Consider the following 102,294-nt stretch of genomic DNA (forward strand, 5'->3'; position numbering starts at 1 on the left):
AGCTCTACACCGCGGACCATCTGGCCGAGCCGTTCGCGCCCGGCGACGGCATCGCGCTGGAGACGCAGCACTTCCCGGACTCCCCGAACCGGCCGGACTTCCCGAGCACGGTGCTGCGGCCGGGCGAGGCGTTCCGTTCGGAGACGGTGTACGGGTTCTCGGCGCGGTAGCCGCGTGAGCCCCGGCCAGGCCGTCAGGTCCCGGGCCGGGGCTGTCCCGCGGGGGACGTACGGAACCGTCCCGGTTCGACGGTAATCGCCGCGGTGGTCCGACGCCCCGCGAAGGAGCGTTCGGTACGCGGTTCGTACGAACCTTTCACAAACGCCCGCTCCGCCCGGCGGGGTCCGTGAACGCGCCGCCGGATGCCGGGTCGTCGTCGGAGGGACCGTCGCCGGTGGGGGCGGTGCCGCCCTCGCGGGTCTCCTCGCCCAGCAGCTCGCGGGCGAGGAGCGTGGCGCCCGCGACCGCGCCCGGCATCAGGAACACCGCGACGAACGGCACCAGGAAGGCCACGCCCAGCGGCGTGCCGAAGCCCCAGACCAGCATCCTGCGGGAGCGGAGCAGGGCGAGGCGGTCGCGCAGCTCAACCCCGCGGCGCTGGAGGGCGACGGCGGCCAGCTCCTCGGTGAGGAAGAAGCCGGTGACGAAGAAGCCGATCACCGGCACGACCGTCTGGCCGACGACCGGGACGAAGCCGGCGGCGAAGAGCAGCACGCCCCAGACGGCGGCGCGCACCACGATGCGCAGGCTGTCGCGGCCGGAGACCCACAGCTCGCGCCAGAGCGGCAGGTCCGACTCGGGCGCGGTGCCGTCCGGGGAGACGTCCCGGTCGACCCGCTCGGAGAGGCTCTCGTAGAAGGGCTGCCCCACCAGCAGGGTGACCGCGGTGAACGTGAGGACGGCCAGGAGCAGGACGAGGGCGAACAGCACGGCGGTGAGGAAACCGCGGAAGAGCCCGGCCCAGGGGCTCGACCAGTCGTCGGCGAACGGGGTCGCCCAGGCGACGACGTCCTCGCCCCACAGCGCCAGCGCGACCAGCACGCCCACGTACAGGACGAGGGTGATCAGGCCCGGGACGAGCCCGAAGCCGTAGCTCTTGCCGTGCCGGGCCACCCAGCGCTGGCCCTTCAGGAGATGGCCGAATCCCGCCCCAAGATCACGCATGGACGGCACTCTACCGGGCGACGCGGGCCGCACCCCGGGCTCCCGGGGTGCGGCCCGCGTCGTGCGTGAGGGGCCCGGTCAGACGAGCGTCACGGTGATGTTGCCGCGGGTCGCCTTGGAGTACGGGCAGACCTGGTGGGCCTTCTCCACCAGGGACCGCGCGGTGGCGGCGTCCACGGCGGGGATCTCGGCGGAGATCTCGACGATGATGCCGAAGCCGTCGTCGTTCTTGCCGATGCCGACCTTCGCGGTGACGGTCGAACCGGAGACGTCGGCGCCCTCCTGGCGGGCCACGACGGCGAGCGCGCCCTGGAAGCAGGCGCTGTAGCCGGCGGCGAACAGCTGCTCGGGGTTGGTGCCGGCGCCGCTGCCGCCCATCTCCTTGGGCGGGTTCACGACCACGTCGAGCTTGCCGTCATCGGTGGCCACGCGCCCGTCGCGCCCGTTCTCTGCGGTGGCGACGGCGGTGTACAGGACCTCGGACTGCTGGATGGGCATGCGGGTGTCTTCCTCCTCGGTCCGCCGTGACTCGCGCCCACGATCACGACGGATTTCGGAATGACGCTACCGCATGCCGGAAACTCCGTGAAGGTCCGCCTTCCGGCTCAGAGCTTGACGATCATCTTGCCGGTGTTGTCGCCGCGCAGGACGCCGAGGAAGGCCTCCAGGTTGTTCTCGATCCCCTCGACGACCGTCTCGCGGTACTTCAGCTCGCCGGAGCGGACCCAGGGGCCGACCTCCTGGACGAACTGCGGCTGGAGGTCGTAGTGGTCGCCGACCAGGAAGCCCTCGATGCGGCCGCGGGTCTGGATGAGGCGGGCGAGGTTCCTCGGGCCGGGGGCGGGCTCGGTGTTGTTGTAGACCGAGATCATGCCGCAGACGGCGATGCGGCCGTCCCGGTTGAGGGAGCCGATGGCGGCCTCCAGGTGGTCGCCGCCCACGTTGTCGAAGTAGACGTCGATGCCGTCCGGGGCCGCGGCGCGCAGCTGCTCGCTCACCGGGCCCTCCTTGTAGTTGAAGGCGGCGTCGAAGCCGTACTCGTCGACGAGCAGCTTGACCTTCTCGTCGGAACCGGCCGAGCCGATGACCCGCGAGGCGCCCTTGAGCTTCGCGATCTGGCCGACCTGGCTGCCGACGGCACCGGCGGCGCCGGAGACGAACACCGCGTCGCCCTCCTTGAAGGCCGCGGTGCGCAGCAGGCCGGCGTAGGCGGTGAGGCCGGTCATGCCGAGCACACCGAGGTACGTCGACAGCGGCGCGGCCTCCGGGTCGACCTTGACGGCGTTCTTGGCGTCCACGGCGGCGTACTCGCGCCAGCCGAAGAAGTGCAGGACGTGGTCGCCGACGGCGACGCCCTCGGCGTTGGAGGCGACGACCTCGCCGACCGCGCCGCCCTGCATGACCTTGCCGAGCTCGAAGGGGGCGACGTAGGACTTGGCGGCGCTCATGCGGCCGCGCATGTACGGGTCGACGGAGACGTACAGGTTGCGCACCAGCACCTGGCCCTCACCCGGGGTGGGGACCTCCGCCTCGACGAGGGCGAAGTCCTCCGGCTTGGGCCAGCCGACCGGGCGGCTGAGCAGGTGCCATTCGCGGTTGACGGCGGGGAGAGCGGGGGAGTCGGCCATGGGGGTGCCTTCCTGGGCTTGCGGAGATGTTTCAGGCTATGAAACAACCATGCGACTGAACATTTCAGGTTGTCAAACAACTGGGTACCCTGGATTCCATGGCCACACCACGCGACACTCCCCGCCGACCCGACGCGCTCACCCTGGAAGTCGTCGAACTGATCGGCGAGGTCGTGGCCCGCTTCCACGCGGACTACGAGGAGGCCGCGGCGGAGCGGGCCCTCACCGGGGCACAGGCCAAGCTGCTCAGCCTGCTGTCGCTGGAGCCGCTGCCGATGCGGAAGCTGGCGCAGAAGCTGAAGTGCGAGCCGTCGAACGTGACGGGGATCGTGGACCGGCTGGAGGCGCGGGGGCTGGTCGAGCGGCGGCCGGACCCGGCGGACCGGCGGGTGAAGGTCGCGGCGGCGACGGACGAGGGGCGGCGGGTGGCGCGGGGGCTGCGGGAGTCGCTGCGGTTCGCGCGGGCGCCGCTCGCGGGGTTGTCGGAGGGGGAGCGGGTCGCTCTGCGGGATGCGTTGCGTCGGATGCTGGGCGAGTGAGCGGGGTGCGGTGAGACCGGGTTCGCCGGTGACGCGGCGTTGCCGTCCGGGGGTGGGCCCGGTGGGCGCGTGCTTGCCGGTGGCCCGGCGTTGTCGTCAGGGGTAGGCCGCGCGGCCCGGCGCTGACGGGGTGCCGCCGCGCCCACCCGTGCCGCCCTGCGGCACGACTGCCCGCGGCGGGGCGGGCGGGGCGGGAGCCCGCGGCTCGGCGGGCGGGGCGGCGCGGGCCTGCGGCTGGGCCGGCCGGTCGGGGGCCCACGGCGGGGCGGCGCGAGGTCCGCGGCGGGGGTGTGCGGCTCGGCAGGCTATGTGCACCACCACAGGAAACGGTCGCAGGTTTCTGTGGGGGTGGGGTCCGGGGTCGGGGTCGGGGTGGGGGTCGTGGTCGGGGGCGGATCGTTCGGGGACGTGGACGGTGGTGCCGGGGGCGGGGCTGTTTCCGGTGCCGACGAGGTCGGCGGGGACTCCGTGCCGTCCGCCTGCGCGGAGTCGTCCGCCTCCGGGGACGCCGACGCCGACGCCGATGCCGACGCGGACGCCGAGGGCGAGGTGGAGGCGCCGGGGGTCGGGGTGGACGAGGTGGGCGTCGTTGCCGATGTGTCGTCGACCGGTGCCGCCGACGCCTCCCCCACCTCCCGCGTCGACGCGCCGTCCGCCGTCTCGCCCCCGGCGGCAGCCGGCTGCGCCGCGGAGTCCGGGGCGTCCATACCGAGTTCGGCGAGGCTCAGCCCGCCGGCCGCGAGTACGAAACCCGCGGCGATGAGCAGCGTCCGGCGGCGCCGGCGGCGGTGCGCGGCGGCCTTGCGGTCCCGGCGGCTCGCCCTGCCGCCTCCGGCCGGGCTCGCGGCGTCGGGGGCGTCCTCCGGCTCGTCGGCGGCCCGCGGTGCCCGCCCCTCATCGGACGTCACGTAGCCCTCGGCCGAGGGAGGTTGCTCGGCTGGAGTGCCGCACCCAGGACAGGCGAGGGCGCCGTTGAGGTGCCGTCGGCACGGGTGGCAGTAGTCCATGACGCGGGAAGATTAAGTTCCGCAAGGGGCGCGTTCCTAGACGCCGCTGTGAAAGTTGTGTGGGAAAACGGCCGGGGCCGCCGCGCCCCGCGCTTGCGAAACTGGCGAAACCGTTACCTGTCCGACCCATTGACACCCCCACCGCCCCGTCCTTACTGTCACGCCAGCATTTCGAACGACTGACGAAATATCGAACAGAGCGAGGGGCAACCGCCGTGCGCATCACCGGAATCAGCACACACGTGGTCGGGACGCCGTGGCGCAACCTGACGTACGTCCAGGTGCACACCGACGAGGGCGTCACCGGAGTCGGAGAGACCCGGATGCTCGGCCACACCGACGCCCTCCTCGGCTACCTGAAGGAGGCCGAGGCCAACCACATTCTCGGTTCCGACCCGTTCGCTGTCGAGGACCTGGTCCGCCGGATGAAGTACGGCGACTACGGCCGCGCCGGCGAGATCGTGATGTCCGGTATCGCCGTCGTCGAGATGGCCTGCTGGGACATCAAGGGCAAGGCCCTCGGCGTCCCGGTCTGGCAGCTGCTGGGCGGCAAGGTCACCGACAAGGTCAAGGCGTACGCCAACGGCTGGTACACCACCGAGCGGACCCCGGAGGCGTACCACAAGGCCGCGCAGGGCGTCATGGAGCGCGGTTACCGGGCGTTGAAGATCGACCCGTTCGGCACCGGGCACTTCGAGCTCGACCACGAGCAGACCCTGTACGCCGTGTCGCTGATCGAGGCCGTGCGCGACGCCATCGGTCCCGACGCCGAGCTGATGCTGGAGATGCACGGCCGCTTCTCCCCCGCCACCGCCGTGCGGCTCGCCAAGGAGATGGCGCCCTTCAAGCCGGCCTGGCTGGAGGAGCCGGTGCCGCCGGAGAACCTCCGGGCGCTGAAGAAGGTCGCCGAGAAGGTGGACATCCCCGTCGCCACGGGTGAGCGCATCCACGACCGGATCGAGTTCCGCGAGCTGTTCGAGGACCAGTCCGTCGACATCATCCAGCCGGACGTGGGTCACATCGGCGGCATCTGGGAGACCCGCAAGCTCGCCGCCACCGCCGAGACCCACTACACGCTCGTCGCCCCGCACAACGTCGGCGGTCCCGTGCTCACCGCCGCCAGCCTCCAGGTCGGCTTCACCGCGCCGAACTTCAAGATCCTGGAGCACTTCAACGACTTCGCCGACGCGGAGATCAAGAAGGTGGTCAAGGGAGCGCCGGTGGTGGACCCGGAGGACGGGTGCTTCCACCTCTCCGACGCTCCCGGTCTCGGCGTGGAGCTGGACACCGACGCGGCGGCCGAGTTCCCGCAGCAGCAGGCGCGGTTCGACCTGTGGGCCGAGGGCTGGGAGCAGCGCAAGCCCAAGGGGACGCAGGCATGAGCAGGGCGGTCGTCGTCGAGGCGCCGGGCGAGCACCGGCTCGTGGCGCACGAGCCGCGCGATCCCGGTGCGGGCGAGGCGCTGGTGCGGGTGCACGCCGCCGGGATCTGCGGCAGCGACCGCGAGGTCTACCAGGGCAACCGGCCCGAGGGGTACGTGCGTTACCCGCTCACCCCCGGCCATGAGTGGTCCGGGACCGTCGACGCGGTCGGCGCCGGGGTGCCCGCGTCCCTCGTGGGCCGCAAGGTCGTCGGTGAGGGCTTTCGCAACTGCCAGGTGTGCGACCGCTGTCACGCGGGCGAGACCACCCTGTGCGGCGCCGGGTACGAGGAGACCGGGTTCACCCAGCCGGGCGCCATGGCACCCACGCTGACGCTGCCCGCCCGTCTCCTGCACGTCCTGCCCGACGACGCCGACCTGACGGCGGCCGCCCTGCTGGAGCCGGCCGCCTGCATCGCGGCCGCCGCGCTCAAGGCGAACGCCCGTCCCGGCGAGCGGGTCGCCGTCGTCGGCACCGGGACGCTCGGCATGTTCGCCGTGCAGTTCCTGCGCGCCGCCTCCCCGGCCGAACTGCTGGTGGTCGGCACGCGCGGGGACCGGGAGGCGCTGTCCCGGCAGTACGGCGCCACCGACTTCCGCACCAAGGACCAGCCCCTGCCGGACGACTTCGACGTGGTGATCGAGACCGCCGGTTCCGCGGACGCGTCCCGCATCTCCGCCGCGTTGCTGCGCAGGGGCGGGCGGCTGGTGCTGACCGGCATCCCGGCGCCGGGCGCCGACGGTCTCGACCCGACCGACCTGGTGGTGCGTCAGCTGGAGGTGCACACCGTCTTCGGGGCACCGCCGGACGCCTGGGCGCACACCGTGCGGGTCTTCGCCGCCGGTCTGCTCGACCCGCTGCCGCTGGTGACGCACGAGCTGCCGCTCGCCGAGTTCGCGCAGGCCATCGAGCTGGTGGGCGCCGGTGACCCGAAGGTCGGCAAGGTGCTGCTCCACCCCTGAAGCCGTACGCCGGTACGGGGGCGACCTGACGGCCTCCGTACCGGCGTACACCCACCCGAACCGAGCTTTCCGTACCCTTCGCCGCGAACCTTGTCCGGTATATCGAACCGGCACATCGGGGCGGCCCATCGAACACGAAGGACAGCCCGTGACCGACTCTTCCGCCCAGGCAGCGGCCCGCAGGCCCGGCGAGCAGGCGCTCGCCGCCCTCGGCCTGGCCGCGCCCGCACTCGATCCCGCCGACGCCTCGCCGCACTTCTTCCCGGGCGGCGGCCGCTGGCGCACCGAGATCCCCTCCTGCGAGGGGCCGGAGGCGCTGGCCGTGGTCCTCAAGGAGTCCTCACGGCTGGACGTGCCGATCCACCGGATCAGCCAGGGCAGCGGCGTCTGGATGCTGACCGACGCCGAGATCACCGAGATGGTCGAGTCCACCGCCGAACGCGACATCGAGCTCTGCCTGTTCACCGGCCCGCGCGGCACCTGGGACATCGGCGGTTCCACCCGGACCGACTCCGGCGGCGCGGGGCTGCGGGCACGCGGCCACGACGCGGTCGCCGGGTGCGTCGAGGACGCCGTGCGGGCGACGGAACTGGGCGTCAAGTGCCTGCTCGTCGCCGACGAGGGCGTGCTGTGGACCCTGCACCGGGCACGGTCGGCCGGTGTCATCCCGGCCGACACCACGCTCAAGCTGTCCGCGCTCGTGGGCCCCGTCAACCCGGCCTCGTACGAGGTGTACGAGCGGCTCGGCGCCGACTCGATCAACGTGCCCAGCGATCTGACGCTGGATCACCTGACCGAAATCCGGCGGGTTTCGGCCGCGCCGATGGACATGTACATCGAGGCCCCGGACGACCTCGGCGGCTATGTGCGCATGTACGAGGTCGCCGAACTGATCCGGCGCGGCGCCCCGCTGTACCTGAAGTTCGGCCTGTCGAAGGCGCCGGGGATCTACCCCTACGGACACCACCTGCGCGAACTGACGCTGGCGACCGCCAAGGAGCGCGTGCGGCGCGGCCGGCTGGCCCTGGATCTCCTCCAACGGCACGGCGCCGAAGGGGACATGGCCCCGCTCGGCACGCGGCTTCCGGGGGCGCTCAACCGGTTCGAGATCTCGTCATAACGTTCCGGAAACCCCCTTCACAAAAGAAGACACGACCGCGCACAATCCCACACACCTGCTCTCGGTCGTTCCACCCTCAGCGTTTCAAGCGTTCTGGCACCACCAGACCGAGCCCTGCACCCACATCAAGGATGATGACCATGCGCAACCGCAGAGCCGCACTCGCCACCATCGCCTCGGCCGCCACCCTCGCCCTCACCCTGACCGCCTGCGGCCAGAACAGCGAGGGTGGCAGCGACGACAAGGGCAGCACCGAAGGCGCCACCATCGGCATCGCGATGCCGACCAAGTCCTCCGAGCGCTGGATCGCCGACGGCGCCAACGTCGAGAAGGAACTGAAGGCCAAGGGGTACAAGACCAAGCTCGTCTACGGCGAGGACGACCCCGACCAGCAGGTCTCCCAGATCGAGAACATGATCACGCAGGGCGTGGACGCCCTGATCGTCGCCGCGATCGACAACAAGTCCCTCAACAACGTGCTCCAGCAGGCCAAGGACGCCGACATCCCGGTGATCTCCTACGACCGGCTGATCCTCGGCACCGAGAACGTCGACTACTACGCCTCGTTCGACAACGAGAAGGTCGGCGAGCTGCAGGGCGGCTACATCGCCGACAAGCTCGGCCTGAAGGACGGTTCCAAGAAGGGCCCCTTCAACATCGAGCTGTTCGCCGGCTCCAACGACGACAACAACACCAGGTACTTCTTCCAGGGCGCGATGAACGTCCTGAAGCCGTACATGGACAAGGGCCAGCTCGTCGTCCGGTCCAAGCAGACCGCCCTCAACCAGGTCACCACCCTGCGCTGGGACGGCGGCACCGCGCAGAAGCGCATGGACGACCTGCTGACCTCCAGCTACCGCAGCGCCCGCATCGACGCCGTGCTCTCGCCGTACGACGGCATCTCCATCGGCATCCTGTCCGCCCTGAAGTCGGACGGCTACGGCTCCGCGGGCAAGCCGTTGCCGGTCGTCACGGGTCAGGACGCGGAGCTCGCCTCCGTGAAGTCGATCATCGCGGGTGAGCAGACCCAGACCGTCTACAAGGACCTGCGCAAGCTCGCCAAGGTCGCCGCGAACATGGTCGACGCCGCCCTGAACGACAAGAAGCCCGAGGTCAACGACACCAAGTCCTACGACAACGGTGCCAAGGTCGTCCCCGCCTACCTGCTGCAGCCGGTCAGCGTCGACAAGTCCAACTACAAGAAGGCCCTCGTGGACGACGGCTACTACACCGAGAACGACCTCAAGTAACCGGGCCCACCCAAGGATTGGAAGGCACGACCATGGCGGGACCCGTCCTGGAAATGCGCTCGATCGTCAAGACCTTCCCCGGTGTCAAAGCGCTGTCGGACGTCACGCTGACCGTTCACCAGGGCGAGGTCCACGCCATCTGCGGCGAGAACGGCGCCGGCAAGTCGACCTTGATGAAGGTGCTCTCCGGCGTCCATCCGCACGGCAGTTACGAGGGGGACGTCCTCTTCGAAGGGGAGACCTGCCGGTTCAAGGACATCAGGGCGAGCGAACAGCACGGCATCGTGATCATCCACCAGGAGCTGGCGCTGGTGCCGTACCTCTCCATCGCGGAGAACATCTTCCTCGGCAACGAGCACGCCAAGCGCGGGCTGATCAACTGGAACGACACGCTCAGGCACGCCACCGAGCTGCTGCGCCGGGTCGGTCTGGACGAGCACCCGGAGACCCGCGTCGCCGACATCGGCGTGGGCAAGCAGCAGCTGGTGGAGATCGCCAAGGCGCTGTCGAAGAAGGTGAAGCTGCTCATCCTCGACGAGCCGACGGCGGCGCTCAACGACGAGGACAGCGGCAAACTCCTCGACCTGATCCTTCAGTTGAAGAACCAGGGGATGACGTCGATCATCATCTCCCACAAGCTCAACGAGATCCGCCGGGTCGCCGACTCGGTCACGATCATCCGCGACGGGCGCTCCATCGAGACGCTCGACGTGAAGGCGGCCGACACCACCGAGGACCGGATCATCAGCGGGATGGTCGGCCGCGACCTGGAGAACCGCTTCCCGGACCGGACCCCGCACCAGCCGGAGGCGGGGTCCGCGCCGGCCCTGGAGATCCGCAACTGGACCGTGCACCACCCCCTCGACCAGCAGCGCAAGGTCGTCGACGACGTGTCGATCGAGGTGCGGCGCGGTGAGATCGTCGGCATCGCCGGTCTCATGGGCGCCGGCCGCACCGAACTGGCGATGAGCGTGTTCGGCCGCACCTACGGCCGGTACGCGGGCGGCACGGTCCTGCGCGACGGCACCGAGATCCGTACCAAGACCGTCCCGGAGGCGGTCAAGCACGGCATCGCGTACGTCACCGAGGACCGCAAGCACTACGGCCTCAACCTCATCGACAACATCAACCGCAACATCTCGCTGACCGCGCTGGGCAAGGTCGCCAAGCGGGGTGTCGTCGACGAGCACGGGGAGCGGCAGGTCGCCGAGGACTTCCGCAAGTCCATGAACATCAAGGCGCCGACCGTCTTCGAGCCGGTGGGCAAGCTGTCCGGTGGCAACCAGCAGAAGGTCGTCCTCAGCAAGTGGATCTTCGCGGGTCCCGAGGTGCTGATCCTGGACGAGCCCACCCGCGGCATCGACGTGGGCGCCAAGTACGAGATCTACACGGTCATCGACCAGCTGGCCGCCCAGGGCAAGGCGGTCGTCTTCATCTCCTCCGAACTGCCGGAGCTGCTCGGCATGTGCGACCGCATCTACACGATGGCCGCGGGACGGCTGACGGGTGAGTTCTCGCGGGCCGAGGCGTCGCAGGAAGCGCTGATGCGTCAGATGACGAAGGACAAAGAGGTAACCCGATGAGCACGGACGTGACCGCCAAGACCCCGGCCCCCGCACCACCGGGCAAGGGCGCTTCGGCCGACGGGGGCGGCCTGCTGCAGCTGATGCTCGACGGCATGCGCCGCAACATGCGGCAGTACGGCATGCTGATCGCCCTCGGCCTGATCGTGGCGCTGTTCGCCGTCTGGTCCGACGGCGACCTGCTGCTGCCGCGCAACGTCTCCAACCTGGTGCTGCAGAACAGCTACATCCTGATCCTCGCGATCGGCATGATGCTCGTCATCATCGCGGGCCACATCGACCTGTCGGTCGGCTCACTGACGGCGTTCATCGGCGCGATGGCCGCCGTCCTGATGGTCGAACACGATCTGTCCTGGCCGCTCGCGGTGGTGCTGTGCCTGGCCATCGGCGCGGTCGCGGGCGCCCTGCAAGGGTTCTTCATCGCCTATCTCGGCATACCGTCGTTCATCGTGACCCTCGCGGGCATGCTGCTCTTCCGCGGTCTGACGGAGATCTTCCTGAAGGGCCAGACGCTCGGCCCGTTCCCGAAGGACCTCCAGAAGATAGCCAACGGCTTCCTGCCCGAGGTCGGCCCGAACACCAACTACCACAACCTCACCCTGCTGCTCGGTCTCGCGCTGATCGCCTTCGTGGTCTTCCAGGAGGTCCGCGATCGCAAGCGCCAGCAGGAGTTCTCCCTGGACGTGCTGCCGGCCAAGCTGTTCCTGCTCAAGCTGGTCGCACTGGTCTCCGCCGTCCTCGTGGTCACGCTGCTGCTGGCCAGCTACAAGGGCGCCCCGATCGTGCTGCTCATCCTGGGCGTGCTGGTCGTCGGCTTCGGCTACCTGATGCGCAACGCGATCGTCGGCCGCCACATCTACGCCATCGGCGGCAATCTGCCCGCGGCCAAGCTGTCGGGCGTGAAGGACAAGAAGGTCACCTTCCTGGTCTTCCTGAACATGGGCATGCTCGCGGCCCTGGCGGGTCTCGTCTTCGCCTCCCGCTTCAACGCGGCCTCTCCCAAGGCCGGCCTCAACTTCGAGCTGGAGGCCATCGCGGCCTCGTTCATCGGCGGCGCGTCGATGAGCGGCGGTGTCGGCACGGTCCTCGGCGCGATCATCGGCGGTCTGGTCCTGGGCGTGCTGAACAACGGCATGAACCTCGTCGGCATCGGCACCGACTGGCAGCAGGTCATCAAGGGACTGGTGCTGCTGGCGGCGGTCGGGTTCGACGTGTGGAACAAGCGCAAGGTCGGTTCGTAGTCACTCCGGGCCCCGCCGCTCGTGGCGGGGCCCGCTTCTTTCACGGAAGTACAGGAGCCGCAATGGAACTGAGCAGACGCACGGTCATGGCATCCGCCGCGGCCGCGGGCATCGCCGCCACCACGCTCGGCGGCACGGCACACGCCACGGGAGGCAGGAAGCCGGTGAAGGAGCTCTTCGGCAAGCTCGCCGACGGCACGAAGGTGTACCGCTGGTCGCTGGAGAACGGCGGCACGCGGATGAAGGTGCTGTCGTACGGCGGCGTCGTGCAGTCCCTGGAGATCCCCGACCGCCGGGGCCGGTACGAGAACGTCTCCCTGGGCTTCGACAACCTCGACGACTACGTGGCCCGCAGCCCGCACTTCGGCGCCCTGATCGGGCGGTACGGCAACCGCATCGCCAAGGGCCGCTTCACCCTGGACGGCAAGCAGTACCAGCTCTCCGTCAACGACGGCGAGAACTCCCTGCACGGCGGCGCCCTGGGCTTCGACTACCGGGTGTGGGACGTCGAGCCGTTCACCCAGGGCTCCGACGTGGGCCTGGTCCTGCACTACACCAGCGTCGACGGCGAGATGGGCTACCCGGGCACGCTCAAGGCGAAGGTGACGTACACGCTCACCCGGCGCGGCGAGTGGCGCATCGACTACGAGGCCACCACCGACAAGGCCACCGTCGTCAACCTCACCAGCCACGTCTACTGGAACCTGGCCGGCGAGGGCAGCGGCACGATCGAGGACCACGAGCTGTCGATCGCCGCCTCCCGGTTCACGCCCACCGACGCCGGCCTGATCCCCACCGGCGAGCTGGCTAAGGTCGCGGGCACCCCGTTCGACTTCCGCCGCGCCAAGCCGATCGGCCGGGACATCCGGGACGGCCACCCGCAGCTCGTCACCGCCAAGGGCTTCGACCACAACTGGGTGCTGGACAAGGGCATCACCGACCGCCCCGAGCACGTCGCCACCCTGCGCGACGGCGCCTCCGGCCGCACCCTGCGCATCGCGACCGACCAGCCGGGGCTCCAGTTCTACTCGGGCAACTTCCTCGACGGCACCCTGACCGGCCCCGGCGGCTCCGTCTACCGGCAGGGCGACGCGCTGTGCCTGGAGACCCAGCACTTCCCGGACTCGCCGAACCAGCCGTCGTTCCCCTCGACCGTGCTGCGGCCGGGGCAGACGTACCGGACGACGACGGTGCACTCGTTCGACGCGTGAGCCGTGACGTCGCGACTCCGTGACGCCGTGCGGGGGACACACTTCCTTCACACGAGTTGAACGGCGTCCCGCCCGTCTCCGTATGTGAGGGCGGCCCGCGCTCCCCCGCGCGGGCCGTCCACAGACGGAGGTCCCCTTGTCCGGCAACGTCACCTCGTTGTTCCGCAGCACCGCGGCGCACAGCCCCTCGATGGCGGCGCTGACGCGGGAGAGCGGCGACGGCGCGGGGCCGGTGGACTTCTGCATCCCCTGCAACCCGTACTTCCCCACCCCGGCGATGTTCGACGAGATGGCCGGACGGCTGCGCGAGATCGTCACGTACTACCCGAGCGGCGCCGACACCATCACCGCCGAACTGTGCGGCCTGCTCCAGCTCCCCCCGCAGTGCGTGGCGATGGGCAACGGCTCCACCGAGCTGATCACCTGGCTCGACCACCTCCTGGTCCGCGACTCCCTCGCCGTCCCCGTCCCCACCTTCGGCCGCTGGACCGACCAGCCGATGGAGACCGGCAAGCGGGTCGACATGTTCCCGCTCCAGGAGGCCGGCGGCTTCGCCCTCGACCTCGGGCAGTACGCCGAGTTCGTCCGGGCCAGGGGGACGCGGGCGGTGGTGGTCTGCAACCCCAACAACCCCGACGGCGGCTATCTGCACAAGCAGGCGCTCGTGCAGTTCATGGACGCGATGGCCGACCGGGACCTGGTGGTCGTCGACGAGTCCTTCCTGGAGTTCGCCGACGCGGAGGCCGAGCCCAGCGTGGTCCAGGAGGCGATGCTGCGGCCCAACGTCGTCGTCCTGCGCAGCCTCGGCAAGAACTTCGGGCTGCACGGCATCCGGTTCGGCTACCTGGTCGCCAACCCCGCGCTCGCCGGGCGGGTGCGCGCCATGCTCCCCAAGTGGAACCTCAACTCCTTCGCCGAGCACGTGGTGTTCATGCTGCGCGACCACGGCCCCGAGTACGCGCAGAGCCTGCACCAGGTCCGCCGCGACCGCCTGGAGATGGCCGCCCGGCTGTCGGCGCTGCCCGGCCTGACCGTGTATCCCTCCCAGGGCAACTTCCTCTTCGTCCGCCTTCCCGTGGGCGCCGAGGGCACCGTGGTCCGGGACCGCATGCTCACCGAGCACCGGGTCCTGGTCCGCGAGTGCGGCAACAAGATCGGCTCCTCCAGCCGCTTCCTGCGTCTCGTGGTGCGCCCCCAGGTGGACGTGCGTCGCCTGGTGTCCGGCCTGGAACAGGTGCTCTACGGGACCGGGAGGGGAGCCGCCGTGCCCGGGCCGGCCACAGGGACCGGCTACAGCTCGGGCACGGCGGCGGTGGACCGCCTGATGAGCGAGACCAACGGGGCCGGCCTGCGGCAGCTCGCCCCTCCGGCCGTCGGCACCGGCATGCCGCTCCCCGCCGCGGTGCCCGTCGCCCCAGCGGCGGCCCCCGGCCCGATGCCGGTGCCGACGGCACCTCAGCGGGTCCCGGAGCCGGCGCCGTTCCCCCAGCCGGCGCCGCCGTATCCGCAGCCGGTGCCGCTGCCTCAGCCGACCGCGCCGTATCCCCAGCCGGGGCCGGTCCCCCACCCGGCACCGGTCCCGCAGCCCACCCCCGTACCGGCGCCCGTACCCGCCCCGGCCCCGGCTGCCGCGGCGGCCGGGTATCCGGTGCCCACCGGCCCCACCCCGCCCGGCGTCCCGGCCCGCGGGGGCCTCACGGCCGCCCAGGTCCGGGGCACCAACGGCCTGGACCCGGTCCCGGCGACGGGCCGCCCGGGACCGCAGGCCTGGCCGGACGCGGCGGGCATGGGCCGCACGGGCTGACCGCCGGCGCTCAACGGGCGACGGGCCAGCCGCTGCTCCAGTCCAGCAGGTTGATGCCGAGCTTGGGCGTGCCGTTGTCGTTGCCGTCGTAGTAGTGGTAGACGATCAGGTCCCCGTCGACGTCGTTCATGATCGACTGTCCGCCGGGGCCGATGACGCTTCCGTGCGACTCGAGCACGGGCGTCCCGCCGTTGTTCATCATCGAGACGCCGCTTTTGTCGTAGTAGGGCCCGGTGACGCTGCTCGCCCGGCCCACCTTGACCTTGTACGTGGAGCTGGTGCCGGCGCAGCAGGTGTCGTACGAGGCGAAGAGGTAGTAGTACCCGTTCCGCTTGACGACGTACGGGGCCTCGACGGCCTTGGTGCCGGTCGGCCGGGAGGCGAGGGAGCGGCGGGCGGTGTCCGAGGAGAGCTGCTTCCCGGTGGCCGGGTCGATCCGGATCATCTTGATCCCGGTCCACCAACTGCCGAAGGACAGCCACCACCTGCCGTCGTCGTCGACGAAGAGGTTGGGGTCGATGGCGTTGTGGTCGCTGGACGCGTTCGACGTGAGGACGATGCCGTAGTCGCTCCAGCTGCCCGGCTGCCCGCTGGTGGAGCCCGCGAGGCCGATGGCCGAGGTGTTGGTGCCGAACTTCGAGACGGAGTAGTACATCAGGTACTTGCCGCCGTGGTACGAGATGTCCGGCGCCCAGGCCTCCGGGACGGAGGAGTACTGGGACCACCAGCCCGGCCGGGTGCCGAAGGCGTCCGCGCCGGCGGAGAAGGCGGTGCGGTCGGCGGACGTCTTGCTGCTGATGCCGCCGCCGGTGGCGTAGAGCTGGTACTGCCCGGACGCGGTGCGGATCATCGTCGGGTCGTGCGTGACGACGGAGCCGGTGACCCGGCCGGGGTTCGGGTAGGCCGATGCCGCGGTCGGGAGGAGGGCGAGCAGGGCGGCGGCGGGAAGAGCGAGGAGTGCGGTTCTCTTGCGGCTCACGTGGGGGGACTCCTGTCCGTTATATCGAACGCTGATCGTCTTGTCGGACGGGACCGTAGAGTCGAACCCTTTGCGCGTCAACGGCCCGCGCAGCAACCGCAACCAACGTCCGGAAAACACCGTGGGCCACGGGTGACACACCGGTGAATTCGCGACGGACGGTCGGCGCATCCCCCGGCGCCCGGCCCTGCCCCCGGTCACCATGGCCTCCCTCCGTCCGCCCGCCCTGTCCCTGGAGCCGGTAATGAACGGTGTTACGTGGGAGTCGGTGATCGCCGTGCTCGGCCTCGCCGTGCCCGTGACCGCCGCCCTGTGGGAGTTCTTCCTCGCGGGCCGCAAACGGCTCGGCTACCGCGTGCAGATGGACACCACCGCCCGGGACTCGGCCACCTCGTCCGGACCGGCGGCCGGGATCCTGCGGCGGCTGCAATGGGACGGCACCGATCTGCGCGACCCGTCGGTCGTCCTGCTGCGCATCGAGAACGTCGGCTGGACCCCGATCGTCGAGGACGACTACGTGGCTCCCGCCAACGACCCGGTGGGCATACGCGTGGCGTTCCCGGGCCGCCGCGTGGTCGGCATGGTCGTGACGGAGTGCAGCCACACCGTGCTGCGCGACTTCTTCGCACCGGGAACGCCGGGCCTCGGGTCCACGGACGGTGTCATCAGGCTGCCCAAGGTGAAGCTCAACCGCCGGGCGCACTACAAGGTACTGGCGGTCCTGGACCGCGTTCCGGAGTTCACCGACGCGGACTTCCCCGACCCGGAGGTCACCGCGGGCGTCGTCGGCGGGGTGCGCGGCGGGACCATCAAGAGGACCGAGTACTACCCCTTCGCCTCACGGCCGGTCCGCTGGCTGCTCGCCGTCCTCGTCCTGGTGAGCGTCGCCCAGTCCGTGTCCACCTTCACCCGGGACGACGACCGGCGGGCGGCGCCGCTGGACTGCGCCGCGGGCACGCTGTACCTGTCGGGCTCCACCGCCTTCCAGCCGGTCCTGGAACAGGCCGCGAAGCAGTACACGAAGACCTGCACCGACGCCCGGATCCCGCTGACCGACGACTCCTTCAAGGGCAGCGTCCCCGGTCTGGACGCCCTCGCGGCGGCAGGACGGAGGGCGGCGCCGAAGGAGGGCCTGGGCGACCGGCTGTCCTTCAGCGACGGCCCCAAGTCCGACGGCCGCACCCAACTGCTGCCCAGACCCGTCGCCCTGTCCCTGTTCACGCTCGTCGTGAACAAGGACGCCGGGGTCCGGGACCTGTCGCTGGATCAGGTGCGGCGCATCTACGCGGGCGAGATCACCAACTGGAGCCAGGTCAAGGGCAGTGACCTGCCCATCCAGCTCGTCAGCCGCAACCCCGGCTCCGGCACCCGGACCACGCTCCAGAAGCAGGTGCTGGACGGCAGGCCGCTGCTCGCCACCACCGCCAACGACTGCAACAGCCTGGACGCGCGGAAGCCGGGCCGCTGCGAGGTCGGCGGCACGCCGACCCTGCTGGACACCGTGGCCTCCACCCCCGGAGCCCTCGGCCACAGCGAGGTCGGCGCCGCCACCGCCCGCCACGACGTGCGGCTGGTCCGCATCGACGGCTATCCGGCGACCCTCGAAGGCGCCGACGAGGGCGCGTACCCGTACTGGGAGACCGAGATCGCCTACACCTACGGGGAACCCCCGGCGGACTCGATCGCCGCGGGCTTCCTGCGCTACCTCGCCAACGAGGTCGGCAAGGACGTCATCCGCTCCAAGGGCCACCGCCCCTGCGCGGAACTGGACAAGCCCCTGCTGTGCCGGCCGAGCGGGCCGTGACCCGTCGGGGCGCCCGCCGTATGCGGCCCCCACGCGCTCCTTACGGGTTCTCCCACGCCGCCGGTTCCGCCGCCAGCTCCCGTACCGGGTCCGGCAGCGCGTCCGCCGCCAGGTCCGCGATGGTCACGCCCTCCAGGATCCGGCGGACGTTGGCGCGCAGCGCCACCCACAGGGGCAGCAGCGGCCCCGCCGTGCCCGTGTACACCAGGCCCGTCGGCCGCTCGCCGCGCACCGAGACGATCGGCCCGTCCACCGCCCGGATGACGTCCGCCACGGTGACCTCGGCCGCCTCGCGGGCCAGCCGGTACCCGCCGCCCCCGCCGCGCCGGCTCTCCACGATGCCGCCCCGGCGCAGGTCTCCGAGGATGCCCTCCAGGAACTTGTGCGGGATGTCCTGGGCGGTGGCGACCACCTCCGCCTTCACGGGGCAGTCGTCCTGCCGGACGGCGAGTTCCAGAACCGCCCGTACCGCGTAGTCCGCCCGTGCCGAGATCCTCATACGTCCATTGTGCGGGGCGTTGTGGACAATGGGCCCGGCACAGGTGACCCGGTGGACGCACCGGCACCAGCGGTACAGGCAACAGGAGAGGCTCCCTTGGAGCTCAGCAGACGAATTTTCAGCGCCCTCGCGGGCACCACCGTCCTCGGTCTCGCCCTCGGCGGCAGCGTGAGCGGCGGGGCGGTGCCGGCCTCCGGCGCGCCCGGCCCGGTACCCACCGGTCCGCCGCCCGCGCCGCCCCGCGCCGACGGGGTGCGCCACCGGATCGCCTTCGACCGGTACTCCCTGCTGGTCGACGGCAGACGCCTCGCGCTGTGGGCCGGCGAGCTGCACCCCTTCCGGCTGCCGAGCCCGTCCCTGTGGCGGGACGTGCTCCAGAAGATGCGGGCGTACGGCTTCAACGCGGTCGGCGTGCCCGTCGCCTGGAACCAGCACTCCCCCGGCCCGGGACAGTACGACTTCACCGGCGTCCGCGACCTGGACCTGTTCCTGCGCACGGCCGCCGAGACCGGTCTGTACGTCGTGCTGCGGCCGGGCCCGTACATCGGCGCGGACGTCGACGCCGGCGGTCTGCCGGGCTGGCTCGCGGCGGCAGAGGGCGACCCCCGGACCACCGACCCGGCACATCTGCGGCACGCCGACGAGTGGCTGAGCCGGGTCAACGCGATCGCCGCCCGGCACCAGTACACGCGGGGCACCGGCACGGTCCTGCTCTACCGGGCCGACGCCCCGCGTCCCGAGCTGCTGAGCCACCTGCACGAGAAGGTCCGCGCGGACGGCATCGACGTACCCCTCCTCCACGGCGACACCCCGCTCACCTGGGGGGAGGCGGACCGGACCGCCGGCGCGGCCGAGGCGCGGCGGGTCCATCTCACCCACCTCGCGCAGGGCCTCACGCTGCACGACACCGGCACGGCGTTCGGCGGGACCTCGTGGGGCTGGCTGGCCGCGCCGTCGGCGCCCGCGCCCACGTACGACCCCACGGCGCCGATCGACGAGGCGCGCAGGCCCACGGACAAGCTCGCCCCGCTCCACCAGATAGGGCACCTCCTGCGCCACGTCCCCGACATGGTGCGGCTGGACGCGGCGCCCGCCGTCCGGGCCGGCGACGCCCGGATCCAGGTGCGCCACCTGACCAACCCGGACACCGACGCCCACGTGTACGTCCTGCGCAACGACTCGACCGCGGACGTGACGTCCACGCTGCCGCTGGACGGGACGGACGTGCCGGTCACCGTGCCCGCGCGGGACGCCAGACTGCTCGCCGCCGGGCTCGACCTGGGCGGGGGACGGAAACTGGCCTACGCCACCGTGCAGCCCCTGCTGACCCTGAGCGTCGGGCGGCTGGACATCGCCGCCTTCGTGGGCCGGACCGGCGAGATGGCCCACCTCGTGCTGGACTGCCCGGAGGAGCCGTGGCCCACCCGGCTGGACGAAGAGGCCGCCTGGGCGTACGACAAGGAGAAGCTGCACGTGACAGTGCCGCTCGGGGAGGCCGGCCTGACCCGGGTGCGGGTGCGCAGCGGCGGCTCCGACCGCACGCTGCTGCTGCTCTTCGCCGACGACGCCGTGTCCCTGCGGCTGTGGCCGTACGAGACCCCGTCGGGCAAGGGGCTCGTGTACGGCCCGGCGCTGCTGCGCGACGCCGTCCTGGACGGCCACACGGTGCGGCTGACCGGTGACACGGTCGACGCGTACGGGCTGGAGGTGTGGGCGCCGCGCGGCATCACCGACGTCACCTGGAACGGCCGCGCGGTCGCCACGTCGGTCAGCCGTGCCCAGAGCCTGCGGTCGAGGCAGCCGCTGCCCGGCGTGCCGGACGTGACGCTGCCCGCGCTCGACGGCTGGCGGCGGCGGGACGAGAACCCGGAGGCCGACCCCGGTTACGACGACTCTGGGTGGACGGTCGCCGACCGCAGGACATCGGCCGGCACGACGCCCGTGCCCGAGGAGCAGCCCGTGCTCTTCGCCGACGACTACGGCTTCCACTACGGCGACGTCTGGTACCGGGGCCGGCTCACCGGCGCCGCCTCCCTGGAGTCCGTCTCCCTCGCGTACAGCACGGGCGCGCGGGGGATGCTCATGGCCTGGCTGGACGGGGAGCCGCTGGGCACCCACCACGTGGGGCAGGAGGACGGGAACGGCACGCGGACCGGCACGGCCGGCTTCCGTGTGCCGGAGAGGCTGCGCAGGCGGCTGCGCGAGCGGGCGCTCGCGGGGCGGTCGCCCTCCCCCGTCCTGTCCGTCCTGGTCCGGCGCACGCAGCACGGCCAGGACGACTACCGGGCGGCCCGGGGGCTCACCTCGGTCACCTTCCAGGGCGCCTCGCCGGCCGTGCGCTGGCGGGTGCGGGGCGCGGCGGCCCCCGACCCCGTGCGCGGGCCGCTCAACAACGGCGGGCTGTACGGGGAGCGGAAGGGCTGGCACCTGCCGGGGTACGGCGACGGCGGCTGGGAGTCCGTGTCCTTCCCGCGCGCGGACCGGCGGCAGGGCGTCACCTGGTACCGGACGACGTTCCGGCTGGACGTCCCGCCGGACGTCGACGCCTCGGTCGGGCTCACCCTCGACGACGACCCGGCCCGCGACTACCGCGTTCAGGTCTTCCTGAACGGCTGGAACATGGGCGAGTACGTCAACGGCGGGACGAGCCCCCAGCACACGCTCGTCCTGCCGAACGGCATCCTGCGCACGCGCGCCGCCGCCAACACCCTCGCGCTGGCGGTGCTGGCCGGCGACGGCACCCCGGCGGGGCCGGGGACGGTACGGCTCACCCTGCTGGGCAGCGCGGCCGGAGGGGTGCCGGTGGCACCGGTCGCCTCCCCCGGCCGCCGGGAGCCCTGACCCCGGCTCAGCCGAGCCGGATCACGTTCCAGGACAGCGGCTCCAGGACGGCCGTGAGCCGGCCGTCCGTCAGGGCCGTGCCCTCGACCGGGTGCGGGACGACCCGCTCGGGCTCGGCGAGCGTGTTGCGGGCGTCGGGGTCGGCGTCCGCGAGGGCGCTGTGCTCCACGACCTCGGTCAGACCGAGGCCGCCGAGCGCGACGTCGAGCGGCAGCGGCTCGGTGCGGGAGCGGTTGACGGCGAAGACGGTGACCGTGCCGTCCTCGGCGCGCACGGCGGTGGCGTGCAGCAGGTCGGTCTCGCCGTACTTCTTCGTCTCGTACGTCGGGGAGTCCACCCGGACGTCGAGGACGTCGCCGCGGCCGTACTTCGAGGCCTGGGCGAACGGGAAGAACGTCGTCTGGCGCCAGGCGGGGCCGCCCGGTTCCGTCATGATCGGGGCGATGACGTTGACGAGCTGGGCGAGGCAGGCGACGGTGACGCGGTCGGCGTGCCGCAGCAGGGCGATGAGGAGCGAGCCGAAGACGACGGCGTCCATGACGCTGTAGTTGTCCTCCAGCAGGCGGGGCGCCTCGGGCCAGTCCAGGGCGCTGACCTCGGCCTGGGTCTTGGCCATGTACCAGACGTTCCACTCGTCGAAGGAGAGGTTGATCTTCTTCTTGGACTTGAGGCGGGCGCCGATGTGGTCGCAGGTGGCGACGACGTTCTCGATGAAGGACTCCATGTCCACGGCCGAGGCCAGGAAGGAGTCGACGTCGCCGTCGAGCGGCTCGTAGTAGGCGTGCAGGGAGACGTAGTCGACGAGGTCGTACGTCTCCTGGAGGACCGTCGCCTCCCACTCGGCGAAGGTGTCCATGGCCTGGCTGGAGGATCCGCAGGCGACGAGTTCGACGTCCGGGTCGATCTGGCGCATGGCGCGGGCCGTCTCGGCGGCGAGGCGGCCGTACTCCTCGGCGGTCTTGTGGCCGGTCTGCCAGGGGCCGTCCATCTCGTTGCCGAGGCACCAGAGCCTGATGCCGAAGGGGTCCTTGTCGCCGTGCTCGGCGCGCAGGTCCGACAGGGCCGTGCCGGCGGGGTGGTTGGCGTACTCCTGGAGTTCGAGGGCCTCGGCGACGCCGCGGGTGCCGAGGTTGACCGCCATCATCGGTTCGGCCTGGGGGCCGATCTTCTTGAGGAAGGCGATGTACTCGGACAGGCCGAAGCGGTTGGACTCCGTCGAGCGCCAGGCCAGGTCCAGGCGGCGGGGGCGGTCCTCCACCGGGCCGACGGAGTCCTCCCACTTGTAGCCGGAGACGAAGTTCCCGCCGGGGTAGCGGATGGCGGTCACGCCGAGTTCCCGGACCAGTTCCAGCACGTCCTGCCGGATGCCGTCCGCGTCCGCGGTGGGGTGGCCGGGCTCGTGGATGCCGGTGTAGACGCAGCGGCCGAGGTGTTCCACGAAGGAGCCGAAGAGGCGGGGGTTTACCTCACCTACGGTGAAAGCGGGGTCCAGGGTGAAGCGGGCGGTTCGCATGGGTTCCTTTCAAGGGTTCATTGTCGTCTGCGGCTCGGTGGGGGCTTGTCGCGCCCACGCGGCGGAGCCGCACATGGACACAGCCCCGCGCCCCTAATGGATGACCGGCCAGCCGTTCTTCTTCCAGCTCAGGGCGTTGAGCCCCAGCTTGGGGGTGCCGTCGTCCTCGGCGTCGTAGTAGTGGTAGGCCAGCCAGTCCTGGCCCCGGTCGCGGAAGACGGACTGGCCGCCCGGGCCGACGTAGCGGCCGTGGCCGGCCAGGAGAAGGTCGCCGCCGCCCTCCAGCATCGGCTTGCCCCTGCTGTCGACGTACGGGCCGGTCACCGATGCCGAGCGGCCGACGCGGATCTTGTACGTGCTGTTCACGCCCGAGCAGCACGCGTCGTAGGACGCGAACAGGTAGTAGTAGCGGCCGTGTCTGACGATGTACGGGCCCTCGACGGCGTACGGCTCGTCGGGGCGGGTGGCCAGGTGGCGGACCGGCGCGTTCGCGGTGGCCTTGCCCGTGTCCGGGTCCAGTTCGACCATGCGGATGCCGGACCAGTAGGAGCCGAAGGCCATCCACAGCCTGCCGTCGGCCCGGATCACGGCCGGGTCGATGGCGTTCCAGGTGTCGGTCGTCTCCGAGGTGAAGACCTTGCCGTGGTCGGTCCAGGTGCCGGGCAGGCCGGTGCGGGAGGTGGCGACGCCGATCGCGGAGTGGTTGGTGCCCCAGGAGGAGACGGCGTAGTAGAGCCAGTAGCGGCCGTCGCGGTACGAGAGGTCGGGGGCCCAGGGGTCGCCGGTGGCGTTGTACTCGTACCACCAGCTCGGCGGCTCGGCGAAGGCGTTGCCCGCGTCGTCCCAGTGGACGCGGTCCTTCGAGGTGCGGGCGCCGATCACGCCGCCGGTCGAATAGGCGACGTAGCCGCCGGACTTCAGGCGGACGACCGTGGGGTCGTGGACGATCTGCTGACCACTGACCGGCTGGGGGTCGGAGTAGGCGGTGTCCGCCCGTGCGGTGGCCGGGAGGAAGGCCAGGACGGCGGCGGCGAGCACGGTGGCGAGTCTCAGGCGCTTCATGCGACGGGCTCCTGTCTCGGGCTGGTCACTGGCCCGCGAGGCCGGTGTGCGCGACACCCGCCACGATCTGGCGCTGGAAGAAGACGAAGACGATGATCAGCGGCAGGCCCGCCATGAGACCGCCGGCCATGAGCTGGGCCCACTGGATGCCGTAGGAGTTCATGACGGTCGCGATGCCGTTCGGCATGGTCATCAGGTCGGGGTTGTTGGTGACCATGTAGGGCCACAGGAAGTTGTTCCACGACGCGATGAAGGTGAAGATGCCGACCGCGGCGAGGGAGGGGCGCGACAGCGGCAGGACGATGGTGAAGAACACCCGCCAGCGGCCCGCCCCGTCGATGAAGGCGGCCTCCTCCAGTTCGCGCGGGATGCCCTGGAAGAACTTGTAGAGGATGTAGACCATCGCGGCGGGCGCGCACTGCGGCAGGATCATGCCCCAGTAGGTGTCGACCATCCCCATCTGCTGGACGGTCGTGAACAGGGGGACGCCGAGCACGGCCGGGGAGACCATGAGTCCCGCCATCACCACGCCCATCAGGACGCCCTTGCCGCGGAACTCGGTGCGGGCGAAGCCGTATCCGGCCAGCGCGCTCACGAACAGCACGACGGTCGTCACGCACACCGACACGACGACGGAGTTGACGAACCAGTCGGTGATGTTGCCGGTCTCGAAGATGGCCGTCCAGGCCTGGCCGGTCCAGTCCTTCGGCAGCCAGTGCGGCGGCACCTCGACGGCCTCGGTCTCCGACTTCAGGGAGGTGAACAGCGCCCAGACGAGCGGCGAGAGGATCACCGCGGAGACGGCCGCGCCGATCAGCGTGAGCACGATCTGGCTGGGCGTCCACGCCTTGCGGGGCTTGACCCGTGTCTGCTGTACGGCGGTGGTCATCGGCCGCCCTCCTCACGGTTGCGCAGCAGCCACATCCGCGCGAGGGCGACGGCCGCGATGAGCACGAAGAAGATGATGGAGATCGCGGAGGCGTAGCCCACGCGGTAGCTGGTGAAGCCCTCTTCGAGGGTGTACTGCACGAACGTGCGGGTCGATTCCTCGGGACCGGTGCCGAAGTCCATCATCACGACGGCCTGGTCGAAGACCTGGAGCGAGGCGAGGATCTGCAGGGCGATCACGAGGCCGGTGATGTTGCGCAGCATCGGCAGGGTGATGTGGACCATGCGGTGCCAGGCGCCCGCCCCGTCCAGCCGGGCGGCCTCGTACAGGTGGGCGGGGATGCCCTGGAGGGCGGCGAGGTAGAGCAGGAAGCTGAAGCCGACCGTCCACCACAGGGTGCAGATGACGACGGCGAGCATGGCGTACGACTTGTCGGTCAGCCACGGGGTGTCGATGCCGAAGACGTGGTTGATCATGCCGGTGCCGGGGTTGAACAGCCACTGCCACAGGTTGCCGGCGACGGTGGACGGCAGCAGGAACGGCAGGAAGAAGCACAGCCGCCACAGCCACTTCCCGCGCTCGATGTGGTGGGCGAGCATCGCGAGGAGGAAGGCGAGGACGGTGATGCAGGGCACGACGAGCAGCGTGAAGAAGGCGCTGTGGCCGAACGCGTCCCACATCAGCGGGTCCTGGAACGCCTCGCGGTAGTTGTCGAAGCCGATGAAGTCCGCGCCGTCGCCGGAGATGTTGGCGTCGGTGAAGCTGAGCCACAGGCCGCGCAGCAGGGGCCAGATCACGAACAGGGCGAACAGCAGGAGGAAGGGGGCGACGAACCAGCCGCCGTGCTGGAAGCCCTGCCCGCGGCGGAGGGTGGCGGTGCCGGCCGCGGCCTCGGCGCGTGCCGGGCGGATGACGGTCTCGGCGCTGGTCGTCGTCATGCGGCCGCACCTCCCTGCGCGGCGGTGAGGCCGTCCATCGGGTTCTTGGTGGCGAGCAACTGGCCGAGCATGCTCTTCATCCGGCGGGCGGCGGCGTCCGGCCCCGCGGAGCCCATCGTCGAGGAGACGACGAGGGGGCCGACGCGCTGGGCGAGGATGCCGGTGGAGCCGGCGAACCACACCTTGGGCTCGGTGGCCTGGTGGTCCATCGCGGAGACGTACTCGTTCTGGGGCTGGAGCTTCTTGTACTCGGCCGTGGACAGGGTCGGCGTGTACGCGGGGATGTGTCCGCCGGCGGCCCACTGCCGGGCGTGCTTGACGACGTAGGCGGCGAGTCGGTGCGCGCCGTCGTTGGTGGCGCCGCCGCGGCCGGCCTGGTGGGGCAGCACGAAGGAGTGCGACTCGGCGTGGGTGGCCTGCTTGCCGAAGACGGGCGGCAGCGGGACCGCGCCGTAGTCGATCTTCGCGCTGTCGAAGACCGGCACGGACCAGTTGCCCTCCCACACGAACGGCGAGCCGTTGACGAACTGTTCGGCGCCCGCGCCGCCTCCGAAGCCCGGGTTCGCGTACCCGTCGGTGATGTGCCGGCGCAGGAACTCCAGGACCTGGGTGGCCTTGTCGGTGTCGAAGGTGACCTCGGTCTTCGCGTCGTCGAACCAGGTGCCGCCGAGCTGGGTGTAGAAGGCGACGAAGAACCACCACTGGAAGTTCTGGTCGTTGAGCCACAGGCCGATGGTCTGCAGGCCCTTCTTCGTGGCGGCCCTGGCCTCCTTCAGCATGGCGAACCATTCGTCGGTCGACGTCGGGGACACCATCCGCCCGTCGGCACCGAGCAGGCCCGCCTTCTTCAGCACGTCCTTGCGGTAGAAGCAGAGCTGGACGTGGATGTCGAGCGGGAGGGCGTAGAGCTTGCCGTCGACGACGGCGCGCTTCCACAGGGTGGGGTTGAAGTCCGCCTCCCGTACGCCGTACTTGGCGAGCAGCTCGACGTCCCAGGGGTCGAGGAGGCGGCCGGGCGAGAAGCCGGGCACCCGGCCCAGGTGCATGACGCCGAGGTCCGGTGCGCGGTTGCCGGCCGCGGCCATGGCGAGCTTGGTGTAGAAGGGGCTGCCCCACTGGAGGGTGGAGTCCTTCACGTCGATGCCGGGGTTGTCCTCACGGAAGGCGTCCAGCATCGCGATCATGTTGTAGCCGTCGCCGCCGCTGAAGAGGTTCCAGTAGCGCACCCGCGTGCCGGCGTCCGAGGCCAGGGCGTCGGCGCCCGTGCCGAGGGCCGCGAAGCCGAAGCTGCCCGCGACCGTCAGGCCGCCCGCCGCGGCCAGAAAGTGCCTGCGATTCAGGCCAGGTCGTCCCATGCCCTGCCCCATCTGTTGGTGATGTACCGGTGCGCGAAGGGAGAGCCCTCCCCCGCCCGTTCGAGATTTCGAATCACGCTCGTAACTTCGAACGGGAACGTAAGGTGGGAGCACGCACACGTCAATAAGTCGCGCAGGACTTTCGCGCGGCGGAGGGCTTTTCTCATGGAACGTCGGTCTCCGGATCGCGGGACGCGGGCGGAGGCGGGCGCGTAACGTGGCCTTCTCCCGCGCCTCGCCCACCCCGACGCCCTGCGGGCGGTATCCCGCCGCCGGGTCACCGCCCGGAGGTGGCTGAGCGGACCGGAGTCTTGGCATATTGCACGGGTGGACCGCGCGGCACCCCGCGAGCGGAACGGGACCCGGGAGGAGAACGGTGCGTACGAGCAGGCAGATGCGTCGCCTCGCCGACGCGCTCATCGACCCCATCCGGGTGCCGGTCCCCGCGGACCCGGAGGCCCTGTTCGAGGCGCTCGTCGCGTCCGTCGCCGCGTGGCGGGGCCGCGAGATCGTGGTCCGCCGGGAGACCTTCCCGCCGCACACCGCCAGCGGGCTGTGGCTGGAGGCCGGGACGCACGACGTCGTGGTGGTCGACCGGCGGGCCGCCGTGTGGCACCAGATCGTGATCCTCTGCCACGAGGTGTGGCACATGAACCGGCACGCGGCGGACACGGAAGCGGAACCGTCCCCGGCCGGGGACGGCCGGCCCCGCGCCGTCGCCGCGCGCACCGACTTCAGCCTGACCGAGGAGCAGGAGGCCGACCGCTTCGGCATGCTGATGGGCCGCCGGCTGCGCGGCTGGCTGGAGGCCCCGCAGGACTCCGTGTACGCGGCGCGGGACGACGACGCCGAGGGCCTGGCCGGACGCATCGGCGCCGCGCTCAACTACCGGGGGCACCACCGGTGATCGGCCTGGCCAACTACGTCAGCAGCGCCGTGCTGTGGCTCGGCCTGGCCGCCAGGGCTCCCGACCTGGTGCGCCACCGGCACGACCCCTACCTGCGCTCTCTCTGCGCGGTCCTCGGACTGGCCGGGCTCTGCTTCCTCCTCGGCGCCCCGCCGACCGTCGGCGCCGTCAACCGGCTCAGCGGCGTCCCGAACCTGGCCGCGCCGCTCACCTACGCGTCGATCACCGCGTACGGCGCCGCCGCGCAGGTGCTGATCGTGTACTGGCGCGGCGGCCCCCGGGTGCGCCTCGTCGCGCGCCGCTGGATCCTCGCGTACACGCTCGTCGTCCTCGGCATCGCGGTCGCCTTCGCGCTGGGCGACGCGCCCGTGGAGCGCCGGACCGACCTGGACACCTACTACGCGACGACGCCGTACATCGGCCAGATGATCGTGCTGTACCTGGCCGGGCACCTCACCGCCGTCACGGTCACCACGGTGTCGGCGCTGCGCTGGGCCCGGCAGGTGCACGGCCCGCTGCGGGTGGGGCTGACGGTGCTGGGGGCCGGCACGCTGTGCAACGCCGGGTACAGCGTCTCCAAGCTGGCGGCCGTGGCCGCGCGCTGGAGCGGGCGGGACTGGCCGGTGCTCGTCACCGGGATCTCCCCGGCGGCGGCCGCGGTGAGCGCCTTCCTGACGGTCGCCGGGATCCTGATCCCGCTGGTCGCCCCGCGGGCCGCCGAGTGGCGGCGGGCCGGGCGGACGTACGCGCGGCTGGCGCCGCTGGAGCGGGTGCTCGACGACGTCCTCACCCGGCGCTCCCTGCGGCTGCCCCGGCCGCGCCTGTCGTCGCCCGCGACCCGGCTGGTGTGGCGGCAGACCAGCATCCACAACGCGCTGAGCCATCTCGCCCCGCATCTCGACGGCGCCCTGTTCGACCGCGCGCGCGAGGACGTGCTGCGGGCCGGCGGCGACCGCGAGCGGGCCGAGGCGCACGCGTGGGCGGTGGCGGTGGCCTCCGCGGCGCGGGACACGGAACTCTGGGACACTCCCCCGGGCGGGACGTACGGCGGCCCCCGCGCCGACGCCGCCGGCCGGCTGCCCGAACGGCTGCCCGGACCGGCCGCGCTGGTGCGCATCGCCGACGCGCTGGCCGCCGCCCGACCCGTCGCCCCGGCCCGGGAGCGCGGCGCGACGGCCAGGGCGGGCGGGGTATGAAGGGGAGGGTGTGGACCGGGCGTCTGTGAACCGGGCGCCGAGCGAACGGAGTTCTCCGGCATGAGTCTCGTCGTGTATCTGGCGGCCGGGGTGTTCGGGCTGTCCTGCCTGGTGCTGGTGCGCCGGCCGCGCGGTCCCGTGCGCAGCCCGCTGGCCCTGTCCACCTGCGCGGCGATCGTCCTCGGCTCCCTGGTCTTCGTCTGCGCGGCTCCGCTGACCCTCGCCGCCGTCAACGACCTCACGGGCGTACCGAACTTCGGGGCACCCCTGACGTACGGGATGCTGTCGGCCTACAGCTGCTCGCTGCTCGTGCTGCTGATCAACTGGCGGGGCGGTTCCCGCGCGCGGGTCCGGCGCCGGGTGCTGCGCAGCATGGGCGCCTACGGGCTGCTGATCGTCGCGCTCGTCGTGCTGTTCGTGCTCGCCGACGCGCACACGGAGCGGCTCACCGACCTCGACACGTACTACGCCAACACCCCGTACATGCGCGAGATGATCCTGCTGTACCTGCTCGGGCACAGCGCCGCGACGCTGGTGATGTGCGCGGTGTGCGTCCGGTGGCTGCGGGAGGTCGACGGGCTGCTGCGGACCGGGCTGCGGCTGATCCTGGTCGGCAGCGTGCTCGACGTGGTCGGTTTCCAGCTGGCCAAGTACACGGCGGTGGTGGCTCGTTGGCGGGGCCACGACCTGGACTTCCTGTCCACGACGCTCGCCCCGCCCATGGCCTCGCTCGGCGCCCTGACCTGCTCCGCCGGTTTCGTGCTGCCGCGGCTGCTGCCGGCGGTGGTGGCCCAGTGGCGGGGCCTGGACGACTACCGCGGGCTCGGCCCGCTGTGGGCGCTGCTGCGGTTCGTGCCGACCGCCCCGAAGCCGCCGGCCGCCTGGTGGCAGCTGCCCCGGGAGCGGCTCCAGTGGCGCGAGGTGTCCATCCACGACGCGCTGCTCGCGCTCGCCCCGTACTTCGACGACGGGGTGCGGGAACGGGAGCGGGACGCCGCCCTGCGCGCGGGCCGCTCCGCCCACCAGGCCCGGCTGGCCGCGGAGGCGGCGATGCTCGCCGACGCCGCGCGCCGCGCCGCCGCGCGGGAGGCGCCCCTGGACACCCCGAGCACGTACCGGCTGCACGCCACGGAGGTCTCCGGCCCGGGCGGACTGGTGGAACTGGCCCGCGCACTGGCGGCATCCCCGGCCGGCGACGCCGTGCGTGAAGGTACGGTGAGGGCCGCCCACGGCTGGACCCACGGCTGAACGCGTGGGGGTCCGGCGGGAGTTGACCGCAGTCCGGCCGAACCGGAGGAGAACCGTGTCCCGTAGAGCTGTCGTCATCGGTGCAGGGCTGGCCGGCATGCTGGCCGCGGCGGCGCTGTCCACCGCGGTGGACGAGGTGACCGTGCTGGAGCGCGACGAGCTGCCGGACGGACCGGAGCACCGCCGGGGCCTGCCGCAGGGGCGGCACGCGCATCTGCTGATGGCCGGGGGCCTGGCCGCCATCGAGGACCTCGTGCCCGGCGTCGGGATGCGCGAGCGGCTGCTCGCGGCCGGGGCGCACGAGATATCCCTGAGCTCGGGCATGCTGGCGCTCACGCCCGACGGCTGGCTGCGGCGCTGGCGCCACGAGGGCCCCGCCATGCTCACCTGCAGCCGGGCGCTGCTGGACTGGGCGGTGCGCGAGGCGGTGCTCGAACGGGCCGGGGTCGGCATCCGCAGGGCCACCGTGCGGGAGCTGACGGGCGGTCCGGGGCGCGTCACGGGTGTCCGCGCCGCGACGGCCGAAGGGGCCGGGGACGACGTCCTCGACGCCGACCTCGTCGTCGACGCGAGCGGTCGCGGCTCGCGCCTGCTCACCTGGCTGGACGGCCTCGGCGTGACCGGCGTCCGGGAGCGGACCGTGGACTCCGGCCTGGTCAACGCCACCCGCGTCTACCGCGTCCCGGAGGGCGCCGGGCGGTTCCCGCTGACGGTCGTGCAGGCCGACCCGTACGCGTCCCGGCCGGGCCGCAGCGGCATGGTCCTGCCCATCGAGGGCGACCGCTGGATGGTCAGCCTCGCCGGCACGCGGGGCGGCGAGCCGCCGGCGGACCCGGAGGGCTTCCTGCGCTACACGCTGGAGCTGCCCGACCCGATCGTGGGCCGGCTGATCTCGGGCGCCGAGCCGCTCACCGGGGTGCACGTCAGCCGCAGCACCAGCAATGTGCGGCGCTACGTGGAGAAGGCCCCGCACTGGCCCGAGGGGTTCGTCGTCCTCGGCGACGCGCTGGCCACCTTCAACCCGGCCTACGGGCAGGGCATGTCGGTGGCCGCGCTGGGCGCGCGGGTACTGGCCGGGGAGGTGCGCGGGGCCGGCGTCACGGCGCCCGGTCTCGCCCGCCGCGTGCAGCGGGGGGCGGCCCGGTCGGTCGACGCGGCGTGGGCCATGGCCGTCGGCCAGGACGTCAGGTACCCGGGCACGCGCGGCGGGAAGCCGAACGCCGCGGACCGGCTCGTCACCGCGTACACCCGGCGCCTGACGAGGACGGCGGCCGGTTCCTATCCGGCGGCCGCCGCCCTGTGGGACGTGACCAGCATCCTGACGGGACCGGCCCGCGTCCTGCGCCCGGCCACCCTGCTGGCCGCGCTCGCCGGCCCCCCGCTGCCCCCGGCGACCGAGCCCCCGCTGACCCCGTCCGAACGGGACGTCCTGCGCGCCCTGGACCGCACCGGCGCCTGAGCGCGCGCCCCGGTCAGCCCGTGAACGCCGGCTGCCGCAGTCCCTTGCCCGCTCCGGGCACCACCAGGACCGACCCGGCGAGCGGGTGCGGGGCGGTGAGGCCGGTGCGGGCGGTGGTGACGTACAGGTCGGTCAGCCCGGCGCCGCCGAACGCGCAGGCCGTGACGAGCGGGACGGGCAGGTCGATCACCCGGTCCAGCGTGCCGTCCGGCGTGTAGCGGCGTACCGCCGAGCCGCCCCACAGCGCCACCCACACACAGCCGTCGGCGTCCACGGCGAGTCCGTCGGGGAAGCCTGCGCCCTCCTCGACGGTGACGAAGGGGCGCCGGTCGGCGACACGGCCGTGCGCGTCGTCGTGGGCGAAGACGTCGATCCGGCGGGTCGGCGAGTCGACGTAGTACATCAGCCGCCCGTCGGGGCTCCAGCCGGTGCCGTTGCTGACCGCCACGTCGTCCAGGACGGTCGTCACGGTGCCGTCGCCGGTGAGGCGGGAGAGCGTGCCGCCGCCGGGGGCCTCGTCGTAGCGCATGGTGCCGGCCCAGAGGCTGCCGTCGGGGGCGACGGCGGCGTCGTTGGCCCGGCGGCCGGGGACGGGGTCGTGGTGCAGCAGGCGGAAGGTCCCGTCGGGGTCGACGACGGCGATGCCGTCCCGCAGGTTCAGGACGAGCCCGCCGCCGGCCCGCGGCTTGGCCGCGCCCACGTGCTGCTCGGTCGTGCGCACCGTCCGCCGCCCGGAGACGGGATCGTAGGTGTGCACGCGGCAGCCGAGGATGTCCACCCAGATCAGCCGGCCCGCGTCCGCGTCCCAGGTCGGTCCCTCGCCGAGGGCCGCCTCGGCCCGTACCGCCACCTCGTACGTCATGCCACGCTCCGGTGGCCGAGGCGCTCGGACAGGTCGGCGGCGCCCTTCACGGCGAGCTCCTCCAGTTCGGCGCGGCGCCCCTCGCTCCAGCGGATCATGGGCACGGAGATCGACAGCGCGGCGACGACCCTGCTGGTGCGGTCCCGGACCGGGGCGGCCACGCAGGACACGTCCGGGTTGGACTCGCGGTTCTCCACCGCGATGCCGCGCTCGCGGATCTCGGCCAGGGCCGCGCGCAGGGACGCCGGGTCGGTGATGCTGTTCGGCGTCATCGCGGTCAGCTCGGCGCCGTCGGGGAAGCGGGCGGCGAGCTCCGGCTCGGGCAGGGAGGCCAGCAGCATCTTGCCGACGGACGTGCAGTGGGCGGGCAGCCGGCGCCCGGCCGCCGACACCATGCGCACCGCGTGCGTGGAGTCGACCTTGGCGATGTAGATGACGTCGGTGTCCTCCAGGATGGCCACGTGCACGGTCTCGTCGCAGGTCTCGGCGACGCTCCGGGCGACCTGCTGGCCCTCGGCGGCGAGGTCGAGGTGCTCGGCGTAGCGGGCGCCGAGCTGGTACGGACGCACCCCGAGCCGGTACCGTCCGGGCTGGCCGGCCACGGGGACGATGTACTTGCGGGCGGCGAGCGTGGTGACCAGTTCGTGCACGGTGGTGCGCGGCAGCTGGAGCCGGCGCACGATGTCGGGGGCGGAGAGCGTGCCGTCCCCGTCGAGGAAGAGCTCCAGTATGTCGAGAGCCCGGGTCACGGCTGGTACGAGACGTCCCATGTCCGGCCCCCTCCCTAGGTGTCTCAGGCGCCTGCGGTCGCGATACCCGATGTTCGAGATATCAACAGGCGATCGGAATGGCGAACACAGGCTACTCATACTGCGTTTGCCGGGGCAATGGGCACGCGCGCCCGTCCTGCCCCGGTGAGCGACGATGGGCCCATGCCGTCCTCCCAGCGCCCCGCCGGCCCGTTCACGCCGCTCGACTTCCAGCTGGTACTGCTGCGCCGCATGGCCGACCACAACCCGGGCCTGGTCGAGGACGCCCGCCACGAGCTGGGCGCCTCGGTCGCGGACATGCGGGAGGCCAACCGGCGCTGGCAGGCGATGATCCGCTCCCCGCGGTCCCGGTCCGCCGCCTCGCGCTACCGCTCGGTGCTGGGCGAGCCCGAGTCGGCGGCCCCGCGCCGCATCGGGGACCTGGAGTGCGAGGCCCGGCAGTGGCCGCTCCCCCTCTGGCCGGACCTGCGCTTCGAGGTGCTCGTGGCCGAGAGGGGCGTCGTCTGGAACGAGTGGCTGGTCCGCGCCCCGGGCGCCGAGGGCCCGCGGCTGCGCACGCTGGACGACCTGACCCCCTGGTCCTGCACGGTCGACGAGGCCGCCCGCGCCTTCGCCCCGGCCCGCCCGCTGCAGGGCTCGGCGCCCACACGGTGGGGGCTCGCCTTCACCGCCCCGGACGCGGAGGGGAGGCGGCACGAGGTGGTCGCGGAGTTCACCTGGGGGCTGCTCCAGCGGACGGCGGCCGACGGCCGGCGGCCCTGACGATCTGCTCGGTGACGCGCGGCACCGAGCCCTCGTGCAGCCACAGGAACAGGTTCGGCTCGACCAGCTCCAGCTCCATCACCCGGGGCAGCCCGTCCTCCCCGTCCACCAGGTCGACCCGGGCGTACAGCAGCTCGGGTGCGCCGGGCACGGCGGCCAGGGCCCGTTCGGCGACGGCGCGTTCGGCCGGGGTGGCCGTCCAGGGCTCGAGGCCGGGATGCGCGACCTTCCGCTCGTCGTAGGGCGTGCCGGGCGTCAGGACGGCTCCCTTGCGGCTGGCGTGCAGCAGTTCCCCGCCGACGTACTGCAGGGCCCGCTCACCGGCCGTGTCGATGCTGCGCACATACGGCTGGACCATCGCCGTGAACCCCTCGGCGTGCATCCGCTCCACCTGCCGTACGGCGGTGGCGTGCCGGTCGGGCGTGTAGCGGGCGGCGAACCGGGCGCCCGCGCCGGAGGTCGGCTTGACGACGTACTCGTGGTCGCCGGGCAGGCCGACCGGATCGCCGGGGGCCAGGTACCGGGTGGGGACGACGGGCACCCCGGCCGCCGCGAGCTCCCCGAGGTAGCGCTTGTCGGTGTTCCAGCGCACCACCGCCGGCGGGTTCGCCAGCCGCGTGAGCTTCCCGCACGCCTCGGCCCAGGCCGTGAACTCGGCCGCCCGCCAGCTGTAGTCCCAGGTGGACCGGATGACGACGAGATCGAAATCGCCCCAGTCCACCGCGTCGTCGTCCCACACCTCGACGGACGCCTCGGCCCCCGCGTCCCGCAACGCCGCGACCAGCACGGGCAGATCCCGGTCGACACTGACCTGCGGACCGGGACGGCAGGTGACGAGAGCGATGCGGGGCGGGGCGGACGGCACGGGGACTCCTCCAGGGGCGCTGCGACCAGCTCGTACGGCAGTGCGACTGCCGGGCAGGCTAACAACATCCCGGCAACGGAGGGGCCTGGGCCGTGACCCGGTACGCACGCTGCGGCAGGATCGGCGGCATGTCGATCTCCGGAACGGACTCCTACGACACGGCGGCCGGGAGGCTGCCGCCGCTGGTCGAACGGGCGCTGGCCGCCGCCCGGGCCCACGGGTTCCTTTACTCCTGCCGGCCCGAACAGGGGCGGCTGCTGCACGCCCTGGCGGGCGGGGCGCGCGGGACCATCGGGGAGACGGGCACGGGCTGCGGCGTGGGGCTGGCCTGGCTGGCGTCCGGAGCGGGCGAGGGCGTACGGCTGGTGAGCGTGGAACGGGATCCCCGGCGCGCGCGGATCGCCGCGGAGGTGTTCGCCGACCGGCCCGGGGTGGACGTGCTCCCCGGCGACTGGACGCGGATCGGCGAGCGGGGTCCGTACGACCTGCTGGTGCTGGACGGAGGCGGGCAGGGCAAGTCGGAGCAGGACCCGGCCGCCGACGTGGGCCGGCTGCTCGCCCCGGGCGGCACGGTGGTCCTGGACGACTTCACCCCGGCCACCGAATGGCCCCCGACACACGAGGGCCGGGTCGACCGGGCGCGGCTGCGCTGGCTGGAGCACCCGGCGCTGCACACGGTCGAGCTGCCCCTGGCCCCGGACCTGGCCGCGCTGGTGGGGACCCGGCGGCGGCCCGGCGAGAGGGGGCGCGTGACGTGACCGGCGTCAACCTCCCGCGGCGTCGGATCACGCCGGCGCCGGGGTAGGAAGGGGGTGCCCGTTCCCCGAGTTCTCCAGGAGTGCCGCGTGTCCTCCCTCTTCCCCGCCCTCACCAGCGACCCGGGCGACCACGTCGCCCTGCGGTTCGGCGAACGCTCCCTCACCTACCGGGAGCTGGCCGCGGCGGCCGGGGCCGTCGGTGAACGGGTGCGCGGCGCCGGCCGGGTCGCCGTGTGGGCGGCGCCGGCGATGGAGACCGCCGTCGCCGTGGTGGGCTCGCTGCTCGCCGGTGTCGCCGCCGTGCCGCTCAACCCCAAGTCGGGCGGGAAGGAGCTCGGCCACATCCTGTCCGACAGCGCCCCGGCCCTGGTGCTGGCCGCGCCCGGCGACGAGCTGCCCGAGCCGCTCGCGGGGCTGCCGCGCGTGGACGTCGACGTGCGTGCCGCCGGGCCCGCCCCCGCGGACGACGGCGGCGCGGAGGATCCCGCGCTGATCGTCTACACCTCCGGCACCACCGGCCCGCCCAAGGGCGCCGTCATCCCCCGGCGGGCGCTCGCCTCGACCCTGGACGCGCTCGCCGACGCCTGGCGGTGGACCGGCGACGACGTGCTGGTGCAGGGGCTGCCGCTGTTCCACGTCCACGGACTGGTGCTCGGGATCCTCGGCCCGCTGCGGCGCGGCGGATCGGTGCGCCACCTCGGCCGGTTCAGCACCGAGGGCGCCGCGCGGGAGCTGAGCAGCGGAGCGACCATGCTGTTCGGGGTGCCGACGATGTACCACCGCATCGCCGAGGCCCTGCCCGGCGACCCGGAGCTGGCCAAGGCGCTCGCGGGGGCCCGGCTGCTGGTGTCCGGGTCGGCCGCGCTGCCCGTGCACGACCACGAGCGGATCGCCGCCGCGACCGGACGGCGCGTGATCGAGCGGTACGGCATGACGGAGACCCTCATGCTGTGCTCGTCCCGGTGGACACCCCCGGACCCCCGGCCGGGCGTCCGCGCGGACGGCGAGCCCCGCGCCGGGACCGTGGGCGTGCCGCTGCCGGGGGTGGAGCTGCGGCTCGTGGAGGAGGACGGCACGCCGATCACGGCGTACGACGGGGAGACCGTCGGCGAGATCCAGGTGCGCGGCCCGAACCTGTTCACGGAGTACCTCAACCGCCCCGACGCCACCGCCGCCGCGTTCACCGGGGACGGCTTCTTCCGCACCGGCGACATGGCGGTGCGCGACCCGGACGGCTGTGTCCGCATCGTCGGCCGCAAGGTCACCGACCTGATCAAGAGCGGCGGGTACAAGATCGGGGCCGGGGAGATCGAGAACGCGCTGCTCGAACACCCGGGGGTGCGGGAGGCGGCCGTCACCGGGGAGCCCGACCCGGACCTGGGCGAGCGGATCGTGGCCTGGATCGTCCCGGCCGGCCCACCGGCGCCGCCTTCCCTGGAGGAGCTGGCCGCGCACGTCGCCGGCCGGCTCGCCCCGCACAAGCGGCCCCGCGTCGTCAGGTACCTCGACGCGCTGCCCCGCAACGAGATGGGCAAGATCATGAAGCGGGCGCTGGACCATGGCTGAACGGCTCTCCGCGCGCGCGTTCCTCGCCCTCCTCACCGACGACTTCGCCGAACTCCCCCGTGCGGGCGGCGACGGGGAAGGCGACGGCCCGCTCGGCTGGCCCGGCTACGGCGCCCAGCGCGCCCGCGCCGCCGAACGCACCGGCGAGACGGAGTCCGTCGTCTGCGGCACCGGGCACGTCGAGGGCGTCCGGGCCGTGCTGCTCTCCTTCGAGTTCGGCTTCCTCGGCGGCTCGCTCGGCCGGCGCACGGGCGACCGGCTGGAGGAGGCGTACGCGTACGCGCGGGAGCACCGGCTGCCGGTCGTGCCGCTGGTCGCCACCGGGGGCAGCCGGATGCAGGAGGGCATGCTCGCGCTGACCCAGCTCCAGCGCGTCGCCCGGCAGTCGGCGCTCACCCGTCACGCGGGCCTCCCGCAGGTCGCCGTCCTGCGGGACCCGGCCACCGGGGGCGGCTGGGCGACGCTGGGCGCGGGCGCCGACGTGGTCCTCGCGCTGCCCGGCGCCCAGGTGGGCTTCGCCGGTTCCCGGGTCCGGCCGCCGGACGCCGACCCGGCGGCGTACACGGCCGAGGCGCAGGTGGCGGCGGGCAGCGCGGACGCCGTCGTGCCGCCCGGGGAGCTGCGCGCGACGCTGGGGCGCTGGCTGCGGCTGCTGACGGCGCCGTCGGACGCCCCGGCGCCGGTGCCCGGGCCGCTGGGCGCGACGGACCTGCCCGCCACCGGGTGGGACGCGGTCCGGCGGGCCCGGGCGCCCGAACGGCCCCGCGCCGCGGCCTACCTGGACGCCTACTTCACCCACCGCGTCGCCCTGTCCGGCGACCGCTGCGGCGGCACGGACACCGAGGGCATGCTGTGCGGCTTCGGCGAGCACGCGGGGCGGACGGTCGCGTACGCCGCCCAGACCGGCACGGCGACCAGGCCCGCCGGATTCCGCACCGCCGCCCGGCTGATCCGGCTGGCGGACCGGCTCGGCATCCCGGTACTGACCCTGGTGGACACCCCGGGCGCGGCGAACGACGCGGAGGCCGAGCGGCAAGGGGCCGGTGCCGCCATCGCCGATCTGTTCGGTGCCGTGGCCTCGGCCAGGACCCCGGTGACCACGCTGGTCATCGGCGAGGGCGGCTCGGGCGGCGCGCTGGCACTGGCCGCGCCCGGCAGCACCTGGGCCACCCCGGACAGCTATTTCTCCGTCATCGCGCCGGAGCTCGCCGCGGCGATCCTGAAGCGCACACCGGCGGAGGTGGAGGTGACGGCGGGCCAACTGCGCCTGAGGCCACAGGACTTGGCCGACCTGGGCGTGCTGCGGCTTCGAACAGGGGATCAGTTGTTCCCTGGAACAGGTGATCGTCGCTCGTGAGATCGCATGCGGCCCGTGAGCCCAGAGATACTTACGGTGCGCAAGCGACGGGCTGCAGACCGTAGTCGAGCGCGGGTCCCACACCATGCACTATGCAAGGAGCTGCACGATCATGAACCTTCTCACCGACATCCTCGCCGGCCTCGTCCACTTCGTCGGCCGGCTGGTCTGACGGTCCGAGAAACACGACGGCGCCGCCTCCCCGTCCCAGGGAGGCGGCGCCGTCCGCGTGCTACCGGACGCCCACGGCCCGCACGATCTCCTGCGTGACCGAGCCGCCCCGGTCGTCGCGCGCCGAGGCCCGCAGCGAGACGTGCTCGGCGCCGCGCGGCACGTCCAGCGTGCCGTGCCAGGACGCGCCCTTGCCGGTCAGCGGGACGGACTTCCAGGTCTTGCCGTCGTCGTAGGACACCTGGAGCGTCCCGCCGCCGATCGTCCCGGTGTCCGGGGCACCCGCCACGTACTCGGCGCCGATGCCGACCGACAGCTTCCGCCCGCCGCGCACCTCGCCCGCGAGGTCGGTGTCCACGTCGAAGGACAGGTTGATCAGCGGCAGGAACGTCCAGCGGTCCTCGGGGGTCGCGGCCGACCGGAAGGTCCACTCGGCGTGGCCCTTCGTCCCGAGCTTCCAGCGGTCCGCGTCCAGCGCGGTGTCCGTGACCAGCTTGTACGTGTGCTCGTCGGCGGGCGCGTCCCACACGTACGCGGCGGACGACGGCCCGTCGTCGACCAGCTCGCCGTCCAGGTACACCGCCGTGGTCTGGGTCATCCCGCTGCCCTCGCTCCACACGTCGCCGAAGCCGGTGTGGTCGGGACCGGAGTCACCCCAGCCGGGGGCGTTGAACTGGAGCCGGTTGCCGGCACGCTGCTGGCCCCAGCCGAGCCCGGTACCGAGCCACGGGTGCCAGACGGGCTTGAACCAGTCGAGCTCCGGACGCGACCCGCCCTCGTAGCGCACCAGACCGCTGCGCTCCTCCAGCGCGCCGTCGGCGGCCTCCACGGACTCGTGCCACCGCTGACCGCGCCCGGCCGACACGTACTCGGTCCGCTCGGCCGGGTAGTCGATCCGCTCCTTGAAGCCGATGCCGATCGGGAAGGTGTCGGTGATCGAGTACCGGAACTCGCCCCCGCTCACCGGCTGGGCGGCGTGGTACTTCGTGTGCACGGCGGCCAGGTCCCGCTTGCCCGGCTCGTACGTCAGGTCCCGGTCGGGCACCGCGCCGGGGTGCCCCTCGGACAGGTCGTACACGTACGGCGTGTTGCGCGTACCGGTCATGTCGACGCGGCCCGCGGCGCGCAGCCGGGCGGCGTCGGCGGCGTTCACCGTGGCGATCGGGAGCGGCCGGTCGGCGTTGTCGTCCGTGCCCCACCACGCCATCAGCCGGCCGGGCGCGTCGTCGGTGACGAACAGCGCCTCGGCGCCCGCGTCCTGGGCGGCCTGGGCGAGGGCGGCCGGTTCGGTGCCCTCGGTGAGCCGGGCGAGGACCGCCTTGCCCTTCACCCCGGTGAACGGTCCGGCGCCGACATCGACGAGCGGCAGTCCGGTCCGGCCCTCGACGAGGGTGCCGCCCGGCTGCACGACGGCCTCGCCGATCCCCTTGACCTCCAGCGTCGGCTTGCCGAGCCGCCACACGGTCCGGTACTCGAAGCCGCCCTGGGTGACCTTCCCGGTGGGCGCGGCGAAGATGCTGTCGTACGTCAGGGGCACCTGCACCGCGCCGAACAGGTCGGAGCCGTTCGCGCTGCGGTCGAACTCCATGAGCAGCTGACGGGTCTCGGTGCGCCGGCCGACGTCCGCGCGGACCTCGCGCAGCTTCCGGCCGTCGAGGGTGATCTCCCGGTCCCGGTCGAGGACGACCTCGGGGGCCGCCAGGAAGCCGAGGCCGAGCGAGTCGGCGCCGTGGCTGCCCCGCACGTCGAGGAAGGAGGTCAGGCTGTACGTCCCCGGGGCGAGCCGCAGCTCCAGGGTGCCGGAGTCGCCGACGTGGGCGGGCACGGTGTCGACGCCCGCGGCCAGCCGCTGGACGGCGAGGTCGGCGGCGGTCGCCGCGCCCGCGCGGTCCTTGACGTGGACGGTGAGCGTGTACCGCTCCTCCTCCTTGACCAGCCCGAACGCGGTGTGCGCGACGGGTGTGCCACCGGCCGAGGCCACGATCTGCCCGCTGGTGCTGCCGACCGGCGCCTTCGCACCGTCCCCGGTCACGGTCGTGGAGGCCGTGCCGTGCGCGGGCACGGTGAGCGTGGTGTCGGCGAGCGCGGCGACACCGTCGGGCGCCCCCTGCACGGACAGGCTCAGTTCGACGGGAGCGTCGGAGGAGTTGGTGTAGGTGACGGTGCGGGTGACCGGCTTGTTGCCGTCGTAGGGCCAGGAGTAGAAGCCGAGGTCGGCGCTGCCCGTCGCGGTGATCCGGGCGGCGACGGCGTCGGGCACGCTGACCCGGCCCGCGCCCAGTCGGTAGGCGGAGGCGTCGAGCTGCTTCGACGTGGACATCAGCGCGTCCTTGAGCTGCGCGCCGGTCCAGTCGGGGTGCTTCTCGGCGAGCAGGGCGGCCACCCCGGCGATGTGCGGGGTCGCCATCGACGTGCCGTCCATGGAGGTGTAGTCGCCGGTGCCCCCGCTGAGCCGGGACCGGGCGGCGAGGATGCCGACGCCGGGGGCGGAGAGGTCGGGCTTGAGCGCGTTGTCCCCGTAGCGGGGGCCGGCGCTGGTGAACCAGGCCGCCTGGTCGGCGGAGTCGACGGCGCCGACGGTCAGCGCCGCGTCGGCGGCACCCGGCGAGCCTATGGAGGAGGGCGCGCCGGTGTTCCCGGCGGCGATCACGAACAGCGCGCCGGTCTCACGGGAGAGGGTGTTCACGGCCTGCGCCATGGGGTCGGTGCCGTCGCTCGCCTCGGTCGACCCGAGGCTCATCGAGACGATGTCGGCGTCCACGTCCCGGGCGGCCCACTCCATCCCGGCGATGATCTCGGACTCGCTGCCCGAGCCCTGGTCGTTCAGGACCTTGCCGACGGCGAGCGTGGCGCCGGGGGCGACGCCCTTCTCCTTGCCGTCGGAGGCGGCACCGCTGCCGCCGACGGTGGAGGTGACGTGCGTGCCGTGACCGTGCCGGTCGGCGACCTCCTCCCCCGCGATGAAGCTGCGGCTCTGCGCGATCCGTCCGGCCAGGTCGGGGTGGCCGGCGTCCACGCCGCTGTCCAGCACGGCGACGGTGACGCCCTTGCCGGTCAGCCCGGCCTGCCAGGCCTCGGGGGTGCCGATCTGCGCGTTGCTCTCGGCCATGGCGGCGGTGACCCGCCCGTCGAGCCACACGCCGTCGATGCCGGCCTGCCCGGTGAACGCCCGCCAGAAGGTACGTCCCTTGTCGGCCTCGACGGCGGCGCCGCGCACGCTGGGCAGCGCCCGCGTCCGCTCGGCGCCGCGCGGGGTGACGGTCCGCGCGTTCTTCTCGTACGTCACGATCAGCGGCAGCTCGCCGCTCTCACCGTCGGCGAGCCCCTGGCGCAGCAACTCGTCGACGTCGAAGAGCCGTGCGTCGAGCCGCCCGTCGCGCAGATAGGGCAGGGCCTCGTCCGGTACGACGCTGATCTCACCGTTCGCGTTCTGGGTGCGTACGGCGCCGGCGGCGCCCGCCGGCCGTTCGACGGTGACGGTCCTCCTGCCGCCGCCGAGGTCGGTGACGGTCACCCGGTCCCCGGTGACGAGGGTGACGGTCCGGGTGGCCGCCTGGGTGCGCGTGCCCTCGGGAGCCGCCTGCGCCGCCGCCGGCCCGACCGGCAACAGCCCGATCACAAGCCCGGCCGACAGGAGGGTCGCCCCGCGTCTGACTGGTCCTCTGCTCATCCTCGCCTCTCTTCGTGAGTGCTGCGAAGAGTCTCAGGGGGCATGTGTGACAAGGGAGTTGCCCAGACGTGGCGGGTAGGCGCCTCGGCGGGTTCCCGCCACGGAACCGGCGGCGCCCGCGCAGCGGCTCGACGGCCTGCGGCCGTACCCCCCATTCAGCGGCCCCCCGACCGGCCCCCTCCAGGGAGCGCCCGCTCCCGCCCCCGCGCACGATGCCTAGGAGACCGGCCACCCGCCGGTCCCACACGGTCTGCGCTCTCGGGAGGAACTGCCATGACCGCCACTCTGGAGCAGCTGCGCCGCTGCCATTTCGGCGTCGACCTCGGCGCGTCGAGAACCCGGGTCTATGTGAAGGGCTCCGGGCTGGTCGTCGACCAGCCGTCCGCCGCCGCGGTCAACACCCGCACCGGCGCGCTCATCGCGGTGGGCGAGCTCGCGGAGAAGATGACCGGCCGCACCCCGGGCTACATCCGAGTCGTACGGCCGGTCTCCGGCGGCACGGTCGTCGACATCGAGATGGCCCAGCGCATGCTGCGGCACCTGCTCGGGGACAAGATCCGCCGGGGGCTGCGCCGCAAGCCCCGGCTGCGCGCCGCCGTCTGCACGCCGCACGACGCCGATCCGCTGGCCCAGCGCGCGGCGATCGAGACGCTGGTCGGGCTCGGCGCCCGGCGGGTGGAGCTCGTCGACACCCTGATCGCCGCGGCGATCGGCTGCGGGCTGCCCGTGGAGCAGCCCGAGGCGACGATGATCATGGTGTGCGGGGCGCACGCCACGCAGGTCGCGGTGCTCTCCCTCGGCTCGATCGTCACCGCCGAGCGCATCCCGGTGGGCGGCGAGGCCGTCGACCACGCGATCGTGCAGCACCTGCGCCACCAGCACGCACTGGTGCTGCCCAGCCAGTCGGTACGCCCGCTGCAGCTCGCACTGTCCGGCAACGGGCTCACCCCGCAGGGCCCGGCGTCCACCGAGATCCACGGGCGGGACGTGGCGACCGGCCTGGCCCGCAGCGTGAAGGTCGACACCGCCGCGGTGCGCAACGCGATCCAGACGCCGCTGACGGGCGTGCTCGACGGCATCGGCAAGGTGCTGCGCGACTGCCCGCCGGAGCTGGTCGCGGACCTCGCCGACCGCGGGATCATGATGGTGGGCGGCAGCGCGCTGCTGCCCGGCTTCGACCAGATGCTGCGTCAGGCGACCGGCATGCCGGTGCACATCGCGGAGCGGCCCGACGTGTGCGCCGTCCAGGGGCTCGGCACGATGCTGGAGGGCGGGGTCGAGCCGCTGGTGCTGGACCCGCTGGCCGACTGACCCGCCGAGGAACCCGACGGCATGACCGCGCGGCCCGCGTCACGGCTGACCCGCCTCCTCGACGCCGTCCTCGGCGTCGGCACCGACCTGGATCTGCGCAGCACCCTGCAGCACGTCGTGGACGGCGCCGCCGAACTGACGGGCGCCGCCTGCGCGTCCCTGACCACGACCGACCCGGACACGGCCGGCTTCCCCGGCGTCGGCGCACCGCCCCCGGACGGCCCCGGCGGGCCCCCCGCCACGCCCCCGGCCGCCGTCCCCGGCACCGCGCACCGGCTGCGCGTGCCGATCCACGTGCGGGACGAGGAGTTCGGCGAGCTGTGTCTGGCCGGGGCGCCCGGCGGCGGCCCGTTCACGGCCGAGGACGAGCAACTGCTGCGGGTCCTCGCCACACAGGCCGGCATCGCGATCGGCAACGCCCGGCTGTACGAGACGGCCCGGCAGCGCGAGCGCTGGATCGAGGGCGCGGCGGCCGTCACCACCGCGCTGCTCACCGGTGAGAGCGCGGACGACGCCCTGACGACGGTCGCTGAGCGGGCCCGGCTGCTCGCCGACGCCTCGGCCGGTGTGATCCTCCAGCCGACCGCCGAGGGCGGCATGGAGATCGTGACCGCCTCGGCGCCCGACGACCCGGACGGCATCGTCGGCACGACCATCGCCCCGGGCAGCCCCGTTCTCGAGCAGCTCCTCGGTGGCGAGCCGGTGTTCGTCGCGGACTCGGCGACCGACCCGCGCATGACGACGCACGTTCGGCACCGGTTCGGCCCCAGCATGTTGCTGCCGTTGCAGGCGAACGGCCGGCTGATCGGCACCCTCGCCCTGCCCCGCCGCCGCGGCGGCCGCCCCTACACGGCCGTCGAACGGCTGCTCGCGACCCAGTTCGCCTCCCAGGCCGCGCTGGCCCTCGTCCTCGCCGACGCCCGGCACGGCCGCGAACGCCTCGCGGTGTACGAGGACCGCGACCGCATCGCCCGCGACCTGCACGACCTCGTGGTGCAGCGGCTGTTCGCCACCGGCATGATGCTGGAGTCCACCCAGCGCCGCCCCGGCGCGGACGAGGTCCGCGACATCCTCGGCCGGGCGGTGGACGAGCTGCGCTCCACGGTCCAGGACGTCCGTACGGCGATCTTCGCGCTCCAGCAGCCCCCGACCGGACCGCCGGCCGGACTGCGCGGCCGGGTGCTGCGCGAGACCGCGTCCGCCGCCGCCCTGCTCGGCTTCCCGCCCTCCACCCACTTCACGGGCGCCGTCGACAGCCGCGTACCGGACCGGGTCGCCGACCGCCTCGTCGCCGCCCTGCGCCGCGCCCTGGCCGCCGTGTCCAGGGGCCACGGCGTCTCCCGCGTCGAGGTCTCCGTCGACGCCACCGCGTCCCTGCCGGACGGCCGCGACGCGGTGCGGCTGACCGTCTCGCACGACGGGACAGCCGACGGCGCACGGCCGACGGCCACCTGGCAGTCGCCCCTGTGAGCAGGCCGCCCGGTCGCGTCCGGCAACGCCTTTACCCCACCATGGACCGGTCATTCCCCGCGGCCGGGTGTACTCCCGCCGGGCGGCGGGCAGGCGCACCAGCAGACGGGGGCCGGGTGACGTTGCGAACGTCGTCGGGGATCAACGAGGACGGACAAGGCGGTGACATGACCTCAGCGGCACCACCACGTCTGGCGGGGAGGCCGGCCACCCTGGTGATCGACGGCCATGTGGAGGCGGGCCGGGCAGTGCTCGTCCCCAGGGGGGAGCTGGTCCACGGGTGCGCGGACACCCTGGCCGAGGCCCTGGCCGCATTGCCTGCGGGCGTCGAGCGGGTCGACCTGGACATGGGCGACGTGGTTTTCATGGACACGGCCGGACTGCAGTTCCTGGAGCTGCTGCGCGGCTACGGCGACCGGCGGGCGGTGCCGGTGACGGCGCGGAACTGGACCGGCCAGCCACGCCGGATCCTCGAGCTGCTCGGCCTGGACACCACCGCACCCCTCGACGGCACGCCGCGTCCCCGCCCTGCGGAACCGGCGGGCTCGGCGGTGGCGGCGGAGCGGTCCGAGCGGCTGAGCGTGCTGCAGGAGGAGGTGGAGCAGCTCCGGCAGGCCATCGCCTCCCGTCCGGTCATCGACCAGGCGCGGGGCGTACTGATGGCCCTGCACGCCTGTACGCCGGACGAGGCGTGGCACATCCTGCGGGAGGCCTCGCAGCTGTCCAACACCAAGCTGCGCACGGTGGCCGCGGCGGTGACCGCCGGCGCCCGCAACGACGGCCCGCCGCCACCGCCCGAGGTGCGCTCGGCCCTGCGGACGGCCCTGGAGCGGGCCGGCCGCTGAGACACCGGTCCCGATGGCGTGGTGCCGTCGGCGCGGGCGGGGTACTCGGCGCGGGAACCCGGTCCGGCAGGAGGTGCCACCATGAACGGACAGACCCCGTCCCAGGCGGAGGGCGAGCGCGACGACGAGCTGGACACCACGGACGGCCAGAACCCGTCGCAGACCACGCCCTCCCAGGCGGAGGGCGAACGCGACGACGAGGACGGCAACGAGAACGGCGAGGGCGGCCGGTGACCCGGCTTCCCTCGCCTTCGTGTCGCCACACCGGCCAGAAGGTTTCTGTTGCGGGTGGCGCGGAGTGGGGCGGGTGGGACTCGAACCCACGGCCGACGGATTATGAGTCCGCTGCTCTAACCGGCTGAGCTACCGCCCCATACGGCGTGTCGCGTACACGTGTGCGCGCCGTCTGCCGCAGCATAGCCGCTCATACGATCTCCTGCCTCGGCTGGTCGGCTCACCGCGACGCCTTCACGACCTTGAGGACTCCGCAGCGTGGCGCACGGTTCCCGGGAGTTCCCAGAAGATCCCCCGGCATGTGTCCGGACATGAAAAAGGACCCCGAAGGGCCCTCGTTCACCTGCTCCCCCGACTGGACTCGAACCAGTAACCTGCCGGTTAACAGCCGGCTGCTCTGCCAATTGAGCTACGGAGGACCGAGCTCCCCCGACTGGACTCGAACCAGTAACCTGCCGGTTAACAGCCGGCTGCTCTGCCAATTGAGCTACGGAGGAATGCCTCGTTGCATCGAACGCACCTACCTGGGTATTCGCCAGGGGGCGCGCGCTCGCTGCGACACATACATTAGCGCAAGCAGGGGGGTGCTTTGCCAATCGGTACTCCCCGGCACTGTCAGAGCTACGCAAGGGAAGGTGGCCGCCATGCGTTACCGGCTCACATTCGTCGTCGGACTCGCCGTCGGTTACGTGCTCGGCACGAAGGCCGGGCGCGAGCGTTACGAGCAGTTGAGGAAGTCCGCGCGGCAGGTCGCACAGAACCCGGCCGTCCGCAACACCGCCGAGTCGGCGGCCCAGCAGGGACGGCACTTCGCGGACAAGGCCTACACCGCGGTGAGCGACAAGGTCGGCGACCGGATGCCCGACTCGGTCGCCCAGCGGGTGCGGTCGCTGCGCGAGCGCAACGCCCACGGGACCGGCTCGGACGACTGGGGCACCAGCAACACCTGAGGCGCGTGCCCCCACCCGGTACGGACACCTCCCGCGGTGCGGCAGAATTTTGCGCATGGGGATAGTCGCCGGGTTGGACAGTGCGCCCGATTTCACTCGAATCGTCGTCTGTGATGCGGACACGGGGGCCGTGCTCCGGCAGGGGTACGCGCCGCATCCGGTCGAAAGCCCCGACGGCGGTGGCCGTCCCTCCGACGTCGACCCGCAGGCCTGGCTCCTGTCCCTCGGGGAGGCCGCCGGCGGCGGGCTGCTGGAGGGCGTGCAGGCCATCGGGGTCTCGGCCCAGGCCAACTCGGTGGTGCCGCTGGACTCCCAGGGCAACACCGTGCGCCCGGCCATGGTGGGCGGCGACAAGCGCTCGCAGGTGGCGGCGGCCGATCTGATCGACGCGCTCGGGGGGCGCGAGGCGTGGGCGCAGTCCGTGGGCTGTGTGCCGCAGGCCCCGCAGCCCGTGACCAAGCTGCGCTGGCTGGCCAGGACCGAGCCCGAGGCCGCCGCGCGGACCGCCGTTCTGCTCCAGGCCCACGACTGGCTGGTGTGGCAGCTGCTGGGGCGGCCGGCCCGCAGGACCACCGACCGGGGCGGCGCCTCCGGGACCGGGTACTGGTCGGCGGCGACCGGCGGTTACCGGCCCGATCTGGTCGAGCTGGCGCTCGGGCACCAGGCGATGCTGCCGGAGGTGATCGGCCCGGCCGACGCGGCCGGCACGACGCCGGAGGGCCTGCTGATCTCCGCGGGGACCGGCGAGACGATGGCCGCGGCCTTCGGGCTCGGGATCGGGCTCGGGGACGCGGTGGTCTCCCTCGGCGCCTCCGGGTCGGTGATGGCCGTGCACCCCGAGGCGCTCGTCGACCAGAGCGGCATGATCACCTCCCTGGCGGACGCCACCGGTATGCACCTGCCGGTCGTCACCACCCTGAACGCCGTACGGACCCTGCGCGGCACCGCCGAACTGCTCGGCCTGCCGGACCTGGAGAGCCTGTCCGACCTGGCGATGAAGTCGACGCCGGGCGCGCACGGACTGGTGCTGCTGCCGTATCTGGAGGGTGAGCGGACGCCGAATCTGCCGCACACCGCCGGGACGCTGGCCGGGCTGCGGCGCGAGTCGATGAAGCCCGAGCATCTGGCGCGGGCCGCGTTCGAGGGCATGCTGTGCGGCCTCGCCGACGCCCTGGACGTGCTGCGCGGCCGGGGTGTGGACGTACGGCGGGTGTTCCTGCTGGGCGCTGCGGCCGAGCTGCCGGCCGTGCAGGCGGCGGCTCCGGCGCTGTTCGGGGTACAGGTCGTCGTACCGCAGCCGGCGGACTACGCGGCGATCGGCGCGGCCCGGCAGGCGGCCTGGGCGCTGGGAGCGTCGCAGGGCACGCTGGACCCGCGCACTCCCCCGGCCTGGCAGGGCGCGGTGGCGCAGGTGCTGGAGCCGGGCGAGGAGCTGGCCGTGGGTCAGGCGGTGCGGCAGCAGTTCGTGTCGGTGCGGGAGCAGACGCACCCGGGGGCGCTGCGCGCCTAGGAGCTGTCGTTTGGATCATGCCGGTGCGGCCGGAAGCAGGACGCTGTCGGCTTAATCGGTTGAGGTAACGCGGGTGGAGTGTCCGACGATAGGGGCCAGGGGCAACCAACCGCCCCTGTCGCCGACTCCGAGAGACCCAGCGTGCTCATACGACTGTTGCGGACCTGTCTCAGGCCCTACAAGAAACCCATCGCCCTGCTGGTGGCGCTGCAGTTCCTGCAGACCTGCGCCAGCCTCTACCTGCCGACCCTGAACGCGGACATCATCGACAACGGTGTCGTCAACGGCGACTCCGGCTACATCCTGGGCTACGGCGCCCTGATGATCGGCATCTCGCTGGTGCAGGTCGTGTGCAACATCGGTGCCGTCTACTACGGCGCCCGCACCGCCTCCGCGCTCGGCCGGGACCTGCGGGGCGCCATCTTCGACCGGGTGCAGTCCTTCTCCGCGCGGGAGGTCGGCAACTTCGGCGCGCCCTCGCTGATCACACGGACGACGAACGACGTGCAGCAGGTCCAGATGCTGGCCCTGATGACGTTCACACTGATGGTGTCGGCGCCCATCATGTGCGTCGGCGGCATCGTGATGGCGCTCGGCCTGGACGTGCCGCTGTCCGGGGTGCTCGTCGGCGTCGTGCCGGTGCTGGCGATCTGCGTGACGCTGATCGTGCGGCGGCTGCGGCCCCTGTTCCGGTCCATGCAGGTGCGCCTGGACACGGTGAACCGGGTGCTGCGCGAGCAGATCACCGGCAACCGGGTCATCCGCGCCTTCGTCCGGGACGACTACGAGCAGCAGCGGTTCCGGAAGGCCAACTCCGATCTGACGGACGTGGCGCTGGGCACCGGCAATCTGCTCGCGCTGATGTTCCCGGTGGTCATGACGGTGGTGAACCTGTCGTCGATCGCGGTGGTGTGGTTCGGCGCCCACCGGATCGAGAGCGGCGGGATGCAGATCGGTGACCTGACCGCATTCCTGGCCTATCTGATGCAGATCGTCATGTCCGTGATGATGGCCACCTTCATGTTCATGATGGTGCCGCGCGCGGAGGTGTGCGCCGAGCGGATCCAGGAGGTCCTGGACACCGAGAGCAGCGTGGTGCCGCCCCTGGCGCCGGTCACCGAGCTGCGCCGGCACGGGCATCTGGAGATCCGGGGTGCCGGGTTCCGGTATCCGGGGGCCGAGGAGCCGGTGCTGAGGAACATCGGTCTGGTGGCCCTGCCGGGCGAGACGACCGCCGTCATCGGCTCGACCGGAAGCGGCAAGTCCACGCTGCTGGGGCTGGTGCCCCGGCTGTTCGACGCCACGGACGGGGAGGTGCTGGTCGACGGGGTGGACGTACGCACCGTCGATCCGAAGGTGCTGGCCAAGGTCGTCAGCCTGGTGCCGCAGAAGCCGTACCTCTTCGCGGGCACGGTCGCGACCAATCTGCGCTACGGGAACCCGGACGCCACGGACGAGGAGCTGTGGCACGCGCTGGAGGTGGCGCAGGCCAAGGAGTTCGTGGAGCGGCTGGAGGGCGGGCTCGACGCGCCGATCGCGCAGGGCGGGACCAATGTGTCGGGCGGCCAGCGGCAGCGGCTGTCGATCGCCCGCACGCTGGTGCAGCGCCCGGAGATCTACCTCTTCGACGACTCGTTCTCGGCACTCGACTACGCCACCGACGCCGCTCTGCGCGCCGCGCTGTCCCGGGAGACGGCCGAGGCGACCGTGGTGATCGTGGCGCAGCGCGTGGCGACCATCCGGGACGCCGACCGGATCATCGTGCTGGACGAGGGGCGGGTGGTCGGCGTGGGCCGGCACCACGAGCTGATGGCGGACAACGAGACCTACCGGGAGATCGTGCTCTCCCAGCTCACGGAAGCGGAGGCTGCCTGATGGCGGGGCCTGGCGGTCGCATGATGGCCGGGGGCGGCCCCGACCAGCGTTCGATGGATTTCAAGGGGTCGGGCAAACGGCTCGTCTCCCAGTTCCGGCCGGAGCGGGTGACGATCTACGCGCTGCTGGCCTGCGTGGTGGTCAGCGTCGGCCTCAGCGTGGTCGGGCCGAAGATCCTCGGCAAGGCCACCGACCTGGTCTTCGCGGGCATCGTCGGGCGGAACATGCCGTCCGGGGCCACGAAGGAGCAGGTCCTCGCGTCCATGCGGGAGCGCGGTGACGGCAAGGTCGCCGACATGCTGCGCAGCACGGACTTCACACCGGGCGAGGGCATCGACTTCACCGCCGTGGGACACGTGCTGCTGCTGGCGCTGGCGGTGTTCGCCGTGGCCGGACTGCTGATGGCGGTGGCGACACGGCTGGTGAACCGGGCCGTCAACCGGACGATGTTCCGGCTGCGCGAGGACGTGCAGACGAAGCTGTCGCGGCTGCCGCTGTCGTACTTCGACAAGCGCCAGCGCGGGGAGGTGCTGTCCCGGGCGACGAACGACATCGACAACATCGGGCAGACGCTCCAGCAGTCGATGGGCCAGCTGATCAACTCGCTGCTGACCATCATCGGCGTGCTGGCGATGATGTTCTACGTCTCCTGGATCCTGGCGCTGGTCGCGCTGGTGACGGTGCCGCTGTCCTTCGTGGTGGCCACGCGGGTCGGCAAGCGGTCGCAGCCGCAGTTCGTGCAGCAGTGGCGTTCGACGGGGCAGCTGAACGCGCACATCGAGGAGATGTACACCGGGCACGCGCTGGTGAAGGTGTTCGGCCGGCAGGAGGAGTCGGCGAAGCAGTTCGCCGAGCAGAACGACGCGCTGTACGAGGCCGGGTTCAAGGCGCAGTTCAACAGCGGGATCATGCAGCCGCTGATGATGTTCGTGTCGAACCTGAACTACGTGCTCGTCGCGGTCGTCGGCGGTCTGCGGGTGGCCTCGGGCTCGCTGTCCATCGGTGACGTGCAGGCCTTCATCCAGTACTCCCGGCAGTTCTCGATGCCGCTGACGCAGGTCGCGTCGATGGCGAACCTGGTGCAGTCCGGCGTGGCGTCGGCGGAGCGGGTCTTCGAGCTGCTGGACGCGGACGAGCAGTCGGCGGACCCGGTCCCCGGCGTGCGGCCCGAGGACCTGCGCGGGCGGGTGGAGCTGGAGCACGTGTCGTTCCGCTACGACCCGGAGAAGCCGCTGATCGAGGACCTGTCGCTGAAGGTGGAGCCCGGTCACACGGTCGCCATCGTCGGCCCGACGGGCGCCGGCAAGACCACGCTGGTCAACCTGCTGATGCGGTTCTACGAGGTGTCCGGCGGGCGGATCACCCTGGACGGCGTCGACATAGCGAAGATGTCCCGGGACGAGCTGCGGGCCGGGATCGGCATGGTGCTCCAGGACACCTGGCTGTTCGGCGGCACCATCGCGGAGAACATCGCGTACGGCGCGTCCCGCGAGGTCACCCGCGGGGAGATCGAGGAGGCCGCGCGGGCGGCGCACGCGGACCGGTTCGTGCGGACGCTGCCCGACGGCTACGACACCGTGATCGACGACGAGGGCACGGGGGTGAGCGCGGGTGAGAAGCAGCTCATCACCATCGCGCGGGCGTTCCTGTCCGACCCGGTGATCCTGGTGCTGGACGAGGCGACGAGTTCGGTGGACACCCGTACCGAGGTGCTGATCCAGAAGGCGATGGCCAAGCTGGCGCACGGGCGGACCTCGTTCGTCATCGCGCACCGGCTCTCCACCATCCGGGACGCGGACACCATCCTCGTCATGGAGAACGGGTCGATCGTCGAGCAGGGCGCGCACGCCGACCTGCTGGCGGCCGACGGGGCGTACGCGCGGCTGTACAAGGCGCAGTTCGCGCAGGCCGTGGCCGAGGTCGACGGCTGAGCGGACGGGGCCCGGCCCGTCGGGCCCCCGGTCAGTCCAGATAGCCCCTGAGCTGGTCCGCGAAGGCGTGATCGCGGAGCTTGTTGAGGGTCTTGGACTCGATCTGGCGTATCCGCTCCCGGGTGACGCCGAAGATGCGGCCGATCTCCTCCAGGGTGCGGGGGCGGCCGTCGACCAGGCCGTAGCGGAGCTGGACGACCTTGCGTTCGCGTTCGCCGAGCGTGGAGAGCACGGCCTCCAGGTGTTCGCGCAGCAGCAGGAACGCGGCGGACTCGACGGGGCTGGTGGCGTCGCCGTCCTCGATCAGGTCGCCGAGGGCGACGTCGTCCTCCTCGCCGACGGGGGCGTGCAGGGAGACGGGCTCCTGGGCCAGGCGCAGCACCTCGCCGACGCGCTCGGGCGGCAGGTCCAGGTGGGCGGCGACCTCCTGCGGGGTCGGTTCACAGCCGCGCTCCTGGAGCATCCGGCGCTGGACGCGGACGACCCGGTTGATCAGCTCCACGACGTGGACGGGGACGCGGATGGTGCGGGCCTGGTCGGCCAGCGCGCGGGACATGGCCTGGCGGATCCACCAGGTGGCGTACGTGGAGAACTTGTAGCCGCGGGCGTAGTCGAACTTCTCCACGGCCCGGATCAGGCCCAGGTTCCCCTCCTGGACCAGGTCGAGCATGGTCAGCCCGCGCCCGACGTACCGCTTGGCGACCGACACGACGAGCCGCAGGTTCGCCTCGATCAGGCGGCGTTTGGCGAGGCGGCCCATGACGACGAGCCGGTCGAGGTCCAGGGCGAGGCTGCTGTCCAGGTCGGGGGTGAGCCGCAGCTTCTCCTCGGCGAACAGCCCGGCCTCCACGCGGCGCGCGAGGTCGACCTCCTCGGCCGCGGAGAGCAGCGGGATCCGGCCGATCTCGCGCAGGTACTGGCGGAACAGGTCGGAGGAGGGCCCGCCGGTCTCGGTGCGGGTGGGCGCCGGCGGCTCGACGGGCTCCTCGGCCTCGGCGGCTTCGGCGGGCTCCTCGGCGGTGCCGGCCGGCGGCTCGTCGGCGGGCGCGGGCTCCGGGGCGTGCACGGCGCGGTGCCGCGCAGGCATGGCGAGGAGGACGCCGGTGTCCGCGTCCGGCTCCGCGCCGTCGGCAGGCGCGTCGGTCTGGGCGAGGGTCTGGGTCTGCACGGGGGCGACCTCCAGGAGGGACGCTGCCGGCGGGGGCGGCAGCGGTACTTCGGGGGCGGAGTCGGCGCGCTCGCCGCTGTCCGTCCCGTTCGTGTTGAACGCGGCCGGGGGGTTCCGGGATCCGCCGGGGACGGATCGGCCGCGCTCCGAGGACTCGGGCACCGCCCTTAGTGTGGGGTACGACACATCGCCGCCACGAGGGGCGTGCGGTGACTTTTTGCGTCCGGTCCGTGACCGCGTGGTGATCGGGGGGCGCCGCTACAGCGCGGCGGCGCCGTGTTCGCGCAGGGTCTGGTCGTACTGCTGGAGGACCCACAGCTCGTTCTGCACGGCGGCGAGTTCGGCGGGGTCGCCGTGGCCGCCCAGGCGGGTGAGGCGGCCGGTGATGTCGCGGATGCGGCGCTCGACGGCGCGGCGCCGGACCGTGACGAGCTGGGCGCCCGCGTAGACCTCGTCGACGTCCTTCACGCCCCGGTGCAGCATGATCGCCTCGACGGCGAGTTCGGTGACCATGGCGCGGACGGTGTCGTCGGGGGCGGCCTCGCGGACGCGGACCAGGTAGTCCTGCGGGTCCTGGACGCCGAACTCGGCGCCGCCCGCCTCCATGATCGCCTGGCGTACGGCCGCGTAGGGCGGGGCGGTGAACTCGTCCACGCCGTACGCGTCGAAGGCCGGGGAGACCAGCTCGGGGCGCTGGAGGGCGAGCTTGAGCAGCTCGCGTTCGGTGGCGAAGACGGGGTTGCGCAGGTTCAGCGCGGGGCCGCGGGGGGTGACCCGGTCGGTGGGGGCGTACTCCTGCGCGCCACCGCCGCCGCCACCGCGCTGCGGCCGGTCGGGGGCGGGGCCCTTGCCGCCACGGTCGCGGGCCCAGCGGGCCAGCTGGGCGACGCGCTTGACCACGAACTGGGTGTCGAGGATGCCGAGCATGCCGGCGAGCTGCACGGCGACCTCGTGCTGGGCGCCGCTGTTCTTGATGCGGGCGACCACCGGGGCGGCCTCGTCGAGGGCCGCCGCGCGGCCGGCCGGCGTGTCCAGGTCGTAGCGGGCGACGATCTGGCGCAGCGCGAACTCGAACAGCGGGGTGCGCGGCTCGACCAGGTCGGCGACGGCGTCGTCGCCCTTGGCGAGGCGCAGGTCGCAGGGGTCCATGCCGTCGGGCGCGATGGCGATGTAGGTCTCGGCGGCGAACTTCTGGTCGTCCTCGAAGGCGCGCAGGGCCGCCTTCTGGCCGGCCGCGTCGCCGTCGAAGGTGAAGATCACGCGGGCGGAGCCGTTGTCCATCAGGAGGCGCCGCAGGATCTTGATGTGGTCGCCGCCGAACGCCGTGCCGCAGGTGGCGATGGCGGTGGTGACGCCGGCCAGGTGGCAGGCCATGACGTCGGTGTAGCCCTCGACGACGACCGCGCGGGACGCCTTCGCGATGTCCTTCTTCGCGAGGTCGATGCCGTAGAGGACCTGGGACTTCCGGTAGATCGCGGTGTCGGGCGTGTTCAGGTACTTCGGGCCGTTGTCGGCCTCGTAGAGCTTGCGGGCGCCGAAGCCGACGACGTCGCCGCCGATGTCGCGGATGGGCCACATCAGCCGGCCGCGGAAGCGGTCGATGGGGCCGCGGCGGCCCTCCTGGGCGAGCCCGGAGAGGACCAGCTCCTTGTCGCTGAAGCCCTTGCCCCGCAGGTGGCGGGTGAGGTGGTCCCAGCCCTGGGGGCTGTAGCCGACGCCGAAGTGCTCCGCGGCGGACTGGTCGAAGCCGCGCTCGGCGAGGAAGGCGCGGCCGGCGTCCGCCTCGGGGCTGGTCGCCAGCTGCTCCGCGTACCACTGGGCGGCGACCTTGTGGGCCTCGACCAGCCGGATGCGCTCGCCGCGCTGGTGGGCGGGGTTGTAGCCGCCCTCCTCGTAGCGCAGGGTGATGCCGGCCTGACCGGCCAGGCGCTCGACCGCCTCGGAGAAGGTGAGGTGGTCGATCTTCATCACGAACGTGATGGTGTCGCCACCCTCCTGGCAGCCGAAGCAGTGGAAGAGACCCTTGCTCGGGCTGACCTGGAAGGACGGCGACTTCTCGTCGTGGAACGGGCACAGCCCCTTCAGGTTGCCGCCGCCCGCGTTGCGCAGCTGGAGGTACTCGGAGACGACGGCGTCGATCGGGACCGCGTCCCGTACCGCCTTCACGTCCTCGTCGTTGATCCGTCCTGCCACGTGTGAAGTCTACGGGGACGGAATCGGAGCTAGGGAATGAGGCTTTCGAGGGATACGTGCGGGTCGGCGAGCGCCTCCGTGTCCACCTGGGCCCGGGAGCGGATCAGCCGCTGGATCGGTTCCGTGACGTCCCACACGTTCACGTTCATCCCGGCCAGCACGCGGCCCTCCTTCACCCAGAAGGCGATGAACTCGCGCTTCGCCGCGTCCCCGCGGATCACCACCTGGTCGTACGAGCCCGCCGGCGCCCAGCCGGAGTACTCCATCCCCAGGTCGTACTGGTCGGAGAAGAAGTAGGGCACGCGGTCGTAGAGAACGTCCTTGCCGAGCATCGCGCGGGCCGCGGCGGGGCCGCCGTTGAGGGCGTTGGCCCAGTGCTCCACGCGCAGGCGGGTGTCGAACAGGGCGTGCGGGAAGGAGGCGACGTCGCCGGCCGCGTGGATGTCGGGGTCGGAGGTGCGCAGCCGTTCGTCGACGACGATGCCGCCGCCGTGCGCGCGGTCGGCGATCTCCAGGCCGGCGGCCTGCGCGAGCGAGGTGCGCGGGGCGGCGCCGATCGCGGCGAGCACGTCGTGCGCGGGGTGCTCCTCGCCGTCGTCGGTGCGGGCGGCGAGCACCATGCCGTCCTGGCCGACGATCTCGGTCAGCTGCACGCCGAAGTGGAAGCGGACGCCGTGCGCCTCGTGCAGCTCGGCGAAGACGGAGCCCAGCTCGGGGCCGAGGACGCCGTGCAGCGGGGTGGGTCCCGGCTCGACGACGGTGACCTCCGCGCCGTACTCGCGGGCCGCCGCCGCGACCTCCAGGCCGATCCAGCCGGCGCCGGCGATCACCAGGTGGCCGTTGTCCCGGCCGAGGGAGGCGAGGACGCCCTTGAGCCGCTCGGCGTGGGCCAGGCGGCGCAGGTGGTGGACGCCCGCGAGGTCGGTGCCGGGCACGTCGAGGCGGCGGGGCTCGGCGCCGGTGGCGAGGAGCAGCTTGTCGTACCGGGCGAAGGTGCCGTCGTCGCCGTAGTGGACGGTCTTCGCGGCGCGGTCGACGGCGACGACGGTCTGGCCGAGGTGCAGCTCGATGTCGTGCTGCGCGTACCAGGCGGGCTCGTGCACGAAGACGCTGTCGCGTTCCTCCTTGCCGAGCAGGTAGCCCTTGGACAGCGGCGGGCGCTCGTAGGGGTGGTCGCGCTCGTCGCAGATGAGGATCACCCGGCCGGTGAATCCCTCCGTGCGGAGTGTCTCGGCCGCCTTGGCGCCGGCCAGGCCTCCTCCGACGATGACGAATGTCTGATCCGCGTCGACCACTTGTTGCCTCCTCGTCAGGGTGCCGCCACATGCGAGCGTCCCGCACACGGCGTGGCGCGGGAAGGGGGAGTGACCCGATCAGGCCATCGTCAGTCTCCCGGATGCCCCGTCAACCGGGCGTGAAGCGAGCGGGCCGAGGCGTCCGTGAGGGAGGCGATCTGGTCGACGATCACCCGTTTGCGCGCCTTGTCGTCGCCGGCCCGGTCGAACAGGGCGCGGAACTGGGGGTCGAGGCCGTCGGGGGCGCGGGCGGTGAGCGCCTCGGCCAGTCCGGCGACGACGATGCGCTGGTCGGCGCGGAGCCGCTCCTGTTCGGCGCGCTGCATGACGTACCGGTCGGCGACCGCCTTGAGGACGGCGCACTCCATGCGGGTCTCCCGGGGGACGACCAGTTCGGCGGTGTACCGGGTGAGGCGGCCGCCCCCGTACGCCGCCCGGGTGGCGGCCTCGGCGGCGAGGCAGAAGCGGCCGATGAGCTGGCTGGTGGCGTCCTTCAGGCGGGCCTGGGCGACGGCCGAGCCGTCGTAGCCGTGCGGCCACCAGTCCTGGGCGAGGAGGCGGTCGAGGGCGGCGGCCAGTTCGGCGTGGTCGGTGCCGGCCGGGACGTAGCGGCCGACGGCGACCTCGAAGACCGCCTCGCGCTCGGGGTCGGCGAGCAGGCAGTTCGGGTCGATGTGACCGGCGTGCAGGCCGTCCTCGACGTCGTGCACGGAGTACGCCACGTCGTCGGACCAGTCCATGACCTGCGCCTCGAAGCAGGTGCGGCCGGCGGGGGCGCCCTCGCGCAGCCACGCGAAGACGGGCCGGTCGTCCTCGTACACGCCGAACTTGGGCGACGCCGGGTCGGTGGGGTGGGCGCCGCGGGGCCAGGGGTACTTGGTGGCGGCGTCGAGGGTGGCGCGGGTGAGGTTGAGGCCGACGGAGCCCTCGTCGGTGAACCGCTTGGGCTCGATGCGGGTGAGCAGCCGCAGGGACTGGGCGTTGCCCTCGAAGCCGCCGCAGTCCTCGGCGAACTCGTTCAGCGCGGTCTCGCCGTTGTGGCCGAAGGGCGGGTGGCCGAGGTCGTGGGAGAGGCAGGCGGCCTCCACCAGGTCCGGGTCGCAGCCGAGGGCGGCGCCGAGTTCGCGGCCGACCTGGGCGCATTCCAGGGAGTGCGTGAGGCGGGTGCGGGGGCTGGCGTCCCACATCGGGTTGCCCTCCCCCGGCGTGACGACCTGGGTCTTACCGGCGAGGCGGCGCAGGGCGGAGGAGTGCAGGACGCGGGCGCGGTCGCGCTGGAAGGCGGTGCGGCCGGGGCGTTTGTCCGGTTCTGCGGCCCAGCGGGCCACTGACGCGGGGTCGTACGGGGTGGTGGGTGCGGTGCCTTCCATGTCGTGAACAGTATGCGGAAGGTGTGACAGTAGGGGGCCTTCCCGTCCGCGGGGTCCTGTGGTCGCGCGGCTGCGGGCCCTGTGTGGCTGGTCGCGCCCACGTGGCGGAGCCGCACATCGATACGGTCCCGCGCCCCTAGGGGGTCGCCATGGCCCGGTTTTCAGAGGCGCTGCTCGTTTTCAGGGCCTCGTCGTAGCGGTGCAGGAGGAGGTGGGCCATCGCCGGGTGGATGCCCAGGGGGGCGGATGTGATCCACGGGGCCGCTGCCGCGCACTCCGTGGCGAAGCGGCCCGGGGCCGTGAAACAGGAGGCCACGGCGATGCGGTCGTAGCCCTGGGCGGTCAGGGTGCGGATCGCGTCCGGGACCGTCGGGGCCGCCGCCGAGGCGTACGCGGGCCTCACCGGGACGCCGAGGCGGGCGGCGAGGAGCGCTGCCGTGCGGGCCGTGTCCGCGCGGGAGGCCGGGGCGCGGGAGCCCGCGGAGGCGAGGACGACCGCGCTGGTCCGGGGGGCGTGGGTGGGCCAGCCGGCCTCGGTGAGGCGGTCGTGGAGGGCGTCCACGAGGAGGGGGTGCGGGCCGAGCGGGGCGGCCACGCGGGTGCGGGCCGGGGAGACGGCCGCCATGTCGGGGATGTCCCGCTCGACGTGGTAGCCGCGGCTGAGGAGGAGGGGGACGAGCACCGCCTCCCCGTCGCCGAGCGCGGCCAGCGTGTCGGGCAGCAGGGGGGCGTTGAGCTCGATGTGCCCGAGGTGCACCGGCAGGGCGGGGCGCAGGGCGCGGACCCGGTCGAGGAGGGCCCGTACGGTGCTCAGCGCGCGCGGGTCGCGGCTGCCGTGGGCGACGACGACCAGGGCGGGGGTGCCGCCGGGATGCGCCGTGCTGGTCCTGCCCGTCACTGTCATGGCCGTCATGCACCGAGAGTGGCGGCACGACGTTGCCTCCCCGTTGCGTGGACGTCACGGGAATTTTCCGTCGGTTCACACGTCACCGGCCGCTCCGTGTGAGCGGGCGGCGAACCGGACGGCGCGTCCGGACGTCCCTGGGAGCAGGAGACCACCGGGGAGGGGACCGACCGATGCGCCGCTGGAGACCTGGCAGACCGCGCCTTCCGCGCACCCGCGGGGGGCAGCGACGGCTGATCCGGGCGGTGGTGGCCGGGTGCGTGCTGGCGCTGCTGCCGGCGACCTGGATGTACGTGGTGACCGGCGACCGGCTGCGCACCGTCGCCGACGTGCCCCGCACCGAGGTCGCGGTCGTCTTCGGTGCCGGGCTGTGGGACGGCGAGCCGTCGCCGTACCTCGCGAACCGGCTGGACGCGGCGGCCGAGCTGTACCGCGCGGGGCGGATCGAGGTGGTGCTGGTGACCGGGGACAACAGCCGGGAGGAGTACGACGAGCCGGACGCCATGCGCGCGTACCTCGTCCGGCACGGCGTGCCCGACGGGCGGATCGTCAGCGACTACGCGGGCTTCGACACCTGGGACTCCTGCGTCCGCGCGAAGAAGATCTTCGGGGTCGACCGGGCCGTACTGATCAGCCAGGGCTTCCACATCCGGCGGGCCGTGGCGCTGTGCCAGGAGGCGGGGGTGGCGTCGTACGGCGTCGGGGTCGATGCCAGGCACGACGTGACCTGGTACTACGGCGGCGCGCGGGAGATCCTCGCGGCGGGCAAGGCCGCGCTGGACGCGGTGTTCGAGCCGGATCCGCACTTCCTCGGGCCGAGAGAGCCGGGGGTGGCCGAGGCGCTGGCCGGCGGGCGCTGACGCGGCCCCCGCCACGGCCCCCACCACGGGCCCTCACCGTGGCCGGGGGGAGGCGGGGAGGTCACCGTCCCGGCGGCGTAACACTCGGCCGCCCGGTCGCGTAACACGGGCGACGCACGCTGGTCGGCATGCAGAACACCTCGACGCCCACGCACTGCCCGTACTGCGCGCTGCAGTGCGGGATGAACCTGACGCCCGCCGCCGACGGGAGCGTCGAGGTGACCGAGCGCGCGGACTTCCCGGTGAACCGGGGCGCGCTGTGCGGCAAGGGCCGTACCGCGCCGGCGCTGCTCTCGTCGGGGGTCCGCCTGACCTCGCCGCTGGTCCGCGGCGGTGACGGCGCGCTGGTGCCGGCCTCGTGGGAGGAGGCGCTGGACCGGATCGCCGGGAACCTGGCGCGCACGCGGGAGGCGTACGGCGCGGACGCGCTCGGGGTGTTCGGCGGGGGCGGGCTGACGAACGAGAAGGCGTACGCGCTGGGCAAGTTCGCCCGGGTGGTGCTGGGGACCTCGCAGATCGACTACAACGGGCGGTTCTGCATGTCGTCGGCGGCGGCGGCCGGCACGAAGGCGTTCGGGCTCGACCGGGGGCTGCCGTTCCCGCTGGAGGACATCCCCCGGACCGGGTGCGTGATCCTCGTCGGGTCGAACCCGGCGGAGACGATGCCGCCGTCGCTGCGCTACTTCAACGAGCTGCGTGAGAACGGCGGCACGCTGATCGTCGTCGATCCGCGCCGCACGAAGACCGCCGAGCAGGCCGACCTGCACCTGGCGCCCCGGCCCGGCACCGACCTGGCGCTCGCGCTGGGCATGCTGCACCTGGTCGTCGCCGAGGGGCGGGTCGACGCGCGGTACGTCGAGGAGCGCACGGCGGGCTGGGAGGACGCGCGGGCGGCGGCGATGGCGCACTGGCCGGAGTACGTGGAGCGGATCACAGGGGTGTCCGTTCCCGAACTCCGGGAGGCCGTGCGGCTGTTCTGCGCGCCGGAGGCGGCGATGGTGCTCACCGCGCGCGGGCCCGAGCAGCAGGCCAAGGGGACGGACACGGTGGGCGCCTGGATCAACCTGTGCCTGGCGACCGGGCGGGCCGGGCGGCCCCTGTCGGGGTACGGCTGCCTGACCGGGCAGGGCAACGGGCAGGGCGGGCGCGAACACGGGCAGAAGGCCGACCAGTTGCCGGGCTACCGCAAGCTGACCGACCCGGCGGCGCGGCGCCATGTGGCCGAGGTGTGGGGCGTGGACCCCGACTCGCTGCCGGGCCCGGGGCGCAGCGCCTACGAGCTGCTGGACGCGCTGGGCACGGACATCAGGTCGCTGCTGGTGATGGGCTCCAACCCGGTGGTGTCGGCGCCGCGCGCGGCGCACATCGAGGGGCGGCTGCGGTCGCTGGACTTCCTGGCCGTGTGCGACGTGGTGCTCTCCGAGACCGCGGCGCTGGCGGACGTCGTCCTGCCGGTGACGCAGTGGGCGGAGGAGACGGGCACCACGACCAACCTGGAGGGGCGGGTGCTGCTGCGGCGGCGCGCGATCACGCCGCCGGACGGGGTGCGCGGCGATCTGGAGGTGCTGCACGGGCTGGCCCGGCGGCTCGGGGCCGGGACGGGGCTGGAGAAGGGCTTCCCGACCGATCCCGAGGAGGTCTTCGAGGAGCTGCGCCGGGCCAGCGCGGGCGGGCCCGCGGACTACTCGGGGATCAGCTACCGGCGGCTGGCGGAGGAGAGCGGGGTGTTCTGGCCGTGCCCGGCGCCCGCGCCGGACACCGCCGGGGCGGAGCAGCACCCGGGCAGCCCCCGCCTGTTCCTGGACCGCTTCGCCACCGACGACGGCCGGGCCCGCTTCGTCCCCGTCACGCACCGCCCGAGCGCCGAGGAACCGGACGACGAGTACCCCGTGCTGCTGACCACCGGGCGGGTCGTGTCGCAGTACCAGTCCGGCGCGCAGACCCGGCGCGTGGACGAGCTGAACGCCGCCGCGCCCGGCCCGTTCGTGGAGCTGCACCCGCGGCTCGCGGCGCGGCTGGGGGCGGCCGAGGGCGACCCGCTGGCCGTCGTCTCCCGGCGGGGCCGGGCGGTGGCACCGGCCCGCATCACCACCGGCATCCGTCCCGACACCGTGTTCATGCCCTTCCACTGGCCCGGCGAGGGCCGCGCCAACACCCTGACCAACCCGGCGCTGGACCCGACCTCGCGGATGCCGGAGTTCAAGGTGTGCGCGGTGCGGGTGGAGACGGTGGCGCCCTAGGGCCTGTCGTTCACCGGGCCCACCGGCCGCCGCGTCACCGGGCCCACCAGTCGCCGCTCTCGATCAGGACGCCGCGCGCCCGCAGCCGGGCGGCGACGGCCGGGGCGGCGACGTACACCCAGGCGCGCACGGGCGTCCCGTCGGCGTCCCGGACTACGTCCCTGGCCACGCGGTCGTAGAGGTTGCGCGGGTCGCCCGGCACGTATTCCTCCAGCCGGTCGAGGGCGGCCAGCAGGTCGTCGTACGCCTCCGGCGAAGGGGTCACGAGGTCGCCGCGGACCACGCCGCCGTCGTCCTCGACGGCGTAGGGGTAGCCGGGGCCGGAATACAGCGCGGCGCCGGTGAGGCGGGCGGGTTCCTCGGCCCGGGTGCGACCGCTGAGGAAACGGGCGTGGTGGGGGCCGCCGGGACGGAGCGTCCCGTAGACGAAGAACGGCAGGTGTTCGGCATCCACGGGAGTCATTCTCTCCCCTCACGATCTCCACGTGAGCGCTATGGACATGACATGCGGCGGCCCTCTTGAATCCGAGTCAGCACCAGCGTCCCCACGCGCCCAAAGCGCCTGTCCCGAGGAGATCGATGAGCCGAATACGGCACGTCGGAGTTTCCCGCCCCACCACGGTCGGCATCGCCGCCACCGCAGCCTCCCTCCTGGTCGCCGTCCTCGCCCCCACCGCGGGCGCCGCCGACGGACCGACCCCCGCCACCGCCCTCGACCACGCGGCGGCGGCCCTCGCGGACCACGCCACCAGCCTGGGCCTGACCGGCGCCCAGGACACGCGGGTCCGTGACGTCATCGTCGACGCGGACGGCACCCAGCACGTCCGCTACGACCGCACCTACCGCGAACTCCCCGTCCTCGGCGGAGACTTCGTCGTCCACCTCGCCCTCGACGGCGACTACCGGGGCGCCGACCGCGCGACGACGACGTCCGTCTCCCTGTCCACCGTCGCACCGAAGCTGTCGGCTCCCCGGGCCGCCGACCTGGCCGCGAACGCGCTGCGCGCCGCCAACCCGGGCGAGCTCCTGAAGCGGCTCACCGCCAAGCCCGAACTGGTCGTCGACGCCCTGCACGGCGCCCCGAAGCTGGCCTGGCGCACGAACGCGGCGGCGCTGGACTCCCTCGGCAACCCGGTCGCGCGCACGGTGCTCACCGACGCGCGCACGGGCGCCCGCATCGACGCCTGGGACACCATCGAGTCGGCCTCGGGCGACGGCCGGTCGCTGTACGGCGGCACGGTGCCGCTCCAGACGACGCAGTCGGGGTCGGCGTACCAGCTCAAGGACGCGACGCGCGGCGGCACGTACACGGGCGACGCGGCCAACAAGACCGATCTGTGCTTCCTGACCCTCTGCCTCAGCCGGGCGCCCTCGACGGTGTTCACGGACGCCGACAACCACTGGGGCACGGGCACGGCCGCCGACCGCGCCTCCGCCGCGGTGGACGCGCAGTACGGCACCGACGTGACGTGGGACTACTACCGGAACGTCCACGGGCGGACCGGCATCGCGGGCGACGGCAAGGGCTCCTACAACCGGGTGCACTACGGCACCCGGTACAACAACGCCTTCTGGGACGACACGTGCTTCTGCATGACGTACGGCGACGGTGACGGGACGACCTTCGGGCCGCTGGTGTCGCTGGACGTCGCCGGGCACGAGATGTCGCACGGGGTGACGTCGTCGACGGCGGCGCTGACGTACTCGGGCGAGTCCGGCGGCCTGAACGAGGCCACCTCCGACATCTTCGGCACGCTGGTGGAGTGGTACGCGGGCAACTCCGCCGACGCCGGGGACTATCTGATCGGCGAGAAGGTCGTCCGCTCCGGCTTCGGGCGCGACGCCCTGCGCTACATGGACCGGCCGAGCAGGGACGGCGCCTCCGCGGACTGCTGGAGCACCTCGGTCGGCGATCTCGACGTCCACTACTCGTCCGGCGTCGCGAACCACTTCGCGTACCTGCTGGCCGAGGGCAGCGGCGCGCGGACCGTGGGCGGGGTGAGGTACGACTCCCCCACCTGCGACGGCTCCACGGTGACCGGGATCGGCCGGGACAAGCTGGGCGCCATCTGGTACCGGGCGCTGACGGTCCACATGACCTCGTCCACGGACTACGCGGGGGCGCGCGCCGCCACCCTGAGCGCGGCCGAGGACCTGTACGGCGCCGGCAGCACCGAGTACGCCGCGGTGGGCGCGGCGTGGAGCGCGGTGAACGTGGGCTGACCGCTCATGCGTACACGGCGGCGGCCGGCATCCTTCCCGGGGTGCCGGCCGCCGTGCGGTGTCACGCGCCGTAGGGCCGCTTCTCCCTCGCCTCCCGCAACGCCCGCCCCCACCAGACCAGTTCGTCCAGCATGGTCTTGGCCGCCGCGTCCGGGCCGGAGGGGTCCCGGAGCGTGCCGGCGTCGTCGAAGGCCGCGCCCGCGTTGTGGAAGGAGACCGTGTCGCGGACGGTGACGGCGTGCAGTTCGGCGAAGACCTGACGCAGGTGCTCCACGGCGCGCAGGCCGCCGGCGAGACCGCCGTAGGAGACGAGGCCGACGGGCTTGGCCCGCCACTCGCCGTAGTGCCAGTCGACGAGGTTCTTCAGGCCCGCCGGGAACGAGTGGTTGTACTCGGGGGTGAGGACGACGAACGCGTCGGCGCCCGCCAGCTTGGGAGTGATCCCCGCCAGCGCGGCGGTCGCCTCCGGGGTCCGGGCGAGGTCCGTGGGCAGGTCGGCCCCGGCGACGTCCACGACCTCGGGGACCAGGTCGTCGCGGTCGCGGAGGTGATCCAGCAGCCAGTCGGCGACGACGGGGCCGAAACGGCCGTGGCGGTTGCTGCCGACGATCAGGGTCACGCGGAGGGGAGCGGTCTCTGTGGTCATGCGGAACACCCTGGTACCTCAACTTTGCTTCAGGTCAAGCCCGTGCCTCCGGCGCCCCGTCGCTGACGCCCGGTCACCCGTTCACCCGCGCGCCGCGCACCCTTCCGGATCTTTTCCTCCACCGGCCCGTACCGCCGCGGTGACCTGCGAAAACGCGATCACCGGCGGACTCGTCGGGCTCGTCGGTGACACCCGTTCATCCCATTCCCGGGGCGCGCTCGACAAGCGGGGCACGCCCGGTGCCGATTTCCTCGATAGGGCAGGGGCCACCGAAGAGCTCGAAGGAGCACCCATGCGACGCACCGCCCGCCTGCTGACCGGTACCGCGCTCGCCGTCGCGGCCGCGGGACTCACCACCGCGCCCGCCTACGGCGGGGACTCCGCGGCCACCGGCCGACTAGAGGTGTCCCCCTCCTCGGTCGTGCCGGGTGACGAGGCCGTCGTGACCACCTCGGCGTGCGGCGAGGACGGTGCCGCGACGGGCGACGCCGGCGCGGTGGGCGCGGGCCGGTTCCCGCTGGCGCCGGACACGCCCGGGGACGAGGTCGTCGGGCGGTTCGACGTACCGCCGAGCGCGCAGCCGGGGACGTACGAGATCGTCACCACGTGCGCGAGCGGCCGTCGGGTGACGGGCGACCTGGTGGTCACGCTGACCCGCACCCGTGAGCAGGTGTACCCCCGAGGAAGCGTCAAGACGGGGGTCGGCGGCGCTCTTGGCCCCGACCCCGTGCAGACCGCGGCCGGCGTGACGGCTCTCGCCGTCGCCGCCGCGGGCGGTACCTGGCTCCTGCATCGCCGGGCGAGAGGCGACGGGATCTGACGGGCACCCTCCGCTGCCCGTCCGCCGGTACCGCACTTCCCCACCCCCTCCGGGTCCGATGCCCCTCGCGGCCCGGAGGGGGCAGGGGATCCCCCGAGGGAGAGTGGTCGTCATGCGCAGGGTCGGCAACACCGCGATAGCGGCCGTCACCGCGGTCGCCCTGGGCGCCGGGGCGTATCTCCTCGGCGGCGGCTTGGAGACCGGGACCGCACCGCCCCAGCCGTCGGCCGCGCAGGCCGGTTCGGGGCGGACGGGGGAGGCGCCCGGCGCACCGGCGCTGCCGCCCTCCCCGCCCGACCGCGTCCGCGTCCCGTCGATCGGCGTGGACGCCCCGCTGACCGGCCTCGGACTGACACCCACGGGCAGTCTTGACGTCCCGCCCGCCGGGGAGAAGAACCTCGCCGGCTGGTACGAGGCGGGCACCACACCCGGCGAGACGGGCACCGCGATCGTCGCCGGACACGTCGACAACGCGGAGGGACCCGCCGTCTTCTACCGGCTCGGCGCCCTGAAGAAGGGCGCCGTGATCGAGGTCGACCGGCGCGACGGCGGCGTCGCGGTGTTCACCGTGGACGCGGTGGAGGTGTACGCGGCGACGGACTTCCCCGACGAGAAGGTGTACGGCGCGGCGGACCGCCCCGAACTGCGCGTCATCACCTGCGGCGGCGGCTACTCACGCGGTACCGGGTACCAGGGGAACGTGGTCGTCTTCGCCCACCTCACCGGCAGCCGGTGAGACGTTCAGGACGTTCGCCCTGCCCCAGACGCCGAGCGGCGCCAGCGCTTCGTTGAGGGTGACGCCCCGGGCGGTCAGCGAGTACTCGACGCGCGGCGGCACCTCGCCGTACTCCTCACGGTGCACGATGCCGTCGGCCTCCAGCTCCCGCAGCTGCGCGGCGAGCACCTTCTCCGTCACACCGGGCAGCTCGCGGCGCAGCGCGCCGAAACGGCACGTCCCCTCGCCGAGCGCCCAGAGGATCAGCACCTTCCACTTGCCGCCGATGACGTCCATCGCCGCGTCGATCCCGCAGATGTACGCCCCCGGCCGCCGTGCCGTCCCCATACCCGTCCCCCGTCCCTGCCCACTGCCTGCATCCTTCCCCCGAGGTAACCACCCACTTCGAAGTACGTACTTGAGCGGCCGTGCCCCTCGGCGGAGCCTGATCACCATGACTGACAAGGCATCCGCTTCCCGTATTCCGCTCACCGTCCTCGGCACCGGCGCCATGGGCACCGCACTCGTCCGCGCCTGGCTCGCCGCCGGGCACCCCGTGACCGTCTGGAACCGGACCCCCGCCCGCGCCGAGGCCCTCGCCGCCGAGGGCGCTACGGTCGCGCCGAGCGCCGCCGCGGCGGTGGCCGCGAGCCGCCTGGTGATCGCCTGCCTGCTCGACGACGCCTCGGTCGGCGAAGCCCTCGACGGGGCCGACCTGACCGGGCGGGACCTGGTGAACCTCACCACCGGCACGCCCGCCCAGGGCCGCGCCCGCGCCGCGTGGGCGACGGCACGCGGGGCCCGTTTCCTGGACGGCGGGATCATGGCCGTACCGCCGATGATCGGGGACGCCGGCTCCGGCGGGTACGTCTTCTACAGCGGCTCCGCCGAGCTGTTCGAGGAGCACCGGGACACCCTCGCCGTCCCGGCCGGCACCCGTTACGTGGGCGAGGACGCGGGCTTCGCGGCGCTGCACGACGTGGCGCTGCTGAGCGCGATGAGCGGCATGTTCGCGGGCATCATGCACGCGTTCGCGCTGATCGGCCCGGAGGACATCGCCCCGAAGGACTTCGCGCCGCTGCTGGTGTCGTGGCTCGGCGCGATGTCCGGCTCGGCCCATCTGGCGGCCGACCAGATCGAGAGCGGCGACTACGGCAAGGGCGTCGTCTCCAACCTCGCGATGCAGGTGGCGGGCAACGCGACGCTGCTGCGCACGGCCGAGGAGCAGGGGGTGAGCCCGGAGCTGCTGACGCCGTACACGGCGCTGATGGAGCGGTGGCTCGCCGAGGGGCACGGGGAGGAGGACACGACCGGGATGGTGGAGCTGCTGGACCTGCGGCGGGGCGGCAAGGCCTAGGCCAGCCACTGCTCGTACGCGAGGTTCGCCACCAGGGCGAAGACGACCGTCAGCAGGACGACGCGGACGAAGCCGCTGCCCTTCTTGAGGGCCGTGTGGGCGCCGAACATGCCGCCGGCGAGGTTGAAGACGGCCATCAGGGCGGCCAGCTGCCACAGCACCGCGCCCTGCCAGGCGAAGGTGGCGAGGGCGCCCGCGTTGGTGCAGCAGTTGACGATCTTGGCGGTGGCGGAGGCCGTCACCAGGTCCAGGTGCAGGACGGCGGTGAGCGCCAGAACCAGGAAGGTGCCGGTGCCGGGGCCGATCAGGCCGTCGTAGAAGCCGATGCCGAGGCCCGCGAGACCGATCGCGGCGAGGATCTGGCGGCGGGTGGCCGGGCCGGGGGCCGGGGCGGTGCCGAAGGCCGGGCGCAGGATCACGAAGGCCGCGACGGCGAGCAGCACCACCATGATCACCGGCTTGAGCACCCCGGTGCTCATCCCGGCGGCGAAGAAGGCCCCGCCGGAGGACCCGGCGAGGGCCGCCAGGCCGATGCGCACGGCGGTGCGGACGTCCACGGGCGCCTTGCGGGCGTACGTCACCGCCGCGCCCGTGGTGCCGACGATGGCGACCGCCTTGTTCGTGCCCAGGGCGTGCGCGGCCGGCGTCCCGGCGGGCAGGCCGAGCAGCAGCGCCGGCAGCAGCAGGAGCCCGCCGCCGCCCACCACGGCGTCGATCCACCCGGCCGCGAAGGCGGCGAGGCACAGCAGGACGACCGTGGTCAGCGATATGTCGGGCATGATCGCGACCCTAGGGACGGAATGGATGTGCCGTCCATCGAGATGAGGGACTTCTGAGGTTCGCGGACGGGCCCGGCCCCCCTCGCGAACGGGCCCCGCACCCCTCCCGGACGGGCCCGGCACCCGTCCCCGACGGGGCCCCGCACCCCCTCACACCCACCCCCCGCCCCCGCTGAGGGCAGCGTTCCCCGTGGGAAACAGTGGGGATGCCATCGGGTAACACCCCCGCCGCACGCTCGTTGCCATGACCTCGAATGCGCGTGTGGTGGTGATCGGCGCCGGGCTCGCGGGTGTGACGCTCGCCCGGCGGCTCGGTGAGCTCGGCACGTCCGCACTGCTGGTCGGCGACGAGGAGCACCGCCCGTACAACCGGGTGCTGCTCGCGGAGGTGCTGGCCGGACGGTTCGGCCCCGAGGTGACCGCCCTGCCGGCGCCCGCGGAGCTGACCCGCGCCCGGGTCACCGGCATCGACCGGGCCGGGCGGACGGTGCGCTGCGCCGACGGCTCGGTGATCGCATACGACACGCTGGTCCTCGCCACCGGCTCCAACGCCGTGCTCCCGCCGCTGCGCGGCCTGTTCACCCCGGACCGCGAACTGCCCGAGGGCGTGCACGCGTTCCGCACCATGGACGACTGCCTGGGCCTGTCCAAGGCGGTACGGCCGGGGGTGCGGGCGGTCGTCGTCGGCGGGGGGCTGCTCGGCGTCTCCGCCGCCCGCGCGCTCGCCGTGCGCGGCGCGCAGGTCGTCCTCGCCCAGCAGTCCGAGCGGCTGATGGAACGCCAGCTCGACCCGGCCGCCTCCACGCTCGTCCGGCGCCATCTGGAGGACCTCGGTGTCGAAGTGCACACCGAGTGCCGGGTGCGAGACGTGCGCCCGGTCGGCGGGGCGGTGCGGTCGGTCGAGTTGGCCGACGGATACGCCCTCGGCGCCGACCTGGTGGTCCTCGCCTGCGGGGTCCGGCCCCGCGTCGGTCTCGCGCAGGCGGCGGGCCTGGACGTCGCGAAGGGCGTGGTCGTCGACGACGAGCTGCGCACGTCCGACCCGCACATCCGCGCCGTCGGCGACTGCGCCGAGCACGCGGGCACGGTCTACGGACTGGCCGCGCCCGCCCTCGAACAGGCCGGTGTGCTGGCCGCGCTGCTGGCCGGCGACCGCGCCGCCCGCTACACCGGCACCCGGTCCCTGACCCGGCTCACCCTCACCGGGCCGGACAGCCCCTTCGACCTCGCCGCGTTCGGCGAGACCGACCCCCGCCCCGGCGACGACGTCGTGCAGCTCGCCGACGCCACCCGGGGCACCTACCGCAAGGTCGTCGTCCGCGACGACCGGCTGGTCGGCGGGGTCCTGGTCGGCGAACTCGGCACCGTCGGCGCGCTGGCGCGCGCCTGGGAGGGAGCAGAGCCGCTCCCCTCCGACGGCGGCCCCCTGCTCCACCTGCTCACCAACGACGGAGGCTCCTGATGACCGCCACCCCGGGGCCCACCCCCACCCTCGTGCTCGTCGGCCACGGCATGGTCGGCCAGCGCTTCCTCGAGGCGCTCGCCGAGCGCGGCCTGACCGCCACGCACCGCGTGGTCGTGCTGTGCGAGGAGCCGCGTCCGGCGTACGACCGCGTCCAGCTCACCTCGTACTTCTCGGGCAAGTCCGCCGAGGACCTGTCGATGACCGACCCGGCCTTCATCGCCGGGCACGGCATCGAGCTGCACGTCGGCGACCCGGCCGAGACGATCGACCGCGACGCCCGCCGGGTGACCGCCCGATCGGGGCTGACCGTCGACTACGACGTCCTGGTCCTGGCCACCGGCTCCTACCCCTTCGTCCCGCCGGTCCCCGGCAAGGACGCCGCGGGCTGCTTCGTCTACCGCACGATCGAGGACCTCCTCGCCATCGAGGAGTACGCGAAGAACGCGACGACCGGCGCGGTGGTCGGCGGCGGGCTGCTCGGCCTGGAGGCGGCGGGCGCGCTCAAGGGACTCGGACTCACCTCGCACATCGTGGAGTTCGCGCCGCGCCTGATGCCGGTGCAGGTCGACGAGGGCGGCGGCGCCGCGCTGCTGCGCACCATCGAGGAGATGGGCCTGTCCGTCCACACGGGCGTCGGCACGCAGGAGATCGTGACCGGCGACGACGGCGCCGTCACCGGCATGAAGCTGTCCGACGGCTCCGAACTCGCCACCGACCTGGTGGTGTTCAGCGCCGGTGTCCGCCCCCGCGACCAGCTCGCCCGGGACTGCGGCCTCGCGGTCGGCGAGCGCGGCGGCATCAGCGTGGACGAGCAGTGCCGCACGGTCACCGACCCGCACGTGTTCGCGATCGGCGAGTGCGCGCTCGCCGCCGACGGACGGGTGTACGGCCTGGTGGCCCCCGGGTACGAGCAGGCCGAGACGGCCGCCGCGACCATCGCCCGGGACGAGGCGGCCTTCACCGGCGCCGACCTGTCCACCAAGCTGAAGCTGCTCGGCGTGGACGTGGCGTCCTTCGGCGACGCGCACGGCACCGCCGAGGACTGCCTGGACGTCGTCTACTCCGACTCGCGCGCCGGCCTGTACAAGAAGCTGGTCATCGGCCGCGACGGCACGCTGCTCGGCGGCATCCTGGTCGGCGACGCGGAGGCGTACGGCACGCTGCGCGCCTTCACCGGCTCGGTCCCGCCGGTCTCGCCGGAGTCCCTGGTGCTGCCCGCCGGTGCCGGGGCGCCGGCCCAGCTGGGTCCGTCCGCCCTGCCCGACGAGGCGGTGATCTGCTCCTGCCACAACGTCACCAAGGGCGCGATCCGCGGCGCGGTCAACGACCACCGGTGCACGACCGTGCCCGAGGTGAAGAAGTGCACCAAGGCCGGCACCGGCTGCGGCTCCTGCGTCAAGGTGCTCGGCCAGCTGGTCACCGCCGAGCTGGAGGCGAGCGGCGTCGAGGTCGACAAGGGCCTGTGCGGCTGCTTCGCGCAGACCCGCGAGGAGCTGTACGAGATCGTCCTCGCCCTGCGGATCACCTCCTACCAGGAGCTCCTCGACCGGCACGGCCGCGAGGACGCCCGGGGCGGTGACGGCTGCGAGGTCTGCAAGCCGGCGGTCGGCTCGATCATCGCCTCCCTCGCCCCGGCGATCGGCGCGAGCGGCTACGTCCTGGAGGGCGAGCAGGCGGCCCTCCAGGACACCAACGACCACTTCCTGGCCAACCTCCAGAAGAACGGCTCGTACTCGGTCGTGCCGCGCATCCCGGGCGGCGAGATCGCCCCGGAGAAGCTCATCGTCATCGGCGAGATCGCCCGCGACTTCGGGCTCTACACGAAGATCACCGGCGGCCAGCGCATCGACATGTTCGGCGCCCGCGTCGAACAGCTCCCGGTGATCTGGGCCCGGCTGGTGGACGCCGGCTTCGAGTCGGGGCACGCGTACGGGAAGTCGCTGCGCACCGTGAAGTCCTGCGTGGGGCAGACCTGGTGCCGCTACGGCGTCCAGGACTCCGTGCGCATGGCGATCGACCTGGAGCTGCGCTACCGGGGACTCAGGTCCCCGCACAAGCTCAAGTCGGCGGTCTCGGGCTGCGCCCGCGAGTGCGCGGAGGCCCGGTCGAAGGACTTCGGCGTGATCGCCACCTCCAACGGCTGGAACCTGTACGTGGGCGGCAACGGCGGCGCCACCCCGCGCCACGCGGATCTGCTCGCGCAGGACCTGTCCGACGCCGAACTGGTCCGCCTGATCGACCGGTTCCTGATGTTCTACATCCGCACCGCCGACAAGCTGGAACGCACCTCCACGTGGCTGGAGCGCATCCCCGGCGGCCTGGACCACGTCCGGGACGTGGTGGTGCACGACTCGCTCGGCATCTGCGACGAGCTGGAGTCCCTGATGCGGGCGCACGTGTCCCACTACCGCGACGAGTGGGCCGAGACCATCAACGACCCCGAGAAGCTGGCCCGGTTCGTGTCCTTCGTCAACGCGCCGGACACGCCCGACCCGGTCGTCGGCTTCGTGCCCGAACGCGACCAGATGAAGCCCGACCTGCCGCTGCTGACCATCGGCATGCGGCGCACCGAGGAAGACGTCCTGGAAGGAAGCACCCGGCGATGACCCTGGCACCCCAGACCCTGGCACCCGAGACGACCGACCTGAAGGTCCGGCTGAGGCTGACGGACGACTGGTTCACGGCCTGCGACCTCGGCGCCCTGCTCCCCGGCCGAGGCGTGGCAGCCCTGCTGCCGGACGGCGGGCAGGTGGCCCTGTTCCGCGACCGCTGCGGCGAGCTGTACGCCATCGACAACCGCGACCCGTTCACCGGCGCGGCCGTCCTCTCCCGCGGTCTGACCGGCAGTCACCGGGGCCGCCCCTTCGTCGCCTCCCCGCTGCTCAAGCAGCGCTTCGACCTGACGACCGGGCAGTGCCTGGACGACGAGACGGTGCGGGTGGCGACGTACGAGGTGAAGGCCGCCTGACCGATCTTCTTGACCGTTCGTTTCAGAAAGCCCTAGGCTGCGACACGTGGCCAGGACCAAGGAGTTCGATCCGGACGCCGCGCTGCGGGCAGCCCTGGAGCTGTTCTGGCGGCGCGGCTACGAGGCGACGTCGATGTCCGACCTCGTGGAGCATCTCGGCGTCGGGCGCGCCAGCCTCTACGCGACCTTCGGCAACAAGCGCGAGCTGTACCTGAAGGCACTGGAGCGCTACGAGCAGGGGCTGCTCCCGGACCTGCTGGCGGACCTGGCCCGGCCGGGCCCGGCCCTGCCGGGCGTGCGGTCCCTGGTGCGGCGCTACGCCGTCGAGGCGACCGCCGAGGACCTGCGGGAACGCGGCTGCTTCGTCACCAACACGGCCGCCGAGCTGGCCCCGCACGACCCGGTCGCCGCGCGGCGGGTCGAGCGCAACTGGGACCAGCTCGAAACGGTGCTGCACTCGTCGCTGGTCCGCGCCCGCGACCAGGGCGAACTGCCCCCCGGCCGCGACCCGGTGGCCCTCGCCCGGATGCTGCTGGTCCTGCTCCAGGGCATGCGGGTGGTCGGCAAGGCGTCGGCGGACCCGGCGCGGGTGCGGGACGCGGCGGAACAGGTCCTGGCACTGCTCGACTGAGACACCCCTCCGACGGAGGGGTGTTTTTCCGCCCTCATAATGAACCGATCGGTCAAGAAAAAGGGGAGATTCATGACCACCCAGCGCTTCACCGGCAGGACCGCTCTCGTCACCGGCGCCGGCTCCGGCATCGGACGGGCCGTCGCCCTGGCCTTCGCCCGGGAGGGCGCGAACCTCGTCGTCGCCGGGCGCAGATGGGAGCCGCTGGACGAGACGGTGACCCTGATCGAGGAGGCGGGCGGCAAGGCGCTGGCCGTCGCCGCCGACGTCTCCCGTGCCGCCGACATCCGGGCCGTCGTGGAGGCCGCCGTCGACCGCTTCGGCTCGCTGGACGTGGCCGTCAACAACGCGGGCGTCTTCCGCGGCGGAACCCCCGTGGCCGACCTGGCCGAGGAGGACTGGCACGCGCAGCTCGACATCAACGTCACCGGCGTGTTCCTCGCCCTCCAGGCGGAGGTCCGCCGGATGCGCACCCAGCCGGCCGGCGGGGCGATCGTGAACATCGCCTCGACCTTCGGCCTGCACAAGCGCAGCGCGGGCGCCACCGCCTACGCCGCCACCAAGGCGGCGGTCTCGGTGCTCACACGGGGCGCCGCCCTGGACCACATCGCCGACGGCGTCCGCATCAACGCCGTCAGCCCGGGCGCCACGGCGACCTCCATGTCCCTGCGGCCCGGCGAGACGGAGGCCGGGCGGGCGGAGCGCATGCGGGGCGAGACGCCGCTCGGCCGGGTCTCGTCGGTGGAGGAGGTCACCGCGGCCGTGCTGTACCTGGCGTCGGACGACGCGTCGTCGGTGGTGGGCACCGACCTGGTCGTGGACGGCGGCCAGACCGCCTGAGCCACCCCCGGCCAGAACCCGTCCACCCGGGGAGCGGGACGCGCCGCCCAGCCGTCACGAATTGTCCATGGACCGTCAACCCAGCCGCCCTAGGGTCCATGACCGCACGCTCCCGCCGCCGGCCGGCGGCGGGAGAGGTCATGACACCCGGAGGCAGCAGTGGATCGTCGTACCCTCCTGCGCACGGCCGTCGTCGGCGGCTCGGCCGTCCTCGGCGGAACCCTGTGGCGCGGTGCCGCGTACGCCGCCCCCGCCCAGCCCGGCAGCGGACCGTACGGAGCGCTCGGCTCGCCCGACGCCAACGGCATCCGCCTGCCCGCCGGCTTCACCAGCAGGGTGATCGCCCGCTCCGGCCAGAAGGTCGCGGGCACCTCGTACACCTGGCACAACGCTCCGGACGGCGGCGCCTGCTACGCGGACGGCTCCGGCTGGATCTACGTCTCCAACTCGGAGATCAACCCCTCCGGCGGCGCGAGCGCCGTGCGGTTCTCGTCCACCGGGGCGATCACGTCGGCGTACAGCGTGCTCTCCGGCACCCGGCAGAACTGCGCGGGCGGCCGGACCCCGTGGAACACCTGGCTGTCCTGCGAGGAGGTGGACCGCGGCTACGTCTTCGAGACCGACCCGTGGGGCGTGAAGGCCGCGGTGCGGCGGGACGCCATGGGCCGCTTCAAGCACGAGGCGGCGGCGGCCGACCCGGCCCGGGGGGTCGTGTACCTGACGGAGGACGTCACCGACGGCTGCTTCTACCGCTTCCGCCCGACGACCTGGGGCGACCTGTCCTCCGGCACGCTGGAGGTGCTGGTCGCCGGGGCGGCCACCAGCGGCCCGGTGACCTGGACGCGGGTGCCCGACCCGTCCGGCGCCACGGCCACCCGGAACCAGGTCTCCGGCGCCAAGCGTTTCAACGGCGGCGAGGGCTGCTACTACGCGGACGACACCTGCTGGTTCACCACCAAGGGCGACAACCGCGTCTGGCAGTACAACGCGGCCGCCCAGACCATCGAACTGGCCTACGACGACTCCCTGGTGACGTCCGGCACGGCTCCGCTGACCGGGGTCGACAACGTCACCGGCAGCTCCTCCGGTGACCTGTTCGTGGCGGAGGACGGCGGCAACATGGAGATCTGCGTGATCACGCCGAACGACGTGATCGCCCCCTTCCTGCGCATCGACGGCCAGTCCGGCTCGGAGATCACCGGCCCGGCGTTCTCCCCCGACGGCACACGGCTGTACTTCTCCAGCCAGCGGGGCACGAGCGGGAGTTCGTCCGGCGGGATCACCTACGAGGTCCGCGGACCGTTCCGGGCCTAGGTCGTGTCCGCACGATCCCTCCTGCCCTCCGGGCGGACGGAGGGACTGTGCGGACACGAACCGGTACGCCCCGCGCTCAGGTCCGCAGCGCCTCGTACGTGACCCCCGTCAGCCGCTCGGAGGCGGCCCACAGCCGCTCCCCCATCGCGTCGTCACGCGTCCGGGGCGCCCGCCAGGACGGTGCGGGCTCCCCGCGCCACATCGCGAAGGACGGGCCGGTGAAGGAGTCGGGGGCCACGGCGGGCGCGGTGGCCGCGTACAGGACGGGCAGCGCACCCGCCTCGGCGGGCTGGGCGACGACCCGGTTGGCGAGCAGCATCAGGTGCTCGGCGAGACGCCGCCCCTCGGCGCGCGGCCCGGCGGTCTGCAGGTTGGTCTCCGCGTACCCCGGGTGCGCGGCGGCCGCCGTCACGTCCGGGCCGCCGTCCCGCGCCGCCAGCCGGCGCGCGAGTTCGTGCGTGAAGAGCAGGTTGGCGGACTTCGAGCGGGCGTAGGCGCTCCACCGCCCGTAGCGCCGCACGTTGTTGAGGTCGCGCGGATCGACGTCGGCCAGTGCGTGCAGCATGCTGGAGACGGTGACGATCCGGGCGCCGGGCGCGGCGAGCAGCGCCGGCAGCAGCAGTCCGGTCAGGGCGAAGTGCCCCAGGTGGTTGACGCCGAAGTGGGTCTCGAACCCGTCCGCCGTCGTGCCGTAGGGCAGGGCCATCACCCCGGCGTTGTTGACCAGCAGGTCGACCCGCCCGTACGGCAGTGCGCTCACGAACTTCCGTACGGAGGCCAGGTCGCCGAGGTCGAGCCGCGCCAGTTCCACCTCGGCGTGCGGCACCTCGCCGGTCAGCCGCTCCACGGCGGCCTCGCCCCGCGCCTCGTCACGGCACGCGAGCACGACCCGCGCCCCCTTGCGCGCCAGTTCCCGGGCGACCACGTATCCGAGTCCGCTGTTGGCCCCGGTGACGACGGCGGTCCGCCCGCCCTGGTCAGGGATGTCGCGCACACTCCAGCCGGCCATCCACGGCTCCTTCCCGATCTCCCGGACCCCACCTCACCGTACGCGCCGGAAGGCCGGGAGCGGACAGTTACCGTCCGGTCACGTCACGTTCCCGTCACGGCTCCTCCATATCGCCACCACCCTCCCGTCACCTCACTAGCTTCGGCTGCTCCGACACAGCCGCTCCACACCATTCCCGGGACACTCGATGAACCTGCTCCGCAAGCCGGCCGCCGTGGCCGTCGCCGCCCTGGCCCTGGCCGCCCTGCCGGCCGTCGCCGAGGCACACGACGGCACCCACCCCTTCAAGAACTGCACCGAGGCGTACGACGCCGGGTACTCCAACATCGAGAAGGGCGACGAGCACTACGGCGAGCACCTCGACCGGGACAAGGACGGCGTCGGCTGCGACAAGCCGCCCGCGGACTTCGTGCCCGCCGACGACAAGGGCACGGACGCCGGGACGGACACGGACTCGGACACTGACACCGGCACCGGCACCGACAAGGCCGGCGGCCAGGCCGGAGGCGACCAGGCCGCCGGGAAGCAGGGCACCGACCTGGCCGAGACCGGCGGCGACGACAGCACCCCGTACCTCGCGGCGGGCGGCGCGGCCGTCGTGCTCGCCGGCGGCGGCCTGCTCCTGGCGGCGCGCAGGCGCCGGGACGCCGGCACCCGCTGACCGGCTCCGGAACGGCGAGGGGCCGGGAACGACTCGCTCCCGGCCCGTCCCGCCCGCTCAGCGGCGTCGCTTGGGCGGTTCCAGACTGAACGCGGCACTGCTCAGCAGCCGCCGCATGGCCAGCGCGATGGGGCGTTCCACGAACCGCTGCACGAGGTAGGACAGCAGGATCAGGCCCGCCACGGTGGCCCCGACCAGAAGCCAGGGATCGACCCGGTCACCGAAGTGGTGGGCGATGGTCATGCCGATGACGTCGTGCAGCAGGTAGAGCGGGAAGGTCAGCGTCCCCGCGACCGTCAGTCCCCGCCAGCGGATCCTGCTGGTCCAGCCGAGCGCGATCACCGCGATCAGCAGGAAGAACACCGTGGTCACCAGGACCAGCCAGCCGCGCCACGGCGCCCAGGTCTCCCAGTTGTTGCGGCCCCCACGCGGCGCCAGCAGGAAGTGCAGCGCCAGCAGCCACGACATGGCGACGATGCCCCACAGCAGCGGCGTCGGCCGGTAGCGGTACATGAGGTAGAAGGCCATGCCCGCGATGAAGAACGGCGCGGACGTCGGGTTCACCATCAGGGTGAGCAGCGGTATGTGGGCGCTGGGCGCCAGCACCGCGGCGACCGTCCACAGCCCGCAGAAGATGACCACGCGCTGATAGGTGAGTCCCTTCCACACCACCACCACGAAGGTGAGGTAGAAGCAGAGCTCCGGCCAGAGCGTCCAGTAGACCGAGTCCAGGTTGTCCACCCCGAGCGGGGTCTGCAGCATCGTCAGGTTGGCGAACAGCACCCGCGGGTTGGGGTGCCCGAACGGGGTGTCGAAGAGGTAGACGACGCTCGCCGACACCGCGATCGCCACCCAGTACATGGGATACAGCCGGGTGACGCGGGAGATGAAGAAGTCGCGCGGGGTTCGCCCCCACGCGCTCATACAGATGACGAAGCCGCTGATCAGGAAGAACAGGTCGACGCCGAGCCGTCCGAAGGCGAAGTAGCGGTGCGCGTCGGGGAAGGTCTCCTGGTACGGGCGGCCCCAGATGGCGATCATGCCCCAGGGGGTCTGGCCGACGAAGTGGAAGAGCACCACCGCGAGGGCCGCCAGGAACCGCAGCCCGTCCAGCGCGGCGAGCCGGTTGCCGCGGACGACCGGCCCGGCCGGGGCCTCCACGCGCGCACCGGCAGCGGGCGGGGGCACTTCCGGCGCCACCACCTCGCCACCGTCGTGCTCCGCGGCCTTGTCGACCGGACTTGCCTGCTCCGTCTGGGACATCCGTCCACCATTTCCGGCGTCGTTTTACTACTGTCAGGGGCGTAGGACCATCGTGCAGATGACCAACGGGTGAACCCGATGGTTGTGGTGCGACTTTGAAAGAAGAGTCACACCCCTGACACAGCCCACGCACAACTGGCGGCGGACGCACGGAGACGCGAGGGGCGGCACCCCCGCACAGGGTGCCGCCCCTTCTCGTGAGCCGGAGCCGCCGCCGATCGGTGAGGGTGGTCGGGTGACAGACGGCGGCTCCGGGGTCTTGCGTGCCCCGGGTCAGCGGTGGTCGCTGCCCTTCGAGGTGACCGCCGCGCGGCCGGCCTCCAGGCGGGCGACCGGGATGCGGAACGGGGAGCAGGAGACGTAGTCCAGACCCACCTCGTGGAAGAAGTGGACCGACTCCGGGTCGCCGCCGTGCTCACCGCAGACGCCGAGCTTCAGGTCGGGGCGGGTCTCGCGGCCGGCCTTGGCGGCGGCGGCGACGAGCGAGCCGACGCCGTCCTTGTCGATCGTCTCGAACGGGGAGACGCCGAAGATGCCCTTCTCCAGGTAGGCCGTGAAGAAGCTGGCCTCCACGTCGTCGCGGCTGAAGCCCCACACGGTCTGCGTCAGGTCGTTGGTGCCGAAGGAGAAGAACTCGGCGGCCTCGGCGATCTGACCGGCGGTCAGCGCGGCGCGCGGCAGCTCGATCATGGTGCCGATCGACAGCTTGAGCTTCGCGCCGGTGGCCGCCTCGACCTCGGCGATGACCTGGTCGGCCTCGTCGCGGACGAGCTCCAGCTCCTGGACGGTGCCGACCAGCGGGATCATGATCTCGGCGCGCGGGTCGCCCTTGGCCGCCTTGCGCTCGGCCGCGGCCTCGGCGATCGCCCGGACCTGCATGGTGAACAGGCCGGGGATGACCAGGCCGAGGCGGACGCCGCGCAGACCCAGCATCGGGTTCTGCTCGTGCAGGCGGTGCACGGCCTGGAGCAGGCGCAGCTCGTTCTCGTGCGGCTCCTGACGGGACTCGGCGAGAGCGACACGGACCGACAGCTCGGTGATGTCGGGCAGGAACTCGTGCAGCGGCGGGTCGAGCAGGCGGACGGTGACCGGGAGGCCGTCCATCGACTCGAAGAGCTGGACGAAGTCCTGCTTCTGCAGCGGCAGCAGCTCCTTCAGGGACTCCTCGCGCTCGGCCTCCGTGTCGGCCAGGATCAGCCGCTCGACCAGCTCGCGCCGGTCGCCGAGGAACATGTGCTCGGTGCGGCACAGGCCGATGCCCTGGGCGCCGAAGCGGCGGGCGCGCAGCGCGTCCTCGGCGTTGTCGGCGTTGGCGCGCACCCGCAGCCGGCGCTTGCGGTCGGCGAAGGCCATCATGCGGTGCACGGCCTCGACCAGCTCGTCGGCGTCGTCGGCGCCCGGGTGCATCCGGCCCTCGAAGTACTCCACGACCGGGGACGGGACCACCGGGACCTCGCCCAGGTAGACCTTGCCGGAGGAGCCGTCGATCGAGATCACGTCGCCCTCCTCGACGACGTGCCCGCCGGGCACGGTCATCCGGCGGCGCTTGGTGTCGACCTCCAGCTCCTCGGCGCCGCAGACACAGGTCTTGCCCATGCCGCGCGCGACGACGGCCGCGTGGGAGGTCTTGCCGCCGCGCGAGGTCAGGATGCCCTCGGCGGCGATCATGCCGTCCAGGTCGTCGGGGTTGGTCTCACGGCGGACGAGGATGACCTTCTCGCCGGAGCGGGACCACTTCACGGCGGTGTAGGAGTCGAAGACCGCCTTGCCGACCGCCGCGCCCGGGGAGGCCGCGATGCCCCGGCCGACCTTCTCGACCTTGGCGCTCTCGTCGAAGCGGGGGAACATCAGCTGGGCGAGCTGGGCGCCGTTGACACGGCTGAGCGCCTCGGCCTCGTCGATCAGGCCCTGGTCCACCAACTGGGTGGCGATGCGGAAGGCCGCGCCCGCGGTGCGCTTGCCGACCCGGGTCTGGAGCATCCACAGCTGGCCGCGCTCGATCGTGAACTCGATGTCGCACAGGTCCAGGTAGTGGTTCTCCAGCGTCTCCATGATCTGCATCAGCTGGTCGTACGACTTCTTGTCGATCTGCTCCAGCTCCGCGAGCGGCACGGTGTTGCGGATGCCCGCGACCACGTCCTCGCCCTGGGCGTTCTGGAGGTAGTCGCCGTAGACGCCCTGGTGGCCGGAGGCGGGGTCGCGGGTGAAGGCGACGCCGGTGCCGGAGTCCGGGCCGAGGTTGCCGAAGACCATGGAGCAGACGTTGACGGCGGTGCCGAGGTCGTGCGGGATGCGCTCCTGGCGGCGGTAGAGCTTGGCGCGGTCGCCGTTCCAGGAGTCGAAGACCGCCTTGATGGCGAGGTCCATCTGCTCCCGCGGGTCCTGCGGGAAGTCCCGGCCGGCCTCCTTCTTGACGATCTTCTTGAAGGCGGTGACCAGCTTCTTCAGGTCGGCGGCCTCCAGGTCGGTGTCGACCGTGACCTTCTTGGCCTCCTTGGCCTTCTCCAGCGCCTCCTCGAAGAGGTCGCCGTCGACGCCGAGGACGGTCTTGCCGAACATCTGGATGAGGCGGCGGTAGGAGTCCCACGCGAAGCGGTCGTCGCCGGCCTGCTTGGCCAGGCCCTGCACCGACTTGTCGGAGAGGCCGATGTTGAGGACGGTGTCCATCATGCCGGGCATGGAGAACTTGGCTCCGGAGCGGACCGACACGAGGAGGGGGTCGTCGGCCTGGCCGAGCTTCTTGCCCATCTTCGCCTCGAGGGCGTCGAGGTGCGCACTCACCTCGTCACGCAGTGCCGCCGGCTCCTCGCCACTGTCGAGGTAGGTCTTGCATGCCTCGGTGGTGATGGTGAAGCCGGGAGGGACCGGAAGGCCCAGGTTGGTCATCTCGGCGAGGTTGGCGCCCTTGCCGCCGAGGAGGTCCTTGAGGTCCTTGTTGCCCTCGGTGAAGTCGTAGACGAACTTCACGCCCTCAACGCCGGTGCCCTGCTCGGCTACCTGGGGTTCTTTGTTTTCCGACACGGGTCTCGACTCCTCGAGGACGCGGTGGCTGCCCTGACGGCAGGGAATGTACCCAGATCGAAGGCACCTGGGTACGTCCACTTGCGCGTCATGCGCCTGTAACCACCCGTCCGCCAGCGGATTGAAAGTCAAGGCTTGGCAAGCGAGTGGCGGCTTGTGTTTTCACTTCTTGAACGAATCAACTCCCGCAGACGCCTCAATCCGCTCACCTGAGCGCCGTATTCTACGTCTGAGTTCGATCGATGAACGATCATGCCATGGCACTCAGTGCCACAGTTTGGAGAAGTGGACTCGGTCAAGATCCGCTCATCTGAGCGCTACTCCTATCAGAGGTGGCGAGAATCACGCTGCCACAGCCCGCCGGATTTCACCATGCGGACGCGTCCCGGGACGCGTTCCGGAACACGCGCGAGGACGTGACCGGAGACGTGATCGCACCAGGCTGAACGCACCCCGCGCCCGGGACGTACGACAGTGCGGCGGACCCGGGCCCCCACGCCGGGTCCGCCGTCCACCGGGTTCCACAGGGAAGGACCTTCGGGTGCCTGTCTTCACGCGCTTCCGCCGGCCACCGCACACGGCCGCCGACGCCGACACCGACACCGACCTCACGGAAACGGAGACGGCTCGGGGGGCCGCCACCGGGCCGGCCCCCGAAGCCGCTCCGCGGCCCGGTGCTCCCACGGCAGGCCCCGCACTCCGCGCCGTCAGGGCCCGCCTCGCCCACTGGCGTACCTGGCGCTCCCGCCACCCCGTCCCCGCCCGCGTCCTCCGCCGGACCACCACGGCCCTGGCCGCCGTCCTCGTCCTCGCCGCGCTGCTGCTGCCGAACACCTACATCGCCCTGGAGCCGAACCGCTTCACGCAGATCCCGGCGGAGGCGATCGTCGGCGCCGCCGTCCTGCTCGGTCTGCCGCGCCGCCCCCGGCGGATCGTGGCCGTGCTGTACGGCGCGGGCCTGGGCGTACTGACCCTGCTGAACCTGCTGGACATGGGCTTCGGCGAGTACCTGGGCCGCGGCTTCGACGTCGTGCTCGACTGGGGCCTGCTCGACGACGCCCGCAGCTATGTCGCGGACTCGCTGGGCGGGACCGTCGCGACCCTGGCCGCCCTCGGCGCCGTCGCCCTCGCGCTCCTCCTGCTGGTGTCCATGGTCCTGGCGACGGTCCGGCTGGGCGACCTGCTGGCCGGGCACCGGGAGCGGGCGATGCGCGGGGTGCTGGCCGCCGGCACCGTGTGGATCACCTGCTCGGTCCTCGGCCTGCACGCCTTCGGCATGCCGCTCGCCTCCGGCCGGGCCGCGTACGCCCTCAGGGCGCAGACCGAGCGGGTGATGGACACGGTCCGGGACGAGGCGGCCTTCGCCGCGGAGGCGAAGGCCGACGCCTTCGGTGCCACGCCCGGCGAGCAACTGGTGCCGGATCTGCGCGGCAAGGACATGATCTTCACCTTCATCGAGAGCTACGGCCGCAGCGCCGTCGAGGACCCGGTCATGGCCCCCGGCGTGGACCGGACGCTCGACGCGAGCACCAAGGCGCTGGCCGCGGCGGGCTACCGGGCGAAGAGCGGCTGGCTGACCTCGCCGACCTACGGCGCCGGCAGCTGGCTGGGCCACTCCACCTTCCTGTCCGGTCTGTGGGTGGACAACCAGCAGCGCTACCGCACCGTGACGTCGGGCGACCACCGCACGCTGACGAAGATGTTCGGCGACACGGGCGCCTGGGACACCGTCGGCATCATGCCCGGGGTGCAGAAGGCCTGGCCGGAGGCCAGGTTCCACGGGCTCGACAAGGTCTACAACGCCTACCGCCTCGGCTACGAGGGCCCGAAGTTCAGCTGGTCGACCATGCCGGACCAGTACGCGCTGGAGGCCTTCCAGCGGCTGGAGCACGGCAGGAAGCGCGACAGGCCGCTGATGGCCGAGATCATCCTGACCTCCAGCCACCAGCCGTGGGCGCCGATCCCGAGGATGGTCGGCTGGGACGAGCTGGGCGACGGTTCGGTGTTCGACGGCATCGAGGCGGCGGGCGAGAAGTCGGCGGACGTCATCGCCGACTCCACGAAGTCCCGCGAGGAGTACGGCAAGTCGGTCCAGTACTCGGTCACCTGCCTCACCCAGTGGCTGGAGCGGTACGGCACCGACGACACCGTCCTGGTCTTCCTCGGCGACCACCAGCCGATCGCCCGGGTCAGCGGCGAGGGGGCGAGCCGGGACGTGCCCGTCACGATCGTCGCCAAGGACCCGAAGGTGCTCGACGCGATCGACGACTGGCACTGGACCGACGGCCTCCGGCCCGCCCACGACGCCCCGGTGTGGAAGATGAGCTCCTTCCGCGACCGCTTCCTGACCGCGTACGGCTCGACCCCGCACCCGTCCAAGAGGTGAACGCGGCGGGAGGCGGGACGGATCAGCCGCCGGAGGTGTCCAGTTCCGCTTCCTCGCCGACGCCCGCGCAGTCGTACGGGTCCTTCAGCCAGCCGTCGGGCAGGACGACCCGGTTGTTGCCGGACGTACGCCCGCGGGGGCCGTCGGCGCCGGTGGGCCAGGGCTGGTCGAGGTCGAGTTCGTCGAGCCCGGCGCGCAGCTCCTGGAGCGAGGAGGTGATCGCGAGGCGCTTGCGCATCTCGGAGCCGACGGCGAAGCCCTTGAGGTACCAGGCGACGTGCTTGCGGAAGTCGATCACGCCGCGGGACTCGTCGCCGATCCACTCGCCCAGCAGGGTGGCGTGCCGGACCATCACGTCGGCGACCTCGCGCAGGGTGGGCCGTACGCAGTCCTCCGGGCGCCCCTCGAAGGCGGCGACCAGGTCGGCGAACAGCCACGGGCGCCCGAGGCACCCGCGCCCGACCACAACGCCGTCGCAGCCGGTCTCGCGGACCATGCGCAGCGCGTCCTCGGCGGACCAGATGTCGCCGTTGCCGAGCACCGGGATCTCCGGGACGTGCTCCTTCAGGCGGGCGATGGCCTCCCAGTCGGCGGTCCCGCCGTAGTGCTGGGCGGTGGTGCGGCCGTGCAGGGCGACGGCGGTCACGCCCTCCTCGACGGCGATGCGGCCGGCGTCGAGGTAGGTGAGGTGGTCGTCGTCGATGCCCTTGCGCATCTTGATGGTGACGGGCAGGTCACCGGCACCGCTGACGGCCTCGCGCAGGATCGACCGGAGCAGGTTGCGCTTGTACGGGAGGGCCGAGCCGCCGCCCTTGCGGGTCACCTTGGGCACCGGGCAGCCGAAGTTCAGGTCGATGTGGTCGGCGAGGTCCTCCTCCGCGATCATGCGGACGGCCTTGCCGACGGTCGCGGGGTCGACGCCGTACAGCTGGATCGAGCGCGGCGTCTCGGTCGCGTCGAAGTGGATCAGCTGCATGGTCTTCTCGTTGCGCTCGACCAGCGCCCGGGTCGTGATCATCTCGCTCACGAACAGGCCCTTGCCGCCACTGAACTCCCGGCACAGGGTGCGGAAGGGCGCGTTGGTGATCCCGGCCATCGGCGCCAGCACCACGGGCGGTGCGGCGGTGTGCGGGCCGATCTGCAACGGCGGGTTCGCGGTGGCGGGGGCGGGCGTGGTGGGCGTGGACATTCCTCCATTGTCACGCACGCGGGGCGGTGCTCGGGGTCCGCGGACGCAAGCTCGTGTAGCGGTCATTAGTTAACCGCACTATCGAAGTGGGCGTACGATGGAGTTCATGCCCGAGCTCACCCCTCGCCGACGTCTGCTCGTGCTCGCCATCTGCTGCATGAGCCTGCTGATCGTGAGCATCGACAACACGATCCTGAACGTGGCCCTGCCCTCCATGCAGCGTGATCTGCACGCGAGCACGTCGGGGCTCCAGTGGGCGATCGACGCGTACACGCTGGTGCTGGCCGCGCTGCTGATGCTCGCGGGCTCCACGGCCGACCGGATCGGCCGGAAACGGGTCTTCATGACGGGCCTGGTCGTCTTCACCGTCGGCTCGCTGCTGTGCTCGCTGGCGCCGGACCTGTCGTCGCTGGTGGTGTTCCGGATGATGCAGGCGGTGGGCGGTTCGATGCTCAATCCGGTGGCCATGTCGATCATCACCAACACCTTCACCGACGCGCGCGAGCGTGCCCGCGCGATCGGCGTGTGGGGCGCGGTCGTCGGCATCTCGATGGCCGCCGGTCCCCTGGTGGGCGGACTGCTGGTGGAGTCGGTGGGCTGGCGCTCGATCTTCTGGGTCAACCTGCCCGTCGGGCTCGCCGCGCTCCTGCTCACCCTGCGCTTCGTGCCCGAGTCCCGCGCCCCCAGGGCCCGCCGTCCCGACCCGCTGGGCCAGCTGATGGTGATCGTGCTGTTCGGCTCCCTCACCTACGCGATCATCGAGGCGCCGAGCGCCGGGTTCACCTCCGTACTCCCCTACGCCGTGCTGGCGCTGGCCGCGCTGGTCGGGCTGCTGCGCTACGAGCCGCGCCGCGCCGAACCCCTCATCGACCTGCGTTTCTTCCGGTCGGTGCCGTTCAGCGGGGCCACCGTCACGGCGATCAGCGCCTTCGCCGCGCTGGGCGGCTTCCTGTTCCTGTCCACGCTGTACCTGCAGAACGTGCGCGGGCTGAGCGCCCTGCACGCCGGCCTGTGGATGCTGCCGATGGCCGTGCCGACCTTCCTGTGCGCCCCGCTGTCCGGGCGGCTGGTCGGCAGCCGGGGGCCGCGGCTGCCCCTGCTGATCGCGGGCGGCGCGCTGACCGTGAGCGGCGTCCTGTTCGCCGCCTTCGAGGCGGAGACGTCGAACGTCACCCTCTTCATCGGGTACGTCCTGTTCGGCGTCGGCTTCGGCTTCGTCAACGCGCCCATCACCAACACGGCCGTCTCCGGCATGCCGCGCGCGCAGGCCGGGGTGGCCGCCGCCGTCGCCTCCACCAGCCGCCAGCTGGGCCAGACCTTGGGCGTGGCGGTGGTCGGCGCGGTGCTGGCGGCGGGCGTGGGCACGTCGTCGTACGGGTCCGCGTTCGTCTCCGCGGCCCGCCCCGGCTGGTGGATCCTGGCGGCCTGCGGACTGGCGGTCCTGGTCCTCGGCGCCGTCACGAACGGCCGCTGGGCCCGCCGCACGGCAGAACTGACCGCCGAGCGCCTGAAGTCACCGGAGGTACGGGAACCGGCCCGCTCATCCGCGTGACGCCGCCCCCGACTACGTCCCGCCCCGCCCCGTGAGCGCAGAGAACCGAACGACCGACCCCCACCGCACGCCCCCAGGAACGCGGGGAACTGCGCGACCGACCCCCGGCGCACGCCCTAGGGGCGCGGGGAACTGCGCGACCAGCCCCCACCCACCCGCACACGACACACCCCCCGTACGAGCCTCACCGCACGCCCCCAGGGAGCCCGGAGAACCGAGCGACCGAGACCCCCACCGCACGCGCCCTAGGGGCGCGGGGAACTGCGCGACCAGCCCCCACCCACCCGCAGACAACACACCCCGGCACCCCCGCCGCCTCACACCACGCCGCGCCTCACCTCATCGCCGCCGGCAAAACCTCCGTCACCTTCGGCCAGTACCTCTCCACCGCCTCCTCCACCACCGGCAACGCCCGCTGCCCCGCCAGCGCCAGCGCGATCGCCGCGGCCACGCCCGCCCAGGCGAGCGGCCCCAGCGGCGTGCAGCCGAAGAGCTGGCTCGCCCCCGGCGTCTGCACCAGCGCGACCAACGCGACGGCCGAACCGACGGACGTCACCTGCACCAGCCGGCTGCCCCGCCGGTCCGCGAGGGTCTGGGCCAGCTGCGTGCCCACCACGGCGCACAGGGCCATCGTCGTCGAGCGGCGCCTCGTGCCCGGCGTGAAGCGGCCGAACAGCCAGGCCGCGGTCGCCCCGAGTGCCGTGGTCATGGCCCGGTGCCGGATCTGCCGGATCAGCGGCGCGCCCAGCACCGCCGTACCGAGCGGCGCGCCCGCGTCGTCCTTCTCCTGCTCCGCGTCCCCCGTCTCCGTCACCGCCACGGCCATCGCCGGGAACAGGTCGGTGAACAGGTTGACCAGCAGCATCTGGCGGGTGGACAGCGGGGCGGAGCCGCCGAGGACGGTGCCGATGATGCCGAAGCCGACCTCGCCCGCGTTGCCGCCGATCAGGATGGCGATGGCGTCGGCGACGCTGTGCCACAGCGCCCGGCCCTCCCGCACCGCCTCCACCAGCACCAGCAGGTCGTCGCCCGTGACGACCAGGTCGGCGGCGTTGCGGGCGGCGGCCGAACCGCGGGCGCTGATGCCCACGCCGATGTCGGCGGCACGGATCGCCGCGGCGTCGTTGGCGCCGTCGCCGACCATGCCGACGACCCGCCCGGCGTCCCGCAGCGACTCCACGACCTGGAGCTTCTGTTCCGGCGCCACCCGGGCCACCACGTCCGCGTCGCGCAGCATCCGGGACCGGGCCGAGCGGTCGGCGGCGGCGAGTTCGTCGCCGGTGACCACGACCGCGTCCTCGGGCCAGCCCAGGTCGACGGCGATGGCGCGGGCGGTCTGCGGATGGTCGCCGGTCAGCACCACGGGCCGTACGCCCGCCCCGCGCAGCCCGCGCACCAGCGCCGGGGATGTCTCGCGCGCCACGTCGGCCAGCGCGAGCAGCCCGGTGAACTCCAGCCCGGACGGCGGCTGTTCGAGGACGTCGGCCGCCTGCTCGTCCCTGCCGAGCGGCCGGCTCGCCACCGCGATGATGCGCAGCCCGGCGCCGGCCAGGTCGTGCGCCGCCTCGGAGGCGTGCGACGGCAGACCGGTGCAGGCGGGCAGCACGGTCTCGGGGGCACCCTTGACCACCAGGACCGGGGCGCCGTCCGCCTCCCGGCCGACGGCGGCGGCGTAGCCGCGGGAGGTCTCGAAGGGCAGGCCCTCGTCCTGCGTCCACTCGGGGTCGGGCCCGGCGGCGTCCAGGACGGCCTCGTCGGTGGCGTGGGTGGGGCGGGCTCCGTCGCCGTTCAGTCGGGGGCAGGCGCGCGAGGCGACCCGTACGGTGCCGGCGGCGTCCGGGTCGCCCGCCTTGCGGACGGTGCCGTCGGCGCCCGCGACCCGGGTCAGCCGCAGCTTGTTCTCGGTGAGCGTGCCGGTCTTGTCGAAGCAGATGGTGTCCATGCGCCCCAGGGCCTCCAGGGTGCGCGGGGTGCGCACGAGGACGCCGTGCCGGCTCAGCCGGCGGGCCGCCGCGAGCTGTGCCACCGTCGCCACCAGCGGCAGCCCCTCGGGCACGGCGGCCACCGCCACCGACACGCCGCCGGAGACGGCCTGCCGGATCGGCGTGCCGCGCAGCAGCGAGAGGCCGGTCACCGCCGCGCCGCCGGCCAGCGTCAACGGCAGTGCCTTGCGGGTGAGTTCCTGGAGCCGGGCCTGCACGCCCGCGGCCGACGGCGTCCGGGCGGCGAGCGCCACCGCCCGCGCGGCCTCGGTGTGCTCGCCGGTGTCCACGACGACGGCCCTCGCCCGGCCCGCCACCACGGTCGTGCCCTCGAAGACCATGCAGTACCGCTCGGCCACGGGGGCCTTCGGCGCCGGGTCCACGCGCTTGTCCACCGGCAGCGACTCACCGGTCAGCGCGGACTCGTCCACCTCCAGGCCGTCCTCCCACAGCAGCCGGGCGTCGGCGGGCACGACGTCGTCCGCCTTCAGCTCGATCACGTGCCCGGGGTGCAGTTTGGCGGCGTCCACGATCCGCGGCTCGCCCGCCGCGGGCGCCTGCGTACCCTCCTCGGACGGTTCCGCCCCCTGTGCGGAGGGCTCCTCGCTCAGCCGCGCCTTCTGCTTCTGCTCCGCGAGCAGCCCGGACAGCGCCCGTTCGGCCCGTAGCCGCTGGAAGCCGCCGACCAGCGCGTTCAGGTCCAGCGCACCGACCACCAGCGCCGCGTCCACGACCGAGCCGAGGATCGCGGAGGCCGCCGAACCGACCGCCAGCACGGGGGTGAGCGGATCGTCCAGCTCGCCGCGCACGGCCCGGGCCAGCTGCCAGGACCACCGCACCGGCGCCAGCACCCGCACCCGGCCCGCCCGTTCGGCCACCTCGCGCACCCGGCCCGTGGCCTGCTCGACGACGGTCGGCTCGGGCTCGGTCTCGTGCTCCAGCCGGTCGCGTACGTCCGCCACGTCCAGCGCGTGCCACGCCACCCGCGGCCGGGGGTGCGGGGCGCGGGCCGCCGCCACGCCGAGGGCGGCGCGCGCCCCGGACAGCAGGGCCGCCGCCGCGCTGGCGTCGACCGGCGCGTGCCGCAGCCCGGGCAACGGCGAACCGGCACTCCCGCTGCGCGCCTCGCCGACCGCGACCAGCAGCCCGGACAGCGCCGCACCGGCCCGGGCCAGCGTCTGCGAGCGGCCCCCGACCTTGCGGGCCGCGGGCACCGCCCGCAGCACCCGCCACACGTCGGCCAGACCGCGCGATGCCAGCACGTCGGCGCCCCAGGCCACCGGGGTGTCCGCGTCGGCCAGCGCGATGGCCACGTCACCGCGGAACAGCCCGGCCAGCACCGTGTCGTCGTCGCCGGGCAGGGGCCGTACGACCGTGATGACGCCGCCGCCCTCGGCGCGCAGTTGGTCCACCACGTCCCCGAGCGGGCGGCGGGCGCTGACGACCTGGTCCGCGAGGCCGGTGAAGTCGGCGAGCGCCGGGTCCTCCACCATCACCACGCGCAGCCCCGCGCGCCGCGCCGCGTCCAGGACGTCCTCGGTCCACGGGTCCGCCCCCGCGTGCGGGGTGCGCAGCGCGCTGGGGTGCAGGACGACCGTGCCGGTCATCTCCAGCTGCCGCAGCCGCTCCGGGTCGCGCACCAGCACGCCGGTCCGGGACAGCGCGGCGCTCAGTACGGCGTGGAAGGCGGCGGGACCGTAGCGGGCGGCCTTCGGCGAGCCGGCGAGCACCGCCTCCGCGGCCTCCGCCAGATCGTGCTTGACGAGCAGGGTCGCCGCGGCGCCCGCCACACTGCCGGTCGAGGCGTGGGCGGCGTAGTCCTGGGCCGGGGAGGTGCGCAGCGGCGGACGCAGGGTGACGTCGGCGGGCAGGCTGCCCCGGTCCGGGGCGCACAGCTGGTCGTGCACGGCCTCGAAGGCCGCCGACCGGGCGACCGCCTCGCCCAACTGGCAGGCGCGCACCACCCCGTCGAGCACCAGCGAGGTGGGGCTCTGGCCCGCGCCGTGCACGGCCGCGTTGGCGGCGGCCAGCGTCACGTCCATGCGGTGGGCGCCGAGCCGCCCGCGCAGCCAGGCGCGGAACCTGGGGTTCTCGCGCAGCAGCGTCGCCACGGCGGTCACCAGGCGGGGCGAGGGCGGCAGCCGCAGGGAGGACGCGGTCAGGGCGGCGGCGATGCCGAGCACGTCGGCGCCGAGGGCGGTCGCCGCGACGCGCACCGCGGCCGGGTCGCCGGGGTGGGCCAGCTCCTCGACCTCGTCGTCGGCGCGGACCAGCCCCTGCTGTTCGGCGAGGTCGGTCGCGTGGTCCACGACCCGGTCGGTGAGCTCCTCCTCGGTGGCGGTCACCACCAGCCGGGCCAGCCCGTTGTCCCAGTAGGCGAGCGCCACGTCGGGGTGCTCGGCGACGGCCGCCGCCACGCGGCGGGCGACGTGTTCGACGCCGCCCGCCCGGCGCACCTTCTCGGTCGCGGCCGGCCGCAGCGCGAGGTGCGCCCGGGGGCCGGCCCGCCAGTGGCGGGGGCCGCCGGGCAGCGCGGCGCGGGCGACCCGGGCCGCCCGCGCCGCGAAGTCCGCGCCGCGCACGCCGGCCCGTGCGGTGCCCGCGACCGCGCCGGCCGCGGCGCCCACGGCGGGGGCGGTGCCGCGCGCGACCAGGCGGGGCCCGGCCAGGACGATCCCTGCGACGGCGCCCTGGGAACGCGTCAGAAGTCCACCGGCCATCGCTGCCTCTCAGTCCGCCCTTCGGGTGCGTGTGCCTGCGGCGCGCTTCGCGCGGGTGCCCGTCGCCGCGCCGGACTGCGCGGCGGCGGACCTCCGCCCGGACGTCCCGGCCCCGGAGCCGCTGCTGCCTGCGGCGCGCTTCGCGGGGCTGCTCGTCGCCGCCGTGGTCTTCGCGGCGGCGGACTTCCGCGCGGACGTCCCGGCCGCGGTGGCCTTCGCCGCGTTGGTCTTGCCGGCGGCGGACTTCCGCGCGGCGACCCCGGTGGCGGCGCCCTTCGCCGCAGCGGTCTTGCCGGCGGCGGACTTCCGCGCGGTGGTGCCGGTCGCGGCGGCCTTCTGCGCGGCGGCCTTGGTCGCCGTGCTCTTCGCCGCGACGGCCTTCTGCGCCGCGGCCCTGGTCGCGGTGCTCTTCTGCGCGGCGGTCCCGGCCGCGGTGGCCTTCGCCGCAACCGCCTTGGCGGCGGCGGACTTCGCGGTGGCGGACTTCCGCGCGGCGGTCGCGGTGCTCTTCCGCGCCGCGGCCGCGGTGGCGGTGTCCTTCCGCACGGCGGTCCCGGTCGCGGTGCCCCTCCGTGCGGCGACGCCGGTCGCGGTGCTCTTCACCGCGGCCTTCCGCCCGGCGGCCTTGGTCGCGGGGCTCTTCCGCGCGGCGCCCTTCGCGGCGCCCGACGTGGCCCCGCCCGCCTCGCTCGTCGCCGACTTGGCCCCGGCCGACTTGCTCGCCGCCGCCCTCGCCGCCTTCGTCCCCGCTGTCTCCGTCCCGGCCGTCCCCGCCGCAGCCGTCCTCGACGCGGCCGACTTGACCCCGGCCGTCCTACTCGCCGCCGCCTTCGTCCCCGCCGTATCCGTCGCAGCCGTCCTCGACGCGGCCGACGTGGCCCCGGCCGACCTGCTCGCGGCCGACCCAGCACCCGCCGCCTCGCTCGCCGCCGGCTTCGTCCCGGCCGACGTACTCCGCGCCGACTTCGGCGCAACCGTCTTCCCCGCGACCGTCTTCCCGGCCGCCGACCTGCTCGCGGCCCGCTTCGCCGCGGCGCTCTTCCTGACGGCGCCGGCCTCCGTGGCCGCGCTCCTCGTCGTCGTCTTCTTCGCGGCGTTCCGCCTCGCCGCGACGCTCCCCGCAGAGGCGCTCCCGCCGGAGGCACCCGTGGCCGTCACCGCGTTCCGCTTCGCCGCGACGCTGCCCGTGGCGGCGTCCGCGCCGGAGGCCACCCGTGCCGCCTCCGACTTCGCCTCGGCCTCGGCCTCCTCCTCCGGCGACTGCCGTGGCCGCGTCAGCCACGCCACCGCCGCTCCGGTGACCGCCACCGGCCACTCCACCAAACCGGCGACGCCGAGCACTCCGGCCCCGGTGTAGACGACCAGCCGCCGCCCACGCGGCGACACGGCCCCGATCATGTCCAGCGCGCCCTCGGCCGCCCGGCCGACCGTCCCGGCGCCCGGCACCTTCCGCAGCGCCGATGCGGCCGCGTGCAACGGCCGCGGGAGCGTCTGCGCCGACTTCTGCTCAGCCATGACTGTCCTCGCCCTGTGCGAACTGACGAAACCCTGGGAACATCACCTTCCGCATATCCCCGGGTTCCCGCACTTCGGGCGGTCATCCCGGCGATGCCGCTCCGCGCTCCAGGGCGATCGCGTGCAGCCTCTCCAGCCGCTCCCGCGAGGTCTCGTCGGCCGGCGCGTACGTCACCATGCGGGGTCCGGGCTCCGGTCCGAGCCACAGGTCCGTGTGGTCGACCCTGACCCGGCCCACGTACCGGTTGAGGAACTCCTTGCGCTTGCTGCGGTGGGCGACCACCTCGTACCGCTCCCAGGCCTCCTGGAACTCGGCGGACTCCGCCCGCAGCCGCTTCAGCAGCATCTTCCAGGCGGGCTCGGTGAGGTGACCGGCCATCGTGGCGCGGAACCGGGCGGCCATCAGCCGCTGGGTCTCCTCCAGATGGACGATGGACGACCGCCAGTCGTCGTGGGTGAAGGACAGGATCATGCAGTTGCGGTCCTCGGGCGGCACCGCGTCCAGGTCGCACAGCAGCAGCCCGTAGGTGCGGTTGTGGGCGAGGATGTCGTACCGGCTGTTCTGCACGCACGCCGGATACGGCTCGAACTGCTCCAGCAGGGCTCGCACCGCGGGCGAGATCGACGGGCAGACCGTCGCGGGCGTCGGGTCGACGGCTCCGGCGAGCCGGAAGAGGTGGGCGCGTTCGGTCGGGTCGAGCAGCAGCGCGCGGGCGAGGGCGTCGAGGACCTGCACGGAGACCTGGATGTCCCGGGCCTGTTCGAGCCACGTGTACCAGGTGACGCCGACGGCCGAGAGCTGGGCGACCTCCTCGCGGCGCAGCCCCGGTGTGCGGCGCCGGCGTCCGCGGGGCAGCCCGACCTGTTCGGGGGCGATGCGTTCGCGGCGGCTGCGCAGGAAGGCGGCGAGTTCGTGCCGTCGGACCTGCGACGCCACCTCCGGGGTCCGCGGCTCCGTCTCCCCGGCGGCCGCCGCCCGGACCGTCACTCCCGTGCTTTCCTGGGCCATCGTCGTCATGCCTCCAGGGTGCCGCTCACCGGATCCTGTTGCCAGGTACTCCTTCTACCAGGACAAGGAGACTCTGGTACCGGTCTGGCGGGCGCCGCAGTCTCGATGGCGTGACCGAAACCATCACTTCACGTCCCGTCCGTCCGGCGGACTCGGCACCACCCGCCCTCAGCGGGCCCGGACTGTTCACGGTGCTGCTGGCCGCGGCACTCCCCCTCGTCGACTTCTTCATCGTCAACGTCGCCCTGCCCACCATCGGCACCGACCTCTCGGCGGGCGAGTCGGTCCTCGAACTCGTCGTCGCCGGGTACGGGGTGGCGTACGCCGTCCTGCTCGTCCTCGGCGGCCGGCTCGGCGACCTGTTCGGCCGGCGGCGGATGTTCCTGGGCGGCATGGCCGCCTTCGGCCTGACCTCGCTGGCGTGCGGTCTGGCGCCGGACGCCTGGACACTGGTGGCGGCGCGGGTGGCGCAGGGCGCCTCGGCCGCCGCGATGCTGCCGCAGGTGCTGGCCACCATCCAGGCGACCACCTCCGGTACCCGGCGGGCCAGGGCCATGGGCCTGTACGGGGCCACGGCCGGCCTGTCGATGGTGGCCGGCCAGATCCTGGGCGGTGTGCTGGTGGCCGCCGACATCGCGGGCACCGGCTGGCGTTCCGTCTTCCTGGTGAACGTCCCGGTCGTGCTGGTGGGCCTGCTGCTGGCCGCGCGCGCGGTCCCGGAGACCCGCTCGGCGCGCCCGGAGCCGGTGGACGGCCCCGGCACGGTGCTGCTGGCCGCCTCGCTCCTCACCCTGCTGGTCCCGCTCACCGAGGGCCGCACGGCGGGCTGGCCGCTGTGGACGTGGCTGTCGCTGGCGGCGTTCCCGTTCGTGGCGGCGGCGTTCTACGCGGTGGAGCGCCGGGCGGACCGCGCGGGCCGTACGCCGCTGGTGCCGCCGAGCCTGTTCGCGCTCACCTCGCTGCGGCGCGGGCTGCTGCTGATCGTGCCGTTCTCGGTCGGCTTCAGCGGCTTCATGTTCGTCATCGCGGTCGCGCTCCAGCAGGGCGCCGGCCTCGGCCCGGTGGCGGCGGGGACGGCTCTGGCGCCGCTGGCGGTGGTGTTCTTCTTCGTCTCCCTCGCCGGTCCCCGGCTGGTCGCCCGGTACGGCACCCGTGTGGTGCCGGCGGGTGCCGTGCTCCAGGGCGTGGGCCTGGCCCTGATGGCGCTGGCCGCCTGGCGTTCCTGGCCGGACCTCGGCCTGGTCGAGCTCATGCCGGGCGCGGCCGTCGCCGGGGCCGGACAGGCGCTGCAGCTCCCGGTGGTCTTCCGGGTCGTCCTGTCGGAGGTGCCGCCGGCCCGTGCGGGTGTCGGCAGCGGCGTCATGATGACCACGCAGCAGTCGTCCCTGGCGCTCGGGGTGGCCGCGCTGGGCACGCTGTTCCTGTCCCTGGTGCCGGGCCTGGGCATGCGGGACGCGCTGGTGACGACGCTGCTGGTCCAGTTGGCGGCGGTGGCGCTGACGGGGTTGCTGAGCCTGCGGCTGCCGCGGACGATCGGCTGAGGCGGCCGGCCGCCGATGAGTTGCGGACGCGACCGGAGTCGTCACCACGACCACGACGAACCGGAGGCCCGCCCATGAACGACATGAGCGCACTGCGCACCACCCTGCGACGGCACGTGGACGACGGCACGGTGCCGGGTGCCGTGGCCCTGGTGGCCCGCGGTGACGACGTGGAGGTGGTGACCGTCGGCCATGTGGACGCCGACGGCACCGCCCCGATGGCGCGGGACAGCCTCTTCCGGATCGCGTCGCTGACGAAGCCGATCACGGCCGCGGCCGTGCTGGCACTGGTCGACGACGGGCTGCTGGGGCTGGACGACCCGGTGGACGCGTGGCTGCCGGAGCTGTCGAAGCCGAGGGTGCTGCGTACCCCGTCCGCCGCCCTGGACGACGTGGTCCCGGCGGAGCGTGCGATCACCGTCGAGGACCTGCTCAGCTCCCGGGCGGGCTGGGGCTTCCCGTCGGACTTCTCGCTGCCCGGCGTGCAGGCGCTGTTCGCGGCGCACCAAGGCGGACTCGAACCGCAGCGGGCACCGGTGCCGGACGAGTGGCTGGCGGGCCTGGCCCGCGTGCCGCTGCTGTACCAGCCGGGGGCGGCCTGGCTGTACAACACCTGCTCCGACCTGCAGGGCGTGCTGATCGCCCGGGTCACCGGCCGGCCGCTGCCGGACGTCCTGGCGGAGCGTCTGCTGGAGCCGGTCGGCATGGTGGACACGGCCTTCGCGGTGCCGTCCGGGAAGCGGGACCGCTTGACCACCCTCTACCGGCCCGCCCCGTCCGGGGCGCTGGAACCGATGGACGTCCCCGACGGCCAGTGGAGCGGCGTCCCGGCCTTCCCGTCCGGGGCGGGCGGGCTGGTCTCGACGGTGGACGACTGGCTGGCCTTCGCGCGCATGCTGCTCGCGGGGGGCGCGGTGGACGGCCGGCAGGTCCTCTCCCCCGCTTCGGTCCGCCGCATGACCACCGACCACCTGACACCCGGACAGCGCGAGGCGAGCCGTCTGTTCCTGCTCGGCCAGGGCTGGGGCTACGGCGGTCAGGTCGACGTGGACCGGACGGAGCCGTGGAACGTACCGGGCCGCTACGGCTGGGTCGGTGGCAGCGGCACCTCGGCGCACCTGGTCCCCGCCACCGGGACGACGGCGGTCCTGCTCACCCAGGTGGCCATGACGAACCCGGACCCGACGCCGCTGATGCGGGCGTTCTGGCGGTGCACGGCCGACATCTGACACCCGGCCGCGCATACGGAAGAGCCCACCCTCCAGCCGACCGTGTCGGGTGGAGGGTGGGCGCAGGTCCGGGGGTCCCAAGGGGCGGAGCCCCCTGGTGCCTCAGCGGAAACGAACGGTCAGCAGCCGACGAGCCGAGCCGCGAGGTACCCCTCGATCTGGTCCAGCGACACGCGCTCCTGCTTCATGGTGTCCCGCTCCCGCACGGTCACCGCGTTGTCCTCGAGCGTGTCGAAGTCGACGGTGACACAGAACGGCGTACCGATCTCGTCCTGGCGACGGTACCGGCGCCCGATCGCACCGGCGTCGTCGAACTCGATGTTCCAGTTCTGCCGCAGCGCCTGCGCGAGCCCCTTCGCCTTCGGCGACAGCTCCGGGTTGCGGGACAGCGGCAGGACCGCGACCTTCACCGGCGCCAGGCGCGGGTCGAGGCGCAGCACGGTGCGCTTCTCCAGCTTGCCCTTGGCGTTCGGGGCCTCGTCCTCGATGTACGCGTCGAGCAGGAAGGCGAGCATCGCCCGGCCGACACCGGCCGCCGGCTCGATGACGTACGGCGTCCAGCGCTCGCCGGCCTCCTGGTCGAAGTAGGAGAGGTCCTGGCCGGAGGCCTTGGAGTGCGCGCCGAGGTCGTAGTCGGTGCGGTTGGCGACACCCTCCAGCTCGCCCCACTCGCTGCCGCCGAAGGAGAACCGGTACTCGATGTCGGCGGTGCGCTTGGAGTAGTGGGAGAGCTTCTCCTTCGGGTGCTCGTACCAGCGCATGTTCTCTTCACGCAGGCCCAGGCCGGTGTACCAGTTCCAGCGCTGCTCCATCCAGTACTCCTGCCACTTCTCGTCCTCGCCCGGCTTGACGAAGAACTCCATCTCCATCTGCTCGAACTCGCGGGTGCGGAAGATGAAGTTGCCGGGCGTGATCTCGTTGCGGAAGGACTTGCCCATCTGGGCGATGCCGAACGGCGGCTTGCGGCGCGAAGTGGTCTGCACCTGGCCGAAGTTGGTGAAGATGCCCTGGGCGGTCTCGGGCCGCAGGTAGGCGACGGAGCCGCTGTCCTGGGTCGGGCCGAGGTGGGTGGAGAGCAGGCCGGAGAACTGCTTGGGCTCGGTGAAGGTGCCCTTGTTGCCACAGTTGGGGCAGTTGAGGTCGGCGAGGCCGTTCTCGGGGGCGTGGCCCTTCTTCTCCTCGTACGCCTCCTCCAGGTGGTCCGCGCGGAACCGCTTGTGGCAGGAGGTGCACTCGGTCAGCGGGTCCGTGAAGGTGGCGACGTGACCGGAGGCGACCCAGACCTCGGGGGCCAGGATCACGGACGAGTCGATACCGACGACGTCCTCGCGCGAGGTGACCATGTAGCGCCACCACTGGCGCTTGAGGTTCTCCTTGAGCTCGACACCCAGCGGACCGTAGTCCCAGGCGGCGCGCTGACCGCCGTAGATCTCACTGCAGGGGAATACGAAGCCACGGCGCTTGCTCAGGCTGACGATGGTGTCGATCTTGTCGGCGGCCACGGTGCTCTCTTCATTACGACGACGGGCGACGAAGCGAGATGCTTCCAGAGAATGCCTCAGGTTACCGGCGCGGGACGCCCCCCGGCCAAATCGGGGGCCGTTCGGGGGCTTGTTGACAACGGTTTCCAGATTCGTTGAAAATGAGTGTCATGAACGTACGACGACGCCGCATATCCGGCATAGCGGTCACCGCGGCCACCGCACTCGGTCTCGGGACCCTCTCGGCGTGCTCCAGCGACACCGCGGCGGCGGGCAACACGGACAAGTTCGACGTCGTCGCGTCGTTCTACCCGATGGCCTTCCTCGCCGAGCAGATCGGCGGAGACCACGTCAACGTCACCAGCCTCACCGGGCCCGGCCAGGAGCCGCACGACCTCGAGGTCAGCACCAAGCAGCGGGCGCAGCTGGAGGAGTCGGACGCGGCGCTCTACCTCAAGGGTCTCCAGCCCGCCGTCGACGAGGCCGTCACCCAGTCCGGGATCGAGACGAAGATCGACGCGGCCTCCCTGACCTCCCTGGAGAAGCACGGCGACGAGGTCGGCGGCCACGCGGCCGAGCACGACCACGCGGCCGAGGAGGACGAGCACGGCCACGACCACGGCGAGGAAGCCGGCGGCAAGGACCCCCACATCTGGCTCGACCCGGTCAAGTACGCCGAGGTCGCCGAGGGCGTCGGCAAGGCCTTCGAGAAGGCCGACCCCGACCACGCCGCCGACTACAAGAAGAACACCGCGGCCCTGGTCAAGAAGCTCGGCGACCTGAACACGGAGTTTCAGACCGGGCTGAAGGACACGAGGACCAAGGTCTTCATCACCACGCACGCCGCCTTCGGCTACCTCGCCGAGCGCTACGGCCTCACCGAGGAGGCCATCAGCGGCCTCGACCCCGAGTCCGAGCCCAGCGCCGCCCGGATCAAGGACCTTGAGAAGATGGCCGCCGCCGACGGTGTCTCCACCGTCTTCTACGAGACGCTCGTCAGCGACAGGACCGCGAAGACGGTCGCCAAGGACGCGAACCTCAGGACGGACGTCCTCGACCCGATCGAGGGCATCACCGACCAGTCCCGGGGCGACGACTACTTCCAGGTCATGGAAGCCAACCTCAAGGCCCTCCAGACGGCCCTGGGCGCCAAGTGACCGACCAGACCGACCAGCCGGAGGGTGGCATGACCGAGTCCGTCATCGCACTGCGCGGCGTCCGCGCCGACCTCGGCTCGCGCCCCGTCCTGCGCGGCATCGACCTCACCGTGCGCCGCGGCGAGGTCGTGGCCCTGCTCGGCGCCAACGGCTCGGGCAAGTCCACGGCCGTGCGCACGATCATCGGCCAGGTGCCGCCCGTCGACGGGGAGATCGAGCTGTTCGGCACCCCGCGGCGCCGGTTCCGCGACTGGGCGCGCGTGGGCTACGTCCCGCAGCGCACCACGGCCGCGGGCGGCGTGCCCGCCACGGTGACCGAGGTCGTCTCCTCCGGCCGGCTCTCCCGCGCCCGCTTCGGCGTCCTGCGCAAGGCCGACCACGAGGCCGTGCGCCGGGCCCTCGACCTGGTCGGCATGGCGGACCGGGCCAAGGACTCCGTGAACGCCCTCTCCGGCGGCCAGCACCAGCGCGTGCTGATCGCCCGCGCGCTCGCCTCCGAACCCGAGCTGCTGATCATGGACGAGCCGATGGCGGGCGTCGACCTGGCCAGCCAGGAGGTCCTGGCCGCCACGCTGCGCGAGCAGGTCGCGGCCGGCACCACCGTCCTCCTCGTCCTGCACGAGCTGGGCCCCCTGGAGCCCCTGATCGACCGGGCCGTCGTCCTGCGCGACGGCTGCGTCCTGCACGACGGCCCGCCCCCGAAGGCCGTCGGCCAGCACGCCCTGCCCGGCCACGACCACGTACACCCGCACGCACCCGCGGGCGCCGAACCGATCCGCACGGGACTGCTGAGCTGATGGAACTCCTGAACTACGCCTTCATGCAGCGGGCGCTGCTGGCGGCCGTCCTGGTCGGCATCACCGCCCCCGCCGTCGGCATCTACCTCGTCCAGCGCCGCCAGGCCCTCATGGGCGACGGCATCGGCCACGTGGCCATGACCGGCGTCGGCCTCGGCTTCCTGCTCTCCTGGTCCCCGGTGTGGATGGCGACCCTGGTCTCCGTCCTCGGCGCCGTCCTCATGGAGCTGATCCGCTGGTACGGCCGCACCCGCGGCGACATCGCCCTGGCCATGCTCTTCTACGGCGGCATGGCCGGCGGCGTGATGTTCATCAACCTCGCGCCGACCGGCTCCAACGCCAACCTCACCTCGTACCTCTTCGGCTCGCTGTCGACGGTCTCCGAGTCCGACGTGACCGCGATCTGCGTCCTGGCCGCCTTCGTGGTGCTGGTCACCCTGGGGCTGCGCCGCCAGCTGTTCGCGGTCAGCCAGGACGAGGAGTTCGCCCGGGTCACCGGGCTGCCGGTGCGCGCGCTGAACCTGCTGACCGCCGTCACGGCCGCGGTCACGGTGACGGTCGCGATGCGCGTCGTCGGTCTGCTGCTGGTGTCCGCGCTGATGGTGGTCCCGGTGGCCGCCGCCCAGCAGCTCAGCCGCAGCTTCGCCGCGACGTTCGCGATCGCCGTCGCGATCGGCGTGACCGTGACGATCGGCGGCACGGTGACGTCGTACTACCAGGACGTGCCGCCCGGCGCGACGATCGTGCTGCTCACCATCGGCGCGTTCATCGTGCTGACCGCGCTGGCCACACCGCTGGCCCGGCGACGCGCGCGGGCCGCCGCCCTCGCCGGGTCCGCCGGGGACCCCGCGGAGTGCCGGGTTCCGGCCTCCCGCGGGTCCGGCGACGAAGTCGGCGTCTGACCGCTGACGGCCCGGGCTGGCACAATGGCCCCGGCAGTGCAGACGTGAGGAGGCACCCCGTGACGACCGCTGGACCGCCCGTGAAGGGCCGCGCCACCAGGCAGCGGGCCGCCGTGGCGGCGGCCCTCCAGGAGGTCGAGGAGTTCCGCAGCGCGCAGGAGCTCCACGACATGCTCAAACACAAGGGCGACTCGGTGGGGCTCACCACGGTCTACCGCACGTTGCAGTCCCTCGCCGACGCCGGCGAGGTCGACGTCCTGCGCACCGCGGAGGGCGAGTCCGTCTACCGCCGCTGCTCCAGCGACGACCACCACCACCACCTGGTGTGCCGGGTCTGCGGCAAGGCGGTCGAGGTCGAGGGCCCCGCGGTGGAGAAGTGGGCGGAGGCCATCGCCGCCGAACACGGATACGTCAACGTGGCGCACACCGTGGAGATCTTCGGCACCTGCGCGGACTGCGCGCGTGCCGCCGGAGGCTGAGCCGAGGGGCGGGGGGGGGGGGGGCGGGGGCCCCCCCCGCCGCGGGCCGCGGCGCCCCCCCCCCCCCCCCGCGGGGGGGTGGCGCC

The 102,294-nt window shown here is 73.0% G+C and carries 81 protein-coding genes and 3 tRNA genes (1 of these 84 running past the window's edge); 50 read left to right on the forward strand and 34 right to left on the reverse strand.

Going from position 1 to position 102,294, the window contains the following annotated elements:
- Positions 1–170 carry the end of an aldose epimerase family protein gene (locus ACIRG6_RS02245; RefSeq protein ID WP_364677306.1) on the forward strand. It extends 802 nt beyond the left edge of the window, so 170 of the gene's 972 nt are visible here — the last part of the coding sequence; the start codon falls outside the window, past its left edge; it ends in the stop codon at positions 168–170.
- Between the two features lie 145 nt (positions 171–315).
- On the opposite strand, the gene ACIRG6_RS02250 is transcribed toward ACIRG6_RS02245, so the two are convergent.
- The 3 genes from ACIRG6_RS02250 to ACIRG6_RS02260 all read right to left on the reverse strand — a co-directional run bounded on the left by ACIRG6_RS02250 (position 316) and on the right by ACIRG6_RS02260 (position 2,792).
- A complete protein-coding gene (locus tag ACIRG6_RS02250; RefSeq protein ID WP_403320285.1) occupies positions 316–1,164 on the reverse strand; it encodes an EI24 domain-containing protein in 849 nt (282 codons plus the stop codon).
- A gap of 78 nt (positions 1,165–1,242) precedes the next feature.
- Positions 1,243–1,662, reverse strand: a complete 420-nt coding sequence (locus ACIRG6_RS02255; RefSeq protein WP_189227980.1) for an organic hydroperoxide resistance protein — start codon at positions 1,660–1,662, stop codon at positions 1,243–1,245.
- A gap of 107 nt (positions 1,663–1,769) precedes the next feature.
- On the reverse strand, positions 1,770–2,792 hold the full coding sequence (locus ACIRG6_RS02260; RefSeq protein WP_403320286.1) for an NADP-dependent oxidoreductase: 1,023 nt from the start codon (positions 2,790–2,792) through the stop codon (positions 1,770–1,772).
- Between the two features lie 98 nt (positions 2,793–2,890).
- Between ACIRG6_RS02260 and ACIRG6_RS02265 the strand changes: the two genes are divergently transcribed.
- Positions 2,891–3,331, forward strand: coding sequence for a MarR family winged helix-turn-helix transcriptional regulator (locus tag ACIRG6_RS02265; protein ID WP_350719679.1), 441 nt, complete (start codon positions 2,891–2,893; stop codon positions 3,329–3,331).
- A 305-nt stretch (positions 3,332–3,636) separates the two neighbouring features.
- Here ACIRG6_RS02265 and ACIRG6_RS02270 read toward each other — a convergent pair whose 3' ends face one another.
- Complete coding sequence (locus tag ACIRG6_RS02270) at positions 3,637–4,338, reverse strand: SCO2400 family protein (RefSeq protein WP_450152401.1); 702 nt, start codon at positions 4,336–4,338, stop codon at positions 3,637–3,639.
- A 215-nt stretch (positions 4,339–4,553) separates the two neighbouring features.
- Between ACIRG6_RS02270 and ACIRG6_RS02275 the strand changes: the two genes are divergently transcribed.
- The 8 genes from ACIRG6_RS02275 to ACIRG6_RS02310 all read left to right on the forward strand — a co-directional run bounded on the left by ACIRG6_RS02275 (position 4,554) and on the right by ACIRG6_RS02310 (position 14,930).
- Positions 4,554–5,720, forward strand: coding sequence for a mandelate racemase/muconate lactonizing enzyme family protein (locus tag ACIRG6_RS02275; protein WP_350719683.1), 1,167 nt, complete (start codon positions 4,554–4,556; stop codon positions 5,718–5,720).
- A complete protein-coding gene (locus ACIRG6_RS02280) occupies positions 5,717–6,721 on the forward strand; it encodes a zinc-dependent alcohol dehydrogenase (RefSeq protein ID WP_350719685.1) in 1,005 nt (334 codons plus the stop codon). Before ACIRG6_RS02275 ends, ACIRG6_RS02280 begins: the two co-directional genes overlap by 4 nt.
- A gap of 148 nt (positions 6,722–6,869) precedes the next feature.
- Positions 6,870–7,841 (forward strand): glycosyltransferase family protein, encoded by a 972-nt coding sequence (locus ACIRG6_RS02285; RefSeq protein ID WP_318218413.1) that lies wholly within the window; start codon positions 6,870–6,872, stop codon positions 7,839–7,841.
- Positions 7,842–7,981: 140 nt separating this feature from the next.
- Positions 7,982–9,091: a multiple monosaccharide ABC transporter substrate-binding protein gene (chvE, locus tag ACIRG6_RS02290; protein ID WP_364677297.1), complete on the forward strand. Its 1,110-nt coding sequence runs from the start codon at positions 7,982–7,984 to the stop codon at positions 9,089–9,091.
- Positions 9,092–9,123: 32 nt separating this feature from the next.
- Positions 9,124–10,674 carry a multiple monosaccharide ABC transporter ATP-binding protein gene (gene mmsA, locus ACIRG6_RS02295; RefSeq protein WP_365024002.1) on the forward strand — a complete coding sequence of 517 codons (1,551 nt, stop codon included), beginning with the start codon at positions 9,124–9,126 and terminating at the stop codon, positions 10,672–10,674.
- Positions 10,671–11,915, forward strand: a complete 1,245-nt coding sequence (gene mmsB, locus ACIRG6_RS02300; protein ID WP_318218415.1) for a multiple monosaccharide ABC transporter permease — start codon at positions 10,671–10,673, stop codon at positions 11,913–11,915. The genes mmsA and mmsB overlap by 4 nt, the downstream gene beginning before the upstream one ends.
- A gap of 62 nt (positions 11,916–11,977) precedes the next feature.
- On the forward strand, positions 11,978–13,126 hold the full coding sequence (locus ACIRG6_RS02305; protein WP_351139162.1) for an aldose epimerase family protein: 1,149 nt from the start codon (positions 11,978–11,980) through the stop codon (positions 13,124–13,126).
- A gap of 136 nt (positions 13,127–13,262) precedes the next feature.
- Positions 13,263–14,930, forward strand: coding sequence for a pyridoxal phosphate-dependent aminotransferase (locus ACIRG6_RS02310; RefSeq protein ID WP_403320293.1), 1,668 nt, complete (start codon positions 13,263–13,265; stop codon positions 14,928–14,930).
- 10 nt (positions 14,931–14,940) lie between these two features.
- Here the strand turns inward: ACIRG6_RS02310 and ACIRG6_RS02315 are convergent, their stop codons facing one another.
- Positions 14,941–15,909, reverse strand: coding sequence for an arabinan endo-1,5-alpha-L-arabinosidase (locus tag ACIRG6_RS02315; RefSeq protein ID WP_403320295.1), 969 nt, complete (start codon positions 15,907–15,909; stop codon positions 14,941–14,943).
- A 244-nt stretch (positions 15,910–16,153) separates the two neighbouring features.
- Between ACIRG6_RS02315 and ACIRG6_RS02320 the strand changes: the two genes are divergently transcribed.
- Positions 16,154–17,713: a substrate-binding domain-containing protein gene (locus ACIRG6_RS02320; protein ID WP_364677292.1), complete on the forward strand. Its 1,560-nt coding sequence runs from the start codon at positions 16,154–16,156 to the stop codon at positions 17,711–17,713.
- 40 nt (positions 17,714–17,753) lie between these two features.
- On the opposite strand, the gene ACIRG6_RS02325 is transcribed toward ACIRG6_RS02320, so the two are convergent.
- Positions 17,754–18,212, reverse strand: a complete 459-nt coding sequence (locus ACIRG6_RS02325; RefSeq protein ID WP_189227965.1) for an RrF2 family transcriptional regulator — start codon at positions 18,210–18,212, stop codon at positions 17,754–17,756.
- Between the two features lie 96 nt (positions 18,213–18,308).
- Here ACIRG6_RS02325 and ACIRG6_RS02330 point away from each other — a divergent pair, with 96 nt between their 5' ends.
- Positions 18,309–21,053 (forward strand): beta-galactosidase, encoded by a 2,745-nt coding sequence (locus ACIRG6_RS02330; RefSeq protein WP_403320297.1) that lies wholly within the window; start codon positions 18,309–18,311, stop codon positions 21,051–21,053.
- Positions 21,054–21,060: 7 nt separating this feature from the next.
- Here the strand turns inward: ACIRG6_RS02330 and arfA are convergent, their stop codons facing one another.
- The 5 genes from arfA to ACIRG6_RS02355 all read right to left on the reverse strand — a co-directional run bounded on the left by arfA (position 21,061) and on the right by ACIRG6_RS02355 (position 26,810).
- A complete protein-coding gene (gene arfA, locus ACIRG6_RS02335) occupies positions 21,061–22,566 on the reverse strand; it encodes an arabinosylfuranosidase ArfA (protein WP_364677289.1) in 1,506 nt (501 codons plus the stop codon).
- A gap of 93 nt (positions 22,567–22,659) precedes the next feature.
- The gene (locus ACIRG6_RS02340) at positions 22,660–23,628 is read right to left on the reverse strand and encodes an arabinan endo-1,5-alpha-L-arabinosidase (protein ID WP_403320299.1); all 969 of its coding nucleotides are present in this window, start codon (positions 23,626–23,628) and stop codon (positions 22,660–22,662) included.
- 25 nt (positions 23,629–23,653) lie between these two features.
- The gene (locus ACIRG6_RS02345; protein WP_318218422.1) at positions 23,654–24,517 is read right to left on the reverse strand and encodes a carbohydrate ABC transporter permease; all 864 of its coding nucleotides are present in this window, start codon (positions 24,515–24,517) and stop codon (positions 23,654–23,656) included.
- Positions 24,514–25,455 (reverse strand): carbohydrate ABC transporter permease, encoded by a 942-nt coding sequence (locus ACIRG6_RS02350; RefSeq protein ID WP_403320302.1) that lies wholly within the window; start codon positions 25,453–25,455, stop codon positions 24,514–24,516. The genes ACIRG6_RS02345 and ACIRG6_RS02350 overlap by 4 nt, the downstream gene beginning before the upstream one ends.
- A complete protein-coding gene (locus ACIRG6_RS02355) occupies positions 25,452–26,810 on the reverse strand; it encodes an extracellular solute-binding protein (RefSeq protein WP_364677282.1) in 1,359 nt (452 codons plus the stop codon). The genes ACIRG6_RS02350 and ACIRG6_RS02355 overlap by 4 nt, the downstream gene beginning before the upstream one ends.
- Positions 26,811–27,186: 376 nt before the next feature.
- Between ACIRG6_RS02355 and ACIRG6_RS02360 the strand changes: the two genes are divergently transcribed.
- The 4 genes from ACIRG6_RS02360 to ACIRG6_RS02375 are packed head-to-tail and all read left to right on the forward strand — an operon-like array spanning position 27,187 to position 31,620.
- Entirely contained in the window at positions 27,187–27,717 is a 531-nt protein-coding gene (locus ACIRG6_RS02360) for a toxin (protein WP_318218425.1), read from the forward strand.
- Complete coding sequence (locus ACIRG6_RS02365; protein ID WP_403320305.1) at positions 27,714–28,913, forward strand: MAB_1171c family putative transporter; 1,200 nt, start codon at positions 27,714–27,716, stop codon at positions 28,911–28,913. Before ACIRG6_RS02360 ends, ACIRG6_RS02365 begins: the two co-directional genes overlap by 4 nt.
- Before the next feature lie 60 nt (positions 28,914–28,973).
- The gene (locus ACIRG6_RS02370) at positions 28,974–30,161 is read left to right on the forward strand and encodes an MAB_1171c family putative transporter (protein WP_403320307.1); all 1,188 of its coding nucleotides are present in this window, start codon (positions 28,974–28,976) and stop codon (positions 30,159–30,161) included.
- Between the two features lie 55 nt (positions 30,162–30,216).
- Positions 30,217–31,620: an NAD(P)/FAD-dependent oxidoreductase gene (locus tag ACIRG6_RS02375; RefSeq protein WP_403320308.1), complete on the forward strand. Its 1,404-nt coding sequence runs from the start codon at positions 30,217–30,219 to the stop codon at positions 31,618–31,620.
- Between the two features lie 13 nt (positions 31,621–31,633).
- Here ACIRG6_RS02375 and ACIRG6_RS02380 read toward each other — a convergent pair whose 3' ends face one another.
- Complete coding sequence (locus tag ACIRG6_RS02380) at positions 31,634–32,482, reverse strand: SMP-30/gluconolactonase/LRE family protein (RefSeq protein ID WP_403320309.1); 849 nt, start codon at positions 32,480–32,482, stop codon at positions 31,634–31,636.
- Positions 32,479–33,252 (reverse strand): IclR family transcriptional regulator, encoded by a 774-nt coding sequence (locus ACIRG6_RS02385; protein WP_403320312.1) that lies wholly within the window; start codon positions 33,250–33,252, stop codon positions 32,479–32,481. The genes ACIRG6_RS02380 and ACIRG6_RS02385 overlap by 4 nt, the downstream gene beginning before the upstream one ends.
- 162 nt (positions 33,253–33,414) lie before the next feature.
- On the opposite strand from ACIRG6_RS02385, the gene ACIRG6_RS02390 reads away from it, so the two are divergent.
- Positions 33,415–34,014 carry a hypothetical protein gene (locus tag ACIRG6_RS02390; RefSeq protein ID WP_403320315.1) on the forward strand — a complete coding sequence of 200 codons (600 nt, stop codon included), beginning with the start codon at positions 33,415–33,417 and terminating at the stop codon, positions 34,012–34,014.
- Here the strand turns inward: ACIRG6_RS02390 and ACIRG6_RS02395 are convergent.
- The gene (locus ACIRG6_RS02395; protein WP_403320317.1) at positions 33,965–34,879 is read right to left on the reverse strand and encodes an ATP-grasp domain-containing protein; all 915 of its coding nucleotides are present in this window, start codon (positions 34,877–34,879) and stop codon (positions 33,965–33,967) included. The two genes, ACIRG6_RS02390 and ACIRG6_RS02395, sit on opposite strands and share 50 nt — an antisense overlap.
- A 128-nt stretch (positions 34,880–35,007) precedes the next feature.
- On the opposite strand from ACIRG6_RS02395, the gene ACIRG6_RS02400 reads away from it, so the two are divergent.
- From ACIRG6_RS02400 to ACIRG6_RS02410, 3 genes are all read left to right on the forward strand, one after another.
- On the forward strand, positions 35,008–35,637 hold the full coding sequence (locus ACIRG6_RS02400) for an O-methyltransferase (RefSeq protein WP_403320319.1): 630 nt from the start codon (positions 35,008–35,010) through the stop codon (positions 35,635–35,637).
- 87 nt (positions 35,638–35,724) lie between these two features.
- Positions 35,725–37,203, forward strand: a complete 1,479-nt coding sequence (locus ACIRG6_RS02405; protein WP_403320321.1) for an acyl-CoA synthetase — start codon at positions 35,725–35,727, stop codon at positions 37,201–37,203.
- Positions 37,196–38,560, forward strand: a complete 1,365-nt coding sequence (locus tag ACIRG6_RS02410; RefSeq protein ID WP_403320322.1) for a carboxyl transferase domain-containing protein — start codon at positions 37,196–37,198, stop codon at positions 38,558–38,560. Before ACIRG6_RS02405 ends, ACIRG6_RS02410 begins: the two co-directional genes overlap by 8 nt.
- A 232-nt stretch (positions 38,561–38,792) precedes the next feature.
- On the opposite strand, the gene ACIRG6_RS02415 is transcribed toward ACIRG6_RS02410, so the two are convergent.
- The gene (locus tag ACIRG6_RS02415) at positions 38,793–42,401 is read right to left on the reverse strand and encodes a S8 family serine peptidase (RefSeq protein WP_403320324.1); all 3,609 of its coding nucleotides are present in this window, start codon (positions 42,399–42,401) and stop codon (positions 38,793–38,795) included.
- A gap of 273 nt (positions 42,402–42,674) precedes the next feature.
- Here ACIRG6_RS02415 and ACIRG6_RS02420 point away from each other — a divergent pair, with 273 nt between their 5' ends.
- The 4 genes from ACIRG6_RS02420 (at position 42,675) to ACIRG6_RS02435 (ending at position 46,261) form a co-directional block, all read left to right on the forward strand.
- On the forward strand, positions 42,675–43,712 hold the full coding sequence (locus ACIRG6_RS02420; protein WP_364677262.1) for a rod shape-determining protein: 1,038 nt from the start codon (positions 42,675–42,677) through the stop codon (positions 43,710–43,712).
- A 21-nt stretch (positions 43,713–43,733) separates the two neighbouring features.
- Entirely contained in the window at positions 43,734–45,182 is a 1,449-nt protein-coding gene (locus tag ACIRG6_RS02425) for a sensor histidine kinase (protein WP_364677260.1), read from the forward strand.
- A gap of 167 nt (positions 45,183–45,349) precedes the next feature.
- Complete coding sequence (locus ACIRG6_RS02430; RefSeq protein ID WP_364677258.1) at positions 45,350–46,027, forward strand: ANTAR domain-containing protein; 678 nt, start codon at positions 45,350–45,352, stop codon at positions 46,025–46,027.
- A gap of 81 nt (positions 46,028–46,108) precedes the next feature.
- On the forward strand, positions 46,109–46,261 hold the full coding sequence (locus ACIRG6_RS02435) for a hypothetical protein (RefSeq protein WP_364677256.1): 153 nt from the start codon (positions 46,109–46,111) through the stop codon (positions 46,259–46,261).
- 65 nt (positions 46,262–46,326) lie between these two features.
- Here the strand turns inward: ACIRG6_RS02435 and ACIRG6_RS02440 are convergent.
- The 3 genes from ACIRG6_RS02440 to ACIRG6_RS02450 form a co-directional block, all read right to left on the reverse strand.
- A tRNA-Ile gene (locus tag ACIRG6_RS02440) sits at positions 46,327–46,400 on the reverse strand.
- Between the two features lie 207 nt (positions 46,401–46,607).
- Positions 46,608–46,680, reverse strand: a tRNA-Asn gene (locus ACIRG6_RS02445).
- Positions 46,681–46,685: 5 nt separating this feature from the next.
- Positions 46,686–46,758, reverse strand: a tRNA-Asn gene (locus ACIRG6_RS02450).
- A gap of 147 nt (positions 46,759–46,905) precedes the next feature.
- Between ACIRG6_RS02450 and ACIRG6_RS02455 the strand changes: the two genes are divergently transcribed.
- The 4 genes from ACIRG6_RS02455 to ACIRG6_RS02470 all read left to right on the forward strand — a co-directional run bounded on the left by ACIRG6_RS02455 (position 46,906) and on the right by ACIRG6_RS02470 (position 52,527).
- Positions 46,906–47,211: a YtxH domain-containing protein gene (locus ACIRG6_RS02455; protein WP_318218440.1), complete on the forward strand. Its 306-nt coding sequence runs from the start codon at positions 46,906–46,908 to the stop codon at positions 47,209–47,211.
- 55 nt (positions 47,212–47,266) lie between these two features.
- A complete protein-coding gene (locus ACIRG6_RS02460; protein ID WP_350719739.1) occupies positions 47,267–48,721 on the forward strand; it encodes a xylulokinase in 1,455 nt (484 codons plus the stop codon).
- Between the two features lie 141 nt (positions 48,722–48,862).
- Entirely contained in the window at positions 48,863–50,596 is a 1,734-nt protein-coding gene (locus ACIRG6_RS02465; protein ID WP_403320328.1) for an ABC transporter ATP-binding protein, read from the forward strand.
- Positions 50,596–52,527, forward strand: a complete 1,932-nt coding sequence (locus ACIRG6_RS02470) for an ABC transporter ATP-binding protein (protein ID WP_403320330.1) — start codon at positions 50,596–50,598, stop codon at positions 52,525–52,527. Before ACIRG6_RS02465 ends, ACIRG6_RS02470 begins: the two co-directional genes overlap by 1 nt.
- A 31-nt stretch (positions 52,528–52,558) precedes the next feature.
- Here ACIRG6_RS02470 and ACIRG6_RS02475 read toward each other — a convergent pair whose 3' ends face one another.
- From ACIRG6_RS02475 to ACIRG6_RS02495, 5 genes are all read right to left on the reverse strand, one after another.
- The gene (locus tag ACIRG6_RS02475; protein ID WP_364677251.1) at positions 52,559–53,857 is read right to left on the reverse strand and encodes an RNA polymerase sigma factor; all 1,299 of its coding nucleotides are present in this window, start codon (positions 53,855–53,857) and stop codon (positions 52,559–52,561) included.
- Between the two features lie 96 nt (positions 53,858–53,953).
- A complete protein-coding gene (gene dnaG, locus ACIRG6_RS02480; RefSeq protein ID WP_350719747.1) occupies positions 53,954–55,888 on the reverse strand; it encodes a DNA primase in 1,935 nt (644 codons plus the stop codon).
- A gap of 29 nt (positions 55,889–55,917) precedes the next feature.
- Positions 55,918–57,183 carry an NAD(P)/FAD-dependent oxidoreductase gene (locus ACIRG6_RS02485; protein WP_364677249.1) on the reverse strand — a complete coding sequence of 422 codons (1,266 nt, stop codon included), beginning with the start codon at positions 57,181–57,183 and terminating at the stop codon, positions 55,918–55,920.
- Between the two features lie 89 nt (positions 57,184–57,272).
- Positions 57,273–58,553: a deoxyguanosinetriphosphate triphosphohydrolase gene (locus tag ACIRG6_RS02490; protein WP_364677247.1), complete on the reverse strand. Its 1,281-nt coding sequence runs from the start codon at positions 58,551–58,553 to the stop codon at positions 57,273–57,275.
- A gap of 136 nt (positions 58,554–58,689) precedes the next feature.
- Complete coding sequence (locus ACIRG6_RS02495; RefSeq protein ID WP_403320334.1) at positions 58,690–59,466, reverse strand: sirohydrochlorin chelatase; 777 nt, start codon at positions 59,464–59,466, stop codon at positions 58,690–58,692.
- Positions 59,467–59,630: 164 nt separating this feature from the next.
- Here ACIRG6_RS02495 and ACIRG6_RS02500 point away from each other — a divergent pair, with 164 nt between their 5' ends.
- Positions 59,631–60,317: a SanA/YdcF family protein gene (locus ACIRG6_RS02500; RefSeq protein ID WP_364823439.1), complete on the forward strand. Its 687-nt coding sequence runs from the start codon at positions 59,631–59,633 to the stop codon at positions 60,315–60,317.
- A gap of 128 nt (positions 60,318–60,445) precedes the next feature.
- The gene (locus ACIRG6_RS02505) at positions 60,446–62,557 is read left to right on the forward strand and encodes a molybdopterin oxidoreductase family protein (RefSeq protein WP_364677242.1); all 2,112 of its coding nucleotides are present in this window, start codon (positions 60,446–60,448) and stop codon (positions 62,555–62,557) included.
- 34 nt (positions 62,558–62,591) lie between these two features.
- Here the strand turns inward: ACIRG6_RS02505 and ACIRG6_RS02510 are convergent, their stop codons facing one another.
- Complete coding sequence (locus ACIRG6_RS02510; protein WP_403320337.1) at positions 62,592–63,011, reverse strand: gamma-glutamylcyclotransferase family protein; 420 nt, start codon at positions 63,009–63,011, stop codon at positions 62,592–62,594.
- A gap of 125 nt (positions 63,012–63,136) precedes the next feature.
- Between ACIRG6_RS02510 and ACIRG6_RS02515 the strand changes: the two genes are divergently transcribed.
- Positions 63,137–64,780 carry a M4 family metallopeptidase gene (locus ACIRG6_RS02515; RefSeq protein ID WP_403320338.1) on the forward strand — a complete coding sequence of 548 codons (1,644 nt, stop codon included), beginning with the start codon at positions 63,137–63,139 and terminating at the stop codon, positions 64,778–64,780.
- A gap of 61 nt (positions 64,781–64,841) precedes the next feature.
- Here the strand turns inward: ACIRG6_RS02515 and ACIRG6_RS02520 are convergent, their stop codons facing one another.
- Positions 64,842–65,426, reverse strand: coding sequence for an NADPH-dependent FMN reductase (locus ACIRG6_RS02520; RefSeq protein WP_350719762.1), 585 nt, complete (start codon positions 65,424–65,426; stop codon positions 64,842–64,844).
- A 292-nt stretch (positions 65,427–65,718) separates the two neighbouring features.
- Between ACIRG6_RS02520 and ACIRG6_RS02525 the strand changes: the two genes are divergently transcribed.
- Complete coding sequence (locus tag ACIRG6_RS02525; RefSeq protein WP_364685184.1) at positions 65,719–66,246, forward strand: hypothetical protein; 528 nt, start codon at positions 65,719–65,721, stop codon at positions 66,244–66,246.
- Between the two features lie 112 nt (positions 66,247–66,358).
- Positions 66,359–66,982 (forward strand): class F sortase, encoded by a 624-nt coding sequence (locus ACIRG6_RS02530; RefSeq protein ID WP_364685186.1) that lies wholly within the window; start codon positions 66,359–66,361, stop codon positions 66,980–66,982.
- On the opposite strand, the gene ACIRG6_RS02535 is transcribed toward ACIRG6_RS02530, so the two are convergent.
- On the reverse strand, positions 66,920–67,309 hold the full coding sequence (locus ACIRG6_RS02535; protein WP_350719768.1) for a winged helix-turn-helix transcriptional regulator: 390 nt from the start codon (positions 67,307–67,309) through the stop codon (positions 66,920–66,922). The two genes, ACIRG6_RS02530 and ACIRG6_RS02535, sit on opposite strands and share 63 nt — an antisense overlap.
- A gap of 106 nt (positions 67,310–67,415) precedes the next feature.
- Here ACIRG6_RS02535 and ACIRG6_RS02540 point away from each other — a divergent pair, with 106 nt between their 5' ends.
- On the forward strand, positions 67,416–68,318 hold the full coding sequence (locus ACIRG6_RS02540; RefSeq protein ID WP_364685189.1) for an NAD(P)-dependent oxidoreductase: 903 nt from the start codon (positions 67,416–67,418) through the stop codon (positions 68,316–68,318).
- On the opposite strand, the gene ACIRG6_RS02545 is transcribed toward ACIRG6_RS02540, so the two are convergent.
- A complete protein-coding gene (locus tag ACIRG6_RS02545) occupies positions 68,315–69,097 on the reverse strand; it encodes a sulfite exporter TauE/SafE family protein (protein WP_364685191.1) in 783 nt (260 codons plus the stop codon). The genes ACIRG6_RS02540 and ACIRG6_RS02545 overlap by 4 nt on opposite strands.
- 244 nt (positions 69,098–69,341) lie before the next feature.
- Between ACIRG6_RS02545 and ACIRG6_RS02550 the strand changes: the two genes are divergently transcribed.
- From ACIRG6_RS02550 to ACIRG6_RS02575, 6 genes are all read left to right on the forward strand, one after another.
- A complete protein-coding gene (locus ACIRG6_RS02550; protein WP_403320342.1) occupies positions 69,342–70,559 on the forward strand; it encodes an NAD(P)/FAD-dependent oxidoreductase in 1,218 nt (405 codons plus the stop codon).
- A complete protein-coding gene (gene nirB, locus ACIRG6_RS02555) occupies positions 70,559–73,168 on the forward strand; it encodes a nitrite reductase large subunit NirB (RefSeq protein ID WP_403320344.1) in 2,610 nt (869 codons plus the stop codon). Before ACIRG6_RS02550 ends, nirB begins: the two co-directional genes overlap by 1 nt.
- On the forward strand, positions 73,165–73,530 hold the full coding sequence (gene nirD, locus ACIRG6_RS02560) for a nitrite reductase small subunit NirD (protein WP_350719778.1): 366 nt from the start codon (positions 73,165–73,167) through the stop codon (positions 73,528–73,530). Before nirB ends, nirD begins: the two co-directional genes overlap by 4 nt.
- Positions 73,531–73,576: 46 nt before the next feature.
- Complete coding sequence (locus ACIRG6_RS02565; RefSeq protein WP_364685197.1) at positions 73,577–74,161, forward strand: TetR/AcrR family transcriptional regulator; 585 nt, start codon at positions 73,577–73,579, stop codon at positions 74,159–74,161.
- Between the two features lie 72 nt (positions 74,162–74,233).
- Positions 74,234–75,001, forward strand: coding sequence for an SDR family NAD(P)-dependent oxidoreductase (locus ACIRG6_RS02570; RefSeq protein ID WP_403320346.1), 768 nt, complete (start codon positions 74,234–74,236; stop codon positions 74,999–75,001).
- Positions 75,002–75,160: 159 nt separating this feature from the next.
- Complete coding sequence (locus ACIRG6_RS02575; RefSeq protein WP_403320349.1) at positions 75,161–76,315, forward strand: alkaline phosphatase PhoX; 1,155 nt, start codon at positions 75,161–75,163, stop codon at positions 76,313–76,315.
- Between the two features lie 76 nt (positions 76,316–76,391).
- Here ACIRG6_RS02575 and ACIRG6_RS02580 read toward each other — a convergent pair whose 3' ends face one another.
- Positions 76,392–77,324, reverse strand: coding sequence for an oxidoreductase (locus ACIRG6_RS02580; RefSeq protein WP_364685207.1), 933 nt, complete (start codon positions 77,322–77,324; stop codon positions 76,392–76,394).
- A 187-nt stretch (positions 77,325–77,511) separates the two neighbouring features.
- Here ACIRG6_RS02580 and ACIRG6_RS02585 point away from each other — a divergent pair, with 187 nt between their 5' ends.
- Positions 77,512–77,985, forward strand: a complete 474-nt coding sequence (locus ACIRG6_RS02585) for an excalibur calcium-binding domain-containing protein (RefSeq protein ID WP_403320352.1) — start codon at positions 77,512–77,514, stop codon at positions 77,983–77,985.
- Between the two features lie 57 nt (positions 77,986–78,042).
- On the opposite strand, the gene ACIRG6_RS02590 is transcribed toward ACIRG6_RS02585, so the two are convergent.
- Positions 78,043–79,248 carry an acyltransferase family protein gene (locus tag ACIRG6_RS02590; protein ID WP_364685213.1) on the reverse strand — a complete coding sequence of 402 codons (1,206 nt, stop codon included), beginning with the start codon at positions 79,246–79,248 and terminating at the stop codon, positions 78,043–78,045.
- 273 nt (positions 79,249–79,521) lie between these two features.
- The gene (gene ppdK / locus ACIRG6_RS02595; protein ID WP_189227917.1) at positions 79,522–82,269 is read right to left on the reverse strand and encodes a pyruvate, phosphate dikinase; all 2,748 of its coding nucleotides are present in this window, start codon (positions 82,267–82,269) and stop codon (positions 79,522–79,524) included.
- A gap of 541 nt (positions 82,270–82,810) precedes the next feature.
- Between ppdK and ACIRG6_RS02600 the strand changes: the two genes are divergently transcribed.
- On the forward strand, positions 82,811–84,655 hold the full coding sequence (locus ACIRG6_RS02600; RefSeq protein ID WP_403320355.1) for an alkaline phosphatase family protein: 1,845 nt from the start codon (positions 82,811–82,813) through the stop codon (positions 84,653–84,655).
- 22 nt (positions 84,656–84,677) lie between these two features.
- Here ACIRG6_RS02600 and dusB read toward each other — a convergent pair whose 3' ends face one another.
- Complete coding sequence (gene dusB / locus ACIRG6_RS02605) at positions 84,678–85,844, reverse strand: tRNA dihydrouridine synthase DusB (protein ID WP_239768195.1); 1,167 nt, start codon at positions 85,842–85,844, stop codon at positions 84,678–84,680.
- Between the two features lie 106 nt (positions 85,845–85,950).
- Between dusB and ACIRG6_RS02610 the strand changes: the two genes are divergently transcribed.
- Entirely contained in the window at positions 85,951–87,396 is a 1,446-nt protein-coding gene (locus tag ACIRG6_RS02610) for an MFS transporter (RefSeq protein ID WP_318218485.1), read from the forward strand.
- A 334-nt stretch (positions 87,397–87,730) separates the two neighbouring features.
- Here the strand turns inward: ACIRG6_RS02610 and ACIRG6_RS02615 are convergent, their stop codons facing one another.
- Positions 87,731–92,098 (reverse strand): cation-translocating P-type ATPase, encoded by a 4,368-nt coding sequence (locus ACIRG6_RS02615; protein ID WP_403320357.1) that lies wholly within the window; start codon positions 92,096–92,098, stop codon positions 87,731–87,733.
- A 31-nt stretch (positions 92,099–92,129) separates the two neighbouring features.
- Between ACIRG6_RS02615 and ACIRG6_RS02620 the strand changes: the two genes are divergently transcribed.
- On the forward strand, positions 92,130–93,455 hold the full coding sequence (locus tag ACIRG6_RS02620; protein ID WP_403320359.1) for a hypothetical protein: 1,326 nt from the start codon (positions 92,130–92,132) through the stop codon (positions 93,453–93,455).
- A 240-nt stretch (positions 93,456–93,695) separates the two neighbouring features.
- On the opposite strand, the gene ACIRG6_RS02625 is transcribed toward ACIRG6_RS02620, so the two are convergent.
- A complete protein-coding gene (locus tag ACIRG6_RS02625) occupies positions 93,696–94,631 on the reverse strand; it encodes an MmyB family transcriptional regulator (protein WP_403320360.1) in 936 nt (311 codons plus the stop codon).
- A 101-nt stretch (positions 94,632–94,732) separates the two neighbouring features.
- Between ACIRG6_RS02625 and ACIRG6_RS02630 the strand changes: the two genes are divergently transcribed.
- On the forward strand, positions 94,733–96,163 hold the full coding sequence (locus ACIRG6_RS02630) for an MFS transporter (protein WP_239768191.1): 1,431 nt from the start codon (positions 94,733–94,735) through the stop codon (positions 96,161–96,163).
- Positions 96,164–96,246: 83 nt separating this feature from the next.
- Positions 96,247–97,392: a serine hydrolase domain-containing protein gene (locus ACIRG6_RS02635; RefSeq protein ID WP_364685240.1), complete on the forward strand. Its 1,146-nt coding sequence runs from the start codon at positions 96,247–96,249 to the stop codon at positions 97,390–97,392.
- Positions 97,393–97,511: 119 nt separating this feature from the next.
- On the opposite strand, the gene ACIRG6_RS02640 is transcribed toward ACIRG6_RS02635, so the two are convergent.
- Entirely contained in the window at positions 97,512–98,894 is a 1,383-nt protein-coding gene (locus tag ACIRG6_RS02640) for a glycine--tRNA ligase (protein WP_239768188.1), read from the reverse strand.
- A 149-nt stretch (positions 98,895–99,043) separates the two neighbouring features.
- Between ACIRG6_RS02640 and ACIRG6_RS02645 the strand changes: the two genes are divergently transcribed.
- From ACIRG6_RS02645 to ACIRG6_RS02660, 4 genes are read left to right on the forward strand one after another with little or no spacing between them, the layout of a single operon-like run.
- On the forward strand, positions 99,044–100,030 hold the full coding sequence (locus ACIRG6_RS02645) for a metal ABC transporter solute-binding protein, Zn/Mn family (RefSeq protein ID WP_364685230.1): 987 nt from the start codon (positions 99,044–99,046) through the stop codon (positions 100,028–100,030).
- 29 nt (positions 100,031–100,059) lie between these two features.
- Positions 100,060–100,827 (forward strand): metal ABC transporter ATP-binding protein, encoded by a 768-nt coding sequence (locus ACIRG6_RS02650; RefSeq protein WP_318218488.1) that lies wholly within the window; start codon positions 100,060–100,062, stop codon positions 100,825–100,827.
- The gene (locus ACIRG6_RS02655; protein ID WP_364685233.1) at positions 100,827–101,729 is read left to right on the forward strand and encodes a metal ABC transporter permease; all 903 of its coding nucleotides are present in this window, start codon (positions 100,827–100,829) and stop codon (positions 101,727–101,729) included. Before ACIRG6_RS02650 ends, ACIRG6_RS02655 begins: the two co-directional genes overlap by 1 nt.
- 59 nt (positions 101,730–101,788) lie before the next feature.
- Complete coding sequence (locus ACIRG6_RS02660; protein ID WP_350719810.1) at positions 101,789–102,208, forward strand: Fur family transcriptional regulator; 420 nt, start codon at positions 101,789–101,791, stop codon at positions 102,206–102,208.
- The last annotated feature ends 86 nt before the right edge of the window (positions 102,209–102,294 follow it).

The sequence above is a fragment of the Streptomyces flaveolus genome (genome assembly GCF_044765825.1).
Classification (GTDB): Bacteria; Actinomycetota; Actinomycetes; order Streptomycetales; family Streptomycetaceae; genus Streptomyces; species Streptomyces flaveolus.

What these genes read in the sequence shown, in the direction of transcription:
- ACIRG6_RS02250 (WP_403320285.1), bottom strand. Translation starts at nt 1,164, where the DNA reads ATGCGTGATCTTGGGGCGGGATTCGGCCATCTCCTGAAGGGCCAGCGC.
- ACIRG6_RS02255 (WP_189227980.1), bottom strand. Translation starts at nt 1,662, where the DNA reads ATGCCCATCCAGCAGTCCGAGGTCCTGTACACCGCCGTCGCCACCGCA.
- ACIRG6_RS02260 (WP_403320286.1), bottom strand. Translation starts at nt 2,792, where the DNA reads ATGGCCGACTCCCCCGCTCTCCCCGCCGTCAACCGCGAATGGCACCTG.
- ACIRG6_RS02265 (WP_350719679.1), top strand. Translation starts at nt 2,891, where the DNA reads ATGGCCACACCACGCGACACTCCCCGCCGACCCGACGCGCTCACCCTG.
- ACIRG6_RS02270 (WP_450152401.1), bottom strand. Translation starts at nt 4,338, where the DNA reads ATGGACTACTGCCACCCGTGCCGACGGCACCTCAACGGCGCCCTCGCC.
- ACIRG6_RS02280 (WP_350719685.1), top strand. Translation starts at nt 5,717, where the DNA reads ATGAGCAGGGCGGTCGTCGTCGAGGCGCCGGGCGAGCACCGGCTCGTG.
- chvE (WP_364677297.1), top strand. Translation starts at nt 7,982, where the DNA reads ATGCGCAACCGCAGAGCCGCACTCGCCACCATCGCCTCGGCCGCCACC.
- mmsA (WP_365024002.1), top strand. Translation starts at nt 9,124, where the DNA reads ATGGCGGGACCCGTCCTGGAAATGCGCTCGATCGTCAAGACCTTCCCC.
- mmsB (WP_318218415.1), top strand. Translation starts at nt 10,671, where the DNA reads ATGAGCACGGACGTGACCGCCAAGACCCCGGCCCCCGCACCACCGGGC.
- ACIRG6_RS02305 (WP_351139162.1), top strand. Translation starts at nt 11,978, where the DNA reads ATGGAACTGAGCAGACGCACGGTCATGGCATCCGCCGCGGCCGCGGGC.
- ACIRG6_RS02320 (WP_364677292.1), top strand. Translation starts at nt 16,154, where the DNA reads ATGAACGGTGTTACGTGGGAGTCGGTGATCGCCGTGCTCGGCCTCGCC.
- ACIRG6_RS02325 (WP_189227965.1), bottom strand. Translation starts at nt 18,212, where the DNA reads ATGAGGATCTCGGCACGGGCGGACTACGCGGTACGGGCGGTTCTGGAA.
- arfA (WP_364677289.1), bottom strand. Translation starts at nt 22,566, where the DNA reads ATGCGAACCGCCCGCTTCACCCTGGACCCCGCTTTCACCGTAGGTGAG.
- ACIRG6_RS02340 (WP_403320299.1), bottom strand. Translation starts at nt 23,628, where the DNA reads ATGAAGCGCCTGAGACTCGCCACCGTGCTCGCCGCCGCCGTCCTGGCC.
- ACIRG6_RS02345 (WP_318218422.1), bottom strand. Translation starts at nt 24,517, where the DNA reads ATGACCACCGCCGTACAGCAGACACGGGTCAAGCCCCGCAAGGCGTGG.
- ACIRG6_RS02350 (WP_403320302.1), bottom strand. Translation starts at nt 25,455, where the DNA reads ATGACGACGACCAGCGCCGAGACCGTCATCCGCCCGGCACGCGCCGAG.
- ACIRG6_RS02355 (WP_364677282.1), bottom strand. Translation starts at nt 26,810, where the DNA reads ATGGGACGACCTGGCCTGAATCGCAGGCACTTTCTGGCCGCGGCGGGC.
- ACIRG6_RS02370 (WP_403320307.1), top strand. Translation starts at nt 28,974, where the DNA reads ATGAGTCTCGTCGTGTATCTGGCGGCCGGGGTGTTCGGGCTGTCCTGC.
- ACIRG6_RS02380 (WP_403320309.1), bottom strand. Translation starts at nt 32,482, where the DNA reads ATGACGTACGAGGTGGCGGTACGGGCCGAGGCGGCCCTCGGCGAGGGA.
- ACIRG6_RS02385 (WP_403320312.1), bottom strand. Translation starts at nt 33,252, where the DNA reads ATGGGACGTCTCGTACCAGCCGTGACCCGGGCTCTCGACATACTGGAG.
- ACIRG6_RS02390 (WP_403320315.1), top strand. Translation starts at nt 33,415, where the DNA reads ATGCCGTCCTCCCAGCGCCCCGCCGGCCCGTTCACGCCGCTCGACTTC.
- ACIRG6_RS02400 (WP_403320319.1), top strand. Translation starts at nt 35,008, where the DNA reads ATGTCGATCTCCGGAACGGACTCCTACGACACGGCGGCCGGGAGGCTG.
- ACIRG6_RS02410 (WP_403320322.1), top strand. Translation starts at nt 37,196, where the DNA reads ATGGCTGAACGGCTCTCCGCGCGCGCGTTCCTCGCCCTCCTCACCGAC.
- ACIRG6_RS02415 (WP_403320324.1), bottom strand. Translation starts at nt 42,401, where the DNA reads ATGAGCAGAGGACCAGTCAGACGCGGGGCGACCCTCCTGTCGGCCGGG.
- ACIRG6_RS02420 (WP_364677262.1), top strand. Translation starts at nt 42,675, where the DNA reads ATGACCGCCACTCTGGAGCAGCTGCGCCGCTGCCATTTCGGCGTCGAC.
- ACIRG6_RS02425 (WP_364677260.1), top strand. Translation starts at nt 43,734, where the DNA reads ATGACCGCGCGGCCCGCGTCACGGCTGACCCGCCTCCTCGACGCCGTC.
- ACIRG6_RS02430 (WP_364677258.1), top strand. Translation starts at nt 45,350, where the DNA reads ATGACCTCAGCGGCACCACCACGTCTGGCGGGGAGGCCGGCCACCCTG.
- ACIRG6_RS02435 (WP_364677256.1), top strand. Translation starts at nt 46,109, where the DNA reads ATGAACGGACAGACCCCGTCCCAGGCGGAGGGCGAGCGCGACGACGAG.
- ACIRG6_RS02455 (WP_318218440.1), top strand. Translation starts at nt 46,906, where the DNA reads ATGCGTTACCGGCTCACATTCGTCGTCGGACTCGCCGTCGGTTACGTG.
- ACIRG6_RS02460 (WP_350719739.1), top strand. Translation starts at nt 47,267, where the DNA reads ATGGGGATAGTCGCCGGGTTGGACAGTGCGCCCGATTTCACTCGAATC.
- ACIRG6_RS02470 (WP_403320330.1), top strand. Translation starts at nt 50,596, where the DNA reads ATGGCGGGGCCTGGCGGTCGCATGATGGCCGGGGGCGGCCCCGACCAG.
- ACIRG6_RS02490 (WP_364677247.1), bottom strand. Translation starts at nt 58,553, where the DNA reads ATGGAAGGCACCGCACCCACCACCCCGTACGACCCCGCGTCAGTGGCC.
- ACIRG6_RS02495 (WP_403320334.1), bottom strand. Translation starts at nt 59,466, where the DNA reads ATGACGGCCATGACAGTGACGGGCAGGACCAGCACGGCGCATCCCGGC.
- ACIRG6_RS02500 (WP_364823439.1), top strand. Translation starts at nt 59,631, where the DNA reads ATGCGCCGCTGGAGACCTGGCAGACCGCGCCTTCCGCGCACCCGCGGG.
- ACIRG6_RS02505 (WP_364677242.1), top strand. Translation starts at nt 60,446, where the DNA reads ATGCAGAACACCTCGACGCCCACGCACTGCCCGTACTGCGCGCTGCAG.
- ACIRG6_RS02515 (WP_403320338.1), top strand. Translation starts at nt 63,137, where the DNA reads ATGAGCCGAATACGGCACGTCGGAGTTTCCCGCCCCACCACGGTCGGC.
- ACIRG6_RS02520 (WP_350719762.1), bottom strand. Translation starts at nt 65,426, where the DNA reads ATGACCACAGAGACCGCTCCCCTCCGCGTGACCCTGATCGTCGGCAGC.
- ACIRG6_RS02525 (WP_364685184.1), top strand. Translation starts at nt 65,719, where the DNA reads ATGCGACGCACCGCCCGCCTGCTGACCGGTACCGCGCTCGCCGTCGCG.
- ACIRG6_RS02530 (WP_364685186.1), top strand. Translation starts at nt 66,359, where the DNA reads ATGCGCAGGGTCGGCAACACCGCGATAGCGGCCGTCACCGCGGTCGCC.
- ACIRG6_RS02535 (WP_350719768.1), bottom strand. Translation starts at nt 67,309, where the DNA reads ATGGGGACGGCACGGCGGCCGGGGGCGTACATCTGCGGGATCGACGCG.
- ACIRG6_RS02540 (WP_364685189.1), top strand. Translation starts at nt 67,416, where the DNA reads ATGACTGACAAGGCATCCGCTTCCCGTATTCCGCTCACCGTCCTCGGC.
- ACIRG6_RS02545 (WP_364685191.1), bottom strand. Translation starts at nt 69,097, where the DNA reads ATGCCCGACATATCGCTGACCACGGTCGTCCTGCTGTGCCTCGCCGCC.
- ACIRG6_RS02550 (WP_403320342.1), top strand. Translation starts at nt 69,342, where the DNA reads ATGACCTCGAATGCGCGTGTGGTGGTGATCGGCGCCGGGCTCGCGGGT.
- nirB (WP_403320344.1), top strand. Translation starts at nt 70,559, where the DNA reads ATGACCGCCACCCCGGGGCCCACCCCCACCCTCGTGCTCGTCGGCCAC.
- nirD (WP_350719778.1), top strand. Translation starts at nt 73,165, where the DNA reads ATGACCCTGGCACCCCAGACCCTGGCACCCGAGACGACCGACCTGAAG.
- ACIRG6_RS02570 (WP_403320346.1), top strand. Translation starts at nt 74,234, where the DNA reads ATGACCACCCAGCGCTTCACCGGCAGGACCGCTCTCGTCACCGGCGCC.
- ACIRG6_RS02580 (WP_364685207.1), bottom strand. Translation starts at nt 77,324, where the DNA reads ATGGCCGGCTGGAGTGTGCGCGACATCCCTGACCAGGGCGGGCGGACC.
- ACIRG6_RS02585 (WP_403320352.1), top strand. Translation starts at nt 77,512, where the DNA reads ATGAACCTGCTCCGCAAGCCGGCCGCCGTGGCCGTCGCCGCCCTGGCC.
- ACIRG6_RS02590 (WP_364685213.1), bottom strand. Translation starts at nt 79,248, where the DNA reads ATGTCCCAGACGGAGCAGGCAAGTCCGGTCGACAAGGCCGCGGAGCAC.
- dusB (WP_239768195.1), bottom strand. Translation starts at nt 85,844, where the DNA reads ATGTCCACGCCCACCACGCCCGCCCCCGCCACCGCGAACCCGCCGTTG.
- ACIRG6_RS02610 (WP_318218485.1), top strand. Translation starts at nt 85,951, where the DNA reads ATGCCCGAGCTCACCCCTCGCCGACGTCTGCTCGTGCTCGCCATCTGC.
- ACIRG6_RS02615 (WP_403320357.1), bottom strand. Translation starts at nt 92,098, where the DNA reads ATGGCCGGTGGACTTCTGACGCGTTCCCAGGGCGCCGTCGCAGGGATC.
- ACIRG6_RS02625 (WP_403320360.1), bottom strand. Translation starts at nt 94,631, where the DNA reads ATGACGACGATGGCCCAGGAAAGCACGGGAGTGACGGTCCGGGCGGCG.
- ACIRG6_RS02635 (WP_364685240.1), top strand. Translation starts at nt 96,247, where the DNA reads ATGAGCGCACTGCGCACCACCCTGCGACGGCACGTGGACGACGGCACG.
- ACIRG6_RS02645 (WP_364685230.1), top strand. Translation starts at nt 99,044, where the DNA reads ATGAACGTACGACGACGCCGCATATCCGGCATAGCGGTCACCGCGGCC.
- ACIRG6_RS02650 (WP_318218488.1), top strand. Translation starts at nt 100,060, where the DNA reads ATGACCGAGTCCGTCATCGCACTGCGCGGCGTCCGCGCCGACCTCGGC.
- ACIRG6_RS02655 (WP_364685233.1), top strand. Translation starts at nt 100,827, where the DNA reads ATGGAACTCCTGAACTACGCCTTCATGCAGCGGGCGCTGCTGGCGGCC.